94 protein-coding genes, 1 other RNA gene and 1 riboswitch (1 of these 96 running past the window's edge) are annotated in these 115,343 nt (G+C 63.1%); of the genes, 62 read left to right on the top strand and 33 right to left on the bottom strand.

All coding sequences use genetic code 11. From position 1 onward, the window contains the following. Both priA and glnA read left to right on the top strand, forming a co-directional pair. On the top strand, positions 1-438 hold the 3' portion of the coding sequence (gene priA, locus QRX41_RS06445) for a bifunctional 1-(5-phosphoribosyl)-5-((5-phosphoribosylamino)methylideneamino)imidazole-4-carboxamide isomerase/phosphoribosylanthranilate isomerase PriA (RefSeq protein WP_313839441.1). 294 nt of this gene lie to the left of the window's left edge; 438 of the gene's 732 nt are visible here — the last part of the coding sequence; its start codon lies beyond the left edge, outside the window; the stop codon is at positions 436-438. 46 nt (positions 439-484) lie between these two features. Continuing rightward, complete coding sequence (gene glnA, locus QRX41_RS06440) at positions 485-1,822, top strand: type I glutamate--ammonia ligase (RefSeq protein WP_045924085.1); 1,338 nt, start codon at positions 485-487, stop codon at positions 1,820-1,822. A 9-nt stretch (positions 1,823-1,831) separates the two neighbouring features. On the opposite strand, the gene QRX41_RS06435 is transcribed toward glnA, so the two are convergent. From QRX41_RS06435 to QRX41_RS06425, 3 genes are read right to left on the bottom strand one after another with little or no spacing between them, the layout of a single operon-like run. Further along, positions 1,832-2,719 carry a hemagglutinin gene (locus QRX41_RS06435; RefSeq protein ID WP_313839439.1) on the bottom strand — a complete coding sequence of 296 codons (888 nt, stop codon included), beginning with the start codon at positions 2,717-2,719 and terminating at the stop codon, positions 1,832-1,834. Continuing rightward, positions 2,716-6,786 carry an ATP-dependent RNA helicase HrpA gene (hrpA, locus tag QRX41_RS06430; RefSeq protein ID WP_313839438.1) on the bottom strand — a complete coding sequence of 1,357 codons (4,071 nt, stop codon included), beginning with the start codon at positions 6,784-6,786 and terminating at the stop codon, positions 2,716-2,718. Before hrpA ends, QRX41_RS06435 begins: the two co-directional genes overlap by 4 nt. Next, positions 6,783-7,445, bottom strand: a complete 663-nt coding sequence (locus QRX41_RS06425) for a class I SAM-dependent methyltransferase (RefSeq protein ID WP_313839436.1) — start codon at positions 7,443-7,445, stop codon at positions 6,783-6,785. Before QRX41_RS06425 ends, hrpA begins: the two co-directional genes overlap by 4 nt. A gap of 222 nt (positions 7,446-7,667) precedes the next feature. Here QRX41_RS06425 and hflX point away from each other — a divergent pair, with 222 nt between their 5' ends. From hflX to QRX41_RS06410, 3 genes are all read left to right on the top strand, one after another. Further along, on the top strand, positions 7,668-9,134 hold the full coding sequence (hflX, locus tag QRX41_RS06420; RefSeq protein ID WP_313839563.1) for a GTPase HflX: 1,467 nt from the start codon (positions 7,668-7,670) through the stop codon (positions 9,132-9,134). A 98-nt stretch (positions 9,135-9,232) separates the two neighbouring features. After that, positions 9,233-10,195: an L-lactate dehydrogenase gene (locus tag QRX41_RS06415; RefSeq protein WP_024627229.1), complete on the top strand. Its 963-nt coding sequence runs from the start codon at positions 9,233-9,235 to the stop codon at positions 10,193-10,195. A 71-nt stretch (positions 10,196-10,266) separates the two neighbouring features. Next, positions 10,267-11,196 carry a cation diffusion facilitator family transporter gene (locus tag QRX41_RS06410; RefSeq protein ID WP_313839434.1) on the top strand — a complete coding sequence of 310 codons (930 nt, stop codon included), beginning with the start codon at positions 10,267-10,269 and terminating at the stop codon, positions 11,194-11,196. Between the two features lie 3 nt (positions 11,197-11,199). On the opposite strand, the gene lexA is transcribed toward QRX41_RS06410, so the two are convergent. Beyond that, the gene (lexA, locus tag QRX41_RS06405; RefSeq protein ID WP_045924302.1) at positions 11,200-11,868 is read right to left on the bottom strand and encodes a transcriptional repressor LexA; all 669 of its coding nucleotides are present in this window, start codon (positions 11,866-11,868) and stop codon (positions 11,200-11,202) included. A 328-nt stretch (positions 11,869-12,196) separates the two neighbouring features. On the opposite strand from lexA, the gene QRX41_RS06400 reads away from it, so the two are divergent. Both QRX41_RS06400 and nrdR read left to right on the top strand, forming a co-directional pair. After that, complete coding sequence (locus tag QRX41_RS06400) at positions 12,197-12,595, top strand: LysM peptidoglycan-binding domain-containing protein (protein ID WP_313839433.1); 399 nt, start codon at positions 12,197-12,199, stop codon at positions 12,593-12,595. Between the two features lie 157 nt (positions 12,596-12,752). Continuing rightward, positions 12,753-13,235, top strand: a complete 483-nt coding sequence (nrdR, locus tag QRX41_RS06395; protein ID WP_045924089.1) for a transcriptional regulator NrdR — start codon at positions 12,753-12,755, stop codon at positions 13,233-13,235. Between the two features lie 148 nt (positions 13,236-13,383). On the opposite strand, the gene QRX41_RS06390 is transcribed toward nrdR, so the two are convergent. Beyond that, positions 13,384-15,618 (bottom strand): HelD family protein, encoded by a 2,235-nt coding sequence (locus tag QRX41_RS06390; RefSeq protein WP_313839431.1) that lies wholly within the window; start codon positions 15,616-15,618, stop codon positions 13,384-13,386. Positions 15,619-15,896: 278 nt separating this feature from the next. On the opposite strand from QRX41_RS06390, the gene mraZ reads away from it, so the two are divergent. The 12 genes from mraZ (at position 15,897) to QRX41_RS06330 (ending at position 30,389) form a co-directional block, all read left to right on the top strand. Then, positions 15,897-16,379 (top strand): division/cell wall cluster transcriptional repressor MraZ, encoded by a 483-nt coding sequence (gene mraZ, locus QRX41_RS06385; RefSeq protein WP_306221903.1) that lies wholly within the window; start codon positions 15,897-15,899, stop codon positions 16,377-16,379. 11 nt (positions 16,380-16,390) lie between these two features. Beyond that, positions 16,391-17,482: a 16S rRNA (cytosine(1402)-N(4))-methyltransferase RsmH gene (rsmH, locus tag QRX41_RS06380; RefSeq protein WP_313839430.1), complete on the top strand. Its 1,092-nt coding sequence runs from the start codon at positions 16,391-16,393 to the stop codon at positions 17,480-17,482. After that, positions 17,479-17,970 carry a hypothetical protein gene (locus tag QRX41_RS06375; protein WP_045924092.1) on the top strand — a complete coding sequence of 164 codons (492 nt, stop codon included), beginning with the start codon at positions 17,479-17,481 and terminating at the stop codon, positions 17,968-17,970. The genes rsmH and QRX41_RS06375 overlap by 4 nt, the downstream gene beginning before the upstream one ends. Beyond that, positions 17,967-19,748 (top strand): peptidoglycan D,D-transpeptidase FtsI family protein, encoded by a 1,782-nt coding sequence (locus QRX41_RS06370; RefSeq protein ID WP_306221907.1) that lies wholly within the window; start codon positions 17,967-17,969, stop codon positions 19,746-19,748. Before QRX41_RS06375 ends, QRX41_RS06370 begins: the two co-directional genes overlap by 4 nt. Before the next feature lie 46 nt (positions 19,749-19,794). Further along, positions 19,795-20,676: a UDP-N-acetylmuramyl peptide synthase gene (locus tag QRX41_RS06365; protein WP_313839425.1), complete on the top strand. Its 882-nt coding sequence runs from the start codon at positions 19,795-19,797 to the stop codon at positions 20,674-20,676. Positions 20,677-20,685: 9 nt separating this feature from the next. Beyond that, entirely contained in the window at positions 20,686-22,212 is a 1,527-nt protein-coding gene (locus QRX41_RS06360) for a UDP-N-acetylmuramoyl-tripeptide--D-alanyl-D-alanine ligase (RefSeq protein ID WP_313839424.1), read from the top strand. Positions 22,213-22,286: 74 nt separating this feature from the next. Continuing rightward, positions 22,287-23,390: a phospho-N-acetylmuramoyl-pentapeptide-transferase gene (gene mraY / locus QRX41_RS06355; RefSeq protein WP_045924096.1), complete on the top strand. Its 1,104-nt coding sequence runs from the start codon at positions 22,287-22,289 to the stop codon at positions 23,388-23,390. A gap of 79 nt (positions 23,391-23,469) precedes the next feature. Further along, positions 23,470-24,909: a UDP-N-acetylmuramoyl-L-alanine--D-glutamate ligase gene (gene murD / locus QRX41_RS06350; protein WP_313839423.1), complete on the top strand. Its 1,440-nt coding sequence runs from the start codon at positions 23,470-23,472 to the stop codon at positions 24,907-24,909. Then, complete coding sequence (locus tag QRX41_RS06345) at positions 24,893-26,116, top strand: peptidoglycan glycosyltransferase FtsW (RefSeq protein ID WP_313839422.1); 1,224 nt, start codon at positions 24,893-24,895, stop codon at positions 26,114-26,116. Before murD ends, QRX41_RS06345 begins: the two co-directional genes overlap by 17 nt. A gap of 70 nt (positions 26,117-26,186) precedes the next feature. Next, positions 26,187-27,419 (top strand): UDP-N-acetylglucosamine--N-acetylmuramyl-(pentapeptide) pyrophosphoryl-undecaprenol N-acetylglucosamine transferase, encoded by a 1,233-nt coding sequence (locus QRX41_RS06340; RefSeq protein WP_313839561.1) that lies wholly within the window; start codon positions 26,187-26,189, stop codon positions 27,417-27,419. A gap of 139 nt (positions 27,420-27,558) precedes the next feature. Next, a complete protein-coding gene (murC, locus tag QRX41_RS06335; RefSeq protein WP_313839560.1) occupies positions 27,559-29,127 on the top strand; it encodes a UDP-N-acetylmuramate--L-alanine ligase in 1,569 nt (522 codons plus the stop codon). Continuing rightward, on the top strand, positions 29,124-30,389 hold the full coding sequence (locus QRX41_RS06330; RefSeq protein ID WP_313839420.1) for a cell division protein FtsQ/DivIB: 1,266 nt from the start codon (positions 29,124-29,126) through the stop codon (positions 30,387-30,389). Before murC ends, QRX41_RS06330 begins: the two co-directional genes overlap by 4 nt. Here QRX41_RS06330 and dtd read toward each other — a convergent pair. The 3 genes from dtd to QRX41_RS06315 all read right to left on the bottom strand — a co-directional run bounded on the left by dtd (position 30,382) and on the right by QRX41_RS06315 (position 32,189). Then, positions 30,382-30,882: a D-aminoacyl-tRNA deacylase gene (gene dtd / locus QRX41_RS06325; RefSeq protein ID WP_313839418.1), complete on the bottom strand. Its 501-nt coding sequence runs from the start codon at positions 30,880-30,882 to the stop codon at positions 30,382-30,384. The two genes, QRX41_RS06330 and dtd, sit on opposite strands and share 8 nt — an antisense overlap. Positions 30,883-31,331: 449 nt before the next feature. After that, complete coding sequence (locus QRX41_RS06320) at positions 31,332-31,613, bottom strand: GNAT family N-acetyltransferase (RefSeq protein WP_313839416.1); 282 nt, start codon at positions 31,611-31,613, stop codon at positions 31,332-31,334. Positions 31,614-31,871: 258 nt separating this feature from the next. Beyond that, positions 31,872-32,189 (bottom strand): DMT family transporter, encoded by a 318-nt coding sequence (locus tag QRX41_RS06315; RefSeq protein ID WP_313839415.1) that lies wholly within the window; start codon positions 32,187-32,189, stop codon positions 31,872-31,874. An 8-nt stretch (positions 32,190-32,197) separates the two neighbouring features. After that, a riboswitch (guanidine-III (ykkC-III) riboswitch) is annotated at positions 32,198-32,261 on the bottom strand. Positions 32,262-32,461: 200 nt separating this feature from the next. Here QRX41_RS06315 and QRX41_RS06310 point away from each other — a divergent pair. Beyond that, positions 32,462-33,901 carry an FtsX-like permease family protein gene (locus tag QRX41_RS06310; RefSeq protein ID WP_313839414.1) on the top strand — a complete coding sequence of 480 codons (1,440 nt, stop codon included), beginning with the start codon at positions 32,462-32,464 and terminating at the stop codon, positions 33,899-33,901. 322 nt (positions 33,902-34,223) lie between these two features. Here the strand turns inward: QRX41_RS06310 and QRX41_RS06305 are convergent, their stop codons facing one another. From QRX41_RS06305 to QRX41_RS06285, 5 genes are all read right to left on the bottom strand, one after another. Next, complete coding sequence (locus QRX41_RS06305) at positions 34,224-34,502, bottom strand: type II toxin-antitoxin system RelE/ParE family toxin (RefSeq protein ID WP_045924101.1); 279 nt, start codon at positions 34,500-34,502, stop codon at positions 34,224-34,226. Beyond that, a complete protein-coding gene (locus tag QRX41_RS06300; RefSeq protein ID WP_313839413.1) occupies positions 34,495-34,749 on the bottom strand; it encodes a type II toxin-antitoxin system RelB/DinJ family antitoxin in 255 nt (84 codons plus the stop codon). Before QRX41_RS06300 ends, QRX41_RS06305 begins: the two co-directional genes overlap by 8 nt. A 242-nt stretch (positions 34,750-34,991) precedes the next feature. Next, positions 34,992-35,390, bottom strand: a transfer-messenger RNA (tmRNA) gene (gene ssrA / locus QRX41_RS06295). Between the two features lie 113 nt (positions 35,391-35,503). Then, on the bottom strand, positions 35,504-36,448 hold the full coding sequence (locus QRX41_RS06290) for a LysR family transcriptional regulator (protein WP_313839412.1): 945 nt from the start codon (positions 36,446-36,448) through the stop codon (positions 35,504-35,506). A gap of 233 nt (positions 36,449-36,681) precedes the next feature. Then, positions 36,682-38,304: an NAD-dependent malic enzyme gene (locus QRX41_RS06285; protein WP_313839410.1), complete on the bottom strand. Its 1,623-nt coding sequence runs from the start codon at positions 38,302-38,304 to the stop codon at positions 36,682-36,684. A 302-nt stretch (positions 38,305-38,606) separates the two neighbouring features. Between QRX41_RS06285 and QRX41_RS06280 the strand changes: the two genes are divergently transcribed. Then, positions 38,607-40,082, top strand: a complete 1,476-nt coding sequence (locus QRX41_RS06280) for a DASS family sodium-coupled anion symporter (RefSeq protein WP_313839408.1) — start codon at positions 38,607-38,609, stop codon at positions 40,080-40,082. Between the two features lie 91 nt (positions 40,083-40,173). Here the strand turns inward: QRX41_RS06280 and QRX41_RS06275 are convergent, their stop codons facing one another. Together QRX41_RS06275 and QRX41_RS06270 are read right to left on the bottom strand one after the other, a co-directional pair. Then, a complete protein-coding gene (locus tag QRX41_RS06275) occupies positions 40,174-41,073 on the bottom strand; it encodes a carbohydrate kinase family protein (protein WP_144085500.1) in 900 nt (299 codons plus the stop codon). Continuing rightward, positions 41,063-42,340, bottom strand: coding sequence for an ROK family transcriptional regulator (locus QRX41_RS06270; RefSeq protein WP_313839559.1), 1,278 nt, complete (start codon positions 42,338-42,340; stop codon positions 41,063-41,065). Before QRX41_RS06270 ends, QRX41_RS06275 begins: the two co-directional genes overlap by 11 nt. 1,740 nt (positions 42,341-44,080) lie before the next feature. Here QRX41_RS06270 and QRX41_RS06265 point away from each other — a divergent pair. From QRX41_RS06265 to QRX41_RS06230, 8 genes are all read left to right on the top strand, one after another. Then, the gene (locus QRX41_RS06265; protein WP_313839406.1) at positions 44,081-44,821 is read left to right on the top strand and encodes a LytR/AlgR family response regulator transcription factor; all 741 of its coding nucleotides are present in this window, start codon (positions 44,081-44,083) and stop codon (positions 44,819-44,821) included. Beyond that, entirely contained in the window at positions 44,818-46,116 is a 1,299-nt protein-coding gene (locus tag QRX41_RS06260; RefSeq protein WP_313839404.1) for an ATP-binding protein, read from the top strand. Before QRX41_RS06265 ends, QRX41_RS06260 begins: the two co-directional genes overlap by 4 nt. 234 nt (positions 46,117-46,350) lie before the next feature. Continuing rightward, positions 46,351-49,407, top strand: a complete 3,057-nt coding sequence (locus QRX41_RS06255) for a glycoside hydrolase family 3 C-terminal domain-containing protein (protein ID WP_313839402.1) — start codon at positions 46,351-46,353, stop codon at positions 49,405-49,407. Beyond that, positions 49,404-49,865 (top strand): hypothetical protein, encoded by a 462-nt coding sequence (locus QRX41_RS06250; protein ID WP_313839401.1) that lies wholly within the window; start codon positions 49,404-49,406, stop codon positions 49,863-49,865. Before QRX41_RS06255 ends, QRX41_RS06250 begins: the two co-directional genes overlap by 4 nt. 137 nt (positions 49,866-50,002) lie before the next feature. Next, a complete protein-coding gene (locus QRX41_RS06245) occupies positions 50,003-52,486 on the top strand; it encodes a glycoside hydrolase family 2 TIM barrel-domain containing protein (RefSeq protein WP_313839400.1) in 2,484 nt (827 codons plus the stop codon). Further along, the gene (locus QRX41_RS06240) at positions 52,479-53,063 is read left to right on the top strand and encodes a hypothetical protein (protein ID WP_313839398.1); all 585 of its coding nucleotides are present in this window, start codon (positions 52,479-52,481) and stop codon (positions 53,061-53,063) included. The genes QRX41_RS06245 and QRX41_RS06240 overlap by 8 nt, the downstream gene beginning before the upstream one ends. Positions 53,064-53,189: 126 nt before the next feature. After that, the gene (gene xylA / locus QRX41_RS06235) at positions 53,190-54,533 is read left to right on the top strand and encodes a xylose isomerase (protein ID WP_313839396.1); all 1,344 of its coding nucleotides are present in this window, start codon (positions 53,190-53,192) and stop codon (positions 54,531-54,533) included. A 259-nt stretch (positions 54,534-54,792) separates the two neighbouring features. Next, positions 54,793-58,023 carry a glycoside hydrolase family 2 TIM barrel-domain containing protein gene (locus tag QRX41_RS06230; protein ID WP_313839558.1) on the top strand — a complete coding sequence of 1,077 codons (3,231 nt, stop codon included), beginning with the start codon at positions 54,793-54,795 and terminating at the stop codon, positions 58,021-58,023. A gap of 19 nt (positions 58,024-58,042) precedes the next feature. Here QRX41_RS06230 and QRX41_RS06225 read toward each other — a convergent pair whose 3' ends face one another. Continuing rightward, positions 58,043-59,548, bottom strand: a complete 1,506-nt coding sequence (locus QRX41_RS06225; RefSeq protein WP_313839395.1) for a xylulokinase — start codon at positions 59,546-59,548, stop codon at positions 58,043-58,045. A 195-nt stretch (positions 59,549-59,743) separates the two neighbouring features. Between QRX41_RS06225 and QRX41_RS06220 the strand changes: the two genes are divergently transcribed. Next, on the top strand, positions 59,744-60,979 hold the full coding sequence (locus QRX41_RS06220) for an ROK family protein (RefSeq protein WP_313839393.1): 1,236 nt from the start codon (positions 59,744-59,746) through the stop codon (positions 60,977-60,979). A 45-nt stretch (positions 60,980-61,024) separates the two neighbouring features. Here QRX41_RS06220 and QRX41_RS06215 read toward each other — a convergent pair whose 3' ends face one another. Both QRX41_RS06215 and QRX41_RS06210 read right to left on the bottom strand, forming a co-directional pair. Then, on the bottom strand, positions 61,025-61,561 hold the full coding sequence (locus QRX41_RS06215) for an NUDIX hydrolase (protein ID WP_313839391.1): 537 nt from the start codon (positions 61,559-61,561) through the stop codon (positions 61,025-61,027). A gap of 3 nt (positions 61,562-61,564) precedes the next feature. After that, positions 61,565-63,115: an aminopeptidase P family protein gene (locus tag QRX41_RS06210; protein WP_313839557.1), complete on the bottom strand. Its 1,551-nt coding sequence runs from the start codon at positions 63,113-63,115 to the stop codon at positions 61,565-61,567. Positions 63,116-63,321: 206 nt separating this feature from the next. Here QRX41_RS06210 and QRX41_RS06205 point away from each other — a divergent pair, with 206 nt between their 5' ends. Beyond that, positions 63,322-64,743 carry a bifunctional folylpolyglutamate synthase/dihydrofolate synthase gene (locus QRX41_RS06205; protein WP_313839389.1) on the top strand — a complete coding sequence of 474 codons (1,422 nt, stop codon included), beginning with the start codon at positions 63,322-63,324 and terminating at the stop codon, positions 64,741-64,743. After that, complete coding sequence (gene smc, locus QRX41_RS06200) at positions 64,743-68,390, top strand: chromosome segregation protein SMC (protein ID WP_313839387.1); 3,648 nt, start codon at positions 64,743-64,745, stop codon at positions 68,388-68,390. Before QRX41_RS06205 ends, smc begins: the two co-directional genes overlap by 1 nt. Here smc and QRX41_RS06195 read toward each other — a convergent pair. From QRX41_RS06195 to QRX41_RS06180, 4 genes are all read right to left on the bottom strand, one after another. Continuing rightward, positions 68,314-69,066: an aspartate/glutamate racemase family protein gene (locus tag QRX41_RS06195; RefSeq protein ID WP_045924122.1), complete on the bottom strand. Its 753-nt coding sequence runs from the start codon at positions 69,064-69,066 to the stop codon at positions 68,314-68,316. The genes smc and QRX41_RS06195 overlap by 77 nt on opposite strands. Next, positions 69,063-70,307, bottom strand: coding sequence for a carboxylate--amine ligase (locus QRX41_RS06190; RefSeq protein WP_045924123.1), 1,245 nt, complete (start codon positions 70,305-70,307; stop codon positions 69,063-69,065). Before QRX41_RS06190 ends, QRX41_RS06195 begins: the two co-directional genes overlap by 4 nt. An 86-nt stretch (positions 70,308-70,393) precedes the next feature. Further along, positions 70,394-71,962, bottom strand: a complete 1,569-nt coding sequence (locus tag QRX41_RS06185) for a Mur ligase family protein (protein WP_045924124.1) — start codon at positions 71,960-71,962, stop codon at positions 70,394-70,396. A 175-nt stretch (positions 71,963-72,137) separates the two neighbouring features. Then, positions 72,138-72,896, bottom strand: a complete 759-nt coding sequence (locus QRX41_RS06180) for an exonuclease domain-containing protein (RefSeq protein ID WP_045924125.1) — start codon at positions 72,894-72,896, stop codon at positions 72,138-72,140. 154 nt (positions 72,897-73,050) lie between these two features. On the opposite strand from QRX41_RS06180, the gene QRX41_RS06175 reads away from it, so the two are divergent. Both QRX41_RS06175 and QRX41_RS06170 read left to right on the top strand, forming a co-directional pair. Then, a complete protein-coding gene (locus QRX41_RS06175) occupies positions 73,051-73,671 on the top strand; it encodes a sigma-70 family RNA polymerase sigma factor (protein ID WP_052692752.1) in 621 nt (206 codons plus the stop codon). A 39-nt stretch (positions 73,672-73,710) separates the two neighbouring features. Further along, positions 73,711-73,998 carry a hypothetical protein gene (locus tag QRX41_RS06170; protein ID WP_231575758.1) on the top strand — a complete coding sequence of 96 codons (288 nt, stop codon included), beginning with the start codon at positions 73,711-73,713 and terminating at the stop codon, positions 73,996-73,998. A gap of 155 nt (positions 73,999-74,153) precedes the next feature. On the opposite strand, the gene QRX41_RS08495 is transcribed toward QRX41_RS06170, so the two are convergent. Both QRX41_RS08495 and QRX41_RS06165 read right to left on the bottom strand, forming a co-directional pair. After that, a complete protein-coding gene (locus tag QRX41_RS08495; protein WP_099327425.1) occupies positions 74,154-74,228 on the bottom strand; it encodes a 50S ribosomal protein bL37 in 75 nt (24 codons plus the stop codon). 85 nt (positions 74,229-74,313) lie between these two features. Continuing rightward, positions 74,314-75,282, bottom strand: a complete 969-nt coding sequence (locus QRX41_RS06165) for an aldose 1-epimerase family protein (protein WP_156147905.1) — start codon at positions 75,280-75,282, stop codon at positions 74,314-74,316. Positions 75,283-75,454: 172 nt separating this feature from the next. Between QRX41_RS06165 and QRX41_RS06160 the strand changes: the two genes are divergently transcribed. Next, the gene (locus QRX41_RS06160; protein WP_313839383.1) at positions 75,455-76,522 is read left to right on the top strand and encodes a 4-hydroxy-3-methylbut-2-enyl diphosphate reductase; all 1,068 of its coding nucleotides are present in this window, start codon (positions 75,455-75,457) and stop codon (positions 76,520-76,522) included. A gap of 20 nt (positions 76,523-76,542) precedes the next feature. Here the strand turns inward: QRX41_RS06160 and ybaK are convergent, their stop codons facing one another. Beyond that, positions 76,543-77,049, bottom strand: a complete 507-nt coding sequence (gene ybaK / locus QRX41_RS06155) for a Cys-tRNA(Pro) deacylase (RefSeq protein WP_313839382.1) — start codon at positions 77,047-77,049, stop codon at positions 76,543-76,545. 76 nt (positions 77,050-77,125) lie between these two features. Here ybaK and QRX41_RS06150 point away from each other — a divergent pair, with 76 nt between their 5' ends. Further along, positions 77,126-77,722, top strand: a complete 597-nt coding sequence (locus QRX41_RS06150) for a DedA family protein (RefSeq protein ID WP_313839380.1) — start codon at positions 77,126-77,128, stop codon at positions 77,720-77,722. A gap of 73 nt (positions 77,723-77,795) precedes the next feature. Here QRX41_RS06150 and gap read toward each other — a convergent pair whose 3' ends face one another. The 5 genes from gap to QRX41_RS06125 all read right to left on the bottom strand — a co-directional run bounded on the left by gap (position 77,796) and on the right by QRX41_RS06125 (position 81,379). After that, positions 77,796-78,851 carry a type I glyceraldehyde-3-phosphate dehydrogenase gene (gene gap / locus QRX41_RS06145; protein ID WP_313839379.1) on the bottom strand — a complete coding sequence of 352 codons (1,056 nt, stop codon included), beginning with the start codon at positions 78,849-78,851 and terminating at the stop codon, positions 77,796-77,798. 189 nt (positions 78,852-79,040) lie between these two features. After that, a complete protein-coding gene (locus QRX41_RS06140) occupies positions 79,041-79,445 on the bottom strand; it encodes an arsenate reductase family protein (protein ID WP_313839377.1) in 405 nt (134 codons plus the stop codon). Between the two features lie 43 nt (positions 79,446-79,488). Beyond that, entirely contained in the window at positions 79,489-80,247 is a 759-nt protein-coding gene (locus QRX41_RS06135) for a thiamine diphosphokinase (protein ID WP_313839376.1), read from the bottom strand. Positions 80,248-80,288: 41 nt separating this feature from the next. Then, positions 80,289-80,645, bottom strand: coding sequence for a branched-chain amino acid transporter permease (locus QRX41_RS06130; protein WP_313839374.1), 357 nt, complete (start codon positions 80,643-80,645; stop codon positions 80,289-80,291). Beyond that, on the bottom strand, positions 80,642-81,379 hold the full coding sequence (locus QRX41_RS06125) for an AzlC family ABC transporter permease (protein ID WP_313839372.1): 738 nt from the start codon (positions 81,377-81,379) through the stop codon (positions 80,642-80,644). The genes QRX41_RS06130 and QRX41_RS06125 overlap by 4 nt, the downstream gene beginning before the upstream one ends. Before the next feature lie 174 nt (positions 81,380-81,553). On the opposite strand from QRX41_RS06125, the gene msrB reads away from it, so the two are divergent. The 14 genes from msrB (at position 81,554) to QRX41_RS06055 (ending at position 96,014) form a co-directional block, all read left to right on the top strand. Continuing rightward, complete coding sequence (gene msrB, locus QRX41_RS06120; protein ID WP_313839370.1) at positions 81,554-82,531, top strand: peptide-methionine (R)-S-oxide reductase MsrB; 978 nt, start codon at positions 81,554-81,556, stop codon at positions 82,529-82,531. A 136-nt stretch (positions 82,532-82,667) separates the two neighbouring features. After that, a complete protein-coding gene (asnB, locus tag QRX41_RS06115; RefSeq protein WP_313839368.1) occupies positions 82,668-84,557 on the top strand; it encodes an asparagine synthase (glutamine-hydrolyzing) in 1,890 nt (629 codons plus the stop codon). Between the two features lie 236 nt (positions 84,558-84,793). Further along, on the top strand, positions 84,794-85,465 hold the full coding sequence (infC, locus tag QRX41_RS06110; protein ID WP_029676114.1) for a translation initiation factor IF-3: 672 nt from the start codon (positions 84,794-84,796) through the stop codon (positions 85,463-85,465). Continuing rightward, a complete protein-coding gene (gene rpmI / locus QRX41_RS06105) occupies positions 85,446-85,640 on the top strand; it encodes a 50S ribosomal protein L35 (protein ID WP_015021617.1) in 195 nt (64 codons plus the stop codon). The genes infC and rpmI overlap by 20 nt, the downstream gene beginning before the upstream one ends. Positions 85,641-85,688: 48 nt before the next feature. Further along, complete coding sequence (gene rplT / locus QRX41_RS06100; RefSeq protein WP_015021618.1) at positions 85,689-86,072, top strand: 50S ribosomal protein L20; 384 nt, start codon at positions 85,689-85,691, stop codon at positions 86,070-86,072. Positions 86,073-86,333: 261 nt separating this feature from the next. After that, complete coding sequence (locus tag QRX41_RS06095; RefSeq protein WP_231575759.1) at positions 86,334-87,959, top strand: spermidine synthase; 1,626 nt, start codon at positions 86,334-86,336, stop codon at positions 87,957-87,959. Between the two features lie 124 nt (positions 87,960-88,083). After that, positions 88,084-89,013: a site-specific tyrosine recombinase XerD gene (gene xerD, locus QRX41_RS06090; protein ID WP_045924142.1), complete on the top strand. Its 930-nt coding sequence runs from the start codon at positions 88,084-88,086 to the stop codon at positions 89,011-89,013. A gap of 45 nt (positions 89,014-89,058) precedes the next feature. Then, complete coding sequence (locus QRX41_RS06085; protein ID WP_015021621.1) at positions 89,059-89,898, top strand: ParA family protein; 840 nt, start codon at positions 89,059-89,061, stop codon at positions 89,896-89,898. Further along, positions 89,895-90,698, top strand: coding sequence for a segregation and condensation protein A (locus tag QRX41_RS06080; RefSeq protein ID WP_045924143.1), 804 nt, complete (start codon positions 89,895-89,897; stop codon positions 90,696-90,698). Before QRX41_RS06085 ends, QRX41_RS06080 begins: the two co-directional genes overlap by 4 nt. Then, the gene (gene scpB / locus QRX41_RS06075; RefSeq protein WP_045924144.1) at positions 90,695-91,357 is read left to right on the top strand and encodes an SMC-Scp complex subunit ScpB; all 663 of its coding nucleotides are present in this window, start codon (positions 90,695-90,697) and stop codon (positions 91,355-91,357) included. Before QRX41_RS06080 ends, scpB begins: the two co-directional genes overlap by 4 nt. Before the next feature lie 114 nt (positions 91,358-91,471). Then, positions 91,472-93,391, top strand: a complete 1,920-nt coding sequence (gene typA, locus QRX41_RS06070; protein WP_045924317.1) for a translational GTPase TypA — start codon at positions 91,472-91,474, stop codon at positions 93,389-93,391. A gap of 72 nt (positions 93,392-93,463) precedes the next feature. Continuing rightward, positions 93,464-93,928, top strand: coding sequence for a hypothetical protein (locus QRX41_RS06065; protein ID WP_052692737.1), 465 nt, complete (start codon positions 93,464-93,466; stop codon positions 93,926-93,928). Then, positions 93,925-94,911, top strand: a complete 987-nt coding sequence (locus tag QRX41_RS06060) for a prephenate dehydratase domain-containing protein (protein WP_045924145.1) — start codon at positions 93,925-93,927, stop codon at positions 94,909-94,911. Before QRX41_RS06065 ends, QRX41_RS06060 begins: the two co-directional genes overlap by 4 nt. A 65-nt stretch (positions 94,912-94,976) precedes the next feature. Further along, the gene (locus QRX41_RS06055; protein ID WP_197071151.1) at positions 94,977-96,014 is read left to right on the top strand and encodes a prephenate dehydrogenase; all 1,038 of its coding nucleotides are present in this window, start codon (positions 94,977-94,979) and stop codon (positions 96,012-96,014) included. On the opposite strand, the gene QRX41_RS06050 is transcribed toward QRX41_RS06055, so the two are convergent. Then, positions 96,004-96,276, bottom strand: coding sequence for a DUF6725 family protein (locus tag QRX41_RS06050; protein ID WP_045924320.1), 273 nt, complete (start codon positions 96,274-96,276; stop codon positions 96,004-96,006). The genes QRX41_RS06055 and QRX41_RS06050 overlap by 11 nt on opposite strands. Before the next feature lie 104 nt (positions 96,277-96,380). Between QRX41_RS06050 and QRX41_RS06045 the strand changes: the two genes are divergently transcribed. From QRX41_RS06045 to acnA, 12 genes are all read left to right on the top strand, one after another. Further along, on the top strand, positions 96,381-97,313 hold the full coding sequence (locus QRX41_RS06045; protein WP_045924146.1) for a tyrosine recombinase XerC: 933 nt from the start codon (positions 96,381-96,383) through the stop codon (positions 97,311-97,313). Between the two features lie 137 nt (positions 97,314-97,450). Beyond that, on the top strand, positions 97,451-99,130 hold the full coding sequence (locus QRX41_RS06040; protein WP_045924147.1) for a peptide ABC transporter substrate-binding protein: 1,680 nt from the start codon (positions 97,451-97,453) through the stop codon (positions 99,128-99,130). Between the two features lie 78 nt (positions 99,131-99,208). Then, positions 99,209-100,870 carry a peptide ABC transporter substrate-binding protein gene (locus tag QRX41_RS06035; protein ID WP_045924148.1) on the top strand — a complete coding sequence of 554 codons (1,662 nt, stop codon included), beginning with the start codon at positions 99,209-99,211 and terminating at the stop codon, positions 100,868-100,870. A 191-nt stretch (positions 100,871-101,061) separates the two neighbouring features. Continuing rightward, positions 101,062-101,988 carry an ABC transporter permease gene (locus QRX41_RS06030; RefSeq protein ID WP_045924149.1) on the top strand — a complete coding sequence of 309 codons (927 nt, stop codon included), beginning with the start codon at positions 101,062-101,064 and terminating at the stop codon, positions 101,986-101,988. 31 nt (positions 101,989-102,019) lie between these two features. Further along, positions 102,020-103,009 (top strand): ABC transporter permease, encoded by a 990-nt coding sequence (locus QRX41_RS06025; RefSeq protein ID WP_045924150.1) that lies wholly within the window; start codon positions 102,020-102,022, stop codon positions 103,007-103,009. Between the two features lie 11 nt (positions 103,010-103,020). Continuing rightward, positions 103,021-105,018 carry a dipeptide ABC transporter ATP-binding protein gene (locus QRX41_RS06020; RefSeq protein ID WP_045924151.1) on the top strand — a complete coding sequence of 666 codons (1,998 nt, stop codon included), beginning with the start codon at positions 103,021-103,023 and terminating at the stop codon, positions 105,016-105,018. A gap of 37 nt (positions 105,019-105,055) precedes the next feature. Further along, positions 105,056-105,874 carry a DUF3710 domain-containing protein gene (locus tag QRX41_RS06015; protein ID WP_045924152.1) on the top strand — a complete coding sequence of 273 codons (819 nt, stop codon included), beginning with the start codon at positions 105,056-105,058 and terminating at the stop codon, positions 105,872-105,874. 4 nt (positions 105,875-105,878) lie between these two features. Further along, positions 105,879-106,580, top strand: coding sequence for a DUF3159 domain-containing protein (locus QRX41_RS06010; RefSeq protein ID WP_045924153.1), 702 nt, complete (start codon positions 105,879-105,881; stop codon positions 106,578-106,580). After that, positions 106,573-107,859: a class I SAM-dependent RNA methyltransferase gene (locus tag QRX41_RS06005; RefSeq protein ID WP_045924321.1), complete on the top strand. Its 1,287-nt coding sequence runs from the start codon at positions 106,573-106,575 to the stop codon at positions 107,857-107,859. The genes QRX41_RS06010 and QRX41_RS06005 overlap by 8 nt, the downstream gene beginning before the upstream one ends. Position 107,860: 1 nt before the next feature. Beyond that, complete coding sequence (locus tag QRX41_RS06000) at positions 107,861-108,505, top strand: substrate-binding domain-containing protein (protein WP_045924154.1); 645 nt, start codon at positions 107,861-107,863, stop codon at positions 108,503-108,505. Continuing rightward, on the top strand, positions 108,489-110,975 hold the full coding sequence (locus QRX41_RS05995; RefSeq protein WP_045924155.1) for an HAD-IC family P-type ATPase: 2,487 nt from the start codon (positions 108,489-108,491) through the stop codon (positions 110,973-110,975). The genes QRX41_RS06000 and QRX41_RS05995 overlap by 17 nt, the downstream gene beginning before the upstream one ends. A 110-nt stretch (positions 110,976-111,085) precedes the next feature. Beyond that, complete coding sequence (gene acnA, locus QRX41_RS05990) at positions 111,086-113,818, top strand: aconitate hydratase AcnA (protein WP_045924156.1); 2,733 nt, start codon at positions 111,086-111,088, stop codon at positions 113,816-113,818. 50 nt (positions 113,819-113,868) lie between these two features. On the opposite strand, the gene QRX41_RS05985 is transcribed toward acnA, so the two are convergent. Both QRX41_RS05985 and QRX41_RS05980 read right to left on the bottom strand, forming a co-directional pair. Continuing rightward, a complete protein-coding gene (locus tag QRX41_RS05985) occupies positions 113,869-114,672 on the bottom strand; it encodes a Bax inhibitor-1/YccA family protein (RefSeq protein ID WP_045924157.1) in 804 nt (267 codons plus the stop codon). Between the two features lie 326 nt (positions 114,673-114,998). Beyond that, positions 114,999-115,343: hypothetical protein (locus QRX41_RS05980; RefSeq protein ID WP_449495102.1), on the bottom strand; the 345-nt coding region annotated here is incomplete at its 5' end.

The raw sequence follows: 115,343 nt of genomic DNA, 5'->3' as shown, positions 1-115,343 counted from the left end.
ACCCGGGTCAACATCGGCACGGCGGCCTTGGAGAACCCGGAGTGGACCAGCCAGGTCCTGGAGCGTTACGGGCAGAGGGTCTGCGTGGGTCTGGACGTGCGCGGACACACCCTGGCCGCACGGGGCTGGACCAGACAGGGCGGGGATCTCTTCGAGGCCATGGAACGATTGGACCGGGACGGGTGCAGCCGGTACGTGGTCACCGACGTGACCCGCGACGGGATGATGACCGGCCCCAACCTGGATCTGCTGGGACAGGTGGCTGACCGGACCCCGGCAAAGGTGACGGCATCGGGCGGCATATCCAGCCTGGATGACCTGAGCCACATCCTGGGTCTGGTGGATCGGGGCGTGGACAGCGCCATTCTGGGCAAGTCCCTCTATGAGGGGGCCTTCACCCTGGGGCAGGCACTGGACCTGGTCTCAGGGCATTGTTAACGCTATAAGCAAGTCTGCGAAATATAGGAATGGGAGCATAAGCTCTATGGATAAGCAAGAGGAGTTCGCGCTGCGCACCGTCGAGGAGCGCGATGTCCGGTTCATTCGTCTCTGGTTCACCGATGTCTTGGGAACCCTGAAGTCGGTGGCCATAGCACCCACCGAGCTGGAGGTGGCCTTCGAGGAGGGGCTGGGCTTTGACGGCTCGGCCATCGAGGGCATGACCAGGGTCTCCGAGGATGACATGATCGTCAAGCCCGACCCGTCCACCTTCCAGATCCTTCCCTGGAGGGGCGGACCGCAGGGCACAGCCCGGATCTTCTGCGACGTGCTCACCCCGGACGGCGAGCCCAGCAGCGGGGATCCTCGGCACGTGCTCAAGCGGGCCCTGGCCAAGGCCAAGGAGAAGGGTTTCATCTTCTACACCCATCCGGAGATTGAATTCTACCTGTTCGAGAATCAGGAGGACTGGTCCCAGACCCCGACCCCCATCGACGAGGGCGGATACTTCGACCATGTGCCCCGCAGCCCGGGGATGGACTTCCGCCGGGCCTGCGTCAACATGCTGGAGCAGATGGGCATCTCGGTGGAGTACTCCCACCACGAGGCCGGGCCGGGGCAGAACGAAATCGACCTGCGCTATGCAGATGCCCTGACCACCTCCGACAACATCATGACCTTCCGGACCGTGGTCAAGGAGATCTCCCTGGAGCGGGGGATCTACGCCAGCTTCATGCCCAAGCCCTTCACCGACCAGCCTGGATCGGGCATGCACACCCATCTGAGCCTGTTCGAGGGGGACACCAACGCCTTCTACGAGGTAGGCCAGGAGTTCAACATGTCCCAGACGGCCCGGCAGTTCGCCGCCGGCATCCTGGCCCACGCGGCCGAGATCTGCGCGGTGACCGACCAGTACGTCAACTCCTACAAGCGTCTCTGGGGCGGGGCCGAGGCGCCCAGCTACGTCTGCTGGGGGCACAACAACCGGTCCGCCCTCCTGCGCATACCCCAGTACAAGCCCGGCAAGGGCAACTCGGCCAGGATGGAGTTCCGCGGGCTGGATCCGGGGGCCAACCCCTATCTGGCCTATTCGGTGCTGCTGGCTGCCGGCCTGGACGGGATCGAGCAGAAGATGACCCTGTGCGAGCCCACCAGCGATGATGTCTGGGAGCTGACCGACGCCGAGCGGCAGGCCATGGGCATCGAGCCCCTGCCTGACAGTCTGGACGCGGCGCTCAAGGTCATGGAGAAGTCGGACTTCGTGGCCCAGGTGCTTGGCGAGCAGACCTTTGAGTACTTCCTGCGCAACAAGCACCGGGAGTGGGCCGGATACAGCCGGCAGGTCACCCCCTACGAGCTGGCCTACTACCTGCCCAGGCTTTGAAACCGGGGCTCACTGGTCCGATCGGCCGAACCAGTTGTTGTAGATGATGACGAAGTTGCGGTTGCCGTAGCTCGAGCAGCGGTCGCCTTCGCCGTCGCCTGCCTGCAACGCTGCCTCGTTGGGCTGGTAGGGCGTATAGATGTAGAGCAGGGCGGTGGCGTCGTTCTCGATGTAGACCTTGCCGCTGCCGCAGGAGGCATCGGGGCTGAAGCGCACATCGTTCAGGGCCTTGGTCTGGTAGGCATACTGGTCCCGATGGGCCTGGTAGTAGCGGAATCGGTGGGCGGCCCCGTAGACCTGATTGAAGAATCCGGCATAGCGGGTGTCGCAGTCTGCATCGTCTGGGCAGGAAAGGCCCATGGCCGACTTGAGCTGGACCTGTGTGGGGGACTGGTTGGTGGCCACCAGATGCTGCTCCTTTTGCAGCATGGTCAGGAGGACCTTCTGGCTGATTCCACAGGAGCGGGCGGCACCGTCGATGATCTGAGCCGCGCTCTTCCTCTTGCCGCCCTTGTAGGCATCACATAGACCGTCACCGGGACGGTCGGGGACATCCATCTGCAGGCTGCGCAGGCAGGTGGATCCGCTGCATGAGGCCTCATGTTTGTTTAAAAAGTCCTGGACATCGTCGGCGTTCATATCGACGGTGTCATGGAAGCGGTGATCGGTGATGATTTTGCCTGGATTGAAAACGTACTCCTGGGAAAGCTCCTCCTGGTGGCGGATGACGCGGCCGACCATCAGCCGGTAGGAGACGAAGCGGACGGCCAGGATGCACAGGGCGACCACCAGGACTATGGCCATCAGGGCGGCCCCCAGGGTCTGCGCGCGGCGGAGGGTCATCCGTCCGCGTTTGGTGCTGCCCCTGCGTGATCGTCCCGATGGTTTCGTGCTCATGGCTTTCCTTCCAGCACCTTCCTGATCCGTTGCAGGCTGACAGGGATGGCCGTCCCCAGCTCCTGGGCCCAGATGGAGACAAAGTACTCCTCCATCATCCAACGTCCCCTTCGCGCACGGTCCATGGCCTGGTCTCGTCCGGGACCGGCGGGCAGGGCCTGGGCCGCCTTGGCCGCCTGGTCCACCAGATCCTGGGCGGTCTGCGCCTGCCATGCCCATCGTACGTCACGGTCCTTGTCCCTGCGGGCCTTGTTCAGGCGCATCAGGTCCGCCTTCAGATATGTGCGCAGGCGGGGAAGGGCGTAGGGCGGGTCGGCGCCGATGAAGCCCTTGGCCACCAATCCGCCGGCGTGCTGGCGGATCCACTGCAGGACCGAGAGCAGGGGAAGATCGGCGGGGCCAGACACGGCCTTGTCCACCTGGGCCGAGGTCTCCAGAATGGCAACCACATCCTTGGCCACCTGGTAGACGGTGTCCTCGTATACCTGGCTGACGCCGGCCACAGCCTCCTGCAGGGTCTGATCGTCGGTGATGGCCTCGGTGTGGGGGATCAGGCGCTTGACAGCGGCCATCTGCAGGTCCTCGGCAAGGGCAGAGGTGTCCGGGTAGGGGGCCGAAGCCAACATCAGGGCCTCCCGGCTCAGCCAGCGTGAGGAGATCCTTTGGGCAGGCAGGTGGAGCTTGCCCAGGGCGGCCTGCCAGATCAGCTCCTCTCGCGGTTTGGTGGTGGCGCCGGACTGGTGGAGGAGGTCGGCGCTCTTGACCACCTGGCCCTGTCGGGCGGCCTTGCTGGCCTGGGAGTCAACCCGGGACCGGGCCGACTGCCGGGCCTGTCCGGCCAGATCGCGCTGCAGGTCGGTCAGGGACTTGGACCGGCCCAGGACCTTGGGATGGCCATGACGCCGTTTCTCCTCCACCTGGAAGGTGGGCCGCAGGTAGTCGGGCAGTCGTTCCAGCCTGTCCTGGGTGAAGACCTCCGGGTGCAGCTGGGCTCCGACCGTGTCTATGGCCGCGGCGGTGAAGGCCTGCTCGAAGTCCGGCCAGCCCTCGGCGGGGATGGCTTCTGCACCGTTTTCGTTCCCGGACGCAGACTGCTGGTCAGCCGATCCGTAGGTGGCCTGCTCTGCCGAGTCAGGATCGGCGCCGGGCAGCAGGGGATAGTGGCCGTCTATCCAGGCGCGGATGGTCCGGGCGGCATCAGGGGCGGGTACGAACTGGACCCGCAGGGCCTTGGGCAGGGACTTGATGGTGGCTGTGATCAGATCGTCCAGGAGGCCGGGCACGGTCCAGCTGAACTGTCCGGGCGTCAGCTGGTTCAGGCAGTGCAGGGGGATGTGGACCGTGATGCCGTCGTCCGGCTCTCCCGGCTGATAGCGGTAGGTCAGGGGCAGATCCATGGGCCGGCCGTCGGTGCCCAGGGTGTGCCAGTGGTCGGGGTAGTCTCCGGGTCGGTAGGAGGCGGACTGGTCGTTCAGGCGCTCCACCTTGTCAGGGTCGAAGTCCAGCAGGTGGGGGTCCGCATCGTGGTGCCGCCGCCACCAAGAGCCCAGTGCGGCCAGGGAAGTGGCCTCCTGGGGGATGCGCTCCTGGTAGAAGTCGTAGAGGTCCTCTTCGGTGACGGCGCCGGTCGCCTGGCGGGTTCTGCTGGTCCGCTCACCGGCCTCGCTGAGCACCTGCCGGTTGGCCTGGATGAAGCCGTCATGCGGGAAGCGCTCGCGCACATCGCCCTGGACCAGACCCTGGCGTATCAGCATGTCCCGGGCCTGGCCGGGGTTGATCCGTGCCCACTGGACGGTCCTGTCGCGCACGATGGGCAGACCGTAGAGCAGGACCTTGGAAGTTGCGACCGCGGCACCACGGGAAGCCGACCAGTGGGGTTCGGCGTAGGTGGTCCTGGTCAGGGACTTGGCCAGGGGTTCGGCCCAGGCCGGATCGATGGCCGCACAGCAGCGAGCCCAGAGCCGGGAGGTCTCCACCAGCTCAGCGGCCATGATCCAGGGCGGATTGGCCTTGGAGAGCGCAGATCCGGGGAAGATGGCGAAATGCGTGCCGCGCGCACCCTGATAGTCGTTCTTGGCCTGCCGGCGCGCCCGCTTCATGGCCTTGGCCCGGGCCGCGCCATGCAGGCCGGCGAAATCGGAGGCCTTGGGCTCGTGGATCACCTGCATGCCCAGGCTGGAGAGCAGGCCGGCCAGCATGGAACGATGGATGCCCTGGTCGTCCCAGGAGCAGACCAGGGCGTGTGCCGCCTGCTGCTCCATAGGCAGGGCCAGCAGAGCCTGGTCCGGCCCCTTGACGGGGACGGGGGAGCCTACCTTCATGTGCAGGCCCCGGCACATCTGGGCCAGCTGCCGATAGAGGTCATGCCACTGCCGCATGCGCAGGAAGGCCATGTACTCCTGCTTGCAGGCCTTGCGCAGGGCCCCGTTGGATGGCTCCTTGTCCTGCGGGAAGAAGCGGTTCCAGATGTTCAGGGCGGTCAGGAAGTCGCTGGAGGGGTCCTCGTAGCGGGCATGGATCCTGTCGGCCTCCTCGCGCTTCTCCTCCGGGCGCTCGCGAGGGTCCTGCAGAGAGAGGAAGGCCACGACCACCAGAACGGCGGCCAGGGTGTCCGGGGTGGCGTCCTGGCCGGCCTGCAGGATCATTCTGCCCAGACGGATGTCGATGGGGATCCTGGCCAGCCGTCGTCCCAGATTGGTCAGCCGGATGAGGCCCTGCCGGCGGGAGATGGCCTGCAGCTCGGTCAGCTCCCGCAGACCGTCGCTGACCGCACGGGTGTCGGGCGGGTCGATGAAGCCGAAGTCAGTGACGTCTTCGGCCGTATGGGCCACGCCCACCGAGAGCATGTGCAGGATGACCGAGCCCAGGGAGGTGCGCAGGATCTCAGGATCGGTGAACTTGGGACGGGCGTCATAGTCATCCTTGGCATACAGACGGATGGCGATGCCGTCGGCCACACGTCCGCAGCGGCCTGCACGCTGATCGGCTGAAGCCTGGGAGATAGGTTCGATGGGCAGCCGCTGGACCTTGGCCGACTTGGAGTAGCGGCTGATCCTGGCCAGTCCCGGGTCCACCACATAGCGAATGCCCGGCACCGTCAGGGAGGTTTCGGCCACGTTGGTGGCGATGACGATGCGCTGATGGCCGTGGCTTTCGAAGACCCGGTGCTGCTCCTTGGCCGACAGGCGGGCGAAGAGGGGGATGATCTCCAGGGCATCCGGACGGCGCATGTCGGAGGTCCGAGGGCCGAAGTGCCGTCGCAGAACGGTCTCGTACTCGCGGATATCGCGTTCTCCGGCGGCGAAGACCAGGATGTCCCTGGGGCCGTCGACATGGGTGGAGTGGATGACCAGCTCGGCGCAGGCCCGGGCCACCGCCTGGGGCATGTCCGGCTCCTCCCTGTCCGGGCCCTCCTTCTCGGAGTCGAATCCGGGGACATGCCGCATCAGGGCAGGGGCCGACCCAGCAGGCTCGTAGAGGGTCTGGACCGGATAGGTGCGGCCGGAGACCTCCAGCACGGGCACCTGGGTGTGCAGGGCCTTGGCGAAGTGGTCGCGGAACTTGACCGAATCAATGGTGGCCGAGGTGATGATCAATTTCAGATCGGGCCGTTTGGGCAGCAGGGCGGTCAGATACCCCAGCAGAAAGTCGATGTTCAGGCTGCGCTCGTGGGCCTCGTCGATGATGATGGTGTCGTAGGCCCGCAGCTGCGGATCGCTCTGGATCTGCGCCAGGAGGATGCCGTCGGTGACCACTCGCAGACGGGTGCTTCGGCTGGACTTGTCGGTGAATCGCACCTGGTAGCCGATCTGATCGCCCAGCCTGGTGCCCGTCTCCGAGGCGATGCGCTCGGCCACGGTTCTGGCGGCGATCCTTCTGGGCTGGGTGTGCACAATCTGGCGGCCGTGGTCGCCGCGACCCATTTCCAGGAGGATCTTTGGGATCTGGGTGGTTTTGCCCGAGCCGGTCTGGCCCGAGACGATGACCACCTGGGAGGACTGCACGGCATGGACGATGTCCTCCTTGGCCGCGCTGATGGGCAGCTCGGCAGGATACTCGAACCTCATGCCCGGCCCACCTCGATGATCCGGTAGCCCTTGGACGAGGCATACTTCTCCGCCGTCCAGCCGGGGCCCAGGGCGTCAGCCAGCCAGGGAATCAAGGAGTCGGCGCCCAGGTTGCGCTGAACCACCAGGTAGGCCAGGCCCTGGGGCTTCAGCCTGGGCAGGTAGGTCATCAGCAAATCGTGCAGGGCCGCCTTGCCCACCCGGATGGGCGGATTGGACCAGATCAGGTCGAAGCGCAGATCGTCCGGCACCTGTTCAGGGGTCAGGGTGCGCACCCTGTCGAGGCTCTGGGATCGGGCGTTGCGGGCGGTCAGATCCAGGGCTCGCAGGTTGGTGTCTACAGCGTAGACGTTGGCCTTGGGCGACTGTATGGCCATGCTCAGGGCGATGGGGCCCCAGCCGCAGCCCAGATCCAGAAAATCGCCTTCGGACGGGGGTTGGGGGACGCGTTTGAGCAGGACCGAAGTGCCCAGGTCAAGCCTGCCTGACGAGAAGACACCGTGGGAGACCTCCACCTGGCAGGTGCGGCCGGCCAGCTCCACCTGGATGGTCCGCCGCTGGTCGGGGGAGGCCGGACGGGCTACGAAGTACTGTTCGCCTCCGTCCGTCCCGGTCCTGGAGGATTGCCCCCGGCTGCTGCCATGGTCCCTGTGCGTCATGTCCATCCTGTCCGTCTTTGAAATCTGCCCGTCCCTCGGGCATCCGCTGATGTCTGCTAAGAAGATGATAATAAAGACTGTGTCATGATTCCGCCTACACCGGATTCGTTCCCTAGTCCATAGATCAATGCAGAGGTGCCTTTGACCCAAGAAAAACCGACCCAAGAACATGGTTCAGCAGTTGTCGATGCCCACCAGGACCCGCTCGCCCACAAGTCCGAGGTGCTGACCGGCAGCGAGGGGCAGGTCGGGCAGGACCAGGATCAGGAGTGGCAGGAGCGCAGCCGGCGCAATGCCTTCCGCCATGTCGAGGGACTGGGCGAGCTCCAGGACGTGACCGAGGTGGAGTACCGCAAGGTCCGTCTGGAGCGGGTGGTCCTGGTCGGCGTCTGGTCGGGTTCGCGGACCACGGTCGGTCAGGCCGAGGAGTCCCTGCGCGAGCTGGCCGCCCTGGCGCGGACGGCCGGGGCCGAGGTGCTTGACGGGCTGCTCCAGCAGCGGGTCAAGCCGGATCCGGCCACCTACCTGGGTTCGGGCAAGGCACGGGAGCTGGCGGATATCGTGGCTGGGCTGGGCGCCGACACCATCATTACCGATGACGACCTTCATCCCTCCCAGCGACGTGCCCTTGAGGATGTCACCAAGGTCAAAGTGGTCGACAGGACAGCCTTGATTCTGGACATATTCGCCCAGCATGCCACCAGCCGCGAGGGCAAGGCCCAGGTGGAGCTGGCCCAATTGGAGTACATGCTGCCCAGGCTGCGCGGCTGGGGCGGATCCCTCTCCCGCCAGGCCGGCGGCCAGGCTGCAGGGCAGGCCGGCGGCATAGGCTCCCGCGGCCCGGGAGAGACCAAGATCGAGACCGACCGTCGGGTCATCAGGCGACGGATTTCCCGGCTGAAGCGTCAGATCGCCCAGATGGCCCCCTCGCGCCAGGTCAAGCGTGGGTCGCGTCGGCGTTACCAGCTGCCGGCAGTGGCCGTGGTGGGGTATACCAACGCCGGCAAATCCTCGCTGACCAACCGGCTGACCGGCTCCGAGGAGTTGGTGGAGAACGCCCTCTTCGCCACGCTGGACACGGCCGTCAGGCGCACCAAGACGGCAGACGGCCGGCTCTACGTCTACGTGGACACGGTCGGGTTCGTACGCCGTCTGCCCACCCAGCTGGTCGAGGCCTTCAAATCCACCCTGGAGGAGGTGGGGCAGTCCGATCTGATTCTGCACGTCGTAGACGGCTCCCATCTCGATCCCTTCGGGCAGATCAGGGCTGTGGATGCCGTGCTGGCAGACATCCCCGGCGCTGAGTCCATTCCCCGCCTGCTGGTCTTCAACAAGGTTGATCTGATCGATCAGGATGCCCGGCAGCGCCTTGCCAACCTTGAGCCCGAGGCCTTCCTGGTCTCGGCCAGGCAAGGTCGGGGTCTGGAGCCCCTGCGCAGACGGGTGGAGGAGCTGCTGCCCGCCCCCGCTGTGCATGTCCAGGCTATCCTCCCGTACACCAGCGGCTCCCTGCTGGAGCAGGTGCGGCAGCTGGGACGGGTGGATTCGTTGGAATACCGGGCCGATGGGGTTGCGCTGAGCGCTGATGTGGATGACCGGCTGGCAGCTGCCGTGCTTGACCAGGCCATCGATCAGAAGCCCTTGCAGGCTTCAGCGGGTGACACGCCATCAGCCGGGCTGAGCTCATAAGAGCAGGTGCACGCCAGGTCATCTATGCTGGGTAGACTACGTATGTTGTCAGCGGCAAACCCGTTTCCCGGGTTCCGATAAGAGAGGTCCATAAAACTATGGCGGAATCATCAATCAAGCCAACCAAGCTAGCAATCGTGGGAGCCGGAGCCGTGGGGTCGACTCTGGCCTTTTCGGCGGCCCAGCGCGGTGTGGCTCGGGAGATCGTCCTTGAGGATATCAACGCCCAGCGTGTTGAGGCCGAGGTCCGCGACATGCAGCACGGATCCAGCTTCTACCCCACGGTCACCATCGATGGCTCGGACGATCCGCAGATCTGCGCCGACGCCGACATGGTGGTCATCACTGCCGGAGCCAGGCAGAAGCCGGGCCAGACTCGGCTTGACCTGGCCGGCGCCACCATCAACATGATGAAGTCCATCATCCCTCAGATGGTCGAGGTGGCCCCCAACGCCATCTTCCTGCTGATTACCAACCCTGTCGACATCGTCACCCGGGTCTCCCTGGAGCTGTCCGGGCTGCCGGTCAACCAGATGTTCGGTTCGGGCACCAACCTGGACTCCGCCCGGCTGCGCTACCTGATCGGCCAGCAGACCGGTGTCAACGTCAAGAACGTGCATGCCTACATCGCCGGCGAGCACGGCGACTCCGAGGTCCCGCTCTGGAGCTCGGCCACCATCGGCGGGGTGCCCATGTGCGACTGGATGGAGCTGCCTGGCCACGAGCCTCTGGATGCGGCCAAGCGCGAGGAGATCCATCAGGAGGTGAAGAACGCCGCCTACCAGATCATCGAGGGCAAGGGGGCGACCAACTTCGCCATCGCCATGTCCGGCGTGGACATCATCGAGTCCATCCTCAACGGCACCGACCGCATCCTGCCGGTCAGCTCTTTGCTGGAGGACTTCCACGGCATATCGGACGTGTGCATGTCGGTGCCCAGCGTGCTTAACCGTGACGGGGTCAACACCCACATCAACACTCCGCTGAGCGACGGCGAGCTGGCCGCTCTGAAGCGCTCCGCCGAGACCCTCAAGGAGACTGCCAGCAAGTTCGGCTTCTGAGTATTTCACAGAAAACTCTTGCCTTGCAGCCCCTGGTGACTTACCTTGGTGACTGATGAATCGGGGTATGCATGAGTGCTCATGAAGGTGGTGTCCAAGGCGGCGGATCCGCCCATCGTCGACAGTTGCTGACGACCCTGGCGCTGACGGGATCGGTCTTTGTTGCCGAGGTCGTCGGCGCCTTGGTCACCCGCAGCCTGGCCCTGCTGGTCGATGCCGGGCACATGATGACCGACATGGCTGTGCTGATCGCCTCCACGGTTACTGCTGTCTTGATGGAGCGCCGCCCAACGAACCGACGGACCTGGGGCTGGTCTCGTCTGGAGGTCATCACGGCGGCTGGCGGTGCTCTGGTTCTGCTGGCTGTGGGCATCTATGCCATCGTTGAGGCCGTCTTGCGGCTCTGGTCGCCCGGTCGGGATCAGGTTCATCAGCAGGGACTGCTGCTCTTCTTCGGACTTTTGGGTCTGGCTGCCAATGTGGGATCCATTCTGGTCCTGGCCTCAGGGCACAAGGACAATTTGAACATGCGTGCCGCTTTTCTCGAGGTGGTTAACGATGCATTGGGCTCGGTGGCGGTTCTGGTATCAGCCGTGGTCATGATGATCACCGGCTGGGCCGGGTTCGATGCCGTGGCGGGAGGACTGATCGCCCTGCTGATGATTCCCCGCGCGATCAAACTGCTGGCCAGCAGTGTCTCTGTGCTGCTTGAGGAGACTCCGGCGGACCTCGACATAGCCAAGGTCAGGAAGCACCTGGAGGGCGTGCCTGGCGTACTTGAGGTACATGACCTGCATGCCAACAGCGTTTCCACCGGTCTGCCACAGCTGACGGCGCATGTGGTAGTGCGTCAGGGCACGACGGCTGTTGAGAGCGAACGCATTCTTACCAGCATGCAACGCTGCCTGCGCGATCATTTCCCTGTTTCGGTCGAACACACGACCTTTCAGATAGAAGCCCAGGGCCACCGGGATAGCAGCGGCGAGCATTTGGACATGTAGTCTTCAGACCTTGCGCAGGACGGTGACTACCTTGCCCATGATGACGGCGTGGGTGCCGTCGATGGGGGAGTAGGCCGGGTTGTGGGGAATCAGCCAAACGTGGCCCTCCTCGCGGCGGAAGGTTTTTACCGTGGCTCCATCGTCAAGCAGGGCTGCAACGATATCTCCGTTCTCAGCTTCCTGCTGGCGGCGGACGACGACAAAGTCCCCGTCGCAGATGGCGGCATCGACCATGGAATCCCCATGGACCTCAAGCATGAAGAGCTCCCCGGATCCGGTCAGACGTTCGGGCAGACGCATGACATCGTCCACATGCTGCTCGGCCAGAATGGGCTGGCCGGCGGCGATTCTGCCGACCAGGGGCACGTCGCGCGACTGCATGATGGCCTCGTCGGCCTGTGTATCGGGGAAGGGCATGATCTTGGCGATTCCAGCAGTTGGCTCAGGCTGATCCTGGACCAGCTCTATGGCACGTCCCTTGTTGGCAGTCAGACGGATGTAGCCCAGATCCTGCAAGACCTGAAGCTGGTGCTTGACGGAAGAAGTGCTGCGCAGTCCTGCGTCTCTGCCGATCTCCCTGTAGGAGGGCAGGAATCCGCGCTCTGACAGGTGCCGCTTGATGGCTTCCAAGACCTTGGCCTGGCGATCGGTCAGTTTGGGTCTAGACTCCAGATTCGGACTCTTGGAGGTGGCTGCCTTTTCTTTCGTTGTGTCCTTGGCTGAGGGTGAGCCGGTTTCCTGAGATCCGGCGCTGTTGGCAAGAGTGGACTGGTTGAGGGAGCTCGTGGCCGTGGACCCGGTGAAGGGGATGGTACTCACGATGGGCTCCTTTCCTTGGAAACTGAACTCAGTCTAACCTGCCTGAAGTGAAAAATCAAACAAATGTTCGAATCAGCCTTGCCAAATAACCATCACGGTGCCAGAATGAGAACATCTGTTCGATAGAACAAATGTTCGAAAGAGGTGTGCCATGGTTGTCCGTACCTGTGCTGGTTCCCGCATGTCTGCGACGACGAACCTGTTTTCGGTCTGCCTGGCCTATGTGCGTTCTGTGTTCTCGTCCGTCTTGGCTCGTCTTCGCAGAGTTGTCAATGCCTGTCTGCCTGATCAGGGGTTTGCGGGTGTTGTCCTGCGCAGAATCGCGGTTTTCCTGGCTGTCGGAGCTTTGGCCCTGGCTGGGTTCGGATGGATGGCTCGTCCGGCCAGCTCCGCTCCAGGACCACAGGAAGTCGTCACCAGAACAGTTCGTCCGGGCGACAATGTCTGGTCCTATGCGGCCGCAATCACCCCGCAAGGCGAGGATGTCACCAAGAACGTAGACCGCATCATGCAGATCAACAATATGTCCTCACCCAACCTGCGCGTCGGGGACCGAATTCTGATTCCCAGCGACGAGTGAGGCATCGGCTTTAGATCCAGAAGATGCACGACGGGGCCTCAATGACCTGTCGTTTGGATGAAGGCAGTAGCTGAATTCGAGGAGTTTGTCCAGTGTTATACGCTGATAGGCCCGGTATACGTGGGTCTTGAGATTCTTTGGCGCTATGATATTGCATATGCACTGTCCTTTCTGCCAGAATCCCGATACCAAGGTTGTGGATACGCGAATCAGCGACGACGGCCATGCCATCAGACGCCGCCGTGAGTGTCCGCAATGCTCGCGTCGGTTCACCACGGTGGAGACCTCGATCCTCTTGGTCATGAAACGCTCAGGCAATGCCGAGCCCTTCAACCGCGACAAGGTCATTGCTGGCGTGAGGAAGGCCTGCCAAGGCAGGCCCATCGACGAGAATGACCTGAAACTCCTGGGCCAGCAGGTTGAAGAGGATCTGCGCTCACGCGGCCTGGCTCAGGTGGATTCGGAAGAGGTCGGCAGGGCCATCCTGAAGCCTCTCAGGGAGTTGGACGAAGTGGCCTATCTGCGCTTCGCCTCGGTCTACCGCAACTTCAGCAACCTGGAGGACTTCCAGCAGGCCATCGACACCTTGCGCGCCGAAGACCAGTCTGCCGAAGAGCAGTCTGCAATTCAGCAGTCCTAGAATTGGCTATTCTGCCATCGGCCATTCTGACAGCAACAGGCCAGCAGCTTTCGTCGGTGTGCGACTGGGCTGGCTTGTGACGAGATCGGACTGTTTTTGGAAGCGAGCGGGGGCGCCAGGCACGATGTAGGCCTGGCACCTAGGCACTTCATCCCAGGTCCAGCAGCCTGTGATCCCCGGAAGTCTGGGCGATGACCAGCTCCTGTGTCGGTCGCGTCATGGCCACATAGAGGTCAGCCGCCGCGCTCAGCCTGGAAGGGGCTTCATCCTGAATGGCTCCAGGCTCAACCAGAACCACGGCATCGAACTCCAGGCCCTTGGTGTGACCGGTGGTCGTGACCGTGATCTGGTGCTCCTGAGCCTTGTCAATATGCAGCCGTGAGATTACTTCGGCTTCCAGGGCGCCAGGAACGATAATGGCCAGGCGTCCGGTGCCGTCCTTGCCCAGATGACGTTTTGCCAGCTCGCTTACCAGGTCAGGCAGCTGGTCCAACAGGCTTGCTTGATCCTCTGCCCGCAGGCGGCTGACCGAGCCTTCCACCTCTCGCACGGCCTTGAGCGTTGAAACTTCAAGACCTTCGGAGGCTGCGAAGGAGGAGGCCAGGTTGGATACCTGACGAGGGTTGCGATAGTCGATGGTCAGCTGTCGCAGGTCCCAACCATCCGGTCCGAAAAGCGCATCCATGGTGGAGGCCCAGGACCGGGTGCCGCCCAGGGCTGCGGTCTGGGCCACGTCCCCGACGATGGTGAAAGATCGGGAGGGGCAGCGCCGGATCAGCATCCTCCAGTCCATGGCCGTCAGTTCCTGGGCCTCGTCAACCACGATGTGCCCGTAGACCCATTCACGGTCGGCGGCCGCCTGGGTGGCTGCCTGGTTCTCGTCCTGACCGTTGATGGAATCCAACAGCATCTGGGAGGTCACGATCCCTGTGCCGATGCCATTCTGGGCCAAGGTGTCGCTGGCAAACCGCCGTTCCTCATCGCGACGGGCCTTTTCAGCCTGTTCGCGGTCCGCCTGGCGTGGGTCGGGGCCCAGCAGCTCCATGGCCTCGTCCAGGATGGGGATGTCGGATACGGTCAGTTCGGCGCCATCCTGGCGGGTCAGCAGATCAATCTGTTCAGAAGTCAGCCAGGGGGCGAACCGGCGTAGACGGTCCGGCCTGGACCAGAGGTCGTTGACCAGCCAGCGGGGGTTCATGGGCAGCCAGGCCAGGTTGAGAGTCCTCCGCACCTGGTCGTTCAGCCGCAGCAGGGAGGTGACCCGGGCGAGTTCCTCGGCTCCGGGCTGATAGTCCACCCCTTCGGCATAGCGGGCGGTCATGGCGTTCAGGGCCGAGCGCACAAAGGTGTTCCTGGCTTTGTTGTGGGGCTGGTGGCTGCGTCGGGCATCGATCAGGGCCTGTTCCAGGTCGACCGCCAGCATGGGGACGGCCACCCCATCCACCTTGACCGTGGGCAGGGAGGCAGGCACCCGCTCACGGGAGGCGACCGCGTTGGCTACAGCCTCGGCCATGCGGATGTCCCCCTTGAGCCGGGCCACGTGCGGGTCCTCCTGGCGGTCGGTGCTGATGCCGGGGATGAGGTCGCCCATGGTGCGGCTGAGCACTCCGGTCTCGCCCAGGGAGGGCAGAACCTGGTCGATGTAGTGCAGGAAGGCGTTGCTGGGCCCGACGATCAGCACGCCTGAACTCTCCAGTCGGCGCCGGTGAGTGTAGAGCAGATAAGCCGCCCGGTGCAGAGCCACGGCCGTCTTGCCGGTGCCCGGTCCGCCCTGGACCACCAGCGGACGGGTCATGGGGGAGCGGATGATCCGGTCCTGTTCAGCCTGGATGGTGGCCACGATGTCGGTCATCTGCCCGGTGCGGCGGCTGGACAGGGATGCCATGAGCGCGCCCTCGCCGGCCAGGGTGCCGCCCTGGGCCGCCTTGTCCACTTCCGGGGCCGACAGGTCCAGAACCTCATCCTCGATGCCGGTGACCTGGCGGAAGTTGAGGGTGATGTGCCTACGCATGACGATGTCGCCGTGATCCGCCGGGGTGGCCTCGTAGAAGGGGCGTGCGGCCTCGGCACGCCAGTCGGTCAGGATTGGCTCGTGATTGCTGTCCAGCAGACCCAGTCGCCCGATATATCGCCGGCCGCCCTGGGCTGTATCCAGTCGGCCGAAGACCAGACGGTCCTCTACGGCCCGCAGCTGGGTGAGCCGGTCCTCATACATGTTGGCGAAGGAATCCCGCTCGGTACGCTGCGTGGGGGAACCGTGAGAGCCGGCGGCCCGAACCGCGTCCAGTCTGGTCCTGGCCTGCGCCCGCAGCTCGTCCAGACGGCCGTAGGCCCTGTCCACCGCCGTCTGCTCTTCATGCAGCTGTGAGGAATAGCTCGACATGTGTGTCCGTTCTGTGGAATGTTCAAAATCGGATGATCCAATATACCGCTCGACCTCTACATTTTTTCGGTCCATCTGACCCCTGGCCGCGCCCTCCTTGCCGGGTGGCGAAACGCCGAGGCGAACCCGTCGGTGAGGCGAATGGTTGGATTTGGGCCTGAAGCGGTGTCAAGGTGGTGAGCAATGGGGATAAGTGGGGTAAAGTGGGGAGCACTGCGTAGGGGACGCTACCCGATGGGGCCGTCCCATGGTTACCAAACTGGCATTGGAGGTGGGGCATGGCCGATACATACGACGCAGATGCCGCCTCGCCTTCCCTGCCGCCCATGCTTCTGGGCACCTACACCCCCAAGATGGATTCCAAGGGCCGCCTGGCTCTGCCCGCCAAGTTCCGCGCCCAGCTGGGTCAGGGCCTGGTCATGGCCCGTGGCCAGGAACGTTGCGTCAGCCTGCTGCCCACCGAGGAATTTCGACGGATGGCCGTGCGCATCCAGCACACCTCCATGGGCGACAAGTCGGCCAGGGACTACCTGCGCGTATTCCTGTCCGGCGCCGTCGACCAGGTCCCTGACAAGCAGGGCCGCATCCTGGTTCCGCCCATGCTGCGCTCATATGCACGGCTGACGGGCCCCGTCGTGGTCATCGGCGTGGGCACCCGTGCTGAGATCTGGGATCAGGATTCCTGGACTGCCTACCTGGAGAGCAAGGAGCAGGGCTACGCCGACATTGCTGATGATGTTCTTCCGGCGGTGGATTGCTGATGGAGGCCCTGATGTCAGATCGCAATCCTCCCGACCAGGAGGCCGTGGACAGCGGCAGGGTCCACCGTCCCGTCCTGCTGGAACGCTGCCTTGCGCTGGCTCGACCCGCCTTGGAGCACCCGGGGGCCGTGGCTGTGGATTGCACGCTGGGCCTGGCTGGTCACGCCACCGCCTTCCTCAAGTCCTGCCCTGAGGCCCGTCTTATTGGCATAGACAGGGACAGCCAGGCCCTGGATCTGGCCACTGGCCGGATGCGCGACGAGGGTCTGGCCGACCGCTTCACGCCGGTTCATGCCCCCTTTGATCAGCTGGACCAGCAGCTTGATGCCCTGGGCCTGGGGCAAGTGGACCTGGTTTTCATGGATCTGGGATTGTCTTCTCTGCAGATCGACCAGCGCGACAGGGGATTCACCTACCGTCAGGATGCCCCGCTGGACATGCGCATGGATACCAGCCAGGAGCTGACGGCCGCGCAGGTCCTGGCCGAGTACGACCAGGCCCGGCTGTCTGACGTCTTCTCCCGGTATGGGGAGGAACGCTATGCAGGACGCATCGCTCGGGCCATCGTCGAGGCCAGGCAGGAGCAGCCGCTGACCACCTCGGCCCAGCTGGACCGTCTGGTCGACAGGGCAGTGCCGCGCGGCCATCGTCCCCCGGGCAATCCGGCCAAGAGGGTTTTCCAGGCCCTGCGCATCGAGGTCAACGGGGAGCTGGATCGTTTGAGGCGCACCCTGCCCCAGGCCATGCTGCGGCTGGCTCAGGGGGGCCGTCTGATTGTGGAGTCCTACCACTCCCTGGAAGATCGCATGGTCAAGCGCTTCATGGCGCCAGGGCTGCACGTGGACCTGCCGGCGGGCATGCCGGTGGTGCCCGATCAGGCTCGCCCCTATCTATCGGATCTGACTCATGGGGCCATTAAGGCCGACGCGGCCGAGCGGGAACGCAACCCAAGATCGGCTTCAGTGCGCCTGCGGGCCGTGGAGATGATCGGAGCCATCCCCGAGGAGCGTCGTCATCGGCTTCAGGCCGAGGCCCGTGGTGAGGGCTCGGATGGTCGTCATCGCCGCGTCGGCCATGGTTCGGAATCGAGGCGCCGGTCATGACCATGCCAGCTCGTTCAGTCCGTTCCAAGGCGTCTGCGGACAAGGGCCATCCCCGCATTCAGGAGATGCCCACCAGGCCTGAGCTCAGTCTGATCAAGGGCACAGGAAAACCGGGCAAGGACCGCCATCCCGAACGAGGCCCAGTGGCTGAGGGGGCCAGGCGTCTGATTGGCTGGACGCGCACCCGCGGCAACCCCCTGCTGCGGATCATGGCCTCCGTGGTTTTTCTGGCTGCCTGCATGTTCGGTTCTCTGATGCTGCGCACCCAGATGGTCCAGGACTCCTTCGAAGCTACCCAGATCCAGCATGAGATCAGCAATCTCAACCAGGACGTCCAGGATGACCAGAACAAGCTCGACCAGCTCCAGGCTTCTTTGCCGGACAAGGCCCAGCAGTTGGGCATGCAGCCTCAGCAGGGCCTGAACTCCATCGATCTGCAGGGCTACAAGCCCCCTCAGGATGCCCAGGGCAAGGCGGGGCATCCATGAGCGGCAAGGGAACCAAGCGCTCCTGGCACCTCTCCTTCTGCAAGCGTTCGCTGTCTGTGGGCCTGATCCTGGTCCTGGTGGCCGCCCTGGCCCTGGGCAAGCTGGCCTATATCCAGCTCTTCGACGGAAGGTCCATGGCCCAAGCCGCTGCGGCGGGCCGCACCGTGCCGCACACCATCAAGGCCCAGCGTGGCCGCATCCTGGACGTCAATGGCCGCGTGCTGGCCCAGAGCCTGGAGCGGTACAACATCATCGGTGACCCCGAAGCGGCCGCCTCCTTCATACCTGTCAACTGCACCAAGCGCACAGGCAGCGACTGCCACAGCATCAAAGGCCACCCGGTGGGCGCTGACGGTGCTGCCGGCGTGGCCCGCCTCCTGGCGCCGGCCCTGGGAATGAACGCCATGGAGCTGGGCGGCAAACTCAGCGTCCCCGGACGGTACGTGGTCTTGGCCAAGCGGGTGACTCCCGAGGTCAAGCGCTCCATCGACAAGCTGGGGCTGCAGGGGATCATCACGGCAGAGCTGAGCAGCGAACGCACCTATCCTCATGCGGATCTGATGGGAGCCCTGATCGGGGGCATCGACGACAGCGGCAAGGGCGTGGCCGGGATCGAGCAGATGGAGAATAGGCAGCTGACCGGCTCTGACGGCTACACGGTCTACCAGCAGGGGATGCTTGGCCAGGAGATCCCCGGAACCGTGACCCGTCAGCGCAATCCGGTCAACGGCAAGGATGTGACCCTGACCGTTGATCAGGACGTTCAGTGGTACGTCCGTCAGGCCCTCAAGTCGGGCTGCCAGCGCTTTCATGCCGACTGGGCCCTGGCCGTCGTCCAGGACACCCGCACCAACGAGATCCTGGCCCTGGCCGACACTGACGATTACCAGGCTGGCAGCGACCAGGCCAAGGTCAACTCCTCGCGGGCGGTGGCGGAGACCTTCGAGCCCGGCTCCATCGGCAAGACCATCTCGATCTCCGGCATGCTTCAGGAGCAGGTGCACTCCATGAGCGACCGCTTCACTGTGCCCGACCACATCACCGTGGACAACCAGCAGTACAAGGATGCCTTCGACCATCCAGCCGAGCACTGGACCCTTGCCGGCATTCTGCAGAACTCCTCCAACGTGGGCATGGTCATGGCCGGCGAACACTACCCGGATCAGAAGCGCTACGACTATCTGACCCGCTTTGGCATCGGCCAGGCCTCGTCCCTGGGCCTGCCGGGGGAGTCCAAGGGCCTGCTGACTTCGCCTCAGACCTGGGACCGACGCACGCGCAACACGGTATTGTTCGGCCAGGGCTATGCCACCAACGCCATCCAGCTGACCAACGTCATCGCCACCCTGGCCAACAAGGGGGTCCGGGCCGACCAGACCATCATCCGCGGCCAGGGTGCCGTCAACGCCAACCGGGTGAGGGTAGTGGACGAGAAGGTGGCGGCTACGGTCATGAACGGCATGGAGTCGGTGGCTGAAAAGTACCAGAATACAGCCAAGGTGGATGGCTATCGGGTGGCCTCCAAGACCGGCACCGCCGAGGTGGCCGACAGCTCGGGCGGCCTGGGCGGCATCATCAGCGACTGGGTGGGCATCCTGCCTGCTGACGACCCCCACTATGTTGTCACCGTAGTCCTGAAGAATCCCCACAGCAGCGATGGCGTTTTCGGCAGCATCACCGCCGGCCCCATCTTCGCTCAGATCGGTGAATTCCTTATGCAGAAATACCAGGTCCCCACGTCTGGGCCCAGAACCGATGCTATCCCGGTAACATGGTGATACCGGCAGGCATCATGGCGTTCCCGGACGAAGGAGAGATTGCAGCATGAGTGCGCTGAGTGAATCAATCTCCCGACGGTTGACCCTGGGTCAGCTCAAAGGACGCTACGGGCTGACCTTGGTCCCCGATTTCGCTGAACCAGTTACGGTGACCTCACTGGTGGACGACCTGCCCTCAGTGCGGCCCGGCAGTCTGTATGTGCCAGCAGACCGGCAGGTGGACCAGGGCATGATCGAGGAGGCCGAGCGTCGAGGGGCCTATGCAGCCCTGCTGCCGACCTCGGCCCGTCAACAGGTGGGACGGGCCCGCATACCCCTGCTCTTCGGCACCATGCACGCCTGGCAGATGGGCCAGCTGCTGTCCAACGCCGCAGGGGATCCTTCGGGAGCCCTGGCCGTCTTCGCCCTGGTCGGTTCCCAGGTGCAGGAGCAGGTGGATCTCTTGGCCGACTTCCTGCACGTGCTGGGCAATCCCGTCGGCATTCTCAGCTCCAAGGGTTCGTACTCGCTGGACCGGCGACTGGACCTGGAATATCCCCTGAGCATGTTCGATGTGCAACGCAGTCTGTCCATCGCCCTGGAGGACGGGGCGGCCGCCGTGGTCATCTCCGTGGACGAACAGACCCTGGCCAGGGATGCCCTGCAGGCGGTGGATCTGGATGTAGTGGCCCTGGGCGCCCAGGAGGGCTCCACGCGCGATATGCGGCACGTTCGGCTGATCTCCAGGGCCCGCCGATATGGGTTCAGCCTGGGCGGGCACACCATCGTAGCCCGGCGCAACGAGGAATCCGACGGGCTGGCCCGGCAGTCCCTGCCCGCCGATGCACAGAGCGACGACCTGTCCCTGTGCATCGCCATGACCATGGCCGCCGGCGTCAAACGCAACAACATCAGGAGCGCCCTGCGCGTCTCCCGCGAAATGTCCTGAGAGGTGAGGATGAGTCAGTCTGTAGGGGCCGGGTCCATGCCCATGACCCTGGAAGAGGTCGTCGAATATGTGCACGGTCGGCTGGTCGAGGTCAGTCCTGGTCACGAATCCGACCAGCGGTCCGTGCGCATGCGGGTGGTGACCGACTCCCGTCAGGCCAAGCCCGATGGACTCTTCGTAGCCATCAAGGGCGAGCACGTGGATGGCCATGACTATGTTCCCGGCCTGGGAGCCAAGGGCTGCCGGGCGGCCCTGGTCGACCATCTCGTTCCGGGCGCTGACCTGCCCCAGATTCTTGTGGACGATACGGTTGACGCCTTGGGGCTGCTGGCCCGGGCCAGCATAGACCGTCGGCGCGCAGCGTCAGAACCCTTTACGGTGATTGGCATCACCGGATCCGTCGGCAAGACCACCACCAAGGATCTGCTGTCCTCCCTGCTGGCACTCCTTGGTCCGGTGGTGGCCCCTGTCGGGTCTTTCAACAACGAGATCGGCCTTCCTCTGACTGCCTTGGAGGTGGGGCCTGACACCCGGTATCTGGTGGCCGAGATGGGTGCCAACCACCTGGGTGAGATCGCCCGGCTGACCACAATGGTTCCCCCGGACATGGCTCTGGTCCTCAAGGTGGGAGTGGCCCACCTGGGCGAATTCGGCTCCGTGGATCGCATCGCCCAGGCCAAGAGCGAGATCGTGCAAGGTCTGGTGCCGGGCGGGACCGCCGTGCTCAACGCAGACGATTCCCGGGTGGCTGCCATGGCTGATCTGGCCTCTGGCCCTGTTCTGCGGTTTGGCATGGCCGCTGAGGACGGCGGTCAGGACCGCAGCCTGGACGGCTCGGCTCGCTACCTTGACAGCGACAGCCTGGACAGGCCGGCCTTCGAGCTGCGTCTGCCTGGCCAGCAACCAGTGCGGTTGCGTCTGGGCATCCCGGGGCGGCACAATGTCATGAACGCCCTGGCTGCCGCCACGGTAGCCCACGCTCTGGGTCTGGACGCAGAACGCATCGCCGATGAGCTGGGTCGACAGCGGCAAATAAGCCCGCATCGGATGGCCCTGTCTTCGGTCCTGCTGCCGGATGCCTCCTTCACGCTGATCGATGATTCCTTCAACGCCAATCCCGACTCCGTGCGGGCTGGTCTGGACGCCCTGGCCGCCTGGAAGGGATCCGATGGCCCGGTCTATCGGATAGCTGTCCTGGGGGTCATGCTTGAGCTGGGCGGCCAAGGGGAGCAGCTGCACCAGGAGATCGGCGCCTACTGCCGTCGGTTGGGCATTGATGCGTTGGTCGCGGTGGGCTGCCGGGATCAGCAGATGGACGGGTTGGTTCATGCCCTTGTCCGTGGCGCTGGCGGCCTATCTGGTCGGAGCGAGGAACAGCCTGGGGCCATGCGAGTCCTCTTCGCCCAGGATGCTGACCAGGCCGATCACATGGTTCGCCGCCTATGCGCCAAGCATCCTGACCGGCAAAATCTTGTCCTGCTCAAGGGCTCGCACATGTCCGGCCTGTCCGGTCTGGCCGACCGGTGGCAGGGCTGAGCCATGAATCTGCTGGCATCCCCACAGCGGGGTAGAACGTTCAAGGACAGAATCCAAGAGTTGGAGTACACACTGTGATTGCCCTCATCATCGGAATCCTGGTCGCCCTGGTGGTGACGCTGGCAGGCACCCCCCTGCTGATACGGCTGGTCCACCGTCTGCACTACGGCCAGTACATCCGCCAGGATGGGCCCAAGTCCCACCTGGTCAAGCGCGGCACCCCGACCATGGGCGGGCTGATCATCAACCTGGCCATCCTGCTGGGTTGGGCAGCCTCGGCGCTCTACCGCTACCTGTCGCGGGGGGAATCCGTGTCCCTGTCGGCCATGCTGGTGCTGTTCGCCATGCTCTCCATGGGCTTCCTGGGCTTCATCGACGACTTCGCCAAGGTGCGCAAGAAGCAGAACCTGGGCCTGTCGGTCAGGGCCAAGTTCATCGGCCAGTTCATACTGGCCACCATCTACGCGGTGCTGGCTCTGAAGCTGCCCACCAAGAACGGGTACCCCAGCGCCCAGGCGGGCATCTCCTTCGTGGAGCAGCCCATCATCGACTTCAGAATGGCAGGCAGCGTCCTGTCCGTGGTGCTGTTCATCATCTGGGTCAATCTGCTGATGACGGCCTGGAGCAATGCGGTCAACCTGACTGACGGCCTTGACGGGCTGGCTTCAGGCTCCTCCATGATCGCCTTCGTGGGTTACACGGTCATCGCCTTCTGGGAAAGCTACCACTTGAAGGGCGGCAGCCATCCCGGCCATGCCTACGCGGTCTCCGACCCCCTGGACCTGGCCATCATCGCCTGCTGCGCGGCCGTGGCCTGCTTCGGCTTCCTCTGGTACAACACCAATCCGGCCTCCATCTTCATGGGAGACACCGGATCCTTGGCCCTGGGCGGGCTCTTCGCAGCCCTGTCCATCGCCACTCATACCGAGCTTCTGGCGGTCATCCTGGGCGGGCTCTTCGTGGGCGAGGCCGCCTCCGACGTCATCCAGGTGGGCTACTTCAAGCTCACCCACAAGCGGGTCTTCAAGATGGCGCCCATCCACCACCACTTCGAGCTGATGGGTTGGCAGGAGTCCAAGGTGGTTGTCCGGTTCTGGATGGTGGACCTGATCTTCGTCCTGCTGGCCCTGGTCTGCTTCTATGCAGACTGGGTGGTCCGCTCTGGGCTGCCCATCTGAGCGCGTCCATTCACGGTACCGGACTTCGGCAGCCGGTATCATGCCAAGCAGATGCCGGAGCTAGCGGAATGAGGTGTTCATGGATATGGACTTGAGCCAGAAGCGTGTACTGGTCGCCGGGCTGGGCATTTCCGGACGGAGCGTGGCCGCAGCCCTGCGAGGCCGGGCGGCCGGGGTGATCACTGTGGACCAGCGCGCCCCGCAGGCCGATCTTCATGACTTCGACCAGGTGGACTGGAGCCAGGTGGACCTGGTCATGGCCTCGCCCGTCTTCAATCCGCGCACCCCATTTATCCTTGAGGCGCAGCGTCGGGGCATCCCTGTGGTCAGCGAAGTGGAGATGGCTTGGATGCTGCGGGTGCCCGCAGCCCGGACCGGCCGGCCAGCCCCCTGGATCGGAATCACCGGCACCAATGGCAAGACCTCGACCACCAGGATGGTCGCCGCCATGATGCAGGCCAGCGGGTTCACGGCCCCTGCGGTGGGCAACATCGGCAAGGCCGTATCCACAGCCGTTCTGGACTCCGACAACGACATGCTCTGCGTAGAGCTGAGCTCCTTCCAGCTGCACTTCACTTTTTCGCCGACCCTGGAGTGCGCGGCCATCACCAATCTGGCCGACGACCACCTGGACTGGCACGGTGGCTTTGAGGCCTATGCGGCCGACAAGGCGCGCATCTACCGGGGCGTGCGCAAGGCCCTGGTCTACAACGCTGACGACTCCCGGGTCTCTGAACTGGCCAGGCAGGCGCAGCCAGCCCCAGGCTGCCGACGTGTGGGCTTCACCCTGGGTCGGCCCGAGCCTGGGCAGTTGGGCGTAGAGGATGGCTGGGTCATAGACCGCAGCGGATTGACCGGTCATGATTTTGAGGAGGGCGTCAGGCTGGTCCGGGTGGCCGACCTGACGGATCTGTGCGAGCCTGACGGCACGGTCTACCCCCATCTGCTGGCTGATGCCCTCTGCGCCCTGGCTTTGGCCCTGGGTGCTGGAGCCAAGGTCGACGCGGCCATCGAAGCCATGCGTGCTTTCACCCCTGGCGACCACAGGATCAGTACGGTGGCCACCCTGGGCCAGGGTTCGCAGGCCATCCGTTTTGTCGACGACTCCAAGGCCACCAACGCTCATGCCGCCGAGGCCTCCCTGGCCAGCTACCATGACGGCCAGGTGGTCTGGCTGGCCGGCGGGCTGGCCAAGGGCGCCCGCTTTGACGATCTGGTCCGGTCCCGCAGGTCCAAGCTGGCTGCAGCCGTGGTCATCGGTCAGGATCAGCAGCCCATAGTTCAAGCCATCAAGGACCAGGCGCCCGATCTGCCGGTTACCCTGATCGACCCTGGTGCCGGCGATCAGGTTATGGCCCGGGCCGTCCGTGCCGCCGGCTCCTATGCACAGCCTGGCCAAGTGGTTCTGCTGGCCCCCGCCTGCGCTTCCATGGACCAGTTCGCCTCCTATGCCGACCGGGGCGACCAGTTTGCCCAGCAGGCCGAACAGTGGGTCCACGAGCATGAAGCGCGACACTGATCCGCACAAGGCTCCCTCCCGGGGGTCTGGCGGCAAGGGGGACTACCGGGGCTGGCGGGCCATTCTCAACCCGCTCTGGTGCTACTACGGCTTTTTGGCTACGGTCGTCGCCACCACGGTTTTCGGCCTGATGATGGTCTTTTCCTCCTCGGCTGTGGATCTGGTGGCCCAGGGCAGCTCTCCCTGGAGCCAGGTTATTCGTCAGAGCATATACGCCGTGGTGGGGCTGTTGCTGGCCCTTTTGGCCGTAAGGATCAGCATCGACCGCTACCGGAGCTGGAGTACCGGGTTTCTGATTGTCAGCCAGGGTGTTCAGCTGCTGACGCGTACTCCCCTGGGGCGGTCTGCCAACGGCAATGAGGGATGGATCTCGGTGGGGGGCATCTCCATGCAGCCGGCCGAGCTGCTCAAACTGGCCCTGTGCCTGTGGCTGCCCCAGGCCCTGATCGAAGCCCAACGGCAGGCTGGCAAGGATTCCGACCTGAAGAGCCAGGCAAAGGCCTATGCCAGGCCGGCCGCCGGCTTTCTGATCAGTTTCCTGCTGATCATGCTGGGCAAGGATCTGGGAACGGCCATGATCATCGTCATCATCGGCTTCGTGGCCTTCCTGGTCTCGGGCTTCCCCCTGCGCTGGCTGCTCAGCCTGGCAGTTCTGGGGATGGCCGCGGTCATCGGCTTTTCGGTCTACGGCAACAGCAACCGGACCCAGCGGATCATGGCCGCCTACGGCAAGTGCTCGGCGGATGACATTCAGGGTGTCTGCTACCAGTCCATCCACGGACTGTATGCCATGGCCTCGGGGGGCCTGACCGGGGTCGGGCTGGGCAACTCCAGGGAGAAGTGGAACTACCTGCCCGAGGCGCACAATGACTTCATCTTCGCTGTCATCGGCGAGGAGCTGGGCTTTGTAGGGGCGGCCATGCTTATTCTGGTCTTCGTGGTCATGGGCTGGTGCATGCTGAGGATCGCCCTGACCACCAGGAACCGGTATGCGGGCATGGTGCTGATCTGCCTGGATGTATGGCTGGTGGGTCAAGCACTGGTCAACATCTGCGTGGTTCTGGGCCTGTTGCCGGTCATCGGCCTGCCCCTGCCCTTCGTGTCGGCTGGAGGGACCGCCCTGATCTCCTGCCTGGCTTCGGCCGGGGTGGCCCTGCAGATGATTCGGACTCAGCCGGACGTGAAGGCGGCCACAGACGGGTCATGAGATATGGAATGGATATGGCGGAGAGGAAGCGGATTCAGGGATGACGACAGCGACGAGGACCGAGAACGGGATGCCTGGGGACGACCAGGAGCATGCCGGTAAGGGCGCTGGTCCCCATCTGGTGCTGGCCGGAGGGGGAACGGCAGGGCATGTCAACCCCCTGCTCAGCGTGGCTGCGGCCATTCAGGAACGCTGCCCCCAGGCGGCTGTCAGCGTGATCGGTACTGCTGTCGGGCTGGAGCACGACCTGGTGCCGGCCGCCGGACTTCCCCTGGACCTGATTGAGAAGGTGCCCTTCCCCCGTCGCCCCGGCAAGGCCGCCCTGGGCTTTCCCCGGCGTTGGCGGCATGAGGTGCAGCGAGTCCGAGAATATCTGCAGGATCGGTCGGCCGACCTGGTGGTCGGCTTTGGTGGCTATGCCTCGGCGCCGGCCTACAGGGCTGCGCGGAACCTGGGTCTGCCCATCGTCGTCCACGAGCAGAACGCCCGGGCAGGCATGGCCAACAAACTGGGCGCTCGCTGGGCTGATTTCGTCGGTACAGCCTATGAGGATACCGGCATCCGAGCCCGGGCCGGAGTGCCTGTGCGCCGCGTGGGTCTTCCCCTGCGGCCAGCCATCGCCCGGCTGGCCAAGCGGATGGAGGCTGATCCCTCGGGCGCTCGCCGGGAGTCGGCACGGTCCCTGGGTCTGGATCCCGATAGGCCCATTCTGCTGGTCACCGGGGGATCCCTGGGCGCGCTCAGCCTGAATAAGGCGGTGGCTGGCGCGGCCCGGCAACTATTGGAGCGAACCCAGGTCATCCATCTGACGGGCCGCGGCAAGGCCGACCAGGTCAGAGAGCAGGTGGCGGCTGATCTGGGCGATGCGGCCATCAACGATTTGGACCCGGCCCACCAGGGCCGGGGGGACTACCACATGGCTGAATACTTGGAGCGGATCGATCTGGCCTTCGCCTGTGCCGACTTGGTGGTCTGCAGGGCTGGTGCCGGCTCTGTCAGCGAGCTGGCCGCCCTGGGGGTGCCCGCCGTCTACGTGCCCCTGCCCATCGGCAACGGCGAGCAGCGATTCAACGCCCAGCCAGTCGTTCAGGCCGGGGGAGGGCTCATGGTCGATGATGCGGCGCTGGACGCCAAATGGGTGGCCCAGCACGTCCCTGCTCTTATGGCTGATAAGGATAGGCTGGCTGACATGCGCAGCCGGGCCTGGGGGTACGGGATTCGCGACGCTGCCCAGGTGATGGCTGAGCAGATCCTGACCATGGCCGACCAACACCTTGCCCGCAAGGACTCTGGGAGGGCCTAATCGGGCATAATGGAGGCAGGCGACGGGCGACCGTCCTGAACGGTCCTGAACTGTTGGAGGAGATGCAACTACTGTGCCCAAGCATGAATTGAATACTGTGCCCGGTCGGCAGGGCGGCGGCGACCGGTCCCTGCCGGTTCTGGACCCCTGCCTGCCTGCCTTGGTCCAGGCCGGAGTGCGCGACCCCAAGGATCTGGGGCCCACCCACTTCATCGGCATCGGCGGGGCCGGGATGAGCGTGCTGGCCGAGATGCTTCACCAGGAGGGGGCGCAGGTCTCGGGCTCCGACCGTGCCGAGGGGGACAAGACCCGCCGCCTGCGTCAGCTGGGAATCCCGGTCGCCATCGGTCAGGACGCCAGCAACGTGGCCGGGGCTCGCACGGTGGTCTGGTCCAGTGCCATCAAGCCTGACAATCCCGAGATTCTGGCAGCTCGCGAGGCCGGCGCCCGGCTGGTCCACCGCAGTGACATTCTGGCCCTGCTCATGGCCTCCAGAATTTCAGTCACCGTGGCCGGTGCCCATGGCAAGACCACCACCAGCGCGCTCTTGGCCCACCTGCTGACCAAGGGCGGCCAAGGGGATCTGGCCGATCCCAGCTACGCCATCGGGGGCAGCCTTCAGAGCGGCCAGGGGCCCATGGACGGGGGGCATGTGGGAGCCGGACGGGTCCTGGTGGCCGAGGCGGACGAGTCCGACGGCAGCTTTGGCAAGTACACTCCCGACATCGCCATCATCACCAACGTGGAGCCCGACCATCTGGACCACTACGGCACGGCTGACGCTTTCCACCAGGCCTTCGTGGAACATGCCCGGCATGCCCGCCGCTTCCTGGTGGTCTGCGGGGACGACCAGGGCGCCCTGGAGGTGCTGCGGCGGCTGCACGGGGACTGCCAGGCCAAGATCATCGTCTATGCTTCGGATCCCCAGCTGAATATGGGCTCCCTGCCCGGGGTCCTCGGCCTGGTTCGCATCGAGTCCGAGTCCGAAAGCAGCGGCAGCGGTCGTGAGCATTGCCGTTTGGCTCTCCCGGCGCAGGTGCTTCAGGCAGCAGGGTTGGATGCCAGCAAGCCGCTCGAATTGCAGGTGGACTTGGCGATTCCCGGCATTCACAATGCCCGCAATGCAGCCGCGGCCATCATCGCCGCCATCCTGTTGGGAATGGCCCCGGATACGGCCGCCGCTTCTGCCGCAGACTTCCGTGGGGCCTCTCGACGCTTCGAGGTCCGTGGAATCCAGCACGGGGTCACCGTAGTGGACGATTACGCCCATCATCCTACGGAGATCGCTGCTCTGCTGACCGCCGCCAGACGGCGTTATCCGGGGCGGACCATCAGGGTGCTCTTCCAGCCTCACCTGTATTCGCGAACGGCCATCTTCGCTGACCGGTTCGCAGATGCTTTGTCCCTGGCGGACGATGTGAACGTAACCGACATCTTCCCCGCCCGTGAGCTGGCCAGCGATTTTCCGGGCGTGGATGCCGGGACCATCCCTGCCGCCGCTCGCAAGGCATCGAACCATGAGTCCCAGGATTCCGGGAAGAGGTCGACCGGAGCTGTCTTCCGGGCCTGCCCGGACATGCATCAGGCAGCTCTGGATCTGGCCGAGCGGGCAGAGCCGGGGGATGTGATCCTGACCGTAGGCGCCGGCGATGTCACCGCCATGGGACCGGTCATTCTTGACAGGCTGGCTGAACGGGACGAACAGTGAAGACCGGCAAGGGTCGCAGCGCCTCCGGCGGAGCCTCTTCCAGAAGCAGGGCCGTTCGGGCTGCCAAGGCCGCACGGACAGCCCGGTCTGGGCGCACCACCAAGCCTTTGGGAGAGGAACCGCAGACCGGCAGAACCGCCAGATCGGGCAGGTCGGCCGCTTCCGATGCTGCGGGATTGGCAGGTCGCCGGTCCAAGGCTGAAAAGACAGGCGGCAGGGGCAGGCGTCTCAAGCGGTCCAAGCGTCTCAAGGGTCGTCCCAATCGTGCCAAGAATGCAGGCGGCTCCAGGACACGTAGCCCAAGGTCGGCCTCTTCATCCTCCCGCTCGCTGGTCAAAGGCAGCAGCGCCTCAGCCTCCAAGTCTGTGACATCCAAGTCTGCGCTCTCACGCTCGACGACTTCGGCCGGCGGATTCGTCGATGCCCGGACCATACCGCCGGACCGACCCGTCTCAGGCAGGATTGGCACCGACCAGGAGGATCAGGGGCTGGGGATCTTCGTACGGCCCAAGGTTCTGGACTTTCAGGCCCGTGTGCGCGAGAAGAAGAAGGTCAGCCGCAGGCTGGTCCTGATCCGGACAGGTGTCGCCCTCCTGGTCATGGCTCTGATTGCAGGACTGTCATGGCTGCTTTTTCTCTCGCCGGTCTTCCGCCTGCAGACCGAAAAGATCGATGTCAGCGGCGGCAATGCCTGGGTGTCCAACGATCGGGTGGCCTCAATCGTGGCTCATCAGGGGGATCGCTCGCTGCTGCTGATTTCCACTAATGGAGTCGAGCAGGAGATCAGCGGCATGGCCGGGGTGACCGATGCCAAGGTCCGCAAGAGTTTTCCGCACGGTCTGGAGGTGACCTTCGATGCCCAGGAGCCCACTGCGGTCTTCAAGGATGCGCAGGACAAACTGACGGCCGTAGACAGACAGGGGAGGGTGCTCAATACTGTGTCCAAGCCGGTGAAGGGAGTGCCGGTCATCCAGGTGTCCACTGTCAATCGTGCCCAGCAGGATCAGGCGGTCAGGCAGACCCTGCGGATACTGTCGACCATGCCCGAGGCCATGCGTCATTCGGTGACCAAGGTGACTGCGGAAACCCAGGACTCCATCACCACCGAGCTGGACCAGGGCAACCATGTCATCATCTGGGGCGACGGCTCCGACCTGAAGCTCAAGCAGGCGGTGGTCGACAAGATCATCAACGATCCAACCAAGATCGGCGACAAGCATCAGCTTGATGTGTCGGCGCCCCTGCGGCCCATCGTCAAATAGTCGCTGCAGGAGCTGCCGTCTTCATCAGCCGGTCGGTATCCAGCAGGATGGTCACCGGTCCGTCGTTGACCAGATCCACTCGCATGTGGGCGCCGAATTGTCCGACGGCAACTGGCACACCGGTCGCGGCCAGCGCCCGGTTCAGGTCCTGCCAGACCTTTTGGGCATGTCGGGGTTCTCCCGCAGCCATGAAGCTTGGACGGTTGCCGCGACGCAGATCCGCGTAAAGGGTGAACTGGGAGATGGAGAGGATGGAGCCGCCGCAGTCCAGGACCGACCGGTTCATCCGGCCCTCCTCGTCGGCGAAGATGCGCATCCGGGTCAGCTTGCGGACGGCATAGTCCACTTGGGCATCGCCGTCGCTGTCCTGGACGGCCACTAGAAGCAAGAGTCCTGTGCCGATGCTTTGGGGTTTAAAATCAGGATCCGGCTGTCCTTGCTCGTCGACCACATCGACTCGGGCATGGCTGACCCGTTGTATGACGATTCTCATGGTTCCAGTCTAAATACTTCAGGCGTTGTTGTAGTACCGCAGGGTACAGCTGGACCGGTACCTGGTGAAGGTCGTACTGGAGAACCGCTTGAAGACTGGCATGAAGGGCGTCCACTTCAATGTAGTCATGGCAGGGCTGGTTCCTGTCAATGGTTCAGTCGATGGTTCAGTCGATGGCTGTCCCTTCAACTCTTACGATGCCTAGTTTCAGGTCGAAGTCCGCGGTGCCTGTGTTGCCAAGGCAATATGACGTGCTGCCTCTTCGGCGCAATCCTGATCGGTGTGCATGGAGGATGTCATGAGGAATTACCTACTTACTCCGCTGACGGGCGGATTCCGATCAGTCATGGTTTTTCCTTGGATCGTCTCAGATTCGTTGGCGCCGCTGGATTATGCAGACGTATCCGTCAACTGACTGCTGCGGTCATGATCCAGTCGGTCTGTAGATCCTAGCCCAAGGTGAAGGTGTGCTCCCCAGTCCGTTTGAAGCCCATGGCTTGGTAGAAACGTTGGGCGGGCTCATTGTGCTCCCATACACCCAGCCAGGTTTTGCTCAGGCTCTGGTTCCTGGCACGTTTGAAGGCTCGATTGATCAACAGGGTGCCCAATCCGCGGTGCTTGAAATCCGATAGGACGTATAACCGCTCGATCTCCATGGATGTGTCGCCGAACTGCTCTGTTTGGGCCTTCCCGGTGTTGAGCTGCATGTAGGCTGCGGGCGTGCCGTCCACGCTGGCCAGAAAAAAACGGATTCAGGTTCGGACAGTTGTGACTTGACCAGTTCGGGGGAGAAGGAGTGCCGGAGGTAGTCTTCCATGTTCTCTTGGCTGTTGTCGGCGGCGAAGGTGTCGCGGAAAGTGGTAATGCCCAAGGAACGTATCAGTCCGGCATCATCTGATGTGCATTGCCGTATTGTTGCGGTCATGATAGCGATTCCTTTCCTCATTGATTCTGCTGCTTGGATATATCTGCTTTGATAGGCACTGTTTTCAGTTGACGACCTTGAGTCCGACCACGCAAGCAACCAGGCCGATGATGAGCAGGATGCGGGCCAGCGAAACAGGTTCCGATCCCGTGGCCATGGCATATAGGACAGTCAAGGCAGCTCCGATGCCGACCCAGACCGCGTAGGCCGTGCTGGTTGGGATGTTGCGCATGGCAAAGGCCAGACCCATCATGCTGAGAATCAGTCCTACAATAAAAACGATGTCAGGGACGATTTTGGTAAAACCTTGGGATTTACCTAGCGCGGTGGCCCAGACCGATTCACAGACGCCAGCGAATATGAGTACGATCCACGAGGACATGGTTCCCTTTCGGCAAGTCTTGTCGCTGTCCGGGTACTTGACCATCGTCCGGGAACCTGAATCAGATTCTGGCCATCAGAATAGCACGAGGCAGCACCCTGATAGTTGAATAGCAAGGGAGCGGTCGACGGTCCATTGCGAGAGGGAATCAGGGTTGATTCAGGGTCGTTTCAGGGGTTTGCCGGATGTTGTCTTACGCGCCGATCGACTATTCATATAAATAGAGGCATGTAGCTGTATGTACGCACGAGGATGTGGCAGGTGAATGAATCATGACTTGGGCCTTGCGTGACCTGAAAGCCAATAATGGCATCTGGGCTGGCGTCTTTATCGTTCTTGTGGTCACCCAAACCCGGCTCTGCGCCATGAGCGTGAGTATGGGCGTCAACAGCTATTACCAGGGTTTGTCGGCTAAGACCAGGGATCCTGCCAAGAGTCTCGCATCGGCCCTGAGTTTGGTCTTCCTCACAGTCATTGTGCTCGGCTGCCTGGTGATTAAGCAGACCTTGCAGGCATCGATTCGCCAACGTCGGCAGGGGTTGTCCCTTCTTTCGCTGCTGGGAGCCACGCCTAAGCAGGTCCTGGTGCTTACGCTTTTGCAGGTGATGATTCTGGCTCTGCCGGCCTCCCTTGTTGCTGTGGTTCTTTCACCTGCGCTGGCTGGAAGGATCCTGGATTGGTATTCCACAGGGATGCGAATGCCGGTACATTTCGCTTTTACCTGGCACGTTTTTCCCAGGTCTGCCCTGACTGGTCTTGCAGTGGGATTGGCCACGGTCGTCTTGGCGACCAGCCGGACATTGCGGGATTTGGGGAAGATGACACCCGTCCGGATGGTGCGCCGTGCTGAGGAGAGCGAATCGGTTGAACGGCCGCGACATGGACGTGGTCTTGTATCGCTTTTCCTTGGGCTGGCCTTGCTGCTATTGCCGTTGCCTGTCTTTGCCTATCTTTCGCACATCGGCTCTGGGGCCTTAGAGCCTAAGCAGGTCCAGGCGGTCATAAGTGCCGTTGGAAGTGGACCGCTGTTTGCTATTCTCTTGCTGCTGATTGCCTTGGCACGTTCTGGGGGGCCAGTTATAAGCAGGATCACTCAACTTTGGACTGCTCTGGTCCCCTCGTCGTCTGCTGTCTGGCGGATAGCGCGTTCACAGGCTGTGGCCAGGAGTCGAGATACGACATTCGGCTCAACAGTTATAGCTCTGACTGCCTGTATGTTTCTGGTTGGTGGTCTGTTGGCTGCCGGAGGCACCAGTACCATCGCCATGAACAAGGTACCGGGAATAGAGAACGTCACATCGGGTGGAACCCTGGAGTTGCTCTATGGTTTCTGGGCAGCGCTGCTGGTCGCCCTGGTCGGCGTGATTGCGGGGTTCGCCATCGCCGCTCGGGATCGTGACCTAGATTTGGCGCTCCTGTCAATTGCCGGCGCAAACCCGCGGCAGCTGACTGCTATATCCATATTGGACGGCACCATCGTGATGACTACGGGCATTATCATCGCAGCGGGCGGCACCGGACTGGTCGGACTGAGTACAGCTATGGTCTACTGGCCGCTTGTCCATAGTCTGTCCATGGTTTTTCCTTGGCAGGTCTTCCTTATATGCGGATTGCCGATTATCGTCGTCGGCTCGCTGGCGACCATGCTGACGGCGCGGCCTGCTTTGAAGCGCTCGCCCATAGCCATTCTGCAAGGCGCCGTAGGCGAATGATTCACAATGCACTTTTACTCCTGGACCCGCGATGCGTAAATGAGCGGTCTTGCCGAGCATTGATCTCGGCCATGGCTGTGTGACATATTCATCAACCTGCAGTTCCTTGCTGTATTGACCAGTACTGGTCAATACAGAAAATACATGTTGGCTGCTCGAAGATGGGTATCGCCATTATGGCACGTTAATCTTGAGGAGATCCTACTGACGATTAACTCTTTAACTGAGAAGTAGATAAACAGTTGGCGGTCAAATTTGTGTATTGAGTACAGTGATTCGTGTCAGTCGGAACAAGGCTCGATTACTCAGACTTTCACTTATGTCACAGTGTTTGGTCATGGCTGCCAGTGGTCATCAAAGTGAGAATCATTCGATTTTTATCGCGCTTGTACACCAGGAGCCAGTCTGCGTCGACATGTAGCTCCTCGTATTTGGACCAGCGTCCTTTCAACTGGTGATTTCGGTATTTACGTTTAAGCAGTGCTGAATTGTAGTCAGCCAAGTCGTCGAGCACTTGATCGAGCCTGCTTAAGTCGAAATGCTTCTTCTTGATTTTCTTGACATCACGCAGGAATTTCTGCGTATATGCAAACTCATACATGATGGATGATGTCTTTCATATCCTCTACATCACCCACGTGAGTGACCGGTGAAGCTTGAGCTTCCTCCATTTCCCCGTCAAAATTGGAAAGTTGGGAGCGAAATGGAAGTCCCCCTTCGCGCAAAGACTGAGAAAGAAACATATTTATTGCTGTGCCGAGATCAAGGCCTAGATCTTCGAAAAGCTGTGAGGCTCGACGCTTCATATCCTCGCTGGTGCGAATTTGAATTCTCGCTGTCTCTTTCATAACTTTCACCCGCTTCAATTGCTCTATTTGTCTTCTTTAGCTCCCAAATTATATCATTTGTGCTCCGAATGGAGCTACTTTGGAGTTATTCTAACTCTGCGAGTAAAGAAACGAGCATGACTTGAGGTTCATGAATTAGGCTGTTGCCAATGTGGCGCACCAAATAATCCGTAAAGATGGATCTTTGAACCGTAAAAACGGTATAGAAAGGGCCAGCCAAGTTGCCTCGGCTGGCCCTTGCCTTGTGGAGCTGCGGGGAATTGAACCCCGGTCCGGTGACCGCACCCTCAGTCTTCTACGTGCGTAGTCTGCTGGCCTTTGTGGCTATCTGTCTGCCCCCACCTGTGTCGCAGACAACCGGTGGCGGGCATAGCCGCAGTAAAAGTCCCCGAACCGCCCTGTGGCGCGGCAGTTCAGGCAAGTCTTCTTAATGACGCTCAGCATCCCCCCGAAGGCGAAGGGGAGTGAACGGAGCAGCTGCTCACTGGTTAATCCTGGCGCGAAGCTCAGGCAGCGAGAGCGAACTCAGTGCGGTTAGATTTAGCACTTGTTGTTTGCGGGAGGACATTAACGAGCGGACCCCCGCGTTCTCGGCACGCTTCCCTGCGACGAACAGGTCACCGTCGAAACCGATCAGCCCCAATCTTGAATTATCAAGCTCTGCCGATGCCATTACGGACCGGCCTCGTCAGTATACAACAGATGGACGCTGCGGATATTCCCGCTTCTCCCTGGGCATTGACTTGCATTTTGGTCAAGCCACAGAGCCCAGTCGGCTGGTGGCGTAGTCGCTGAAGGCGTGCACCTCCTCCACGTCCTCGTGAAAGGCCTCCCGCTTGGTATCGTTGAAGAGGAAGATGTTGAAACGAGGCATGTCATCACCGGCAAAGGGGATGAAGCGCAGACCATCGCCAGGGTGTACGCCAGCCGAGGTGATCAGGCTGCAGACCAGGCCGGATGTAGTCACCATTTTCAGTGTTTCCACGTCGGAGACCTCGATCAGGTGGCTGACTGGTTCAGACAGGTGAATCAGCCGTTCCGCTGCCTGAGCATGGACGAAATCGCGGTTAAGGGTGGCGAAAGGGACGTCCCCGGGAAGCATGGCCAGATCCTCGGGGTGCAGATTGGTCATTCCTGCCGCACCCAATCGTTCAACCATGGACTGAGTACAAACCATGCCGAAGGGGAAGGAGGCCAGCTTGGTCGTTTCGACGCCATCCACGCTCAGCGATTCGTCCACGCTGGCAACGGCCCCATAGTCCACACGGTGGTCCTCTATCTGGCCCAGGAGCTTTTGGGATCCTATGGTTTCTACGGTCGTGTTCTTGTCTGGTTCGGACTGCTTCTGCTGCCCTTGTCCGGAGCTCAGCAGCGATGAGATGATGGGAGGCAGGCCTATAGTGCGCCGCCGAATCCCGGTTCTCGCAGCCAAGGCCTCAGGCAGGGAGTTGATCAGATCCAGGGCCTGGCCGACATGATCCACCACTGTTCTTCCTGCCTGGGTGAGCTGTGTGCCATCACCTGCTCCGAAGCGTTGCCTTTGGACCAGCCTGGTTCCCAGGCGCTTTTCCAGCCTTCTGATGGCCTGCGAGACCGCAGGCTGGGAGATGCCTGCCTCCAACGCGACGTCGGTGAAACTGCCGTACCGGGCCAGCATGGTAAGCAGCTCGAGGTCGCGGACATTATCCATATAGGTCATGAGCCGCTTCCCTTGATTGTTGCTCAGATTATTATTGCTTATCCGTCAACTTTGGCGAAAGACTACTTACCACCACCCTATCATTGTCGACTGGACTTAAGAATATTGACACCTGGGGAATATTGATACGGCTTGGCTCATGATTGTGGTCCGGCCAACACGATCGTCGTTCATAAATCGTGCTGGCCGGACCACAATCTCAATATTGCAGGAAGCGAAGGCGCTGGTTTCGCTCAGGCATCATAGTGCCACTGGGCCTTGGCCACGGCGGCGTCCACATCCTCGATCGGCTCACGGTTCAGACCCTCCTGAACCGCCTGTTCAGCCACAGCAGTGGCGACCCGGCACGAGATCTCCTTGAGGTCGGCCACCGGCGGCAGCACGGCGGTTCCGGGCTTGTCCACGTCGATCATGTCGGAGATGGCATAGGCTGCGGCCAACAACATTCCCTTGGTGACCAGCCGTGCCTTGGCAACGATGGCCCCGAAGCAGATGCCGGGATACATAAGGGCGTTGTTGCCCTGTCCGATGGAATAGGTGACGCCCTGGTAGTCAACAGGCTTTGAGGGGGTGCCGGTGATGACGAAACCGCGGCCATGGGTCCAGGCGATTACGTCGGCGGCCTTGGCCTCGGCCAGTTCCGTGGGGTTGGAAATGGGGCAGATCAGCGGCCGCTCCACATGCTTGGCCATGGCCTCCACAACGTTCTGGTCAAAGGCTCCAGGCTTGGTCGAGGTGCCGATGAGCACCGTGGGTTGGAAGGCGTCGACAACCTGCGCCAGCGAGGTCTTGTCGGTGACCGAAGCGAACTCATTTGGCTTGCGTGCATAACGGGTTTGGCCCTCGGTCAGATCATCCTGGCCCTGCTCGATCAGACCCTGACGGTCGAAGAGCAGGACCCTGCTGCGCGCGGTCTCGGTATCCATGCCTTGGCGGATGATCAGGTCGTCCACGATCTGGTCGGCGATGCCCACGCCGGCGGTCCCTGCGCCGAAGACCATGATCCTGGTGTCCTTGGGGTCGGCTCCGGCGATTTTTCTGGCGGCGATCAGTGCGGCCAGGACGGTGACGCCGGTGCCCTGGATGTCGTCGTTCAGGGTCAGGATCCGGTCCTGATAGCGCTTGAGGACGGGCGCAGCCTCGGGCCTGCCGAAGTCCTCCCAGTGAATCAGGGCCTGCGGGTAGCGCTGGAGGACCTGCTGCACGAAGTCATCGATGAAGTCGTCGTAGCGCTGGCCTCTGACCCTGGCGAAGTGGTTGCCCACGTAGTCGGGATTGTCCAGCAGAGCCTGGCGGTTGGTGCCGACATCCACCATCACCGGCAGAACGCGCGAAGGGTCAATGCCGGCAGCTGCTGTGTAGACCGCCAGCTTGCCCGTCAGGATCTCAGCGCCCTGGGCGCCCCAGTCGCCGATGCCAAGAATGCCTTCCGCGTCGGTGCAGACCACCAGGTCAATGGGCCGATCGCCGGCGTACTGGTCCAGGGCATCGCCGATCCCCTCGGGATGCTCGATGGAGATGTAGGCCACATCGCTGCCCGAATAGAACTCGTCGTAGCGTTGGATGGACTGGGCCACGGTGGGGGCGTAGACGATGGGCATGTACTCGGTCAGGTGCATGTCCATGCTCCTGTAGAAGAGCCGACGATCGGTGCGGCAGATGCTCATCAGATAGAGTCGCTTGTCCAGATCGGTGGGTTGGGCCAGGAAGCGGCGGTAAACGATGCGCTCGCGCTGTTCGTCATCCTGTACGGCAGCAGGCAGCAGTCCATCCAGCTTCAGTTCGCGCCGTTGCTCATAGTCGAATCCCAGTCCCCGGTTGGCATAGGAATCGTTGATGGTATCGAATCCTGTCATGGTCTCACTTGTCCTTCACGATCGGGGCCGGCCGCGTTGCCGGACCTCTGCAATCAGCCTAGAAAAGCCATTGGCGAACCGGCAAATAAACAGGATCTATATGCGCTTAAGCCCCTTTTGCCGCTCTTTGACGGGCCTTGGAGGTCATGGACGGCCGCCAGCTATGGCGCTCCTTCATATAGGGAATGCTTATTTGTCGCCCCTGCCGCCTGCCGCATAGCATAAGTCCACATGAGCAAGCCGACGAAGAGGTCGGTGGTTTCCAGGCGGTCATACGCCGGATCATGAGCGAAGGAGCAATGATGGGTGAAACAGTACGAACACGTGAGGGCAGGGGAGACCCCCAGGCAGAGGCCAGCCAGCCTTTCAATACGAACCAGCTGGTCAAGGCTCTGATCTGTGTAGCGGTAGGGTTGGTCATCTTCCTGATTCCGCCTCCCAAGGGGCTGACCGCCCAGGGCATGCACATGCTGGGAGTCTTCGTAGGCACCATCCTAGGGCTGATTCTGCAGCCTCTGCCCACCTCAGCAGTGGCCATCATCGGCATGACCGTGGGGATGCTGACCGGTGCCCTGGATCCCAAGAAGGCGGCTTTCAACGGACTGGGCAGCGCATCCATCTGGCTGATCGTGGCGGCCTTCTTCATCGCCCAGGGCTTTGTCTCTACCGGGCTGGGCCGCAGGATTGCCCTGGTCTTTCTGTCTCGATTAGGCAAGTCCAGCCTGGGCACAGCATACGGACTCTCGGCCGCCGACCTGGTCCTGGCTCCGGCCACCCCGTCAAACACGGCTCGTCTGGGCGGCATTCTATTCCCGATCATCACCTCCATCAGCGACGTGCAGGGTTCAAAGCCGGACACTGACGAGTCCCGGCGGCGCATCGGCGCCTATCTGGCGATCACGGCCAACAACGTCAACGCCATCACTTCGGCCATGTTCCTGACGGCCATGGCGGCCGGCCCGGTTGTCGGACAGCTGGCCCAGAAGTTCCATGTGGACATCGGATGGGGTACCTGGGCCCTGGCTGGTATTGTGCCCGGCCTGATCTGCCTGATCATCATCCCCGCCCTGATCTACCGCATCTTCCCGCCAACTCTGAAGAATGTTCCTCAGGCTCAGGAGGATGCCAAGGACGAGCTCAAGGGAATGGGCCCGCTGAGCATGCACGAGTGGATTATGACCGTGACCTTCCTGGTCATGCTGGTCCTCTGGGCGACCGGTTCGGTGATCCATATCAACTCCACCACCGTGGCCTTCCTGGGCGTGGCCGTGCTGTTGTGCACCAAGATCATCACCTGGCAGGATATGGTGGCCAACAAGTCCGCCTGGTCAACGTTGATCTTCTTCGGCGTCCTGGTAGGCATGGCGGAACCACTGAACACCTTGGGCGTCACCACCTGGGCGGGGGAGATCATCGCCGGACTGGTCAAGGGTCTGCCCTGGGTGCTGGTCCTGGTCATTCTGACGGTCTTCTACTTCCTCATCCACTACATGTTCGCTTCTGAGCTGGCTCAGGTGGCGGCCATCTACACGCTCTTCGTCAGCGTGGCCGTGGCTGCCGGGGTTCCCGCCATGCCTGCAGCGCTGATGCTGGGATGCGCCAGCGGTCTGATTGGCGCCATGACCCATTACGCCTCCGGACCGGCGGCCTTGATTTACGGTGCCGGATACGTCAAGACCTCTGAGTTCCTGCGCATTGGCTTGATTTGCGGCCTGGTGACCGTGGTCATCTTCCTGACCGTAGGTCTGGGCTGGTGGCGGCTCATCGGCATCTGGTAAATCCCGCTTCCGTAGATATATGTTTGGTTCCGTCTGGTCGGCTATTGACAGCTCGACAGGGCGGAACCAAATCACGTTTAAAAGCGAGGGATCACTGACCCTGCTGGCCCAGATAGTCGGGGATATGCTCGGGATATTCGGGCCAGGCGCCTTGTTGGGTGCAGACGAAGGCGGCGGTGTTGACGGCAGCCCGGTGGGCCTGGGTCAGGGAGGCCCCCAGCAGGCGGTTGATGGCGAAGGTGCCGGAGAAGGCATCGCCGGCCCCGACCGTGTCAGCCACGGTGATCTCAGGCGTAGGCAGGTGGGAGGACTGGCCGTCCGCCAGATAGATCGTGCTGTAGTCGCTGCCGGCGGTCAGCACGATGGTGTCCAAGTGCCACTGGTCCATGAACCAGCGGCAGAGCTCGTCGTCGGTGGCTCCGGGAACATGGAACATGTCGCGCAGGGTGGCCAGCTCCTCGTCGTTGAGCTTGAAGACCGTGGCCATGTCCAGCAGCTCCTGGATCAGGTCCTTGCTGTAGAAGGTGCCTCGCAGGTTGATGTCGAAGAAGCGCATGGCATGGCTCTTGGTGTGACGAAGGACCTGCAGGCAGGTTTCGCGGGACTTGCTGTTGCGCATGCTCAGCGTGCCATAGCAGACGGCATCGGCCTTGCTGGCCAGTCCAGCCAGGTCATCCGTGTACTCCAGATGATCCCAGGCCACATCCGGTTTGAAGACGTACTGGGGGATGCCCTCGGTCAGCTGGACTTCGACGGTGCTGGTGGGATGGTCGTTGTGCTGCAGCACGGCATCGACGCCGGCCTGGTGAACAGCCTCCTCGAGCTCCCGGCCCAGGTCGTCGCGTCCTACGGCGCTGATGGCATAGCCTTCCGCCCCGTTCTTGGCTGCATGGTAGCTGAAGTTGACCGGTGCGCCACCGGCCCGCTTGCCTGTAGGCAGAACGTCCCACAGGATCTCGCCGATGCTGAGGACCATGGGTTTACTGGTCATGGTGTTCCTTTCCTGACGACGGGTGATGCGCCCGCCTTGTGCTTGTTGATTTCACAGCTGTGCGGCCCATGCTGGCCGGGTGCTCCAAAAATTGGCTGGCCGCCACTGCCGCAGCGCCGGTCAGCGTGGCGTCGATGGGAAGGCGGGAAAGCAGGATCTGTGTGTGTTCGCGCAGGCCAGGCAGGGCGCGCTGGGAGACTATGGACCGAACCCGTTCCAGCAAGCGGTTTCCGGCGGCGGCCACCATATCTCCGATGACAATCTGGGCGGGGTTGTAGGCGTTGACGATGGTCACGCAGCCATAGCCCACGTAGTCGGCTATCTGATCCACCAGCGCTTGGGCGGCCTGTTGACCCGATCGGGCTTGGTCGAACAGGCTCGCACATGCCTTGGCGTGGGTCATGGCCTCGACTCCGGGGAAGTGATTCCGCACATCCGGCTGACACATGCGGCGGTGGATGGCTACAGCCGAGCAGTAGCATTCCAGGCAGCCACGGTTGCCGCACTCGCAGGGCAGGCCGTTCAGATCGATGCTGACGTGGCCGATCTCGGTGGCCGCTCCCTGGCTGCCGTCCACCAGGGCACCCCTGTCTATGACTCCCAGCCCTACGCCTTCGCCCACCAGGAAGTAGGCCATGCTGGATGCACTCACGCGGGGGTCGAACAGGCTCTGGGCCAGTGCCCCGGCCCGAGCGTCCTGCTCGATGAAGGTGGGTACGCGGAAGGCCTGACCGAATTCGTGGATAAAGTCCACGCTGCGCCAGCCGGGCATGCTGGTGACCAGGGCGATGCGTCCACTCTCGCGCAGATAAGGGCCCGGCACGGCCATGCCCACAGCCACGATGGCGGGGTTCGTCTCAAGTCGTCCTGCCACTCGGGTTCGGACATCGGCTACGGCACCTGGGATGTTGCCGGGGTCGACGGGGGGTAGCTCCTCCGAGTCCAGCAGGCGACCGCTGATGTCGAACAGTCCGATGCTGACCAGGCTGCGGGCGAACTTGACTCCGATGACCTGGTAGCGGTCGGCGTTCAGGGCCAGGCCGATGGATCGGCGGCCGCCCTCTGAGTCCATACTGCCAGTCTCGCTGATAAGGCCCAGACTCATCAGGCGGGCCACCAGCTTGCCTATGGCTGCCGGTGTCAGATCGAGGTCCCGGGCCATTTGGGCTCGCGAACTGGTGCCTTGCTGGTGCAGATACTGGACGATGCGTGACTGGTTGAGCTCGGAAATGGCCTTCGGCGTGCTGGCGTAGGTGCTGCTGCGCATATCGACCTCCTCCTTGAGTGGTACCGTCACGCGATCTTCGCGCACTTTATGAACAGCGTTTATATATTAACATCGTTTATTATCCTTACGCAAACTGTTCTAGCTGTTCAAGGTTTCTCCGCACAGGCAATTCAATTGTTGGCCGCGTCATCGTCAGCCAAGAAGTTCGCCCGCGTCTACTTCTTCGCCAATGCGTTGGATCGAAGGTTCCTGCAGGCTAGTCGTCCTGTGCGGATGCTGCTTGTGCGGCGGATATTCGGCTTTGCCGGAATCGCTCCTCGTTCCAGGCGTTTGGGTAGATGGTGGAACCATCGATGGCCATAACTGGAGCTCGCCGACGATACTTTGTCGTCGGTACCGATCTGTTGTAGGAAAGGTATGGAGCATGACTCTTGATAATGACATCCACACCGTCGCCGATCCGTCTGGGGGGGGGGACCGTCGGCCCTGATTCTCCGGCAGTTCCATTTGTGAAGGGAACCAGGTAGCTGCTGTTGCCGGTGGCGGGCAGAATTCTCAGCGGTCCAGCAGTTGACCAGAAGCTGGGCTCCGTTCTGAGTGGTCATGATAGATACCATTAAACAGGCTACGGGGATGGTCTGGGATCATTTGCGAGGGCAGGCTTGGAATGGGGCAATCAGTCCGGGCCTGGATCAACAACTCGGCTCTCAAGAGTGTCTTCTGAGCATCGTCAATTAAAGGGACGGCCGCTCAATTGTGGATATCTGCGGCGGCGACCGTCAGGGGCTGCATTGGGGGAGTGCAGACCCTTCGCCAGATCATCATGCAATGCGGTCTGGTGCTTCTGGCTCTGCACATCCAGGACCGATCCGCCTACCTAACACGTATCTACAGCCTCGATGTCACATGCGGTCGGGTGCCTACCATGGACTAGCTGCGGCGCTGGGCGGACATATTGGCCCTGTCCAAGTCGAATCACCTGCAACTCTACATCGAACGCACCATGGTGTTCCCGGGCATAAGCGAGGTTTGGAGTAGCACAACCTTCTGGAGCCGGGGCAGATCATCGACTTTGATGACTACTGTGCCCTTCGGGGCATCGAGTTGGTGCCCTCGATTTCGCCTTTGTCAACGATTATGCCAACCTGCACGCTCGCGGATTCAGGGATCTGGGCCTGCTGATCTATGGGGATGTGACGGGGGCGTCTGCCGGCACTGATCCAGTCAGGCTCAAATGCGGTCTTCGTCTGGGATGACATGATGCGCTACTGGGAGCTGGATGACGGCCGTGGCGGACTGCACCAGGATGTGGCCGACTTCCTCGTCTCCGCATTGTTAGGCATGTCTGAATTGGATTCGTATGCCGATGCAGACAACGCTCGCCGGGGTCTGCTAATTGCTTTGCGCAATCGTGCAGGGCCGCCGCTAGATGCCTGCTGATGCGTGCAGAACTCTCCAAGCTCAGTTGATGGTTGTTGATGGTCAACGCTTCTTCAACGCACTAGGTTGCAGCCTGGCCGTTCGCCTTGGCGTTCCGTCTGGAGCTCCGGATGCCAGGGCCAACAGGGATCTGGCGGATGCTTTGGAGATCTGGTTCGAGTCTTGGCCGCTCTCTGGCATTAGGTCAGCCGTGCATCGGAACTGGGATAGATCGCCTCTCTGGTCTGGTGCTTCACTAACCTTTTGCGACGAGGGACGAATTTCTGATCGGATCGGCCGCGATGGTCCCTTGTTCCGATACAATGGTGCTATTCCAGAGCGGGGTTGACAGGAGGTTCTATGCTCAGGGTGGCTCTGGTCGAAGATGACCCATCTGCTGCCAGCACCCTGTCGGAGTACTTGCGGCGGTACGGAAACGAGTGCGGTCTGGGCATCAAGGTTGTGGTTTTCTCCGAACCAACCGCGTTTCTCCAGGGATACCGTCCCAATTGGGATCTGGTCCTCATGGACATCCAGCTTCCCAACATGGATGGCATGGAAGCGGCCCGGCGCTTGCGGAATTTGGATCGATACGTGGTGCTGATATTCGTGACGAACATGGCCCAGTATGCGGTTCTTGGCTACGAGGTAGATGCCTTGGCTTACATGGTCAAGCCAGTTGGCTACACCGAGTTTTGCCGGAAATTGGATAGGGCCGTCGCTCTTATTCAGCAGGGCGCCTCAACTATCACGGTGAATAGGCGGGACGGCATACGGCGATTGCGTCTAGTGGACATAGTTTATATTGAAGTCCGTGGTCATAGGCTGGTCTATCACGGTGACGGTGAATCGGTGGAGGCCACCGGTACATTGAAAGCCGTTCAGGATCAGCTGGCTGATCATGGATTCCTACGATGCAATAAGGCTTATTTGGTCAATGTGCGCCACATCCTGGCTGTCAAAGGCACGCAGTTGATAGTCACAGGTGACTGCCATCTGACTATTGGCAGATCGCATCGCAGGCAGTTCATGCAGTCCCTGGCTCTAGAGTTAGCTAGGGAAAATGAGATGGTGCGCCCAAACTCCATGGGTCGGACATGACGGTTCAACGGATACTGGATCTCGCTCTGCTGTTTCTTCGGCAGAACGGATTCATCTTCGAGATTGTGATTGCCACACTCCTCTATACCTATCGTTTGGAACGGCGCAGGCGGGGTATCTTTTGGGGCGGTATGGTGCTGGTGGTTATGCTCGCACAATCCGTCGTATGGAACAGATACGCGCGTGATTCCCCTTGGTTGGCTATGGTCGATAACCTGGTGGTTTTCCTACTGCTGGCTCTCTGGATCGCGGTCATCTGGCGAGTGGATTTGCGGCAGGACCTCCTGTATTTCGTGCTTGGAGGCACAACCCAGCATCTATGTTATCGCGGTGCAACGATGGTGACTTTAATATCCACAGGCAGAGTGAGCGCGTCCTTTCTGCCATCAGTCTACGGTCTCGCCTTGATGCCTATGCTGCTGTGCTCGTACCTGCTCTGGGCGAGAAAGCTCAAAAATCATCGTGAAATCCGCATCGAAGGACAATCGCTGCTGGCCATGCTGGCCGGCATGTTTTTGTGCGTCAGCGTCTTCACCAATGTAATCAATGCCATAAGGCCGCCCATTGGGCCTCTGGTCACAGGTGTTTTTAGCGCCTTCGATATCCTGGCCTGCATTCTTCTGCTCTCGCTGTGCATTGGTCTGGAAGACAAGCAGGAGGCGCGGTACGAGGGGGAGCTGCTTCGTCAGCTGCTTCGTCAACAACGCAGGCAGATGTCGGCCTCTAAGGAAACCATTGAGCTGGTTAATGTAAAAGCGCATGATTTGAAAAAACAGATCACCCAGTATGGCCAAGTGCTATCCTCCGATCAGATGAACAGTCTTACCAATCTGGTAGATGTCTATGATTCTTCGGTGCACACTGGCAATGATGCTTTGGATGTGCTGCTGACTCAGAAGGCTCTGGTCTGTGAACGTCGTGGCATAAGGTTCGATAGGATGATAGACGGGGCTTTGCTCAGGTTCATGAATCCTACTGATGTTTATGCGCTCTTCGGCAACGCCATGGATAATGCATTGGAGGCGCTCGCTAATTTCGAACCGGAAGATGGCCGGTATATCAGCCTTGATGTGAAAAAACGCGTGGGCATGGTGCTTATCCGGGTCGAGAATCCCTTCCCTGGCGAAATCAGGTTCGTCAATGGGTTGCCTATGACCACCAAGGGTGATGTGCGTGATCACGGTTTTGGTCTGCGCTCTATGTCGATGATTGCCAAACGATACCATGGCAAGATGTTCATCAAGGCTGAGGACCACTTGTTCATTCTCACCATTGTTCTGCCAAGCGCTTCTTGACGTTCGAGGCCGTAATTCGACCATTCAGGCACTTGGCCTTGCTGGTGGAACCTGCCGGTTGAAGAATGAATTCCGCAGCGGTCGGGGTGACGCGTTGGCCAATGAGGGCGACGGCCATAACCTGCGGCCAATGTGAGAAAAGGAGAATACATGTCGAAGAAATCACGGCTATGGAGGGCGATGACGTCCGTCGGAGCCCTGTTGCTCGCTTTGGTCATTATGGCGAGCCTCGTCATGGAGACTTATAGAACATCGATCGATGCCTTTTTCGGCACTCGGAGCCAGAGAATCGTCACTGATCAATCCGCCCACGGCAAGGACGCTTGGACCTACGCCTCCGAATTCAAAACCGCAAAAAGCGCATATCAAGGTTTCAGAAGAGAAGCTCTTCAGGAGGCGCCTGAAACTTTCGCCCTGCTCAAGAATGACCACGAGGCTCTGCCGCTTGCCGAGCATGCGAAGGTGACCATGCTGGGCATCAGAGGATTCGCGCCAATCTATGGCAGCTCGGGAGGTTCCGTCACTGACGGGCATTCCACTGAGCAGATCACCCAGGCTTTTACCAAGAAGGGACTGCGTCTGAATCCGTCCACGCTCCAGGCATATCAGCAGTATTTCAAAGGCAAGAAGTGGACGGTTCCCAAGTTCGGTGGTGGCATATTGCCTGAATACGCGGAAATCACCAAATATAACGATCCGTGTGAATTATCGATTGATGAATTGACCGGCCTCAATCCGGACTTCAGATCGCAATATGCACAGTTTGGCGATGCGGCTATTGTCGTGGTCGGCCGGCCTGGTGGCGAAAACGGCGATGGATATTATCCAGGCAAGCGCGGCCTTGCGACCGGTGTCTCGACTTCGACCGGCAATATATTGGCCTTGTCTCAAAAAGAGAAGGAGATTATCGGCGAGGCGGAGTCTCACTTCAAGAAGGTCGTTGTCCTCATCAACTCCGTCAACCCCATGGAGATAGGCGATCTGAAGGATGACCCGCGGATCAGCGCCATCATGTGGATTGGCTTCCCTGGAGCTTATGGCTTCGAGTCCCTGGCTGATGTGCTTACCGGAGTGGTGTCGCCCTCGGCGCGATTGGGTGATGTCATGGCCCGCAACAGTGCTTTGGCGCCGGCCATGGGCAATTACGGCAATATTCCCTGGGCCAATGCAGCCGACTTCTCCAAGGAAGCCGCGGTCAATTCCTATCTTATAGAGGCCGAGGGCATTTACACCGGTTACCGGTACTACGAGACCAGGTATGCAGACATAGTTGGCGGCAAGGGCGGCAAACAGGCCAAGGCAGGGACCTGGTCCGACGGTGATGGCGCTCCGGCCGCCGCTGATGGGGAGTGGTCCTATGACCATGAGGTTGTGTATCCATTTGGATACGGCCTGAGCTATACGAACTTCCGTCAGCATTTGGATTCTGTAAAAATTGCTGGGGACAAGCGAACGGCAAAGGTGCGCGTAACCGTATCCAACACGGGTGAGCGCAAAGGCAAATCAGTGGTCCAAGTCTATGGCTCTGCGCCCTACACTGACTATGACCGTCGGCAGCATGTTGAGAAATCGGCCATAGCCCTGCTCGACTTTGCAAAGACCGACGTGCTCAAACCCGGAGAAAGCCAGACCGTGACCATGACAGTCGATTTGGCCAACTTGGCTAGCTATGATACCTCCGGTGCCGGCACTTACATTCTGGATCCAGGCGACTACTTCATCGCCATCGGCGATGACGCACACCAGGCCTTGAACTCAGTACTTGCTGCCCAAGGAGCATCGGTGCCTGGAGGGCATGCAGATGCTGCCAAGGCCTACCGCTGGTCCTGGCAGGGTGGAATAGATGACAAGACCTTCTCTACTGCGAAGACCGGTAAAAAGATCGTCAACCATCTTTCTCGCGGCGATTACGCTTTGGATTACAACGCCTTCAAGCCAGGGAGCGTCACGTATCTGACCAGATCCGACTGGTCCGGCACCTTCCCCTCAACCTACAAAGGGTTCAAGGCCGATGGACGACTGGCGACTTTGCTCAACAATGATTTTGTGCCCCTGAAGCACAATGCTGATGCCAAGAAGGCTCAGACGGGGAATGGCTCGAGCTCCCTGACCATCAATGATATGAAGAACGCCCGGTTCGATGATCCTCGGTGGAAAGAAGTCGTAGACAAGGTTCCGGTCAAGGAATTCATGTCGTTTGCTGAAAAGGCCTTCCACGCCATAGGCGCCATGCCCTCTGTCGGGCTTCAGGAGATGATGGCAGATGACGGTCCCGGCGGCTCGGACTCGCATTACCTCAAGGAGGGTACTTATCGCGGCAAACTCTATGCCGATGCCGACAAATATGCAGACAAGGGTTCTCGTGTAGCCCCATCGCCCGTCAACCTGGCATATTCCTGGAACAAGGCTCTGGGCTACCGGCACGGCCAGATCACTTTGGGCGAAAGCAGCCTGGTCTTCAATCTTCCAATCATGATCGGCCCGGCCATGAATCTGCATCGGCATGCCTATAATTCCCGCGCAGTCGAATATTATTCCGAAGACCCCATTCTTTCGGGATATATGGGAAGCGCAGTCACTCAAGGGGCGCAATCCAAGGGCACCCTGGTCAATATCAAGCATGCCGCCTTCAACGATCAGGAAATCAATCGTTCAGGCATTGCGGTCTTCATGAGCGAACAGAAGGCTCGCGAGATGGATCTGCGCAATATCCAACAGGCTTTTGAGGCCAAGGGCAAACCGGACGACTTCGACGGCCGTGCTCACCCGCACGGCGACTATCGTCAGGGAGCCTTGGGTGTAATGACTTCCTACAACCGTATAGGTGCCGTGGCATCCAGTGCCAATGCCGGTGTCATGAACGACATCATGCGGAATGAATGGGGATTCACCGGCTACTCGGTAACCGACTTCACCTCGGTTTCGCCTCATGCTTCCCCAAAGGAGTCGCTGTTAGCAGGAACCACAGCCTTTTGCGGATTCGGTAATCAGGGGGTCGAATATTGGAATCCTGAAACCCTGAGCTCCGACAAAGCCATGCTGTCGGCCATCCGGAAGGATATTCATTACGCTTTGTGGGCGCTGGCCAACTCCAATGCGATGAATGGTGTCAACGAGACTACGCATACACAGAACACGCTCACCTGGTGGCGTGGATTGTATCTTGCGGGCATCGCCCTTACAGCTCTGGCTACCCTGCTTGGATTGGTTGGTTGCGTACTGGATTGGCGACGTTCATCAGGGAAATCGCTTCGATCTGGTGTGGATGTTGACGAAGGAGGTGCTCGATGATCAGGTGGCGCATGGAACGTAAAGGCAGCCTTTGGACGGCATTGGTGTGTTCCCTGGTGGGCTTGGCTATTTACCTGGCCTCTTCAATGACGGGGTATCTTGCTGGGAAAGGGCTGAGCGCAGTCGTGATCGTCTGCACACTGCTGGCATGGGTGTGCCTGGCCCCGGTCGAGCTGGCCCGGCTTGATGGAGGGCAAAGTACTGTGGCTTCCATAAGGTCCCTTGCGGCTGAGGTGCTCCTGTTGATCGCCTTCGCAGTATTTGCCATGTCGCGGGTCAGATTGGCGGCGGATGTCTATTTCATCCCCGTCAATTACCCTCCGTCTGAGCAGACGGCGCTCAATTGGTCCATTGTTGGAGTTGTGGGATATGCGGTGGCCATCGTGGCAGTAATTGTCCGTTTCTGCGGTAAGCCCCGACCGGTCGCCATTCCGGCAGACTCTGGGGCTAAAGTCTGATTCTCAAGGATGTAGTAGGGGTCGGCGCCAGTTCTAGGAGCATCGGCTGGCCTTTTCTCGAACCGGTCTTGTCGGCTGCCATTCCGCTTTCAGTGGATGGCGGCTGGCGAGACCTTACGACGCGGTGAAGGAACTTCATGGAAGCAACTGAATGGAACCAGGGGTGGCGATACCGCCATTTCCAGGAGAAGGACGAGTCTTGGACATCTGTGGAGATTCCCCACGATGCCATGCTGGGGGAGCCCCGGAGACCTGATGCGCCGAGTGGCGCCAACAGCGGATGGTTTGTGGGGCGTGACTATGAATACGTCAAGGAAATCCGCACGGATAAGCTGGGCCCGCATGACACGATGATTCTGGAGTTCGAGGGTGTATATCAACACAGCGAAGTTTGGCTGGACGATTGCAAACTGAGCTTCCATCCCTATGGGTACACGGGTTTTTTCGTCGACCTGAGCGGGAAGATACAGCCAGGCGGCAAGGGGCTGATTCGTGTTGTCGCGCGCAATGCCGAACAGCCGAATTCCCGCTGGTACTCAGGAGCGGGCATCTACCGCCCCGTCACGCTGTGGACCGCTGGGGCGCAATACATCTGCCCCGACGGCATCAAAGTCTCCACCCTGGGCACCGATCCTTGTGCCATTCACGTGTCTCTGCAGGCCTCGTCCGCGGGGACTGCGCAGATCAGCATTCTGCCCACTGGTGTGCAACAGGGAGAATCCTTGGCTGATGTCGAGGTTCCTGTGGATGCGGTAGGAAGGGCCCAGGCGGATATCAATCTTCCTGAAGCGAACCCATGGAGTCCTGAGAGCCCTTCGCTGTATGAATGCCAGGTCCTCTTCGTCTCCTCCTCGGGCTGCCAGGACCGGGCGCGGGCTAGGTTCGGTATACGGACTGTCGCCTGGGGGGATCAGGGTTTGCTCATCAATGGTGTGCGTAGAATCCTCAAAGGGGCCTGCGTCCATCATGACAACGGGATTCTTGGCGCCTGCGCTTGGCCCGAGGCCGAGGAGCGGAAGGTGAGGCTGCTCAAGCATAACGGCTACAACGCCATCCGCAGCGCTCACAACCCCTGTTCCAAGAGCCTTCTGGAGGCCTGCGACCGTCTGGGCATGCTGGTGCTGGACGAGTACATAGACCACTGGTACATACACAAGACCGTGCATGACTATGTGCAGTACTTTCCACGATGGTGGCGTCGGGATCTGACCGACATGGTGGCCAAGGACTTCAACCATCCGTCGGTCATCATGTATTCCATCGGCAACGAGGTCAGCGAAACCGCACAGTCGAAGGGGATTGGACTGACCAGACGCATGGTTGAGGTTCTACACGGGCTGGATGCCGGTCGGCCTGTGACATGTGGCGTTAATATCTTCTTCAACTTCCTGAGCTCCATCGGACTAGGGGTGTATTCGGATAAAAAAGCCGCAAAGGAGGCTGCGCAGGGTGCCAAACGAAATGCAGGCTCCGAGCAGAACAGGCATCGTGGTGCTGTAGGCAGCCAGTTCTTCAACGACATGGCGGGAATCATGGGAGCGAATTTCATGAAGACTGGGGCCACCCTGCCAGCCTGCGACCGTCGGACGCGCGGAGCCTTCGCCTGCATGGATGTGGCTGGGTACAACTATGGGATCAAACGGTACGCAGGTGATCTGCGTCGGTACCCTCATCGGCTTATTTTGGGCACCGAGACCTTCTGCAGCGATGCCGACGAATTCATGCGTCTGGCTCACCGGAATCCACGTCTGATCGGCGACTTCGTCTGGGCGGGAATGGACTATCTGGGCGAAGTTGGTGTAGGAGCCTGGGAGTATCGGCAGGAGGCGCCACAGTTCAGCGGTTTCGGTTGGCTTACTGCAGGTTCCGGACGTCTGGACCTGACCGGCAGGCCCTTGGGGGAGGCCCTGTATACGCGTGTGGCATTAGGGGCTGAGACTGGTCCTTATCTTGCGGTCCGCCCCGTCAATCATGCGGGGGAGCGGCATTCCCCCAGCGCTTGGAAGATGACCGATGCTCTGGATTCATGGAGTTGGGATGGGTGCGAGGGCCGGACTGCACAAGTAGAGGTGTATGCCCGAGCGTATGAGGTCGCCTTGATGCTCAATGGACGTTGCGTGGGGCGTTCGCGTTCGCATGAAGGCACCAGATTCCGCTTTTCCTGCCCTTATGAGCACGGGGTGTTGGAAGCCCTGGCATACGACCGGTCTGGTCAGTTGATTGGCCGACGGGAGCTACGCTCTGCCGGGACAGAGACGATGATTACCTTAGTTGCCGATCGAGAGTATGTACGTCCAGGCGGGCTGTGTTTCCTACGGGTGAGATACACGGATGATCAAGGCATCGACAAGCCGATGGTCCAGGGGGAGCTGGTCGGCCATGTACAAGGCGGTCGGTTGCTGGCCCTTGGATGTGCGGCACCGTATAACCCCGAGGGATTTCTCAAGGGGCATACGCGCAGCTATTACGGCCAGGCATTGGCAGTGGTGCAGGCCGATCGGTCAGCTGGTCTCCAGGGTCCGGCAAAGTTTGACTTTGAGATCTCCGACGGCCGTCATCAAGCCGCCATCTGCATTCCGATACGTGATGAGGAGTCGACAACGGAGGAGAGCCATGCATGACATCCGTTCGGTTCTAGCCCAGCAGTGGAGACGATTTGCATCCCGTCATCGGCGGATCGCGCAGTTTCTAACTTTTTACGCTTTCTCCCTGCTGGTGACGCTTTTGCAATATTTGATGCTGACTTTTCTGCCGGAGGTCGTCTATCGGCTTACGGATTGGTGTTCGATACCTGCTCAGCTTGGACATATTCATCTTGGCATTGTGGACACCTATGTGTTCGATTACCCGGTGACTGGCGATGCCACTGGCGGCATGGGATATTTTGCTGCCTTTGCGTTTACCCTCTTTGTTGCCCAATGTGTCAATTTTCCTATGCAGCGCAATGTCACTTTCAAGTCGCATGGCAATGTCTGGTATCAGATTTTCTGGTACATCATCGCCTTTGTCGCCATCACCGTCGTCTGCTCTGTACTGATGGGGCTGTATGTGCCTGTCTGCAAACGCTTCTTTCCGCCGTCGGTTTATAACGTGCTGATCACCGTGATCAACGGCGGCGTGCAAATGGTCATTTACTTTCCCGTGTACGCCATCATCTTTCCTGAAGGTAAGCCGCAGACAGTAACGGAGAAAGACTAGACAAGTATATAATTCAACGAATTGACAAAATCGATCCAGCCCTCTACTCTTATTGTTCAGGAGGCAGGAACTGGTTTCCTCCCCTGTGAACGCTGTAAAGGCAAATGCATTAGGCAAAGGAGCATTATGGGTCTGTGGGACGTTGACAAGATCGAATACGTGGGTCGCCAGGGTGTCAAGGAGGGCCTGGGCTTCCGTTACTACGACAAGAACAAGGTGGTGGCCGGCAAGCCTATGAAGGACTGGCTGCGCTTCGCCGTGGCCTGGTGGCACACCTTCAACCAGGGCCTGGTGGATCCCTTTGGCGATCCCACTGCGCAGAGGCCCTACTACCGCTACACCGATCCCATGGATCAGGCGCTGGCCAAGGTGGACTACGCCTTCGAGCTCTTCACCAAGCTGGGGGTCGATTTCTTCTGCTTCCACGACCGTGACCTGGCTCCCGAGGGCGACACCCTGCGCGAGAGCGATGCCAATCTTGACAGGGTGGCTGACCGCATCGAGGCCGCCATGAAGGACACGGGCGTCAAGCTGCTCTGGAACACCTCGTCGCTCTTCACCAATCCTCGTTTCGAGGCCGGCGCCGGCACCTCGCCCTTCGCTGACATCTATGCGTATTCGGCTGGCCAGCTCAAGCACAGCCTGGAGATCGGCAAGCGGCTCGGTGCCGAGAACTACGTCTTCTGGGGCGGCCGTGAAGGCTACGAATCCCTCTGGAACACCCGGATGAAGGAGGAGCAGGACCATATGGCCGCCCTCTTCCACATGTGCGTGGACTACGCCAAGGAGATCGGCTTCGACGCGCAGTTCCTGATCGAGCCCAAGCCCAAGGAGCCCACGCTCCACCAGTACGATTACGACGCGGCTACCACCATCAACTTCCTGCGCACCTACGACCTGCAGGATAACTTCAAGCTCAACATCGAGGGCAACCACGCCAACCTGGCCATGCACACCTATCAGCATGAGGTTCGCGTGGCCCGCGAGGCTGGATTCCTGGGATCCTTGGATGCCAACCAGGGCGACAAGCTGATCGGCTGGGACATGGACGAGTTCCCCTCGGACCTCTACGATGCCACCGCCGTCATGTGGGAGGTGCTGGCCAATGGGAGCATCGGGCCCCGTGGAGGCCTGAACTTCGATGCCAAGCCTCGTCGCTCCTCCTTCCTGCCTGAGGACCTCTTCAGAACCCACATCGTGGGCATGGACACCTACGCCGCTGGCCTGCTGGTCGCGGCCAAGATGCACGAGGACGGCTACATCGAGCAGCTGCAGCAGGAGCGCTACTCCTCCTTCGAATCCGGCATCGGCTCGACGGTGAAGGACGGCACGGCCACGCTGGCTTCCTTGGAGGAGTACAGCCTTGACAAGCCGCAGGCCGAACTGATTGCCGCCGACAAGTCCGACCATCTCGAGGTCGTCAAGGCCACCATCAACAACTACATCGTCGAGGCTCTGGCCCAGGCCTGAGCTTTAGACGGCTGTCGTCTCCTAGCTCCGCGAGCGAAAGCCCGCGGGGCTTTTTTATGCCCTGACCAGCGCAGACATGTTTGGCAGGGCGGACTCGAATCTGCATAGGGGATACCTAGGGCGCGTCCGGTGCGTTGATGCCTGTGACAACCGGCGGGAATTCTGTGCTATGGCCCCGGTATCATGGACGCATGTGAGCGTAAACAGTCACGCCTGTGAAACGTCTGCTGCCATGGCCACCGAGGAGGATGGAATAGTCATGTTCATACCGCGTTACTACGAGGATCCAGCCACGCTGCATGTGGGGACCGAGCCTAACCGTGCCTATTGCGTGCCAGCCGGCGCCCCCATGGACACGCGTGGCGATCTGCGCAGGCGCTCCGACCGGTACCTGGATCTGGATGGGGACTGGGATTTTCGCTATTACGCCAGCATCGACCAGCTGGATGCCGAGGTCCAGTCCGCCGTCGAGGCCGAGGATCCGGTTTTCTTCGAAGCCGACTACAGCCCTTCCAGGGATGCGGGCCGAGGGGCGTACCAGCCCATCCATGTACCAGGAGTCTGGCAGACCCAGGGCTATGACAGCCCCCAATACACCAACGTGCGCTACCCCTTCCCCTTCGATCCGCCCAGGGTGCCTGCCGACAATCCCTGCGGCATCTACCTGCGCGCCTTCGACTACGAGCCCGAACCCTCAGCGCCCCGGGCCCTGCTCAATTTCGAGGGGGTGGATTCCTGCTTCTATCTCTGGGTCAATGGGGATCTGATCGGCTACAGCCAGGTCTCTCATGCCACCAGCGAATTCGACGTGACCGACCACCTGCAGCGAGGCCGCAACCAGCTGGCCGTCCTGGTGCTCAAGTGGTGCGATGGCAGCTATCTGGAGGACCAGGACAAGTTCCGCATGAGCGGCATCTTTCGCGATGTCTACATCCTGCGTCGCCCCAAGGCCCGTCTGCGCGACTGGTTCGTCCACACCAACCTCGATGAGGACATGAGCCATGCCAGTGTGACCCTGGATCTGGATCCGACTGGCGTATCGGGCCAGGACGATGCCGCTCTGGACATCCAGGCTCTGCTGACCGACCCCGATGGTGTGGAAGTGGCCCGGACCGAGCTGACGGGTTGCAAGGAGCCCGCGCAGTTTGTCATGGAGGTTGGCCATCCTCGCCTTTGGAATGCCGAAGATCCCCAACTCTACCGGCTGACCTTGTCGACCAGGGCCAGCTCAACCGGTTCCGGCGACTCGGATGAGGTCGTCACCGAGTACATCGGCCTGCGCACCATCAGCGTGGACGCCCAGGTGGTCAAGGTCAACGGCAGCCCCATCAAGATCCACGGGGTCAACCGTCATGACGGGGATCCGCGCACCGGCTTCGCCATCGACCAGAAGCAGATCATGCGCGACCTGACCCTGATGAAGGAGCACAACGTCAACGCCATCCGCACCTCCCATTACCCCAACAGCCCTCAGTATTACGCCCTCTACGATCAGCTGGGCTTCTACCTGATCGCCGAGGCCGACCTGGAGGCCCATGGCATCGAGGCCCTCTACCATGGTCCGGACTGGAAGGAGCCCGATTACTGGAACGGTCGCATCGCCGACGAGCCGCGCTTCACCAAGGCCATCGTCGACCGGGTCCAGCGCAGCCTGGAGCGGGACAAGAACCACCCCTCCATCCTGATCTGGTCCATGGGCAACGAAAGCGGCTACGGCTGCGGCATCGAGGCGGCTCTGGCCTGGACCAAGTCTCGGGATCCCTCCCGTCTGACCCACTACGAGTCGGCCATCCACGGCTCGCCCCGTAAGGACCTGGACTACAGCAATCTGGACATCACCTCGCGGATGTATCCCTCCATCAAGCAAATCGAGGACTACTTCAGGCCGGAGGGTCCTCACGGCATCAGCAGCCACGGGGATGACGGGGATGGGGGCCGGAAGCCTTACTTCCTCTGCGAATACTGCCATGCCATGGGGCTGGGCCCAGGGGATCTGGAGGACTACTTCCGGGTCATTCAGGCTCATCCGGGGCTCCTGGGCGGCTGCATATGGGAGTGGGCCGACCATGCCATCGACCAGGGCAGGGATCGCAAGGGCCGTCGGATCTATGCCTATGGGGGAGACCATGGCGAGTACCCCCATGATGCCAACTTCTGCATGGATGGCCTGGTCTATCCCGACCGGCGGCCCCACACTGGACTCAGGGAGTTCAAGAACGTCTTCCGTCCGGCCCGCCTGGTCAGCTACGATCCCCAGACCCGGCTGCTCACCCTGCATAACTATTTGGACTTCACCTTCCTGGATGAATATCTGAGCCTGAAGTGGACCCTCCTGTGTGATGGGGAGCCTGTGGCCTCCGGGAAGCCTGAACTGGATCGCGGGACCGGCCTGCACATCGCCCCCCATGCTGAGGGCACAGTGGGCCTGCCCGCCATGGATCCGCCCGAGCACGGTCGCCTGACCCTGCTTGTGGAGTACGCCCTGGCCAAGGCCGATCCCGTGCTTGCTCAGGGGCATCCTTTGGGCTTCGATCAGCTTGAAGCTGCGGATATGGGAATGCCCGAACGGTCCAATGGCGTGGCCAGGGTCATCAGCGCCGACCCCGGCAGTGGAGCCCGGGGCGCCCACCGGCCGGTGGTCGGGCAGACTGATGCCCGCTTCGATGTGGAGGGGGCCGACTGGCGCTACGTCTTCAACCGCCGCACCGGCATGGTGGAATCCATGAGCATCGACAACCGTTCCCTGCTGACCGCTCCTATGGAGGTCAACCTCTGGCGGGCACCCACCGACAACGATGCCGCCATCAAGGAGGAATGGCGCAAGGCCGAATACGACCGGGCTGGCACCAGAGCCCTCTCCTGCCAGCTGCAGACCAATCAGGACAGGGGATTGACCACAATCAAGACCGAACTGTCCTTGGTGGCCCCCTTCATTCAGCCCATGGGCAGCATCAACGCCACCTGGACCCTGAGCGACCAGGGTGGACTGGACCTGAAGATGGAGCTGCATCGAGATCCCGAGTTCCCCTATCTGCCCAGGTTTGGACTGCGGCTCTTCCTTCCCAAGAGCCTGCAGCGGGTCACCTACTGCGGCTATGGGCCCTATGAGAGCTACCGGGACATGCACCGCGCCAGCCACTATGGCGTTTTCCATAACACCGCATCAGGCATGGTCGAGCACTACCTGCGGCCCCAGGAGAACGGCTCCCATTATGGCTGCGACTACGTCCTGGTGGAGGATGACCGCTCCCTTCTGCAGGCGGCGGGGGATGGGCCCATCAGCTTCAACTGCTCACCGTATACGCAGGAGGAGCTGACCGCCAAGGGGCACGACCATGAGCTGGAGGAATGCGGATCGACCGTGCTCTGTCTGGACTATGCCACAAGCGGCATAGGCTCCAACAGCTGCGGACCGGAGCTGGACCCCGCCTACCGCCTGGATGAAACCGATCTGGTCTTCGGACTGCATCTGCGGGTCCGCTCCAAGTGACCCAGGCTGGCGGGGCCCCTCATCCCCGCCAGCGCAGGTACTGCTGGTAGACCTGCTCGCAGGAGGCTCCCGTCAGGGTGGTCTCGATGTCCACCGGCCAGGCGGGGGGCTCCTCTTCCCCAGTCAGAGTCCAGGCTGCCTGGCGGGCAGCACCGATGGCCACATACTCGTCCGGCCGGGGCAACTGCACATCCATGCCCAGAATCCCTGGTGCGTAGGCTCTGACCGCTGGGGACTTGGCGCCGCCGCCGACCAGAAGGATCTTGGAGACCGTGGTGCCCAGCCGTTTCAGCAGCTCCAGGCAGTCACGCTGGGAGCAGAGCAGGCCCTCCACGAATGCTCTGGCCAGGTTGGTGCGCGTGGTGTTGGCCAGGGTCAGTCCCTCCAGCCTGGCGTGGGCATCTGGACGGTTCGGAGTGCGCTCGCCGTCGAAGTAGGGGATCAGGGTGATGCCCTCGGCCCCTGGCGAGGACTTCTCTGCCAGTTTGGCCAGACCGTCGTAATCGGTTCCCAGGGCGGCCAGGCCTGCGTCCAGGATGCGTGATGCATTGATGGTGCAGGCCAAGGGCAGCCAGTGGCCGGTGGCATCCGCGAATCCGGTTACCGAAGCACTCATGTCATAGGCGGGGACCGGGCTGACCGCTGCAGCGACCCCCGAGGTTCCCAGGGAGATGGAGACGTCGCCCACCTGCATGGCCAGGCCCAGGGCCGTCATGGCGTTGTCGCCGCCGCCCGGTGCGATGATGCAGCCTCCGGGCACGTCCCTGCCGGCGATGCGGGGGTCGGCTTTGGCTCCGACCTGGTGGGGGCCAAGAACCTTAGGCAGGATCACCCGCTCGGCCATGCCAGCGGGGAGGGCCATGGCCAGCAGGTCACGCCGGTAGCTGTCGGCGGCGGGGTCGTAGTAGCCGGTGCCGGAGGCATCAGAACGATCTGTGAAGAGATCCTCCAGCCCGGGTTCAGCCCCAGGGTCGGCTGCGGGGCCATGGCCGGCGATGACCCAGCTCAGCCAGTCGTGGGGGAGGCATATGGCCGCGATGGCCTTGGCCTTATCCGGCTCCATCCGGCTGACCCAGGCCACCTTGGTGATGGTCAGCGAGGCTACGGGGGAGGAACCCACAGCCCGTACCCAAGCTTGCTTGCCCTGCATGGCAAGGTCCGGGTCCGGATCTTTGTTTGGCCCGCCGGTTTCGGACTTGGCGAGTCGGATGATGAGATCGTCGGCATCAGGAGCCGAACGCGTATCGTTCCAGAGCAAGGCATCCCTGATTACTCGCCCTTGGCGATCCAGCAATACCATGCCGTGCTGCTGGCCACCCACGCTGAGGGCCGAGACATCGTCCAATCCGCCCGCCTGGGCTGAAGCCTCCTGAAATGCCTTCCACCAGGCCATGGGATCGACGCTGGTGCCTGCCGGATGAGGAGCCTTGCCGAAGCGAACCAGCCGACCGGTCCGGGCTTCGGTCACCCTCACCTTGCAGGACTGGGTCGAAGTGTCCACTCCGGCCACCAGGATCTCATTCATGTCAGCCTCCTTGCTTTCTGCACTCCGGTCATTGGAATACTCCATAATAGTATCTCAATTATTAAATCGATAAACTAAATGACCTTGGTCTGAGTGACCTTTATTTGTTTACCTGCCGTTAGGCTGGAACGTAAGATGTTGAAGAAGGCCCAGGATTCTGCGGGCCTGTGATCCTTCATGAAAGGTTATTGAACCGTGACTGCCCTGCGCTCTATCAATCAGGATGATCTGAGGAACCACAACCTCTCGGTCATCATCGACACCATTCTGCGGTCGCCTACCGCGCTCAGCAGGGCGGATCTGGCCAAGGCTACGGGGCTGACCAAGGCTACCATGTCGCTCCTGGCAGGGCTTCTGATCCGGAATCGGGTGGTGCGCGAGGAGGAGCCTGAGACTTCGCAGAGCAGCCATGGCCGACCCAGCACCCCGTTGTCCATCGCGCACGGACGCTGGGCCGGTCTGGGCCTGCAGATCAACACCGATGGTTACGGGTGTCTGGCCATGGATCTGGATGGGACCTTGATCGATTCGGCCTGGGTCAAGGATGATATGCATGAGGCGGAACCCGATCGGGTCTTCGCTGAACTGGAGAAGCTGGCCAAGCCTATCGAACGCAGGCTGTCCCGTCGGCACTACCGCACAGTGGGTTCGGGCCTGGCCCTGCCCGGCCTGGTTGGCGGCGACACCACCCTGCTCATGGCCCGCAACCTGGGATGGGAACGTCTGGATCTGCAGGAATTTCCCCTGGTCCGTCGACTAGCCCCCAGAGTGGGCAACGAGGCGCGTCTGGCAGCCCTTGCACAGATTCCCGGCTACGCAGCCCAGCGTCCTGCGGGCGGAGATGAGGGGCCACTTTCGCCCACCGACTCCTTTATTTACATTTCCACTGACATCGGCATCGGCGGAGCTGTGGTGCGCCGCGGAGCCGTCGAAACCGGAGACCATGGGTTCGCTGGTGAATTGGGGCATGCCTCGGTGGATCTGAACGGCCCCACCTGCCGTTGCGGCCGCCGTGGGTGCCTGGAGACCTACGCCGGGCGCAGGGCTCTGGTTGAGGCAGCTGACATCGCCACCGGAGCCGAAGCGGTCACGCCCCAGGCCATGGAGGAACTCTACCAGCGCTGGCAGCAGGGCGATGCCAAGGCCGTCGATGCCATCGACCGTGGGCTCGATGCCATGATCTCGGTCATCGCCTCAGCCATCAATATCGTCGACGTGGATACAGTCATCCTGGGGGGATTCTGGTCGCACTTCGGGGGAAATCTGGCCCAGCGTCTGCAGGATCGGCTCAATCAGCTGACCCTGGGCCGGGATGCCGTGGACATTCGCGTGCTCATCCCCAGCCAGGCCGACTATCCGGCCCTCAAGGGAGCAGCGTTGGTAGGCCTGCGCCGCTTCATCGATGATCCGCTGGATTTCTTCGAGGACTGACCCTTCGAGGACTGACCCGTCCAAGGGCCCAATGGCAACCTGGGACTAGTCGGAATTAGCGGGAAGCTCCCTGCCGCCAACCCTGAACAGGGCGTGGGCATCTCCGCCATGCAGGCGTTCCAGATAGGTTCGGGCTCGGGCCATGCGCTCCACAGTGGTCTGGGCCAGCGGGGCTGGAAGCCGATCGGGTTCGAACCAGCCGACTGACAGGCTCTCCTCGTCGCCCACAAAGGGGTCGGTGTTGCCGCCGAGGTCAGGCCGACAGATGAACAGATGATCCATATACATGGTCCGGTCCCCGTTGGCATAGGTGATCACCTCTTGGGAGGATGTGACTGCCGCCAGATCGGTGACAATCACATCCACTCCGGTCTCCTCCTTGACCTCGCGGACCACGGTGTCAGCCGGGTCCTCGCCCGGTTCGTTGATCCCGTAGACCAAGGCCCACTGGCCGGTGTCAGAGCGCCGGCCAAGCAGGAGGCGGCCCTGGTCATCGCTGACGAAGGCCGTCACACCATTCAGCCAGAGCAGGTCATGTCCTATGGACCGGCGCAGTTCGAGCACGAAGTCAGGGGTGGGCATACGTCAGTCCCGGTCCGGGTCGGCAAGTGCAGCCCGCTGCGCCATCCAGGCTTCCACCTCTTCGACGGTCTTGGGGATGCCCGCAGACAACCACTGGGGTCCCTGCTCGGTCATGAGCACGTCGTCCTCTACGCGCACGCCGATGCCGCGGAACTCCGGAGGCACCAGCAGGTCGTTCTCCTTGAAGTAGAGTCCGGGCTCGATGGTGAAGATCATCCCAGGGGTGATGGGCGCGCCCTGATAGGACTCGTACCTGGCCTCCGCGCAGTCGTGCACGTCCAGGCCCAGATGGTGGGCGCAGCCGCAGGCGTGCCAGCGGCGATGCTGCTGGCCCTGGGGGGAGAGGGACTCTTCCACGCTGACCTTGAGGATGCCCCACTCGTGCAGTGTTTCGGCCAGCACCCGCATGACGGCATGGTGGATGTCCGAGTAGGTGGCGCCTGGCTTGGCGGCTTCGAAGCCGGCCTGCTGGGCCTTGAGCACGGTCTGGTAGATCCGCTTCTGCAGGGGGCTGAAGGTGCCGCCTACGGGGAAGGTGCGGGTGATGTCGGCCGTGTAGAGGCTGTTGACCTCCACGCCAGCGTCGATCAGAAGCAGATCGCCCTTCTGGACTGTCCCGTCGTTGCGCATCCAGTGAAGGATGGGGGCATGCTTGCCCGAGGCGATGATGGAGCCGTAGCCCACGTCGTTGCCCTTCTCGCGGGCGTTGGCGTTGAAGACGCCCTCCAGCATCCGCTCGGAGCGGGGCTTGCCTACCACCTGGGGCAGGTGGGTCAGGATCCGGTCGAACCCGTCCTTGGTGGCGGCGATGGCCTTGCGCATCTCGCCCACCTCGTAGTCGTCCTTGATCATGCGGGCCTCGGAGGTGAACTCCTCGAGCTTGTCGTCGGCCTCCTCATTGCGGTCAGGGCCGCCGATGCCGTTGGCCTTGCGGGCGGCCTCCACCTGGCTCAGGACCTCCTGGTCGGCAGTGCGGATCACTCGCAGCTTGACCGCTCCCTGGTCCGGTCCCAGGTCCTTGGCGATGGCATCAGGGAAGGTGGCGATGTCCTTGGTGGGGATGCCGGTCATGATGGCCAGCTCCCGCAGCCCGGCGCGGGGACCCACCCAGTACTCCCCATACTGGGAGGACCGGTAGTAATCGCGGGTGGACTGATCGGCCCGGGGATGGACGAAGAGCTCAGGGGTATGGGTCAGGCCCTTGGCGGCCTCCGGGCTGTCGGGGTCCACCGGGTCCAGGACCAGGATGGCTCCGGGTTCGTAGTCCTCGCCCAGGCCCGTGTAGTAGGCAAAGGTGGTGTCTGGGCGGAAGGCGTAGTCGTTGTCGTTGTTTCGGGTCTTGTAGGATCCGGCAGGGATGACCAGTCGTTCGCCGGGGAAACGCTGACCCAGTTCACGCAGGCGGCGCTCAGTATATTTGCTGGACTCCAGTGGCTCGATCTGCGGCTCCTGGGCCTGCCACCCGGTGGTCATGAACTTCTGGAAGGCGGGGGAATTGGGGCGCAGGGTGCGGTTGTTCACCCGGTCTTCCATGTTCTGCTCATCCAGGTCCACGTTCTTGGGATCGGTGTCTCCTTGTAGATGCTCCTGTGCGGATGCGGTCACGTCCAGCCTCCTTGAAATTCCGGTTATGACTATGTTGGTTCCATGGTAGTGCGTTCGGCCGATGTGACAGTCGGCTGATCCGGCCCTCAATCGGGGTCGGTCGCGCATAGAATGGGCGGGAAGCATCCACAGCCAGCAGGAGGCGCAGGCAGAATATGTCATTCGAACACCCCAACAGCAAGGGTCGGAATATTCGCGATGTCGAGCGGGCCATCATGGCGCGTCCCACCGAGCATGACAGCCCCAACCTGGACCTGGACAGGATGGGGATGATGCTGGACCTGCTGGGCCACCCTGAGCACAGCTTCCGGGTCATCCACGTCACCGGGACCAATGGGAAGGGGTCCACGGCGCGGATGGCCGAGGCTCTGGTGCGGGCTTACGGTCTGCGCACCGGGCTCTACACCTCGCCCCACCTGGAGCGGATCAATGAGCGGATTGCCATCGACGGCCAGGAGCTCTCAGACGAGGACTTTGTGGATCTTTACCAGCAGATCGAGGATTTCATCGCCATGGTGGATGACCGCTTCGCCCAGCAGGGCAGGGCCCCGATGAGCTTTTTCGAGGTCCTGACCGCCATGGCCGTCTGGGCCTTCGCCGACGCCCCCGTGGATGTGGCCATCGTTGAGGTGGGGATGGGCGGCCGATGGGATGCCACCAACGTCCTCGATGGCGATGCTGCCATCATCGGTCCGGTGGACATGGACCACATGCAGTGGCTGGGGGATACGGTCGAGCAGATAGCAGGGGAGAAGGCCGGGATCATCAAGCCCAAGTCCACGGTCATCGTCGGGGCCCAGCCTCATGAGGAGGCCGTCATGCCCATCATCGAGCAGGCCGTGCGTGAGCAGGGCGCCCCAACCCTTTTAAGGGATGGCAACGAGCTGGAGGTGGTCTCCCGCATGCCCGCAGTGGGCGGCCAGGTGGCTACGCTGCGCACGCCGCAGGGGCTCTACAAGGATGTGCCCATCGATAAGTTCGGGGAGCACCAGGCCCACAACGCCCTGGCGGCCCTGGCAGCGGCTGAGACGGTCATCCCCGTCAACGGGGCCCTGGACCAGGATCTGGTGGCCGAGGCCTTGAGCCAGGTGCGCATCCCCGGACGGATCGAGCAGGTGCGCACCTCGCCCACCATCATCATCGACGGCGGGCACAACCTGAACGCGGCCCAGTCCCTGCGCTCGGCCATCGAGGAGAACTACGACTTCAAGCAGCTGGTGGGTGTGATTTCCATGATGGCCGACAAGCAGGTGGAGGACTATCTGGGCCTGTTGGAACCCGTGCTGGACAGCGTCGTGGTCACCGAGAACTCCTGGAAGGGCCGAGTCATGCCGGCCGAGGATCTGGAACGGGTCGCCGTGAGGGTCTTCGGGCCCGACAGGGTGGTCCGGCGCGACCGGATGCCCGATGCCATCCAGACCGCCGTCGACATGGTCGACAGCGAGGATCAGACCGGGGTGGGCTATGGCCGCGGCGTGCTGATCTGCGGCAGCTTCGTCACCGCCGGCGACGCCCGCACCCTGCTGGCCGAGCGTCCCAATCCCGATCTGGCCAAACCTAAGGCGGAGCGCGCCTGATGTATCTCAAGGAGCTGACCCTCAAGGGCTTCAAATCCTTCGCCTCGGCCACCACCCTGCGCTTCGAGCCGGGCATCACCGCTGTGGTGGGCCCCAACGGATCAGGCAAATCCAACATCGTCGACGCCCTGGCCTGGGTCATGGGCGAGCAGGGGGCCAAGAGCCTGCGTGGCGGATCCATGGAGGACGTGATCTTCGCCGGCACCTCCTCCAGGCCGCCATTGGGCCGGGCTCAGGTCACCCTGACCATCGACAACACCGACCGGACCTTGGACATCGACTACACCGAGGTCACCATAAGCCGGACCATCTACCGCAACGGCGGGTCCGAGTATGCTATCAACGGATCCGACTGCCGCCTGCTGGACATCCAGGAGCTGCTCAGTGACACCGGGCTGGGCCAGCAGATGCATGTGATCGTCGGTCAGGGGCGGCTGGATGCCATCCTGCGGGCTGATCCGGCCGGCCATCGGGCCTTCATCGAGGAGGCGGCCGGCATCCTCAAGCACCGCAAGCGCAAGGAGCGGGCGCTTCACAAGCTGGCCAACACCGAGGCCAACCTGTCCCGTCTGGATGACCTGATCGGCGAGATTCATCGGCAGTTGGGGCCGCTGGGACGCCAGGCCAAGGTCTCCCGCCGGGCCGACATGATCCAGGTCAGCCTGCGGGACGCCCAGGCACGCATCCATGCCGACGACGCCCTGACCTCGCAGAGGAAGCTGGAGGATCTGCGTTCGCGGATGTCCCAGACCCGGGGGCTACTGGCCCGGGGGCAGGAGGATCTGACCAGGGTCAAGCTCCGCATCGAACAGCTGGAGGGGCTGGACCGACAGTCCAGTCCGGCCCTGGAGGCTGTCAACCAGCAGTGGAACGACCTGACCAAGCTGGGTGAGCGGGCCGGGTCCCTGGCATCCTTGGCCAGGGAGCGCAGCCGTTCGCTGGAGGCCGGCATGGTGGCCGACCAGGGGCAGGATCCCGGGGTGCTCAGGCGGAGGGCCGACGAGCTCAAGGGCCAGGCCGACCAGGAGGAGGGCCAGGTCGGAGCCGACCGAATCGCCCTCGATGGCTGTGTCCAAGCCCGTGCGGATCTGGAGCGGCGGTTGGCCGCCCACCGGCAGACCATGACCGAGCTGCGGCAGGCGGCCAGAAAGCGGCAGGCTCGGCTGGGCGACCTGGCGCAGTTGGTGGCCAAGGAGGAATCGGCCCTGGAACTTTCCAGGCAGCGCGAGCGTGACCTGTCCCGCCAGCAGGATCAGGTCAAGGAGAGCCTGGAGCGAGCCAGGAGCCGGGTGCGGGATCTGGACAGCCAGGAGGAAGGTCCCGACCAGGACGGCAGACAAGCCCTGGACCAGGCAGGTCAGGTCAGGGACCAGGCCCGCAGCAGGCTCAACGACCTCCAGGAGCGCGAACGCCGCATCCAGTCCGATGCCATATCGGCCCAGGCCAAGGCCGATGCCCTGGCGGACACGCTGGACCATCGCGGCGCCGGCGAGGCCTTGTCCCAGGCGGGGGATCCGGCCCTGCTGGGTGTGCTGACCGACTTCGTCCGAGTGGAGGAGGGTTGGGAGGAGCCCCTGGCCCAGGCCCTGCACGACTATGCCTCGGCCCTGGTGGCCAAGGATGGCCAGACGGTTGACCAGACCCTGGAGCGGGCCCGCCGGGATCGTCTGGGACGCGCTGCGCTGATCTCGGCATCAGGCCCGCTCAAGGGGACAGCCATAAGCTCCGGCGATGGCCCCTGGCGGTCGGCCGCCGACCTGGTGGCCCTGCGCGAGCATCCTTCCGACTCCGACCGGGCCCAGGGTGTGCTGGCGGCTGTTCGCAGTCTGCTGGCCTCTACAGCTGCCGTCGATGACGCCGATCAGGCCCGCCGTGCCTTGGAGGACGGATGGCAGCAGGCGCTGACCCGCCTGGGCGACCTCTACGACCGGGTAGGTGCTGTGGGCGGATCAGCCCCGGCCACCAGCGACCTGGCGCTGACTGCGCGCAGGGATAAGGCCCTGGCGCAGGTAGAGGCCCTCCAGGAGGAATCCCAGGCACTGCAGCCGCAGATGGAAGCGGCCCGTGCCGGCCTTGAGCAGGCTGAGCAGCGGCTGCAGGAGGCGCGCAACCAGTGCACCGAGGCCCGGGTCAAGGCCGAGCAGGCGGCTCGGGAGCTGGCAGCAGCCCGCAAGGAATCTGATCGAGCCCAGGCCGGGGTCAAGGATCTGGAGGACCGGCTGGCCCAGGTGCGCGACCAGGTGCGCACCCACGAACTCAAACTGGAAGACCTGAAAGCCGGCCTGGCCCGTGCCCAGGAGGACGGGGGGGCTGATCCTGATGACCCGGAGGGCATGGAAGACCGGCAGCATGAATTGGAGACAGCCCTGGACCAGGCCCGCACCGCCGAGATGGAGGCCAAGCTGACCTGGACCGAGAGCGACCGGCGGCACGCCTCTCTGCTGCGTCAGATCGATTTGCTGCGGGATCAGGCCGACCAGGCCGAACGCCGTCGTCAGCGGATCAGCCAGGAGAACCGTCGCCGCAAGGCTGGCATGGCCTCCCTGGGGCTGATCGCGCTCAGGGCCGACCTGCTGGCCAAGCTGATCAAGAAACGGATGGAGCATGCGGCCCGCCGCCGGGATCAACTCAGGGCCAAGGCCTCGGCCCACGACAAGGAGCTGACCGATCTGCGGGCCAGCAGGGATGCCCTGGAACCCAAGGTGGCCGGTCTGCGCCAGGATGAGCACGGCCTGGATCTGGAACGGGAGCGTCTGGCCGGCGAGGACGGCCGTCTGCGCCAGCGCATCCAGGATGACCTGGGCATGGAGCCGGAGGAGCTGATCCGCGAATACGGCCCCGACTGTCCGGTGCCCGTTCTGGATGACGAGGGCAATCCTGTGCCTTTGGACCAGGAAGCGACGGAGGAAGACGGGGATTCATCAGCCTTCAAAACAGTGCCCTACCAGCGCGGGGAGCAGGAGAAGCGGCTGGCCAAGGCCAAGCGGGACCTGGCTGCCCTGGGCAAGGTCAACCCACTGGCCACCGAGGAATACGAGGCCCTGGAGTCCCGCAACCGCTACCTGCACGAGCAGCGTCAGGATGTGATCGGGTCCCGGGACGATCTGATGGCCCTGGTCAAGGATCTTGATTCGACCATGGTCACGGTCTTCAAGGAGGCCTTCGACGACACTGCCCAAGCCTTCGAACGCATCTTCGCCACCCTCTTCCCGGGCGGGCGCGGGCGGCTGCGGCTGGAGGATCCGGATGACCTGCTGACCACAGGCGTTCTGGTCGAGGCCAGCCCGGCCGGCAAGAAGGTCCGCCGGCTCTCCCTGCTCTCGGGCGGGGAACGGTCGCTGACGGCCCTGGCCCTGCTCCTGGCCATCTTCACGGCCCGGCCCAGCCCCTTCTATGTCATGGACGAGGTCGAGGCCGCCCTGGACGATGTGAACCTGACCAGGCTGCTCAAGGCCTTCGAACAGCTGCGGGAACATGCCCAGCTGATCATCATCACCCACCAGCAGCGGACCATGGGCATCGCCGATGCCCTCTACGGGGTCACCATGCGGGGGGACGGGGTGACGGCCGTCATCTCCCAGCGGCTGACGGATCCGAAGGATCCGAATCGTTCCGGCCGCGAAGAGCCCGAGCCCGAGCAAGGGTGACCTCTGCCAGAACGGCCTGGGAGTCCACGATGGGCAGCTGCGGCATGGGGTAGGCCTCGTTGAGCACTGAGAGCTCGGTGCAGCCCAGCAGGACCGAGTCGCAGCGGTAGTCCTTCAGGAAGGCATTGAGAACGCCCAGGTAGCGGTCCCGGTCTAGTCGCCCTTCCTTGACGTCGTCGTAGATCAGCGCACTGACCCGGTCCTGCAGGGCCTGGTCCGGGTCCACCAGCTGGTAGCCGGCGCTGTCGGCCGGGCCCTGGTAGATGGCGGCATGGCGGGACCCCTCGGTGCCCATGTACCCCATGCGCGGATGGGATTTCGCCGGATAGTGCCGATCAGCCCAGTCGATGGTGGCCTGGGGCATATCCAGGATGGGCACCGGAGTCAGGGCCTGGAGCCTGGGCAGAATCTGATGGGCGGTGTTGCAGGCCATGACCATGAAGGAGGCGCCTATGGCTGTGGCCTGGCGAACATCCTCGGCCAGATAGGGGAAGGGGTCATCCTTGCTGCGGCCCAGGATGAATTCGGTGCGGTCGGGCACGGTGGCGTGGTTGAAGACCACATAGTCCAGAAAGTCCTGATCCCTGTGCGCCCCGGTCATCCGGTCCAGCACCCGCACGAAGCTTTCGGTGGCCAGTGTGCCCATGCCGCCCAGGACGACGAAGAAGTTCCTCATGCCAGTGTCCTCTTGTCACGGAAGTAGCGCCGGTAACGACGCCGATAGATGGAAAACATGTGTCGAATCAGCAGCCAGCGCTTGAAACTGCGGTCCTTGCCGTACTCCAGAGTGGTGCCCCAGTCCCCGCGACGAATCATGGACATGGCCTGTCGCTTGTCCTCGGATTCGGCGCAGTATTTGCGGAAGATGTCCTTGGGGATCTCCATCCAGAGGCGGTGCCCCCGGCCGAAGACGGTGCGTCCGTTGAAGGGGGTGTCCAGGACCAGGTCGTCCACGAAGCAGCGGGCCAGGTTGAAGCCGTTCAGGGTGACCACGTAGCTGCTGCGTCCCTGGCGCAGATTGATCTCGAAGAGCTTGTAGACGCCGTCGCGCGGATCGTACTTCATGTCGAAGTTGGCCACACCGCTGTAGCTGATGTCCTCAAGGAAGGCCTTGATCCGGTCGAAGATGTCCTGGTTGTAGTCGGGCATAATGGCCGCGTAGTTGCCCACGGCCTCTGGGGTGGGGTCCTCCAGCAGCGGGTGTCCCAGGAACATCATGCGCACCCGGTGGTGGCGGTCCACATAGGCATTGAGCACCCTCATGTTGTCATCGCCCCCGGGCACGAAGTCCTGGATGACCATCTGCGAGGTGTACCCGGCCTGGTAGGACCTGCGGATCATGGTGTCCAGCTCCTCAGGGTTGCTGAAGATGAAGGCCTTCTTCCTCCCGGGGAAGTCGATGCCCAGCCACTCGTCGCTGTCGGCGGGCTTCATGGCCACCGGGTAGTCGAAGGGCAGGTTGCGGTGGCGACCAGCTTTCACATCGTCGGCATCCACCGAGACGGTCTGCGGATGGGGCAGGTCATAGCGGTCGCAGAGTTCGTAGAAGGAGGACTTGAGCGAGAGGGCGCGGTTGAGCTTGGCATCGATGGCGTTGAAGACGAACCGTTCGCGCAGGGGATCGCCGAACTCGTCCAGCAGGTTGGCGTAGGTGTCCCCGCAGGGCAGCAGGAGCAGGGTGGCTCCTGGGTGGTCCCGGTGATAGGCGTCGGCCCAGTCGTTCAGGGCCGGCACAAAGACCTTGGGATTGGCGAAATCCGGTACCAGGTGCACGTCGATGATCCTGCTGTACTTGGTGGGGGAGAGCTGCTGGTGGGCGAAGGCGGTGGAGACCAGTCCATAGGCCTCATGAAAGGCGCGCGCCATGCCGTAGGCGTTGATGTCGCTGCCCAGTATGACCGGTTGGAATTCTTGCATCTGTATGAAACCACCTACTATATGCTCGTGCGCCCCGCCCTGCCGCGGGGCATTTGGCTTTCCATCTTAGGGTCCTGTCAGGATCGTCATCCCTGGGCTGCGCCGGTGGCTCCCAGGTCGTAGCTTTCGGTGCCCAGCAGGCGCGCCACTACGTGGTCATCGCCCTCATAGGGCACGTGGCCGCTGTCCCTCTTGAACCAACGTTCCTCGCCCTTGCCGATGACCAGAGTGACACGCAGACGGTCCCCTGGCCGGCCCGGATCTCCCAAGGCCTGCTGGATGGCCTGGACCCTGTCCGGCTCGATGCGGACATCCAGGTCTGGGTTGGTCACGAAGCCCAGCATCTGCCGGTCCACCTGGTCCGCGCTCTCCCCCTCCTCGTCGTCGGCGGTCAGGATCAGCCGGTCGACGCGGTCCTGGGCGGCGCTGACGATGCCCTCCCTGCGGTCGATGGCCTTGCCGCCAGCGGAACCGGAGACCAGGGTAATCAGGGGTTTGCGCTTTCCGTAGCGCTCGTCCACAAAATCCAGCAGGGCTGTGACCGAGGCCTTGTTGTGGGCGTAGTCGACGTAGACCACTCGGTTGTCGGCCTTGAAGCGTTCCATCCTGCCGGCGATCCTGACGCTCCCCATGGCCCGGAGTGCGTCGGCATCGGGCTCCAGACCCAGACGGGTCAGCATGGCCAGGGCAGCGGCGGCGTTCAGGGCGTTGAAATCCCCGTCCATGGACAGGCTGACCGGCCTCATGGTTCCGCCGGAGGGTCCTATCAGGTAGTCGTCGCCCTGGCCGGGAGCCTTGCGAACCAGGAAATCGGCCTGCCCGGTTCCATTGCCGAATGTAGTCACCGGAACGTTGGCGGCGCGGGCATCCTGACGGATCAGGTCGGCTCCGCGCGCATCGGCTCCCAGAACCAGCTGCCGGCTGTTGTAGGTTATGCGGCGCTTGCAGTAGAAGTAATCCTCGAAGCTGGGGTGTTCGATGGGGCTGATGTGGTCGGGGGAGATGTTCAGGAATGCCCCCAGGTCGAATGTCAGACCGTAGACACGGTCCACCTTGTAGGCCTGGGAGGAGACCTCCATGACCAGGTAGCGCATGCCGGCGTCTGCCGCCTGACGCATCATCCGAAAGAGGTCCAGCGATTCGGGTGTGGTGAGCTGGGACTCCTGGTAATGGCGACCGTCCAGGCAGTTGTCCACTGAGGAGAGCAAGGCCGCTCGACCTCCGGAGATCCTGGACAGCATGGCATGCAGGAAGTAAGCGGTGGTGGTCTTGCCCTTGGTCCCGGTGATTCCCACCAGTGTCAGCTGCTCCTGGGGATGCCCGTAAAAAGCAGCGGCCAGCAGGCTCATGGACTTGCGCACATCGTTGACGATGATCCCCGGGGCTTTGGTGTGGGCGGACAGATCCTGCTGGGCCACATAGGCCTGTGGTCCCTCAGGATCGCAGGCATCCAGATATTCAGGCAGGAAGCGGCCCTTGCAGAAGAGCAGGCTGCCGGGTCCAGCCTGGCGGGTGTCGTAGGTGATGTCGGTGAAGGGCTTGGACGACTGGGTTTCTTCTGGAGTATTCAAGGTCCACTGGTCGCCCTGGATCACCTCGCGCAGTTGATCATGTTTGCGCAGCAGCTCCAGAGTCGAAGCCATCGTCAGCGCCATGCCGGCTTCCCCCTTGTCTGTAGGTTCGTCACTTCAATCGTTCCCGTCCCGATTGGTGACCCCGATCGAGACCAGATACAAGTCTAAACCGCCTCTGGGCCAGGGCAGGGGGATCCGACGACCCCTTGACTGAATGGGCAAAAAGCAGGTAGCGGATCGGCCTGGGAGCTGGGCTTTAGAGCCAGGAGTCGGTGACTGGACGGCGCCCCTGGGAGATCAGGTGCTGGTTGAACTGTTCCCGCCACTTGGCCTGCGCCTGCCGCTGCCAGTCCATAAGGGAATCCATGGTGATTCGGGCCACCTGGGGGAAGAGAGTGGTCATGGGCTTGATCAGGTCCACGGCAGCCACCGTATCGGCCGTGGCATTGTGGAAGTTGCCATGGGGGATGACGCCGTAGTACTCGCTGGTCAGCCCCAGGGTGCGGCGGCCCGACCGGTGGGAGATCTCCCTGTCCAGGACCAGAGGGTCCACCACCAGCAGATCCCCCTCGCTCAGCGGCTTGACCGACTCCGCGCACCAGTGGGCGATGTCCCCATCCAGCATCTGCACGTCAAAGGGAGCGTTGTAGGCCAGCAGGGGGATGCGCTTGTCCTGGGCGCGGGCAATGAACCCGGCCATCTGCTCGGTGGCCAGCTCAGGCTCCATGCCCTCGGTGGCCAGCTGCTCATCGGTGAACCCGTTGACCCGGCTGGCCCCCTTGCTGATATGCCGGTGCGGATTGACTATCCAGGTGGCTACGACATCCCCTGCGTAGCCCTTGGTCGGGTCGCGCAGAACCAGGCTGGCCGAAACGATGCCGTCCTTGCCCGGTCTGGTACCCGTGGTCTCGGTGTCGAACCCCAGAAGCCAGGAGTCCCCAAGGCGTGTCGACCCCTCCTGGTGCGGAGCTGACGCAAGCGCCTGCTCCATGCTTGTGTACTCGGTGTTTTCCATAAGCGTGATTTCTCCTTCGTCATTATGGTAACCGAGGACCGACCGGCCCGCGACCGGGTCGAAACCGCCACGGGCGAGGGGGGATGGCACAATAGGGGTTGTGGCAGATACCAGCGAACTCGAAAGCAGAAAACGTCAATTCGAGGCCCTGGCCATGCCTGCGGTGGATGTGCTCTACCGCCAGGCCATGCGCCTGACCAACAACCCGGAGGACGCCCAGGATCTGGTCCAGGACACTTTCGAGCGCGGATTCAAGGCTTTCGACCGCTTCCAGCCCGGCAGCAACTTCGAGGCCTGGATGACCACCATCGAACGCAATGCCTACTTCAACCAGTACCACAAGGCCAAGCGGCGCCCGCAAAGGGCCAACGACTCGACGGGCGAGTACAACGACTGGGACATCTACTCGGCCTCGGAGCACGGGTCCGAGGGGCTCAAATCCGCCGAGCAGGAGTACATGGAGACCTTTGCCCCCGAGGAGATCATGGCCGCCCTGAACCGGCTCAGCCCGGAACGCCGACGGGTCTTCATCGATGCTGCCATCGACGGCAAGAGCTATCAGCAGGTGGCCGACGAGGAGGGCATCAAGATCGGCACGGTCATGAGCCGGCTGAACCGTGCGCGCTCGCAGTTGCGCCAGGAGCTGGAGCGCTATGCCCAGGAGCGCGGCTACCAGCAGGAGCGTGAGGCTGCAGGCAAGCCCTCAGCGGAACACCATGGCACTGGTGCTGCCAGGCCTAGTATAAAAAAAGAGATCAGCAACAAGGGGCATTGAGGGCCCCCGAAGATCGGGTATCAGGAAGCGGGCAGGAGCATGGACGGACGCGTGGAGATGAGTCACTACGCCTACGATGACGGCGGCTCTGTCAGGGTGTCCCACACCAGCCTGCGCATCTACCGGGATGCTTCCTGCGTTGATCCCAGCGACTGCTTCGATCCGGAATCCTGCTGCGACGAGCGTGAGCGCATGGTCATCGAGGAGCTGCGCCGGTATCTGCGCCCCGAATGCGCACCGGACTGTCTGCTGGATCGGCTCAGGCACATGTTCGACCAGATGGACGAACTGGAGCAGGGAACCCCGGATCGCGCTACGGACAAGTAGACAAAGTCAAGCAGATCCAGCCTGTTTCTTGGCAGAGGATCGCTTCTGTCCGGCTATTCAGGCTATTGCACAGATCATGGTCATGCGAATGCAGCCATGGTTTTTCTTTATGCATATATGCAAAACCCCGGCACCGTTGGTGCCGGGGCAGACGATCAGGTGTTCGGCCTCTTGCCGTGGTTGGCGGCCTTCTTGCGGCGATCCCTGCGCTTGCGTCCGCGCATGCCCATGATTGGACTCCTTTGCTACTGATGATCCGATAAGCCTTGCCGATTATCGCACACCGGGGTGACCTTTGTCGACCGGACGGTCCGCTCAGAGCTGTTGTGCCCGGTATCCCACCTGGGTGGTGTAGACGGCGGCAGGCTGCAGAATGACCAGGTTCCGGCCTGTTCGGAAGGCATTGGCATAGGCGGTCATGGGCTCCACGGCAACGCCTGCCGGGCGCATGCCTGCGTCGAAGCCGGTCCCGGTGCAGACCTGCCAGGAGGTGATGGTCTCATCGCCCCAGAGCTGAATGCGGATGCCGTCCGGCCTGGTGAACCAGGCCGAGCAGGTGCCGTCGTCGTCCCGCTCCACATCGGTCCATGCGTCGTCGAAGGCCACATCCTCGCCCAGCACAAGGCCCTGACGCAGATCGGTCCGTCCCTGGACAGGTTCGGTGCCGGTGGGCAGCAGCCTGTCCGGGTCGACCACTACGTGGGTGCGGCAGGGGATGGACAGGGTGCAGGGGGCGTTGTCCTTCTGAATCTGGTCACCGACGCCCTGCTTGCCGTTGGACAGCCAGGGGTGGATGCCGAAGGCCCAGGGCGCGGCCTCGTCTCCCAGGTTCAGGGCCCGGGTGGTCATGGTCAGCCCCTGGTCGTCCAGGGTGTAGGTGACGGTGACCACCACGTCGAAGGGGTATCCGGCCATGTCGGGCACCCGCCAGGAGAGGCTGACGGAGTCTTCGGCCAGAACCTGCAGGTGCCAGTAGGCGCGGTAGCCGTAGCCGTGGATGGCGGTGCGCCGGTCGTGCTCATCGATGGGCAGGGTGTAGGTGTGGCCTTGGAAGTCGTAGGTGCCGTCCTCAATCCGGTTGGGGAAGGGGACCAGCACGTTCCCGTTGCTGCAGGGTACGGTTCCATCCGGGTCGAATGAGGCCAGCAGGTCCTTTCCCTGGTATTTCAGGACGCGCAGGATGGCTCCCAGCTCGGTCACTACCGCCTCGTAGTCCCCATGACGGATGCTGTACTGCTGTCCGGTCCGGGGCACGGCCCCGCCCATCATCTCGTTCGTATGCATGCTCCCACTTCCATAGTGCCGTTGATGCTTGGTACGCCACCATCCTAGCGCCTTGGCGGTCTTGGCTTCTTGGTGAAAGAGTGGCGCATGGACTACCGGGAGCCGTTCTGGCTTTCTACCATGGTCTTGCAATCTCCGGGACCGTCCGGATTGACATCGATAAGGAGCGGCAGTGGCAGGATTTCGGACCACCGTGTGCGAACAGCCGACCCCGCAGGGGCATGGGCGGGTCATCCTGGCTGATCCGCGCGGGTTCTGCGCGGGGGTGGACCGTGCCATCCAGACCGTGCAGACCATCCTGGATGCGGACAACCCCCACCAGGGGCTGCCGCCGGTCTATGTGCGCCGGCAAATAGTCCACAACCGGCATGTGGTCGAGGATCTAGCCCAGCGGGGGGCTGTCTTCGTGGACGAGCTGGATCAGATTCCTGACCAGGCCGTTCGTGCCGGGGTTCCTGTGGTCTTCTCGGCCCATGGCATCGCCCCCTCGGTCGTCAAGGAGGCCCAGCGGCGGGGAATGCGCGTGGTCGATGCCTCATGCCCCCTGGTCAGCAAGGTCCACCGGGAGGTCCAGCGCTTCGTTCGAGACGGCTACCGGATCATTTACATAGGCCACCGTGGGCACGACGAGGCTGTGGGTGTCATGGGGGAGGCCCCGGACCGGGTTCATCTGGTGGAGCATGAGGCCGATATTGAGGCCTTGGATTTTGGACCCGACACGCCCTTGGTCATGCTGACCCAAACCACCCTGAGCCTGGACGAGACCGCCGACCTGGCTGCGGCCCTGCGTCGACGCTTCCCCTGGATAGAGGAGCCTCCAGGCTCCGATATCTGCTATGCCACCCAGAACAGGCAGCAGGCGGTCAAGCTGGTGGCCGGTCAGGCGGACTGCATGATTGTGGTGGGGTCGGCCAACTCCTCTAATTCGGTGCGTCTGGTCGAGGTGGCCCGTCAGGCCCTGGATGAGCGCTTTCCCGGTCAGGGCGAGCAGAGGGCCCACCGGGTCGACGATGCGGGCGAGCTGGATCCCGTCTGGCTGCAGGGCATCGATTCGGTAGGGCTCACCTCGGGTGCTTCGGTTCCCGAAGACCTGGTTCAGGGGGTGCTGGAGACCCTGGCCTCCCGAGGGTTCACCCAGGTGACCCGGGCTCGGGCGGTTGACGAGCACATGCACTTCGTACTGCCTGCGGCCCTGCGTTCCGCACGGCCATCCAGGAAGCTTCCACAGCCGCAGGGCTAAGCTTCCAGGGCTAAGATCCCTCAGTCGGTGGCCAGCGGGGCGGTCTTGGCCTTGAGAACACGGATCAGATCCCGCGGGTCCAGACCCAGGCTGATCCCGCGCTTGCCGCCGGAGACCATGATGGTGTCGAATTCCAGGGCGCCCTGGTCCAGTACGGTCAGGTGCTGGGTGCGCTGGCCGAAGGGTGAGATGCCGCCCAGGACATATCCGCTCTCCCGCTCGGCCTGGGCCTTGTCGGCCATGCGGGCCTTCTTGGCGCCCACGGCAGCCGCCAGATGTTTGAGGTTCAGGTGGCCGGTCACCGGAACAATGCCGATGACCCGTTCCTTGCCCGTGTCGGCCATCAGGGTCTTGTAGACCGTGCGCGGGTCCAGGCCCAGCTTTTTGGCGGCCTCGATGCCGTATCCCTGGTCCATATGGTCGGCGTTGTGCTGATACTCGTGGATGGTGAAGGGAACCCCCTGAAGCTCCAGCTGGGCCATGGCCGGGGTCGCGGCATCCGAGTCCGCCCGCTTCTTCTTGCTCATGACTCCATGCTAAGGTACTGACCGTTTAGGGAGGCTGAGGGGTGTCTTTGGCGCCATCGCGCGGAAAGGGTGGTCCATGACCGCTGTCAATGCCTGGCTGCTTGATGCGGTGACGGGCGGCTGGGGGCTGGCCGTGCTTTTCCTGGCCGCCTTTCTGGATGCGCTGATCATTCCCATACCCACGGAGCTCATGGTCCTGGCGACGGCTTCGGCCTTCCGGGCCTCGGGACAACCTCTGCCTGTGCTGGTCTTTCTGGTATGCGCCCTGGCCTTCGCAGGCGGCGATGCCTGCACCTATGGGCTGGGGAGGATGGTCCCGCTGAATCGTCTGGCCGTCTTCCGTGGTGCCGCAGGCAAGGCTGTGACCTCATGGGCCCACCGGGCCCTGCTGCATGGAGGCGGCTTCTTCACGCTGGCCTCGCGCTTCGTGCCCTCGGGCCGGACCGTGGTCAATCTGACGGCCGGCGCGGCGCGGTATCCGCTGAACCGTTACCTGCCCCTGGCTGCCCTGGCCGGCCTGCTCTGGTCCATCTACATGTGGACCCTGGGGTATCTGGCCGCCTCATGGCTGGAAAACAATCCTCTGGCGGTCATGGCCTTCGGCTTTCTGGCGGGCATGGTCGTCGGCCTGGTCTGCGACCTGGCCATGCGGGCGCTCACCCGGAGGCGCTGATTACAAACAAGGGGCCCGCCCCCGTAGGGAACGGACCCCGAAATCGTTATGGCCGGAAGAACCGGCCGGATGCTCAGTCGCCCAGCTTGGCGAAGTAGAGCAGGGTGCGGATCATGTTGCTGGTGAAGCCGTACTCGTTGTCGTAGAAGGCAACGGTGCGGACCAGCTGGTCGTCGCCGTGGGTGTTGACATCGGTCTGGGTGGGATCGAAGACGCCGCCGTGGGTGTCGCCGATCACGTCGGAGGAGACGATGCCCTCGTCGTTGTAGCCGTAGTAGTCCTTGCCCTCGAAGGCCTTCTTGGCGGCGTCGTTGATCTCCTCGACGGTGACCTTCTTGTCCAGGACGCAGGTCAGCTCGGTGACGGATCCGGAGGGAACGGCCACGCGCTGTGCATGGCCCTGCAGCTTGCCGTCAACGGAGGGAACGACCTTGCCGATGGCCTTGGCGGCGCCGGTGGAGTGCTCGATGGTGTTGATGGCGGCGGCGCGGGTGTTGCGCGGCTTGTTGCCCTTGGGGCCGTCCAGCAGCATCTGGGAGCCGGTGTAGGCGTGGATGGTGGTCATGTAGCCGATGCGGATGCCGAAGTTGTCATCCAGCATCTTGACCATGGCGGCCAGGGAGCCGGTGGTGCAGGATCCGGCGGAGATAATCTTGTCGGAGGACTTCAGGGTCTCCTCGTTGACGCCGTAGACCACGGTGGGCGTGGTGTCGTCCTTGGCGGGGGCGGAGATCAGAACCTTCTTGGCTCCGGCGTTCAGGTGGGCCTGGGACTTCTCGGCCGAGGTGTAGAAGCCGGTGCACTCCAGCACATAGTCCACGCCGTCGTTCTTGACCCAGGGGATGTTGTTGGCGTCCTTCTCGGCATAGACCGGGTACTCCTTGCCGTCCACCACGATGGCGGTGTCGGTGGAGGTGACGGAGACAGGGGTGCCGTCGTCGTGACGGAAGGTGCCCTGGGTGCTGTCGTACTTGAGCAGATAGGCCAGAATGGCCGGGGTGGTCAGATCGTTGATGGCGGCAACCTCGATGTTGGAGGCGTCGCCGCCACGGGCTTGGAGCTCAAAGATGCGCCGGAAGGCCAGACGACCGATACGTCCGAATCCGTTGATGCCAATCTTTACTGTCATTCAATTCTCCCTTGGAGATTGGCCGTATACAGCACAAAAATTACCGGACCGTATATGGCCGATTACTGATAACATCTCATAGTTTATAGAACCCTGTGTACTTATAGCAAGCGATAACGCGGGTTCTGCCAAGGAAAAAACGAACAAAAAAATTGGTAGGTTTTGTTGTCTGTTTGCGTAATGAAACGATCAAGAATTGTGAGGATTTTCGTTCGTATCGGCCAGCCAATCCTCCCACTGCTGCTGACGGAATCCGACCAGGACATGCCGGCCATCCAGCAGGATGGGACGCTTGACCAGCATGCCGTCGGTGGACAGCAGCTGCAGAGCCTGTTCCGTGTCCATCTGCGGCAGACGTTTGCTTAAGCCCTGGCTGCGATAGGCCTGGCCCGAGGTATTGAAGAATCGTCGGACGGGCAGGCCGCTCATGTCCAGCCAGGCGGTCAGTTCCTCCTGGGTGGGGCGGTCCTCCTTGATGTCGCGCTCGGTGAAGTCCACATTGTGGTCGCGCAGCCAGGTGCGGGCCTTGGCGCAGGTTGAGCAGCGGCTGTAGCAGATGAAGAGCGGGTGCTGGGCTGTAGGTGATGCTGCCATAGTTCTTTCCTTTCCAAGTGGGTTTTCAAAGTCAAAAAGGGGCTCAGGCCAGCCGCCGGGAGGGCCGCGTCTCCAGGGAGCCCAGGTCGGCTCTGGGCTCCAGGCTGGTGCTCCAGACCGGCTGAGGCGCCGAGGTGGGGTAGGTGACGAATACCGCTCCCTGTTTCAGACCTATGTGGGCCGGTCTGCCGGGCAGGAACTCGTTGCTGACGCCGGTCACCTCCCGGTTGGTCATGGTCATGCCATCCGTCTGGTATTTGAGGCCCTGCTCGACTACTCCCAGAGCCTGGTCGTCGGCTGCCAGGACGGAGACCATGGACCTGGGCGGGCAGTCCCAGGCGGGGAAGTCCAGGCTTCCAGGGCCAAGGGCCGTGACCAGCATCCCTTGACCCCAGAGTTCGGCCCGGCCCCCGCTGGCGGCGATCAGATGGATCAGGTTCAGATTGGCCAGCGTGTGGTCCATGCGTCCGCCCAGGCCACCATATATAAGGAACCGTCGGCAGCCCCGCCGCCAGCCCACCTTGACCGCGGCCAGCAGGTCTGTGTCGTCCTTTTCGGCAGGCAGGACGCGGCGGGGGATGTCCGTGCGCAGCTTCCGGCTGCCAGCGGGCAGGGAATCGAAGTCGCCGACGACCAGCTCGGGCTCGTCCCCGTGCTCCAGGGCCGGCTCCAGCCCTCCGTCTGCTGCGATGACCAGGGCCTGACCGCCGCGTGCCGTCTCTTCGCCAAAGTACTGTCCTGCGCCCCAGATCCGGCAGAGCGGTGCTTGGACAGTCTCGCCCGACTGGCCGTCATCCTGCATGCGATTCTTCTTTCTGCGCTCGTCCCTTGAAGGCGTCTCCATCATCCCAGACCAGCCAGACCGACCAGGAAGCTCACCCACCCCTGCACCAGGGCCATGTAGGTCAGGGTCCCGCAGGCGATGCTGACCATCATGTTTCGCCAGCGCAGGTGGACCAGGGTCGTGACCAGCAGAGCCAGGGCTTCATAGATCCCGTGGTCGCCTCCGACCAGGTTGGTGTGCCGGAGCGAATAGACCACCAGCAGTCCCATGACGGCGGCGGGCAGCAGTCGCCCCAGCCTGGTCACCAGGGCCGGCGGCCGACGCCCCTCCGGCCAGATGATGAAGGGCAGGAATCTGGTGGCCATGGTTCCCAGGACCACAATGCCTATGGTGATCAGTTGCTGCGTGGTGGTCATGAGGCCTCCCTCTGGCTGTGGAAGTCCAAGAGGATGAAGATGGCCAGGATGACCACCATGGACGGGATGATGAACCGGTCAGGTCCGAAGACCAGCAGGCAGGCCAAGGAGGCCAGCAGACCGATCATGGCAGGCAGGCGGGCCTCGGCCTGCCGCCACTGCTCAAGAAAGAGGACCAGGAACATGGCGGTCAGCACGAAATCCAGCCCCCTGGTGTCGAAGTTGGCCAGGTTGCCCAGCACGGCGCCCAGGGTGGCGCCGCCCACCCAGTAGATCTGGTCGAGCAGGGTGACGAAGAAGAGGTACCAGCCCTTGTCGGTCCCGGCCGGGTGAGGATCGGCGGACTCCAGGGCGAAGGTCTCATCGCACATGCCGAAGATCAGGTAGGGCTTCTTCCGGCCCGTCCCTCGAAAGACCGGCAGCATGGCCAGGCCGTAGAAGAGGTGGCGTGCATTGACCATCAGGGTCAGCATCAGCGCGCCCCAGGGGTTGAAGGTTGACATGAGCAGGTCCACGGTCACGAACTCCATGGATCCGGCGTAGATCAGGGCGCTCATGGCCACCGGGTAGACCACCGGGAAGCCACGGCTGGTCATCAGAAAACCGTAGGAAATCCCCAGCACCAGGAATCCGGCCATGATGGGCAGGGTCCGTGGGAAGGCCGCAGCCAGGGAGCCCAGGATGGTCCCGGAGGACTCCGCGTCTTCGTCAGCGTCTTCCTGCACTCGCTGCATGAACCGCCTCCTGACTTCGTTTGGGGAATGGTCAGCAATGATAATCCCCTCTCGCGCTGCGCGGATAGGCTGGTCGACAATGTGAGAAGGCTGTCAAGACGGGACGGGCGTGGAATAGGCGCTCTCCCGCTCCTGTTGAACCTAGCGATAGGCACCGGTATGCGAGGAGGAATCATGGACAAGAACAAGATTTCGACCAACAACCCGGCCACGGTCGTCCTGGCAGGGGGATGTTTCTGGGGCGTTGAGCGGTTCTTCCAGGAGGTGGACGGGATCACCGACACCCAGGTGGGATACGCCCAGTCCACAGTGCCCAACCCCAGCTATGAGCAGGTCTGCAGCGGTGTCACCGACGCCGTGGAGAGCGTGCGGCTGACCTATGATCCCCAGAGCGTCAGTCTGCGGACCCTGACCCTGCTTCTGCTGGATCTGATCGACCCCTTCTCGGTGGATCGGCAGGGCAACGACCGGGGCAGGCAGTATCGCAGCGGCCTCTACTGGGATCCTGAGGATCGCGAGCAGGAGGAGCCCGTCTTCCGCCGCGCCCTGGATGAGCTGGAGCGCAGGACCGGCCGTCACCCCGCTGTGCAGGTGGAAGCCCTGATCAACTTTTATCCGGCGGAGGAGTCCCACCAGGACTATCTGCTCAAGAACCCCGGCGGATACTGCCACATCCCTCTGGAGGCCATCGCCAACGCCGCCTCCCGCCAGCGCTATATCGAGCGCATCTGGTCCCTGGACCCTGAAAGCTACGAGGTCACCCAGCACTCGGCCACCGAGAGGCCTTTCACCAACGCCTACGACGGGGAGTTCCGCCCGGGCATCTATGTGGACGTGGTCAGTGGACAGCCGCTCTTCTCCTCGGCGGACAAGTACGACTCGGGCTGCGGCTGGCCGGCATTCACCAAGCCCATCGATCCCGACCTGCTGGTCAACCGCAAGGACTACAAGCTGCTGGGCCGGCCCCGGATCGAGGTGCGGACGGCACAGACCGGCATCCATCTGGGACACGTCTTCGACGACGGCCCTGCTGACCGTGGCGGGCAGCGCTACTGCATGAACTCCGCCGCCCTGCGGTTCGTGCCGCGGGACCGGATGGAGGAGGAAGGCTACGGGGACTACCTGCCCTTGGTAGACCAGGTTAGCCGTTGACCGTTCTGCCTCCAGTGACACGCCGGAGCTTCTGACCCATGGGGTTCCGGCGCAGTCCACGCATGAGGCCGGTCTGTTCCCTGTTGCCCTTTTAGGCTATTGTGGACTGCTGGTGGATTGATAAGGAGTCATGCCAATGTGCGGAATTGCTGGGTTCGTCAACGACACCTCTGCCGAGGAAAAAACGGCCGTGCTCAAGCGGATGACGGACATCATCGCCCACCGAGGCCCCGACAACGAGGGGCATTTCGTCGATGAGCGGGTGGCCCTGGGCTTTCGGCGCCTGAGCATCATCGACCTGCAGGGCGGCGACCAGCCCATCTTCAACGAGGACTCCTCCATGGCCATCACCATGAACGGGGAGATCTACAACTACCGTGAACTGCGCCGCCAGCTGATCGACCTGGGGCACACCTTCTCCACCGAGTCCGACACCGAGGTCATCCTGCACGGCTACGAGCAGTGGGGCCACCAGGTGGTCAACCGCCTGCGCGGCATGTTCGCCTTCGTCATCTGGGACCGCGGCCGCGGCGAACTCTTCGGGGCCCGGGACCACTTCGGCATCAAGCCCTTCTATTACGCCCGGATGGGCGGCACCTTCATGTACGCCTCGGAGATCAAGAGCCTCCTGCAGCATCCGGACTTCCACAAGGAGCTCAATACCCAGGCCCTGCGTCCCTACATGACCTTCCAGTACCCGGCGCTTCCGGAGACCTTCTTCAAGGGCGTATTCAAGCTTCCCGAGGGCCATTGGTTCACCTTCCGGGACGGGAAGATGGACATCCACCAGTATTATGACCCGGCCTTTGGGGAGAGCAAGCAGGATCTGAAGGACCTGGTCGACTCCATCGACCAGACCGTCCAGGATTCGGTCAAGGCTCACCAGGTGGCCGATGTGGAGGTGGGATCCTTCCTCTCCTCCGGGGTGGACTCCAGCTATGTCGCAGCCTTGGCACGCCCCCGGCACACCTATTCGATCGGCTTCGGCAAGGGAACCTACAACGAGTCCGACCAGGCTGGCGAGCTCGCCTCCATACTCAAGCTCAACAACACCACCGAGTCCCTGGACGGTGACCAGGCCTTCAGCTATTTCCCGCAGATTCAGTGGTATATGGACGAACCTGACTCCAATCCCTCCTGCGTGCCGCTCTTCTTCCTTTCCGAGCTGGCCAGCCGGGACCTGCGCGTGGTCCTGAGCGGGGAGGGCGCCGACGAGCTCTTCGCAGGCTATATAGACTACGGCGTGCACACGCGCTCGCGGATCATCAAGGATGTCACCCGCCTCCTGGGCCGGTTGCCGCGCAAGGCCCGGTATGCCATCGGACGCTGGGCCAAGGGCAAGCACTTCCACGGGGCCTGGCACCTCTACGCCAACCTGGCCCCCGCCGAGGAGAGCTTCATCGGCCAGGCCAAGGTCTTCGACGAGGACGAGGCCGGCAGGCTGCTCAAGCCGGCCTACCGCAAGGCTCCCCGTGTCTCTGAGATCACTGGGCGAATCTACGCCCGGCTCAAGGGTCGCAGCCTGTCCGAGCTCAAGAAGAAGCAGTACCTGGACATGCATCAGTGGATGCCCGGGGACATCCTGCTCAAGGCTGACAAGATGACCATGGCCCACTCCCTGGAGCTGCGGGTGCCCCTGCTGGACCGCAAGCTGATGGATGTGGCCGAGAAGGTGCCTACCAAATACCTGATCACTGATCAGAACACCAAGTTCGCCTTCCGCAAGGCTGCCGACCGCCATATTCCCCGGGAGTGGTCCGCCAGGGAGAAGCTGGGCTTCCCCGTGCCCATCCGGGACTGGCTGCATCAGGAGCGTTACTACCGGCTGGTCCGCAGCATGTTCGAGCAGGAATGGGTCTCCGAGTTCTTCGACCAGAAGGCCTTGCTGCGCATGCTGGACGACAACTACGCCAAGCGCAACGACGCCCGCCGCAAGATCTGGACCGTCTACTCCTTCCTGACCTGGTATGACGTCTACTTCATCCACGACGGAACCAAGCCGGAGCTGATGGACCTTCAAGCCTAGGGGTCTGTCCTGAGGCCTGTGTTATACTGCTATTCGGCTTGAGAAATCAAGAAAGCGGATGATCCCACCTGGGAGCCTTCCATGGCTTCGGGTTCGACCTGCGTCGATGACGGTTGCCCGTCATCACGTACGGTGCAGGCATTGGCGGTTTCGTTGCCATACAGCAGCGACGGTCATGTTCGAAACCTATGGGTTCTTCGCCAGGCAGTGGATGTTGTGGTATTTGAGAAGGAGTCATCATTAGCGACGAACCAAGGATTAACGACGATATACGAGTGTCTCAGGTACGCCTGATCGGGCCCAACGGCGAACAGGTGGGAATCATTGCGACCTCCGTCGCCCTCAACCTGGCCAAGGAGGCCAACCTTGACCTGGTCGAGGTTGCGCCCAAGGCCAAGCCTCCGGTCGCCAAGCTCATTGATTACGGCAAGTTCAAATACAACGAGAAGATCAAGGCTCGTGAGGCGCGCCGCAATCAGAGCATGTCGGAGATCAAGGAGATCCGCTTCAGATTGAAGATCGACGACCACGACTTCGAGGTCAAGGAGGGGCACGTGCGCCGCTTCCTGTCCGCCGGAGACAAGGTCAAGGTCACCATCATGCTGCGTGGGCGTGAGCAGTCCCGGCCCATCGGCGGAGTGGAGCTCCTGCGCAAGCTGGCTGACGACGTCGCGGATCTGGGCTCCATCGAGTTCGCCCCCAAGCAGGAGGGGCGCAACATCATCATGACCCTGTCGCCCAAGGGCAAGAAGGTCCACACCCAGTCCGAGCAGCGTCGGCGGGGCGGCCAGGCCCGTGCCGAGCGCAAGGCCCGTCAGGCGGCCCATCTGGCTGCCAAGGCCGACAACAATACTTCTCCCAAGCAGATGAAATCCAAGGAGGGCAGCAATGCCGAAGATGAAAAGTAACTCCGCCGCATCCAAGCGCGTCCGGACCACGGGTTCGGGCAAGCTCATGCACGCCGGGACCGGTATGCGCCACAATCTGGAGCACAAGTCGGCCAAGAAGCGTCGTCACCTGTCCACTGACGAGGTGCTCGCTCCGACCCAGTCCAAGAACATGAAGAGGATGCTGGCCCGCTGAGCGGGTGCAGTCGCGTCGAGTGAGATTTTAGAAAGCTGAGGAATATCTATGGCACGAGTCAAGCGGGCAGTCAACGCGCATAAGAAGCGTCGGGTCGTCCTGGAGCGGGCGTCAGGCTACCGTGGCCAGCGCTCCCGTCTCTACCGCAAGGCCAAGGAGCAGCTGCTTCATTCATATACATACAACTTCCGGGACCGCAAGGCCCGCAAGGGCGACTTCCGCAAGCTGTGGATCCAGCGCATCAACGCCGGATGCCGCGCCCAGGGAATCACCTACAACCGCTTCATCCAGGGTCTGCGCCTGGCCGGCATCGAGCTGGATCGCCGTGCCCTGGCCGACCTGGTCGTCAACGACATCGACACCTTCAACGCCATCGTGGCTGAGGCCAAGAAGGCCCTGCCTGCCGATGTGAACGCTCCGGTCGCTGCCTGATCAGCGGACCTGGACACCCTACTACAAGAACCCCGCCTTTCGCGGGGTTCTTTGCATATTTGACCATTCCTCATGGGGACGGTAAGTTGATTGACGACAATGATGCCGGGAGCCGCCATGAACAGTGATCACAGCGCAGACGCATCGGCTGTCTCGGCAGCATCGGCAGGTCAGGCCAGTCAGTCGCCGAGCAGCGGTACATCCAAAAGGGCCAGAATCAATCAGTCGCGCCCTATTTTGCGGTCTCGGATCTTTCTCTATGTGACGGAGTTCTTCTCGGGGATGGCCGTCATGGCCGCCGAGCTGGGGGCCTCCCGCCTGCTGGCTCCATACTTCTCGTCCTCCCAGATCGTATGGACCATCATCATCGGGACCATCATGATCGCCCTGGCCCTGGGGGCCGTCGTCGGCGGCCGCTGGGCCGACCGGAACCCTGACCCGGACAGGCTCTACCTGTGCATTATGGCCGCGGCGGTCTGGATCGCCCTGATCCCCCTGGTCGGCAAGTATCTGATCATCCTGATCTCGGGGCTGCTGATCGTGGCCGTCTCCACCAACTTCCTGGTCCTGGCGGCCTTCATCTCCTGCCTGATCATCTTTGTTCCGCCCCTCTTCCTTCTGGGGACCATCACCCCCGGCCTGGTCAAGAGCGCCACCGACTCCCTGGACGACAACGCTTCGGTGGTCGGCCGGCTCAGCGCCTGCAATACCGTAGGATCCATCCTGGGCACCTTCCTGCCCACCTTTGTGACCATCCCGGCCGTAGGGACCTTCGTCACCTTTCTGATCTTCTCCGGGATACTGCTCCTGGTGGCCTTGGTCTACTTTCTTTCCTCCCATGCCCACCGCCTGGCCTGCCTGATCGCCACGGTGGCCTTTGTGGTCTCGGCCGCCCTGTCGCCGATGACGGGGTTCGCCTTCTGGGAGAAGGGCCTGGCCTACGAGGGCGAGTCCATCTACAACTACCTGCAGGTCAAAACCCTGGCGGACAGGACCATCCTCTCCACCAACGTCCTCTTCGGCGTTCAGTCGGTGACCATGAAGCATCCCGGGATGACCGGCATGTACTACGACACGGCCCTGGCGGCGCCGCTCATGGCTGATCAGGCCCGCTCGGCCCTGATCCTGGGCATGGGGACCGGGACCTATGCCCGGCAACTGAGGCGATACTATCCTCGGATGGCCGTCCAGGGGGTGGAGATCGACCAGGCCATCAGCAGCCTGGCCATCAAGTATTTTGATCAGCCCGCCGATATCCCGGTTTCCACCTACGACGGCCGAGCCTGGCTGGCGGCCAGTCGCCAGCGCTTCGACCTGATCATGGTCGATGCCTATCAGGACATCACCATCCCCTTCCAGATGAGCTCCACCGAGTTCTTCGCCCTGGTCAGGAACCACCTGAATCCGGGCGGAGTCATGGTGGTCAACATGAACATGATCGACGACGGTCAGGGGTCCATCAATGCGGCCCTGACCAATACCATCACCAGGGTCTTCGGGTCTGATGCCATCCTGACGGCCGACGTGCCCCGGACCACCAACCGCGAGCTCTTTGCGCGTCGTCCCTCTTCCGAGGATTTCTCGGGACCAGGAGGGGATAGCCAGGGCAAGAAGGAGGCGATGGGGGACTACCCGGGTTCCGACCTGTTGGCGGAGGCGGCCGCCAGGGTCAGCCCTGATCCGGACCTGTCCCGGATGATGGAGCAGGTCAGCTCCCGACTGAGCACGGTTGGGGATGCCAAGGGGAGGATATTGACCGATGACAATGCGCCGGTCGAATTGCTGGGCATGCACGCCATCGACCGGATCATCGGCAGGGAGGCCGGCCCCTACCGGCGGATTCTTCAGGAAAAAGGGATCCAGGGGCTGATCCAGGAGGTCTCTTGATAGGCCATCTTGATATCGGCCATCTCGATCCCAGGCGCGTTGGAAGCACGGGAACAAGGGAGCTGAGCGCTAGAATATGGCCTAAAGACCAGCACTGATGAAGAGAACCGGAGGTTAAGCAGTAGTGGACGGTGATCATCAGGAGGGGCTGACTGCATTGCTGGATCAGTTCCTGGCCTACACCGGTCTGGAGCGGGGTCTTGCCCCCGCCACGGTCAAGGCTTATCGGTCCGATCTGACCATGTACATCAACTGGCTGTCCGGCCGCGGCATCACCAGCCTGGAGCAGATTCAAACCGCCGATGTGGAGGGCTTTCTGGCCCATCTGGCCGACGAGAGTCCAGCCAGCCGCTCGCGGAGGATGGCCGCCGTCCATGAGTGGCACCGGTTCGCCCTCAAGCAGGGGGTGACCGACCAGGATGTCTCTCGTGCCGTCAAGGCTCCCAAGGGCACCTCGGCCCTGCCGGATGTGCTGGACGTGGACCAGGTGACCCGGCTGCTGGATGTGGCCGCCATGGGCGGGTCCAAGGATCCGGTGGTCCTGCGGGACAAGGCCCTGCTGGAGTTCATGTACGCCACCGGCTGCCGGGTCTCGGAGGCCGTCGGCACTGATTTGGAAGACATGGACCTTGACGAGCGGGTGGTCCGCCTGACCGGCAAGGGCGACAAGCAGCGTCTGGTGCCTATGGGCTCCTACGCCTGCCAGGCCATGGAGGCCTACCTGAATCTGGGACGGTCCAGCCTGTGCGATCGAGCCTCCAAGGGCAGGGAGCTGCGTGCCGTCTTCCTCAACAAGCGGGGCAAGCGGCTGACCAGGCAGACCGTCTGGCAGGTGGTCAGGGATGCCGGCCGCCGGGCGGGCCTGAACAGACCCCTGCACCCCCACACCCTGCGGCACTCCTTTGCCACTCATCTGCTGGAGGGAGGCGCCGATGTGCGTTCGGTCCAGGAGCTGCTGGGCCACGCATCGGTGACCACGACGCAGATCTACACACACGTCAGCCCCCAGGCCCTGATGGAGACCTACCAGACGGCCCATCCCCGCGCCCGCTGACCCGCCAACCCGCGAAAGCGGACGGAAACTTGATAGGGTAGAGGCATGCCTACGGATTTGTTAGGGCGCGAGTATGAGACGTTCGCTGCCCCGGAGCCTTTGAAACAGCACGGTCCGGCCCGTGTCCTCGCCATGTGCAACCAGAAGGGCGGCGTGGGCAAGACCACCTCATCCATCAACATCGCCGGGGCCATGTGCCAGTATGGGCGACGGGTGCTGATCGTGGACTTCGACCCCCAAGGCGCGGCAACCGTGGGCCTGGGCATCAACGCCAACAGCGTGGACAACACCATTTACACCGCCATGTTCGACACCTCCTTGGATGTTCACGAGGTGGTCCGGCACACCCGTTTTGACGGCCTGGACATCATCCCGGCCAACATTGACCTGTCGGCAGCCGAGATTCAGCTGGTCACCGAGGTCGGCAGGGAACAGGCCCTGGCGGCCACCATCCGGCCCCTGCGGCAGGAGTATGACGCCATCATCATCGACTGCCAGCCCTCGCTCGGCCTGCTGACCGTCAACGCGCTGACTGCTGCGGACGGGGTCATCATTCCCGTGGCGGCCGAGTTCTTCGCCCTGCGCGGCGTGGCCCTGCTCATGCAATCCATAGAGAAGGTCCGCAGCCGCATCAACCCCGACCTGCAGATCTACGGGGTGCTGGTCACCATGTACACCAAGACCCTGCATTCGGACGAGGTGCTTCAGCGCATCTACGAGGCCTTCAAGGGCAAGGTGCTGCACTCCATCATCAGCCGGTCCATCAAGCTGCCCGACGCCACGGTGGCCGGCGAGCCCATCACCATGTTCGCCCCCGAGCACAAGACCGCCAAGGAGTATCGGGAGGTCGCCCGGGAGCTGATCGCCCGCGGCATCGTGGCGTGAGCGGATCAGCGGACGGTTTTGCCGTCGACCTGGATGTCTACCAGGGGCCATTCGACCTGCTGCTGGGCATGCTGGCCAACCGCAAGCTCTCACTGACGGAGGTCTCGCTGGCCGCCATAACCGGGGAGTTTCTGGACTATGTGCGCACCCTGGACTTCAGCCAGGGGCTGGACCAGGCCAGCGCCTTCCTGGACGTGGCCTCGGTTCTGGTTGAGGCCAAGAGCGCCGCCCTCCTGCCTGTGGAGGACGAGTCCATGCGCGACCAGGCCTCCATGGATGCCCTCCGGGAGCGTGATCTGCTCTTCGCCAGGCTCCTGCAGTACCGGGCCTTCAAGCAGGCAGGGCAGGACTTTCGAGCCAGGCTGGCCGCCAACTCGGGCCGCTACCCGCATCCCGGCCATCTGGAGCCCCAGCTGGCCCATCTGCTGCCTGATCTGGTCTGGACCCTGAAGCCAGAGGATCTGGCCCTGCTCTGCGCCAACGCCCTGGTCAACGCTCCGGCCTCCCAGGTGCGTCTGGACCAGCTGCACGTGCCCCTGGTCGACCTGAACAAGGAGGCCGACCAGGTTCGCCAGGCCCTGCTGGCACAGCCCGGGCAGCCGGTGGCCTTCGCCGATCTGGTCGCCTCCTCCAAGGGCCGGGCGCAGGTGGTGGCCCGATTCCTGGCCGTGCTGATTTTCTTCAGGCAGGAACTGATCCAGTACCGTCAGGATGGCCCCTACCAGCCGCTCTACCTGCGCTGGGTTGGGCCGACACAGGAGCCGGAAACGGCCTTGATCAGTGAGGGGGACTTTGCATGAGCCAAACCTCGGCTCCCGATACCCGTCCCGAATACGTGGACTTTGACGTGCAGGACTTTCCCGGGGGGCTGGCCGCCTGCCTGGAGGCTATTCTGGTGGCCACGGACCGGCCGCTGACCGCAGAGGATTTCTCCCGGGTGCTGGCCGTGGATCCGGGCCCGGTCAATGCCGCCCTGGAATCGCTGGCCGAGTCCTATGGCGACCGAGGATTCGAACTGCGTCGGACCGCCCGGGGCTGGCAGCTGACCAGCAGAGCCGCCTACCAGCCCGTGGTGGCGGCCTTCGTCAAGGACGGCCAGACAGCACGCCTCTCCCAGGCGGCCCTGGAGGCCCTGGCCATCGTGGCCTACCGCCAGCCCATGACCCGTGCCCAGGTGGGGCAGATCCGCGGGGTCAATTCGGACGGGGTCATCCGGGCCCTGCTGGTGCGCGGCCTGGTCCGCGAGGAGGGCCTGGACGAGCAGACCCACGCCGCGCTGCTGGTCACCACCGACCTCTTCCTTGAGCGGATGGGCCTGCAATCCTTGGAGGATCTGCCCTCCCTAGCCCCCTTCCTGCCCGACGAGGACTCGGCTCTGGCCCAGGCCCGCCAGGAGCTGTCCGACCAGCTTCAGTCTCCGGATCCAGTCCAAGGTTCGCCCCAGGGCGAGGAGGAGTGAACGCCTGTCACACAAGGCGGTTACACTTGTCTCTGTTTGTCCAATTCCTGGATCATGCCAGCCGGCAGACAGGCCGGCGGAGGCATGGATAGCATTCACGAGAATGAGGTTTTGATGGCGGTACGCGGCGATATACGAAATGTGGCGATTGTGGCACACGTTGACCACGGCAAGACCACCCTGGTCAACGCCATGCTGCAGCAGTCGCACGTCTTCTCCGAGCGGGAGGAGGTGCCCGACCGGGTCATGGACTCCAACGACCTGGAGAAGGAGAAGGGCATCACCATCCTGGCCAAGAACACCGCCGTCAAGTACACAGGCCCACTGGCCGCCAAGCTGGGCGAGCCCGACGGCATCACCATCAACGTGGTGGACACCCCAGGCCACGCCGACTTCGGCGGCGAGGTGGAGCGCGGCATCTCCATGGTCGACGGCGTGGTCCTGCTGGTGGACGCCTCCGAGGGGCCCCTGCCCCAGACCCGCTTCGTCCTGCGCAAGGCCCTGGAGGCCAAGCTGCCCGTCATTCTGGTCATCAACAAGACCGACCGTCCCGATGCCCGCATCTCCGAGGTGGTCTCCGAGTCCACCGATCTGCTCCTGGGACTGGCCCAGGACGTAAGCGAGGAGGGAGTGGACCTGGATCTGGATTCCCTCCTGGACCTGCCGGTCATCTACTGCGCAGCCAAGGCCGGCAAGGCCTCTGTCAATCAGCCCGCCGACGGCGCCGTGCCCGACAACGACGATCTGGAGCCCCTCTTCGAGGCCATACTGACCAACATTCCCGCCCCTGAGTACGAGGAGGGCGCCCCGCTGCAGGCCCATGTGACCAACATCGACGCCTCCGACTACCTGGGCCGCCTGGGCCTGGTGCGCATCTACAACGGCACCCTGAGCAAGGGCCGCCAGTACGGCCTGTCGCGCGTGGACGGATCCATCGAGAACTTCAAGCTGACCGAGATCCTGCGCACCAAGGGCCTGCAGCGCTCGCCAGTGGACGAGGCCGGCCCCGGCGACATTGTGGCTGTGGCCGGCGTGGAGGACATCATGATCGGCGAGACCATCGTCGACCAGGACGACCCCCGGCCCCTGCCTCTGATCCACGTGGACGACCCGGCCGTCTCCATGACCTTCGGCACCAACGATTCGCCCCTGGCCGGCACCGAGGGCAAGGATCACAAGCTGACCGCCCGCATGCTCAAGGACCGTCTGGACCGCGAGCTGATCGGCAACGTCTCCATCAAGGTGCTGCCCACCGACCGGCCCGACGCCTGGGAGGTCCAGGGCCGTGGCGAGCTGGCCTTGGCCATCCTGGCCGAGCAGATGCGCCGGGAGGGCTACGAGCTGACCGTGGGCCGCCCCCAGGTGGTCACCAAGACCGTGGACGGCAAGCTTCAGGAGCCCATGGAGTCCGACACCATCGACGTGCCCGAGGAGTACATGGGCGCGGTCACCCAGCTCATGGCCGACCGCAAGGGCCGCATGGAGACCATGACCAACCACGGCTCCGGCTGGGTCAGGATGCAGTTCACCGTGCCCTCCCGTGGCCTGCTGGGCTTCCGCACCGCCCTGCTGACCGCCACCCGCGGCACCGGCATCTCCGCTTCAATCTCCGCCGGCTACGCCCCCTGGGCGGGCGACATCAAGACCCGGCAGAACGGATCCATGGTCTCCGACCGCTCCGGCAAGGCCAGCCCCTACGCCATGCAGAAGCTCCAGGCCCGGGGCGAGTTCTTCGTCAAGCCCCAGTCGCCCGTCTACGAGGGGCAGATCGTGGGCATCAACAACAAGCCCGGCGACCTGGACATCAACATCACCCTGGAGAAGCACATGACCAACATGCGTTCCTCCACCGCCGACGTGCTGGAGACCCTGACCCCGCCCATCGACATGAGCCTGGAGGAGTCCCTGGACTTCGCCAACGATGACGAGTGCGTGGAGGTGACCCCCGAGTCCATCCGCGTGCGCAAGATCATCCTGGACAGGGATGCCTGGTACAAGTGGAACGCCCGCCAGCGCAGGGCCAACAAGAAGTAACCCTTCTCCCACAATCAGATTCAGTCCGACCCGGCCGCCCCACGGTGACCGGGTCGGACTAGTCTTGTACCCATGAAGTCTCAGGTTTCCAAATCCAAGGATCAGGCCCCCTCCCATTCGGCGGGTGAGTCCGGCAAGAGGAGTCCTTTCCGCTGCCTGCTGGGCCTGCCCATCGGTCTGGCGGTGGGCGTGCTGGGAACCCTGGTCCAGCGCTCCGGGGCCGCTCAGGGTCTGCCCTGGGGGATGGTCCTGGCCTATCTGCTGGTGGCCCTGGCTGCCTGGTGGGTCCGTTGCGACAGCGGCACCATGGGGCTGGCCCTGCATCTGGTGGCCTCGACGGTCACGGTCTGGCTGCTCTCCATGCGGGGGCCTGGCGGCGACGTGCTCATGCCCTACGCCGACTTCCCCACATTCTTTGCCAAGTATGCGGTCTTTCTCTGGATGGGCGGGCTGGTCCTGATCCAGACCCTGGCCATCTGCCTGCCGGCCTCCTGGTTTGCCGATGGCCCCCTGCGTCGTCAGGGGCGATCCGCATGAGCCAGGATCCGTCAGGAAAGCCGGCGACTGAACCCGGCCGAATTCCCCTGCACTTCCTGGGTCCCGAGGGGACCTTCACCCATCAGGCCGCCCTTGAGGCCGCCAGCCTCATGGCGACAAGGCTGGACTGCAAGGCTGACTTGCGCCCCTGCTCGGATGCGGCTGCCATCGTGGCCGCCGTGGAGGAGGGCCGAGGCTGGGGAGTGCTGGCCTGGGAGAACAATGTGGAGGGCCATGTGGTGCCCAACATGGATGCCCTGATCGATGCTCAGGCGGTAGCGGGCTTCGGCATGGTCCGCCTGCCCATTGTCTTTGACGCCTTCGTCCGGGCTGACCATGATCCCTTGCGCCAGGTCGCCGCCCATCCCCATGGACTGGCCCAGTGCAAGGGCTTCATCACAGAGACCGGTCTCAATCAGGTGACTGCCAACTCCAACGCTGCGGCCTGCCGTGATCTGGGCCCCGATCAGGTGGCTCTGGGTCCTCGCATCTGCGGGAGCCTCTACGGACTGGAGACCTACCGGCGCGAGGTGCAGGACTATCAGGGCGCGCGCACCGACTTTCTTCTGCTGGCTCCCCGGGATCAGGCCGCCCGGCTGGCACGCCGCCTGGCGCCGGGCGGGGATTTCGAGTCCATCGTCACCTTCATCCCCCTGAATACCGGGCCGGGCGTGCTGGCCAACCTGCTGGACCGCCTGCGCGATGCGGGCCTGAACATGACCTCATTCATGTCCCGGCCCATCAAGGGGCACGACGGGACCTACAGCTTCGTGGCCAGCATCGACGCCGCACCATGGCAGAAGGGGCTCCATCAGGTGCTGGCCGACCTGCTGGACAGGGGGGACTGGCTCAAGACCCTGGCGGTCCATCCGCGCACCCCGCATCCAGCGCCCCCCATCCGTGAATGGATGCTGCCCAGGGCGGGGGCCTTCCGGGGCGAGGACCCCGACACCGAGACGATCAGCAAGGAGTTGTTATGGTAGATGAATCCGCATCTTTCCCGCACATGGACCTGTCAGGGCCCGAGCACATGCACCCCATGGCGGGCATGGCCGCCTCGCCGGTGCTGACCTCGGCCCACAAGATCGCCGTGGCGGGGCTGGGTCTGATCGGCGGATCGCTGGCCCGCCGCCTGGCCGCCCGGGGCCGGTTCGTGATTGCATGGAACCATAATGACCGTCCCTACGAGCAGGCCCGCAGCCAGGGGATCCACTGTGTGGACACCCTGGAGGAGCTGGCCAAGGGCAAGGCAGACGTGCTGGTGCTGGCCACCCCCTTGCGGGCCATGCCCGACGTGCTCCAGGCCCTGGCCCCGGTGCTGACCCGAGGCACCACCCTGACCGACGTGGGCAGTGTCAAGGGGCCGGTCCGCCGTCAGGTCGAGCAGGCCGGTCTGGCCGATCGGTATGTAGGCGCCCATCCCATGGCCGGCAGCGAAGGCTCCGGCTATGAGGACTCGGACCCGGCCCTCTTGGAAGATGCCCTCTGGGCTCTCTGCGTCGATGAACATACGGACTACAGCCGCTTTTTGACCGTGGCCGACATGGTCACCCAGGGGCTGGGCAACCGGCTGATCGCCCTGGACGATGCCACCCATGACCGGGCTGCGGCACTGATCTCGCACATGCCCCATGTGGTGGCCACCGCCCTGGCCAACATGCTGACGAAGTCGCCTGACCGCCGAGTGGCCTCGGCCCTGGCGGCCGGATCCTGGCGGGACATGACCCGTGTGGCCCTGACCGATCCTGAGCGGACCCGGGCCATGGTGGAGGAGAACGCCGGCCAGGTGGCCGACCTGCTGGATGATTTGGCCGAGAATCTGCAGGACATGGCCTCTCTCTTGCGGGACCAGGAGCCGGAGGCCGATGAAAAGCGCCGGGACTTCTTCCTCCAGGCGGACCCCTTCCGGCGCTATAAGGCCGCCCTAGGCGACCAGGAGCAGACGCCCACAACTGATTTGGAATTGGATCCTCAGGAGGGCAACTGGCGGCAGGAGCTGCTGGATTCAGCCCTGCGCGGCGAGCAGGTCTCGGCCTTCCTGACCACCAGCCGGGCCCGGGTTCTGCACCCGCCGGTCATCGACTGAGGTCAGGTGGGGCTGGGCGGGGCGATCGGCGTTCCGGGACCGGCTTCAGGGCCACCATGTCTTCTGCTGGCAGGGTCACACGTTCCCCGGGACGCGACCCATTGGCCGCCGGGTCCCTGTCCAGGATCAGCCGATGTCCGTCCCAGTCGACCACATGGCCCACGTAGTCTCGGAACTTGGGCCTTCCATCCTCCGGGTCCGACCCCTGGGCGATCCTGACCACCAGCCGCGCTCCGGCCGGTATGGCTGCTGGCAAACGCATGGCCATCCACCTCCTGGGCCAGTATCGCCTGCGGCTGCGACGAGGGTGAAAGCGCCTAAACTGTATTGCACATACTGCACAGCCAAGCGAAAGGAGTGCCATCGGTGGATCAGGATCTGCAGGACTTCACCGACTATCTTTCCCGGGTGGCAGGCAAGAGCCCCAACACCGTGCGATCCTACCGGGCCGACCTGTCGGGCTTTCTGCATCTGATGCATCTGCACGGCATCGATGACCCCGCGCAGATCGACCTGGCCACCATCAGGTCCTGGCTGGCCCACGAGGCATCGACCCACGCCCGTTCGACCATGGCCCGGAAAACGGCCGCACTGAGGTCTTTCTTCGGCTGGCTGAGCCGGCACGGCCGGATCAAGACCGACCCTACCCTGGCCCTGAGCAGCCCCAAGCAGTCCGAGCACCTTCCACGGATCCTGACGCACGACCAGGCCCGCACCCTGATGGATACGGTCGACCATGATCCGGTCGAGCCCCGGGAGGACGAGGATGTCCAGGCGGCCTTGCAGGTGCGGGATGCGGCCATGCTGGAGCTGCTGTACGCCACGGGCATGCGTGTGGCCGAGCTCTGTGGACTGGATCTGGATGACGTGAACCGGCGTAGCCGAACCGTAAAGGTCCTGGGCAAGGGTTCCAAGGAGCGGGTCCTGCCCTATGGCCTGCCCGCCGATCGCGCCCTGGATCGCTGGCTGGGGGAGGGGCGGCCGGTCCTGGCGGGCTCAACGGCCAAATCGGCCCGCAAGGCAGGTCAGGCCCTCTTCCTGGGTCAGCTGGGCGGCAGGGTTGGTCAGCGGCAGGTCCGCAAGGTGGTCCACCAGGCGGCCGGTCAGGCCGGGGTGCCCGACATAGCCCCCCACGCCCTGCGGCACTCGGCCGCCACGCATATGCTGGATGGGGGAGCCGACCTGCGCGAGGTTCAGGAGATGCTGGGCCACTCCTCCCTGCGGACCACCCAGCGCTACACCCACGTCTCCATCGAGCAGCTGCGGGCCCGGTACAGGCAGGCTTTTCCAAGGGCCTGAAATCCGGCAAATGAGACAGGACTTGTCTTGGGAAACATCCCGGTATCAGAATATGGCGTATTGTAACTTGGACATCGGTCAAAGATTTTCGGGATACAGGCGAGACGTTGACAACCAGCTAAAGGGGAGCGGCAGGAATGAAGAGAAGTTCACAGCTCACAGTGGTGTCAGCGTTCATCTGTGCCTTGGCGCTTCTGGCCAGCGGCTGCGGTAGTGGCGGCAGCAGTACCGATACCGAGGGTGCCGAGCAGTCGTCCAGCGACCAGACCAGCAACAACGCCGTGGTGTCGGTCCATGGGTGCGAGCCGGCCAACCCGCTCATTCCCAGCAGCGCCGCGGAAAGCTGCGGCGGACAGGTCGTGGACGCCATCAACTCCAAGCTGATCCGCTTCGACGACCAGGGCAAGGCCCACAACGATCTGGCCTCGGAGATCAAGGGCAACGACGACATGTCCCAGTACAAGGTCACCCTGGTCGACGGGCGCAAGTTCTCGGATGGCACCCCTATTACAGCCAGGTCCTTCACCAGGGCCTGGTCCTGGAGCGCCAATGTGTCCAACGGCCAACTGAACGCCAGCTTTTTCTCTGACATCAAGGGCTTTGACGACCTGCAGAAGCAGGGTGTGCCTGCGGATGCCCAGTTCTCCGGATTGAAGGTCATCAATGACAAGACCTTCACCGTGGACCTCATTTCGCCCTCGTCCACCTTCCCCATTCAGGTGGGCTATACCTCTTTTGCGCCCCTGCCTGAATCCTTCTACAAGAATCCCAAGGCCTACGGGGAGAACCCGGTCAGCTCGGGTCCCTACAAGTTCGAGTCCTGGCAGCACAACGCCATGATCAAGCTTCGCAGGAACGACGACTACGACGGGGAGGTCAAGGTCCGCAACGGCGGCATCGACTATAAGGTCTACACGGATCTGGGTTCTGCCTATTCCGATGTGCAGGCGGGCAACCTGGATGTGATCGACAGGATTCCCACCTCCGCTGTCAAGACGTTCATGACCGACAGCATGGTGCAGAGTTATAACAAGCCTGGCTCCACCCTGCAGATGTTCACCATTCCTACCACCATGGAGCATTTCGGCCAGGACCAGGAGGGCCGCCTGCGCCGCCTGGCCATCTCCATGGCCATTGACCGGAAGATGCTGATCGACAAGGTCCTGGGCGGTCTGGGCGTGCAGCCCACCGACTTCACCGCACCGACCATCCCGGGCTATGCCAAGGATCTCAAGGGTTCGGACAACCTCAAGTACAACGCCAGGAAGGCCAAGGAGTACTGGGCCAAGGCCGATGCCATCAGCAAGTGGCCGGCCGACAAGAGCTTCCAAATGCTGTACAGTTCGGATGGCGGTGCCAAGGACTTCTACGACGGCATGGCCAACTCCATCAAGAACACGCTGGGCATCAAGGCCGAGGCCACTCCTGTGCCCACCTTCAGCGAGTTCCGCGGCAACATCAAAAAGCGCCTCTATAACAACGCGGCTTTCAGGTCTTCATGGTCGCCCGACTATCCATCGCCTGAGAGCTATCTGATGAGCAACTTCGCCAGCTCGGCGGCCGATGGCAACGGATCCAACGATGGCGACTACAAGAACCCCAAGTTCGACGCTCTGCTCAAGCAGGCTGCCAAGGCCAAGGACACCGATGAAGCCAACAGGCTCTTCCAGGATGCTGAGGAGATCCTTCTACAGGACATGCCGGCGGTTCCGCTCTATTATGGAAACAACATTGGCGCGTCTGCTAAAAAGGTTCATGGGATGCGTCTGGGCTGGGATGGCTATCCGATCTTCCCGGAGCTGTCCAAGGACCAGTAATGATCGTGCCGGAAACGGCATGAACCGCCGTCGATGACTGGCGGTTCGGGAAACCAACCAAAGGAAAGAGCAAGATATATGAAGAAGCAATCGGCCCTGACCATTGCGGGCGCCGGACTGTGCGTCATGGCGCTCACGCTGGGCGCCTGCGGCGGATCCGGCGGATCCGGCTCCTCTGCCCAGGGGACCAACGGCGGCAGCTCGGATGCCGTCATCTCGGTCTTCAATCCTGAGCCGGCCAATCCGCTCATCCCCAGCATGACCAACGAGGTGGGCGGTGGCAACCCCATCGACGTCATGTTCTCCAAGCTGGTCCGTTTTGACGACAAGGGCAAGCCGGTCAACGAGATCGCCAAGCAGATCAAGGCCAACGAGGACAACACCCAGTACACCGTGACCATCAACGACGGCTGGAAGTTCTCGGATGGCACCCCGGTCACCGCACAGTCCTTCACCAAGGCCTGGTCCTGGGCGGCCGACATTGCCAACAAGCAGCTGGGCGCCAGCTTCTTCGCCAACATCAAGGGCTATGACGATCTGCAGAAGGAGGGCACCCCTGGCGATGCCCAGCTGTCCGGCCTCAAGGTCATCGACAACAAGACCTTCACCGTTGACCTGACCTCGCCCTCCTCCACCTTCCCCATCCAGGTGGGCTACACCGCCTTTGCGCCCCTGCCCGAGTCCTTCTACAAGGACACCAAGGCCTTCGGCGAGAAGCCGGTGACCGTGGGACCCTACAAGTTCCAGTCCTGGGAGCACAACAAGGCCATAAAGCTGGTCAAGGATCCTTCCTACAAGGGCGGCATCAAGGTCAAGAACGGCGGCGTGGAGTTCCGCTCCTACACCGATGCCACCGCAGCCTACCGCGATGTGCAGGCCGGCAACCTGGACGTGCTGGACACCCTGCCCGCCTCGGCTCGCAAGACCTTCCAGACCGATAACACGGTCCAGGCCATCAACGATCCGGGTTCGGTCATCCAGATGTTCACCATCCCCACCTACATGAAGCACTTCGGCCAGGATCAGGAGGGCAAGCTCCGTCGCCAGGCCATTTCCATGGCCATCGACCGGCCGACCATCATCAAGAAGGTGCTGTCCGGAACCGCCAAGGAGGTCCACGACTTCACCGCCCCCGTCATCCCCGGCTACTCAACCAGCATCAAGGGATCCGACGTGCTCAAGTACAACCCGTCCAAGGCCAAGGAGCTCTGGGCCGAGGCCAACAAGATCTCCCCCTGGGGCGAGGGCGACAGCTTCAAGATCGCCTACAACGCCGATGGCGCCCACAAGGAGATCTATGACGCCGTCACCAACTCCATCAAGAACGCCCTGGGCATCCAGGCTTCGGGCAACCCTCTGCCCACCTTCAGCGAGTTCCGCTCCAACGTGCAGAACCGCAAGTTCACCGACTCGGCCTTCCGCTCCGGTTGGCAGCCCGACTACCCCTCGCCGGAGAGCTACCTGTCCAGCAACTTCGCCAGCTCGGCCGCCAACGGCAACGGGTCCAACGACGGCGACTACAAGAACCCCGAGTTCGACGGCCTGATGGACAAGGCAGCCTCCGCCAAGAGCATCGACGAGGCCAACAAGATCTACCAGCAGTCCGAGGAGCTGCTCTTCCGCGATCTGCCTGCAGTTCCGCTCTACTACCAGAACTCCAACGGCGTGGCCGCCAAGAACATCCAAGGATTCTCCTTCACCTGGAAGGGCGTCCCTGCTTACTACAACATCAGCAAGTGAGGTGACGGGAGCCTGAATCCCGCACCTCAGAACTGATATCGCCCCGGGCCGGCACGGAAGGATCCACTCCGCGCCGGCCTTGGCGTCTTTGCACCCCTGTTGAGGTGTGCTGGTAGACTCAAACAAGAATTTTTGCGGCGGCCCCGATCCCCATGCCGATCCCGGTCGCGGATGACAAAGGAGAATAGCCGATGGGAAAATATCTTCTGCGACGTATTCTGCAGATGATCCCCGTCGTTCTCGGCACGACACTGCTGATATACGCGCTGGTCTTCGCGCTTCCCGGCGACCCTGTGGCCGCCATGTTCGGGGACAAGCCGGTCAATCAGGCCGTTGCCGCACAGATACGTTCGGAATACAATCTCGACAAGCCCTTCATCGTGCAGTACGTGCTCTTCCTGAAGAACGCGCTGACCCTGAACTTCGGCAACACCTTCGCCGGCCAGCCCGTGATCAGCGTGATCGGCAGGGCCTTCCCGGTGACCATCAAGCTGGCCCTGATGGCCTTCGTCTTCGAGGGCGTCTTCGGCGTGATCTTCGGCATCATCGGCGGCCTGACCAAGGGCAAGTGGTCGGACAGCATCATCCTGGTCCTCTCCCTGCTGCTGATTTCGGTGCCTACCTTCGTCACCGGCTTCATCCTGCAGTACCTGTTCGGCGTCAAATGGCATCTGCTGCCGGCCACAGCAGGAGCCAATCCGGGCTTTATCGATCTGCTCATGCCGGCCATTGTGCTGGGGTCGGTGTCCATGGCCTCCATCATCCGTCTGACCAGGACGGAGATCACCTCCAACATTTCCGAGGACTACGTGCGCACGGCCCGGGCCAAGGGCATGAGCAACCGGTCCGTCATCGTGCGGCATGTGCTGCGCAACTCCCTGATCCCCGTGGTCACCTACCTGGGCGCCGACATCGGCGGACTCATGGGCGGGGCCATGATCACCGAGCGCATCTTCAACATCCAGGGCGTGGGCAACACCCTTTACCAGGCCATCCTGAGGGGCGAAGGCACCCTGGTGGTCTCCATCGTGACCATTCTGGTCCTGATCTTCGTCATCACCAGCCTCCTGGTCGACCTGCTCTACGCAGTGCTCGATCCGCGGATCCGGTATGCGTGAGGGAGAGGGACCGACTATGAGTGAAACGGCAATGAACGAGTCAAGCGAACAGAACGAAAGCCAGGCCCGCGTCTACTTCCCCGACCCCCTGCCGGGGCAGGAGCGGTTCGTGGCCCCCGTCGACGAGACGCCCCTGCGCGAGGTGGACTCGGTGGATGAGGACGTGCCGCCCACCAGCATGTGGGCCGACGCCTGGAAGACCCTGAGGCGCAACCCGCTCTTCATCATCTCCGCAATCCTGGCGATCGTGGTCATCCTGGTGGCCCTCTTCCCCAACCTCTTCGCCAGGCAGGACCCTATGGCCTGCAGCCTGTCCGACTCCTTGGAGCCCGGCCGGCCCGGGCACCCCTTCGGCTTCGACCTGCAGGGCTGCGACGTCTACAGCCGCGTCATCCACGGGGCCCGGACCTCGGTGGCCATCGGCATCATGACCACCATCCTGGTCACCGTCTTCGGCGGCCTCATCGGCGCCATCGCCGGTTTCTTCGGAGGCTGGGTTGACGCAGTGCTCAGCCGCATCACCGACATCTTCTTCGCCATCCCCATGATCCTGGGCGCCATCGTGCTCCTGCAGATGTTCCGCACCTCCACCTCCCTGTGGAAGATCATCCTGACCCTGACCCTCTTCGGCTGGGTCAACATGGCCCGCATCACCCGCAGCGCCGTCCTGGAGGCCAAGAACCTGGAGTTCAACACCGCATCCACGGCCCTGGGCTCCACGCCCCTGCGCAACCTCTTCCGGCACATCATGCCCAACTCCCTGGCCCCGGTCATCGTCATGGCCACCATGTCGCTGGGCACCTACATCGTCTCTGAAGCCACGCTGAGCTTCCTGGGCATCGGCCTGCCCTCCACCGTGGTCTCCTGGGGCGGGGACATCTCGACGGCCCAGAACCTCCTGACCACCAACCCCTCGGTCCTCTTCTATCCCTCCGCAGCCCTGGCCATCACCGTGCTGGCCTTCATCATGATGGGCGACGCGGTCAAGGATGCATTGGATCCCAAGAGCAGAACGGCCTGAGCGGAGGAAGCATGACTGAAGCAGACAAGAACATGACCACCAATCAGGAGCAGCAGCCTCTGCTCGACGTGCAGGACCTGCAGGTGGACTTCACCGCGGATGGGCGCACCGTCCATGCGGTTCGCGACGCCTCCTTCAACGTCTACCCCGGCCAGTGGGTGGCCATCGTGGGGGAGTCCGGCTCGGGCAAGTCCACCTCGGCCATGGCTGTGCTGGGCCTTCTGCCCGGCACCGGCAAGGTGACCGGCGGCAGCATCCGGCTCAAGGGCCGCGAGCTGGTGGGCCTGGACCGCAAGGACTACGAAGCCCTGCGAGGCTCCCAGGTGGGCCTGGTCCCGCAGGACCCCATGAGCAACCTGAACCCGGTCTGGCGCATCGGCTCCCAGGTCAAAGAGGCGCTGACCGCCAACCACATGGACGTCTCCAGGGAGAAGCGCTCCCGGCTGGCCAAGGCCCTGGCCAGCGACGAAGAGGTGACGCTCAAGAAGTCCGACGACGAGCTCTTCATCTCCTCCAAGGACCTGCCCGGCCTGCTCCAGGCCGCCCGCCAGGCCCTGAGCGATGCCGGGGTCGCCGACGTGGACAAGACCATGGAGGCCCTGAAGGCCGAGTGGGATGTGGGCTCCGAGACCCGCTGGGGCGTGGCCAAGTCCCTGATCGACGCCGGTGTGGATGACGATGCGGCCTGGACGCTGGCCAAGGAGCATGTGACCGGTTCGGACATGGACGACCGCATCGCCGGGCTGCTGTCGGAGGCCGGGCTGCCCGAGGCCGCCACCAGGGCCCGGCAGTATCCGCATGAGTTCTCGGGCGGCATGCGCCAGCGCGCCCTGATCGCCATCGGCCTGGCCTCCCGGCCCGATCTGCTGATTGCGGACGAGCCCACCAGCGCCCTGGATGTGACCGTCCAGAAACGGATTCTGGACCACCTGCGCAGCCTGACCGAATCCCTGGGCACCGCCGTGCTCTTCATCACCCACGATCTGGGGCTGGCAGCCGAGCGCGCCCAACACATCGTGGTCATGTACCGGGGCCAGGTGGTGGAATCCGGGCCCAGCCTGGAGGTCCTGCAGCACCCCCAGCACCCCTACACCAAGCGGCTGGTTCAGGCCGCGCCCTCGCTGGCCTCCCAGCGCATCATCTCCGCCAAGCAGCGCGGCCAGGATGCCGAAGACCTGCTGGAGCATCACGTCAAGGGCGAGAGCACCCTGGAGCGCAGCGAGCACGTCATCACCGTGGAGCACCTGACCCGCGAGTTCAGGCTGCCCCGGCGCAAGGAGATGTTCAAGGCCGTGGACGACGTCTCCTTCTCGGTCAAGCGGGGGACCACCCTGGCCATCGTGGGGGAGTCCGGCTCCGGCAAGTCCACAGTGGCCAACATGGTCCTGCACCTGCTCAAGCCCACCTCGGGCCGGGTGACCTACGAGGGCCAGGACATCGCCGGATTCGGCAGCCGTCAGCTCATGGAGTTCCGCCGGCACGTGCAGCCGGTCTTCCAGAACCCCTATGGCTCCCTGGACCCCATGTACTCCATCTACCGCTCCATCGAGGAGCCCCTGCGCATCCACAAGATCGGCAACGCCAAGTCCCGGCAGAAGAGGGTCAAGGAGCTGCTGGACATGGTGGAGATGCCCGAGTCGGTCATGGGGCGCTACCCCAACGAGCTCTCCGGCGGACAGCGTCAGCGCATCGCCATCGCCCGGGCCATGGCCCTGAATCCGGATGTGATCATCTGCGACGAGGCCGTCTCCGCCCTGGACGTGCTGGTCCAGGACCAGGTGCTGCGGCTGCTCAACGACCTGCAGGCCGAGCAGGGGCTCAGCTACCTGTTCATCACCCACGATCTGGCCGTGGTCAGGCAGATCGCAGACGAGGTGGTGGTCATGCAGCACGGCCGGCTGGTGGAGCACGCCACCACCGACGAGGTCTTCGACCACCCCCAGCGCCAGTACACCAAGGATCTGCTGGACGCCATCCCCGGCGGCAAGCTGCGCCTGGGTCTTGACTAGTCATCCTTTGCACAGACTCACAAGGAAATGAGGCATCATGGGATTGTTCGGTTTCGGCAAGAAACGCGCCAAGAAGCAGGCTGAGGAGGCCGTCGAGGAGTCCAAGGACGTTGAAAAGTCCACGGAGAAATCCGACCAGACCTCTCAGGCGGACCGCGATGAGACGGCTGCAGAGCAGGACGAAGCCGAGCAGAGCGGGAAGGGCCCCTGGGACAGCTTGGATTCCGATGCCCCTGACACCGACGAGTACCTGGACATCGGCGCCCTGATGCTGCCCTTCCTTAAGGGCAGCGAGCTGAGGCTCAAGGCCAACTCGCAGACCGGCGACGTGCTGGGGGCCACCATCACCTACGGGTCCTCCAGTCTGGAGCTGGAGCCCTTTGCGGCCCCCAAGTCCCTGGGCCTCTGGGACGAGGTCCGGGCCGACCTGCTCAAGGCCAACCCCTCCTGCAAGGAGGTGGACGGTGTCTTCGGCAAGGAGCTGACTCTGCCTGTCAAGGTCAAGGGCAAGAACCTGCTGACCCGGGTGGTGGGCGTCGACGGACCCCGCTGGATGCTGCGAGGCATCTTCTCCGGCCCTGCAGCCAAGGGCGGCAAGGAGAAGGATGTGCTCGACGGCTACCTGGCCGACCTGGTGGTGGTCCGTGGCGATGAGCCCCTGGCCCCCCGTGACCTGGTGCCCATGCATGCGCCCGTCACCCCCAACCAGCGCCGCGGAGAAGCCGAAGACCCGGAGTCCAAGGACGATGAGAGCGCGCAGATCCCCGGCAGGCCGGAGGGCCCCTTCGACTCGGACCAGCAGACCGAGGTGAAGACCACCCTGTCGCGCGGACCCATGTTCTCGGAGATCCGCTAAGGCTGTGAAGCAGAAGCATTCCGGGCTGGCGGCGCTGGCCGACGACGACTTCTCCGTCATGGAGGCCATCGGCGGATGGCGGGGGATCGTCGAGTCCCTGCTGCCGGGGCTGGTATTTCTGGTTTTCTTCCTGGTCACCGGCCGTCTGGGTCTGACCGTGGCGGTTTCGGCGGCCCTGGCCCTGGTGCAGCTCCTGATTCGCCTGGTCCAGCGGCAGTCCTTTCTGGGTGCGCTGACCGGTCTGCTCTCGGTGGGCATCTGCCTGGTGGCCGCATGGCTGACCCGGGATGCCCGCAATTATTATCTGCCAGGATTTTTGACCAACGGATTCTGGATCATCGTTCTCGGGGCCTCGCTGCTGGCCCGGGTGCCCGGCATCGGCCTGCTGGTGGAGTACCTGCGCCGGCCTGTGGTCTCCGGGTGGAGGCAGTGGCTGGACTCTTGGCGCAGTGAACCGGACCTGGTCCGGGCCTACACCCAGGCCACCCTGGTCTGGATCGCCGTCTTCGCGCTGCGCCTGCTGGTTCAGGTGCCGCTCTACCTGGCCGGTTCCGTTGGGTTTCTGGGCGCTGCACGCCTGATTCTGGGCCTGCCCCTGTTTGCCCTGGGCATCTGGATCAGCTGGCTGCTGATCGGCGGGCCTTACCATCGTCGCCAGGCTGACCAGGTTCAGGCCGACCAGGAGGTTCATGCCGATCATGACTGAGACCAGGGTTCGTCTGCGCATCGAACGCTATGCCGACCAGGGCCGTTGTGTCAGCCACCTGGAGGACGGCCGGGTGGTCTTCGTCCGCTTCGCCCTGCCCGGGGAGCTGGTGGAGGTCCTCCTGGACGAGCCTCACGGCCGGGCCGGCAGATTCGCCACGGGCGAGGTCACCCAGGTGTTGGAGGCCAGCCCCGACCGCCGCCAACCCGTCTGGCCTCTGGCCGGACCCTTGGCCTGGGGCGGCGGCCTTGGCGGGGCCGATCTGATACACGTCAGCCTGCCCGGTCAGCTGGCTTGGAAGGCCGATCTGATCGGTCAGCAGATGGCCCGTCTGGGTGGGGTGGACGTCCAGGTGCCGGTGGCCCGGGTACCGGGCGATGAGGAGCTGGGCGGCCTGCACTGGAGGACCCGAATCGAGCTGGTGGCCGACGATCAGGGCCGCCCCTCCATGCGCAGGCGGGGATCGCATGACCGCCTGCCGATCCAGACCATGCCCCTGGCCACCCAGGAGCTGCTGGATCAGGCTGACGAACTGGGCATCTGGGAGGGCGGCCTGCCCGCCGGAGCCCGCATACGCCTGGCTGTGCCCCAGCCGCGTGATGGGGGACCGGTCGGCGACAACTACGCCCTGCTGGTGGACGGTCGCCTGAGACAGGGGAGCCGCCTGCTGACAGAGCGGCTGGAGGCCGGAGGAGGGCCTGAATACCAGGTCCGGGCCGACGGATTCTGGCAGATCCACCGGCAGGCACCGATCGTGCTGACCAAGGCGGTCCTGGACCAGGCCAGGCAGGCCCTGGACGGGGTGGCCGAGCCGGTCGTCTGGGATCTCTACTGCGGATCAGGGCTCTTCACCCTGCCCCTGGCCGCTTTGGCCGACGGACGGGCCCGGCTCCTGGCCGTGGAGGGGTCCGCCGGAGCCATTGCCAGCGCGAAACACAACGTGAAGCAGGCCGGACTGGACCGGGTGGCCCTGCGTCGGGGGGACGTGGCCAAGATCCTGGCTGGGGGTGCGCCCAAGGGGCTGGGACATCCCGACCTGATCCTGCTGGATCCGCCCAGGGCCGGCGCCAAGGCTCAGGTCTGCCGACTGCTGGCCGCCAGTGGGGCTGGGACCATCATCTATGTGGCCTGCGATCCGACCAGCCTGGCCAGGGATACGGCCACCCTGATCTCCCTGGGCTACAGCCCCAAGCACCTCGAGGCCTTTGACATCTACCCGATGACCCACCACGTGGAGACTGTGGCGGTCTTCACCCGCACGGCGGGAAGGCGGCGCTGACATGAGCCGCGCCGGGCAAGTCTTGGCAGCGGTCAGGCGGCTGGCTGGCCTGCTGCTGGCGGCCGCTCTGCTGGCAGGCCTGCCCATGCTGACCGGCTGCGCCCCCAAGGACAGGGCCGTGGGCGACTCCTGGCATGAGGGCACCGTGCCCCACGACGGCGTGGATCGCTCCGATACGCTCGTGGCTTTGATCGGCTGCCCGCAGGAGGGCGTCAAGGACCCGGATGCCGGTCTGGACAGCCGCATCCTGGCATCCTTGAAGGCGGAGCGGATGAAGGGCTATTTCTCCTCCGCGCAGTCCACCAGCGATCAGCAGGATGGCGTGCAGGATGCCGTCAACCGCGGGGTCAGCCTGATTCTGATCCGCCGGCCCGGAGCCGGCGACTGGACCCCAGCCCTCAAGGCAGCACGGAAGGCGGGCATCCCTGTGGTAGAGTTCGCTCAAAGCGCCAAGGCTTGGACCCCTGACCCGGGTAGGCTCTACTATGCGGCTACGGTCCACCCGGTCGATCCTGCCGGGCATCCGCATGCGCCCCTGCTGGCCGACGCCCTGCAGACCATTGTGGACGACGGACCGCATGCCAGGATCATGGCCGTGCGCCTGAGCGCCGACCGGGAGGGGGCCGAGGATGAGCACAGGCAGTGAGCAAGTGCAGACAGCGGGCACAGGCTTTCCGGACACCGACCGGCCGGGGCTGAGCTCGCAGGAGGTGGAGCGGCTGAAGGCCCAGGGGCTGGTCAACGTCTCCCAGGACCAAACCTCGCGCAGCCTGGGCCAGATCATCCGCGACAACGTCTTCACCCTCTTCAACGGGATCATCCTGACCGCCATGGTGGTGGTCCTGCTGACCGGGCAGTGGAAGGACGCGGTCTTCGGCCTGATCATCATCATCAACACCGGCATCGGCGTGGCCACCGAGCTCAAGGCCAAGCACACCCTGGACGGGCTGTCCATCCTGGTGGCCTCCGACTATACGGTGCGCAGGGATGGGCGCAACCTGACCGTGCCCCACGATGCCATCGTCAAGGGGGATCTGCTCTGGATCCGCTCCGGGGACCAGGTGCCCGCCGACGCGCAGATCATCGACACCTACGGCCTGGAGCTGGACGAGTCCATGCTGACCGGCGAATCGCGCACGGTCAAGCACAAGCCGGGGGACCAGGTCTACTCGGGCTCCACGGCCGTCTCGGGCATGGCCCTGGCCCAGGTGACCGCCGTGGGCGCCGACTCCTACGCCGCCACGCTGACGGCCAAGGCCAAGGTCTACAAGAAGGTCCACTCCGACCTGAACGAGGGCATCAACACCATCCTCAAGGTCATGACCATAGTGGTCATTCCCCTCTGCCTGCTGCTCATCTTCACCCAGATGCGGACCGTGGGCGGCTTCCAGACGGCCCTGGCCACCGGAGCCTGGCGGCAGGCCGTGGTGTCCGCCGTGGCCGGGGTCGTGGGCATGATCCCCGAGGGGCTGGTCCTGCTGACCTCCTTGAACTTCGCCCTGGCCGCCATTCGCCTGGCCCGCCACCAGACCCTGGTCCAACAGATGGAGTCCGTGGAGACCCTGTCCCGGGTGGATGCCCTGAACCTGGACAAGACCGGCACCATCACCGACGGGGGCATCGTCTATGACGACCTGCACCCGCTGGCCGAGGACCTGCCGGCCCAGCAGCTGCGGCAGGCCCTGGTGGACGTCTGCGCGGAGGAGAGCCCCAACGCCACCGGACGGGCCATCCTCAAGGGGATGGACCACCTGCGCCCGGGCAGGGCCGTCAGCCGCCTGCCTTTTTCTTCGGCCCGCAAGTGGAGCGCCGTGGCCGACCAGTCCGGAAGAATCTGGTACTTCGGCGCCCCGGAGGTGCTCCTGGCATCCCAGGCGGGCAGATGGCCCCAGGTGGACCGGCAGGTGGCCGACCTGGCCGACCGCGGCTACCGGGTGCTGATGCTGGCCGCCCCCGGCGGGTACCCGGGCACCGACCAGGCTGACTACTTCACCAGCAGCCCCGACCTGCCCGGGAACCTGAAGCCCCTGGCGCTGATCACCTGCTCGGAGCACATCCGCGACGACGCCGCCGAGACCCTGGCCTGGTTCCGCCAGCAGGGCGTGCGCTGCCGGGTCATCTCGGGCGACAACCCGGCCACCGTGGCGGCCATCGCCAACAAGGTGGGCCTGACCGGCGACCGGGCACCCCGGGCCATGGATGCCCGCCAGCTGCCCGAGGACACCGCAGCCCTGGCCGAGGTCCTGGAGGACGTGGACGTGCTGGGCCGGGTCCTGCCCGACCAGAAGAAGGCCATCGTCCAGGCCCTGCACCTGAAGGGCCACACGGTGGCCATGACCGGCGACGGGGTCAACGACTCCCTGGCCCTGAAGGAGGCGGACCTGGGCATCGCCATGGGCAATGCGGCGGCCGCCACCAAGGCCGTGGCCCAGCTGGTCCTGGTGGATTCGCGCTTCTCCCACCTGCCCGACGTGGTGGCCCGTGGTCGGCAGGTCATGGCCAACATGGAGCGTGTGGCCGGCCTCTTCCTGGTCAAGACCGTCTACTCGGCCCTGATCTCCCTGGGCGTGGTCCTGACCGGCATCCCCTTCCCCTACCTGCCCCGGCATATCACCTACATCGGCGCCCTGACCATCGGCACGCCGGCCTTCTTCCTGGCCCTGGCCCCCAACACCAGGCGCTACCGGCCCGGCTTCCTGAAGCGTGTGGTCGCCTTCGCCCTGCCCTCGGGCATCGCCACGGCTTTGATTGTGCTGGCGGCGGCCTGGAGCCTGCCCGGCCTGCTGGGACTGGACCTGGCCTGGCCCGGCGACCTGGGGCGTTGGCGTTCGGTCTGCGCCATCGTCCTCTTCTGCATGGGCGTGCTGGTCCTGACCCAGGTGGCCCGGCCCCTGCGCTCCTGGAGGGGCCTGCTGGTCCTCTTCTTCGCCGCAGCCGGGGTGATCGGGGCCCTGATCCCCATGGTGGCGCGGTTCTTCGCCATCAGCCTGCCCACCGGTCCGGCCCTGGCCGCCACCGTGGCCTTCGCCCTGGCGGGTGCCCTGCTCATGGTCCTGGCCGTCCTGGGCTATCCGGCATGCGCACGTTACATAGGCCAGGTAACACATAGGCGCTAAGAATGAACCTCACAAGCACAGATAAGCGTCACTGACGGCCTGGGGTCCTCCCGCCGCCGGTCCACATGGGCGCAAGGGCAGTGCCTGAGCGTCCAAGGAAGGGGTGGTGCATGTCAGAATCCGCACAAGATGCCGGTCGTTCCAAGCTCAAGGTGGGCTCCGAGGAGTTCGAATACTACCGGATCAGCGACCTGCCGGGCATCGACCACCTGCCCTACAGCCTGCGCATCCTGGCCGAGAATCTGCTGCGGCACCAGAACGGGACCACGGTGACCAGGGACCAGCTGGATCAGCTGCTGGACTGGGACCCCAAGGCCCAGCCCGACAGGGAGATCCAGTACAGTCCCGCCCGGGTGCTCATGCAGGACTTCACCGGCGTGCCCTGCATGGTCGACCTGGCCACCATGCGCGATGCCGTCAAGGCCCTGGGCGACGACCCCTCCCTGGTCAACCCGCTCATCCCCGCGCAGATGGTCATCGACCACTCCGTCCAGGTGGACAGCTCGGGCGTGCCCGGCGCCCTGGAACACAACATGGACATGGAATACCAGCGCAACAGTGAGCGCTACCGCTTCCTGCGCTGGAGCCAGCAGGCCTTCCAAAACTTCCGCGTGGTGCCCCCGGGCACTGGGATCATCCACCAGGTCAACCTGGAGTACCTGGCCCAGGTGGTCATGCGCAGGGACAGGACCCAAGGGGAGGGGCCGGCCCTGGTCTACCCGGACTCCTGCGTGGGCACCGACTCCCACACCACCATGGTCAACGGCCTGGGCGTGCTGGGCTGGGGCGTGGGCGGCATCGAGGCCGAGGCGGCCATGCTGGGCCAGCCCATCTCCATGCTGGTGCCCCAGGTCCTGGGCTTCAAGCTGACCGGATCCATTCCCGAGGGGGTCACCGCCACCGACGTGGTGCTGACCGTGACCCAGATGCTGCGCGAGGTGGGCGTGGTGGGCCGGTTCGTGGAGTTCCACGGCAAGGGCCTGGCCCAGGTCCCCCTGGCCAACCGGGCCACCCTGGGCAACATGAGCCCCGAGTTCGGCTCCACCTGCGCCATCTTCCCCATCGACCGAATCACCCTGGACTACCTGCGTCTGACCGGCCGCAGCGACGAGCATGTGCGCCTGGTGGAGGCCTATGCCAAGGCCAACGGGCTGTGGATGGACCCGGAGGATGCCGACTGCCCTGAGCCCGAGTATTCCCAGGTGCTGGAGCTGGACCTGTCTACGGTGCGTCCCTCCATTGCCGGCCCCCGGAGGCCCCAGGATCGCATCCTGCTGGACCAGGCCCAGCAGACCTTCCATCGGGACCTGAAGGATTACAGCGACCAAGGCAGGGACAGCGACGGCGAGGCTGTGCCCGTCAAGAAGGCCGACGGCAGCGAGTTCAGTCTGCGGGACGGGGATGTAGTCATCGCGGCCATCACCTCATGCACCAACACCTCCAACCCCTCGGTCATGGTGGCCGCCGGTCTGCTGGCCCGCCAGGCCCGGGCCCGGGGCCTCAAGCCCAAGCCCTGGGTCAAGACCTCGCTGGCTCCCGGTTCGCAGGTGGTGACGGACTATCTGAACCGGACCGGCCTGAGCAAGGACCTGGACGCCCTGGGCTTCGAGCTGGTCGGCTACGGCTGCACCACCTGCATCGGCAACTCCGGCCCCCTGGACCCGGCCATCCACCAGGCCATCGCCGATCATGACCTGACTGTGACGGCCGTGCTCTCGGGCAACAGGAACTTCGAGGGCCGCATCAGCCCGGATGTGAAGATGAACTACCTGGCCTCGCCGCCCCTGGTGGTGGCTTACGCCCTGGCCGGCACCATGGACTTCGACCCCAGGCGCGACCCCCTGGGCCAGGACAGCCAGGGCAAGCCGGTCATGCTGGCGGACATCTGGCCCTCCCAGGAGGCCATCGAGTCCGTGGTGGGCACCGCCCTGGACCGGGACATGTACCTGCGCGACTATGCGGACGTCTTCGGCGGGGACGAGCGCTGGCGGAAGCTGGAGGTGCCGGAGGGCGAGCTCTTCCACTGGGATCAGGATTCCACCTACATCCGCCGCCAGACCTTCTTCGACGGCATGAAGGCCCAGCCCGACCCCCTGGAGGACATCCATGGGGCCCGGGTGCTGGCCCTGCTGGGGGATTCGGTCACCACCGACCACATTTCGCCCGCAGGGGCCATCAAGGCCGACGCGCCGGCCGGCCGCTACCTGCAGGAGCACGGCATAGCCCCCAGGGACTTCAACTCCTACGGCTCCCGGCGCGGCAACCATGAGGTCATGGTCCGGGGCACCTTCGGCAACATCCGCCTGCGCAACCAGCTGCTGGCCTCGGTGGGGCTGGATGTGCGCCCGGGAGGGTTCACCTACGACTTCCTGAACGGCCAGGAGACGACCATCTTCGAGGCGGCGCAGGACTATGCCAGGCAGGGCACGCCCCTGGTGGTGCTGGCCGGCAGCGAGTACGGGACGGGCTCCTCCAGGGACTGGGCGGCCAAGGGCACCCGGATGCTGGGCGTGCGGGCCGTCATCGCCAGGTCCTTCGAGCGCATCCACCGCAGCAACCTGATCGGCATGGGCGTGCTGCCGCTGGAGTTCCCTGCGGGTCAGTCGGCCCAGAGCCTGGGGCTGGACGGCCAGGAGACCTATGACCTGATCGGCGTTGATGCCCTGAACGACTCCTTGCCCGAGCAGGTCCAGGTGCGGGCCCAGCGGCCCGACGGCAGCACGGTTGAGTTCGCGGCCAAGGTGCGCATCGACACCCCTGGCGAGGCTGAGTACTACCGCAACGGCGGCATCCTGCAGTATGTGCTGCGTGATCTGCTGGCCAGGGCCGATCAGGAGGCCTGAAGATACAAAAATCCCCGCCACCAATGCCAGGGGCGGGGATTTTCTTTTTGTCAGTTGCGGTCGCCGACCAGATTCAGGATGTAGAGGAAGAGGTTGACGAAGTCCAGGTAGAGGTTGAGGGCGCAGAGGATGGAGACCCGCTTGATGGCCTCCGGCCCCTGGCTGCGGTAGGTGGCGAAGATGGCCCTGGTCTGCTGGGCGTCATACATGGTCAGCCCGGCGAAGAGGATGATGCCGATGGCCGAGACCACGCGCAGGGCCGTGTCGGAGGGGGCCAGGAAGAGCATGACCACCTGGACCAGGATCAGCATGAGCAGGCCGGCCATGAAGATGGACCCCATGCCCAGCATGTTGCGCCGCGTGGTCAGCCCCAGCATGCTGAGGACGAAGAAGAAGCCCGCGCTGATCACCAGGGTCAGCATGATGGACGGCAGTGAGTAGGTGATGAAGATGGTGCTCAGGGTGAAGCCCATCAGGGCCGCATAGAGGTAGAACATGACCCGGGCGGTGGAGGTGCGCATGCGCATGACCCGGAAGCTCAGAATCATGGCGAAGGCCACCTGGACCACGGCCATGCCGATCCAGCCCAGGGCGCCCGTGGCCTGCATGAAGGCCAGGAGCAGTCCGGTCCGGGCGGTCAGATAGGCCGTCAGGGCGGTGACCAGCAGGCCGACGGCCATCTCCGCATAGGCGCGTGACATGGAGACCCGCTCCGCCTTTTCAAAGCTGTATGCTGCGTTGGTGTCGATGGGCGCGCCCATGCCGTAGGGCTCACCGCCCTGCATGGTCGGCATCGGCTGCTGTGTGTACTGACCGTATGGGGCCTGCGGCCGCGGATTCCCGTTGAAAGCCATCTGCTCCTCCTTGTCTTCCCACCTGTGGCGGGATGGTCGTCTTGTTCAATTCTACATGGCCGGTTTGGCCATATAACAGGTGTTTGCTCTGGTTGGAATCAGGCGGGGATGGCCGCCATGGCGGGGTGGTTGCATGCACACACCCCGCCGTGGCGGTTGCCCCTCTCCTGATGTGCCGTCCAGACTTTGCAGGCTGGGCGGAGTGTGGTGGGGGCGCGGGAGGGAAGTGTCGGCTCTCTTGGGGTTTGAGCCTTGATTGACGCGTTCCTCCCTGCTCCCCCTTGATGGGCCGGGGGCGGGGGGATTGATACGCCGCCCGGCCGCTCTTACTCGAGCGAAGCATGTGACAGACTATGTTGTTCCCTCCGGTGGCGGCGTGAGGCGAGGACCCCGCCCATGCCGGTCATGCCGGTGGCCAGGGCGAGCAGGATGCCTTCCCCGCCTGCCTTGGGGAGCACGCCTGCGGGCAGGTACGTGTACCTGAGGGTGGTGTCGGGCGTTTGGGGTGCGCCGCCCAGCGTGTAGGCGACGCTGACGGTGACCGTGCCCGGCAAATGTGCGGGCGTTGTCACGGTCACGCTGCTGCCATCACCGCGCGTCAGGCCTGATACAGCGTTCTGGTCGAACCTGACGCCGGTGATCACCAGAGCCAGGTTGAACGACACCGGCAC

This window comes from Bifidobacterium kimbladii, from assembly GCF_032193675.1.
Lineage (GTDB): Bacteria > Actinomycetota > Actinomycetes > Actinomycetales > Bifidobacteriaceae > Bombiscardovia > Bombiscardovia kimbladii.
This window is presented reverse-complemented; position numbering and strand designations above follow the sequence as displayed.

Coding starts and splice junctions, on each gene's coding strand:
- glnA (WP_045924085.1), top strand. CDS start 485: ATGGATAAGCAAGAGGAGTTCGCGCTGCGCACCGTCGAGGAGCGCGAT.
- QRX41_RS06435 (WP_313839439.1), bottom strand. CDS start 2,719: ATGAGCACGAAACCATCGGGACGATCACGCAGGGGCAGCACCAAACGC.
- hrpA (WP_313839438.1), bottom strand. CDS start 6,786: ATGAGGTTCGAGTATCCTGCCGAGCTGCCCATCAGCGCGGCCAAGGAG.
- QRX41_RS06425 (WP_313839436.1), bottom strand. CDS start 7,445: ATGACGCACAGGGACCATGGCAGCAGCCGGGGGCAATCCTCCAGGACC.
- QRX41_RS06415 (WP_024627229.1), top strand. CDS start 9,233: ATGGCGGAATCATCAATCAAGCCAACCAAGCTAGCAATCGTGGGAGCC.
- QRX41_RS06410 (WP_313839434.1), top strand. CDS start 10,267: ATGAGTGCTCATGAAGGTGGTGTCCAAGGCGGCGGATCCGCCCATCGT.
- QRX41_RS06400 (WP_313839433.1), top strand. CDS start 12,197: ATGTCTGCGACGACGAACCTGTTTTCGGTCTGCCTGGCCTATGTGCGT.
- nrdR (WP_045924089.1), top strand. CDS start 12,753: ATGCACTGTCCTTTCTGCCAGAATCCCGATACCAAGGTTGTGGATACG.
- QRX41_RS06390 (WP_313839431.1), bottom strand. CDS start 15,618: ATGTCGAGCTATTCCTCACAGCTGCATGAAGAGCAGACGGCGGTGGAC.
- mraZ (WP_306221903.1), top strand. CDS start 15,897: ATGGCCGATACATACGACGCAGATGCCGCCTCGCCTTCCCTGCCGCCC.
- rsmH (WP_313839430.1), top strand. CDS start 16,391: ATGTCAGATCGCAATCCTCCCGACCAGGAGGCCGTGGACAGCGGCAGG.
- QRX41_RS06375 (WP_045924092.1), top strand. CDS start 17,479: ATGACCATGCCAGCTCGTTCAGTCCGTTCCAAGGCGTCTGCGGACAAG.
- QRX41_RS06370 (WP_306221907.1), top strand. CDS start 17,967: ATGAGCGGCAAGGGAACCAAGCGCTCCTGGCACCTCTCCTTCTGCAAG.
- QRX41_RS06365 (WP_313839425.1), top strand. CDS start 19,795: ATGAGTGCGCTGAGTGAATCAATCTCCCGACGGTTGACCCTGGGTCAG.
- QRX41_RS06360 (WP_313839424.1), top strand. CDS start 20,686: ATGAGTCAGTCTGTAGGGGCCGGGTCCATGCCCATGACCCTGGAAGAG.
- murD (WP_313839423.1), top strand. CDS start 23,470: ATGGATATGGACTTGAGCCAGAAGCGTGTACTGGTCGCCGGGCTGGGC.
- QRX41_RS06345 (WP_313839422.1), top strand. CDS start 24,893: ATGAAGCGCGACACTGATCCGCACAAGGCTCCCTCCCGGGGGTCTGGC.
- QRX41_RS06340 (WP_313839561.1), top strand. CDS start 26,187: ATGCCTGGGGACGACCAGGAGCATGCCGGTAAGGGCGCTGGTCCCCAT.
- dtd (WP_313839418.1), bottom strand. CDS start 30,882: ATGAGAATCGTCATACAACGGGTCAGCCATGCCCGAGTCGATGTGGTC.
- QRX41_RS06315 (WP_313839415.1), bottom strand. CDS start 32,189: ATGTCCTCGTGGATCGTACTCATATTCGCTGGCGTCTGTGAATCGGTC.
- QRX41_RS06310 (WP_313839414.1), top strand. CDS start 32,462: ATGACTTGGGCCTTGCGTGACCTGAAAGCCAATAATGGCATCTGGGCT.
- QRX41_RS06305 (WP_045924101.1), bottom strand. CDS start 34,502: ATGTATGAGTTTGCATATACGCAGAAATTCCTGCGTGATGTCAAGAAA.
- QRX41_RS06300 (WP_313839413.1), bottom strand. CDS start 34,749: ATGAAAGAGACAGCGAGAATTCAAATTCGCACCAGCGAGGATATGAAG.
- QRX41_RS06290 (WP_313839412.1), bottom strand. CDS start 36,448: ATGACCTATATGGATAATGTCCGCGACCTCGAGCTGCTTACCATGCTG.
- QRX41_RS06285 (WP_313839410.1), bottom strand. CDS start 38,304: ATGACAGGATTCGATACCATCAACGATTCCTATGCCAACCGGGGACTG.
- QRX41_RS06280 (WP_313839408.1), top strand. CDS start 38,607: ATGGGTGAAACAGTACGAACACGTGAGGGCAGGGGAGACCCCCAGGCA.
- QRX41_RS06275 (WP_144085500.1), bottom strand. CDS start 41,073: ATGACCAGTAAACCCATGGTCCTCAGCATCGGCGAGATCCTGTGGGAC.
- QRX41_RS06270 (WP_313839559.1), bottom strand. CDS start 42,340: ATGCGCAGCAGCACCTACGCCAGCACGCCGAAGGCCATTTCCGAGCTC.
- QRX41_RS06265 (WP_313839406.1), top strand. CDS start 44,081: ATGCTCAGGGTGGCTCTGGTCGAAGATGACCCATCTGCTGCCAGCACC.
- QRX41_RS06260 (WP_313839404.1), top strand. CDS start 44,818: ATGACGGTTCAACGGATACTGGATCTCGCTCTGCTGTTTCTTCGGCAG.
- QRX41_RS06255 (WP_313839402.1), top strand. CDS start 46,351: ATGGAGACTTATAGAACATCGATCGATGCCTTTTTCGGCACTCGGAGC.
- QRX41_RS06250 (WP_313839401.1), top strand. CDS start 49,404: ATGATCAGGTGGCGCATGGAACGTAAAGGCAGCCTTTGGACGGCATTG.
- QRX41_RS06245 (WP_313839400.1), top strand. CDS start 50,003: ATGGAAGCAACTGAATGGAACCAGGGGTGGCGATACCGCCATTTCCAG.
- QRX41_RS06240 (WP_313839398.1), top strand. CDS start 52,479: ATGCATGACATCCGTTCGGTTCTAGCCCAGCAGTGGAGACGATTTGCA.
- xylA (WP_313839396.1), top strand. CDS start 53,190: ATGGGTCTGTGGGACGTTGACAAGATCGAATACGTGGGTCGCCAGGGT.
- QRX41_RS06230 (WP_313839558.1), top strand. CDS start 54,793: ATGTTCATACCGCGTTACTACGAGGATCCAGCCACGCTGCATGTGGGG.
- QRX41_RS06225 (WP_313839395.1), bottom strand. CDS start 59,548: ATGAATGAGATCCTGGTGGCCGGAGTGGACACTTCGACCCAGTCCTGC.
- QRX41_RS06215 (WP_313839391.1), bottom strand. CDS start 61,561: ATGCCCACCCCTGACTTCGTGCTCGAACTGCGCCGGTCCATAGGACAT.
- QRX41_RS06205 (WP_313839389.1), top strand. CDS start 63,322: ATGTCATTCGAACACCCCAACAGCAAGGGTCGGAATATTCGCGATGTC.
- smc (WP_313839387.1), top strand. CDS start 64,743: ATGTATCTCAAGGAGCTGACCCTCAAGGGCTTCAAATCCTTCGCCTCG.
- QRX41_RS06195 (WP_045924122.1), bottom strand. CDS start 69,066: ATGAGGAACTTCTTCGTCGTCCTGGGCGGCATGGGCACACTGGCCACC.
- QRX41_RS06190 (WP_045924123.1), bottom strand. CDS start 70,307: ATGCAAGAATTCCAACCGGTCATACTGGGCAGCGACATCAACGCCTAC.
- QRX41_RS06185 (WP_045924124.1), bottom strand. CDS start 71,962: ATGGCGCTGACGATGGCTTCGACTCTGGAGCTGCTGCGCAAACATGAT.
- QRX41_RS06180 (WP_045924125.1), bottom strand. CDS start 72,896: ATGGAAAACACCGAGTACACAAGCATGGAGCAGGCGCTTGCGTCAGCT.
- QRX41_RS06175 (WP_052692752.1), top strand. CDS start 73,051: ATGCCTGCGGTGGATGTGCTCTACCGCCAGGCCATGCGCCTGACCAAC.
- QRX41_RS06170 (WP_231575758.1), top strand. CDS start 73,711: ATGGACGGACGCGTGGAGATGAGTCACTACGCCTACGATGACGGCGGC.
- QRX41_RS06165 (WP_156147905.1), bottom strand. CDS start 75,282: ATGCATACGAACGAGATGATGGGCGGGGCCGTGCCCCGGACCGGACAG.
- ybaK (WP_313839382.1), bottom strand. CDS start 77,049: ATGAGCAAGAAGAAGCGGGCGGACTCGGATGCCGCGACCCCGGCCATG.
- QRX41_RS06150 (WP_313839380.1), top strand. CDS start 77,126: ATGACCGCTGTCAATGCCTGGCTGCTTGATGCGGTGACGGGCGGCTGG.
- gap (WP_313839379.1), bottom strand. CDS start 78,851: ATGACAGTAAAGATTGGCATCAACGGATTCGGACGTATCGGTCGTCTG.
- QRX41_RS06140 (WP_313839377.1), bottom strand. CDS start 79,445: ATGGCAGCATCACCTACAGCCCAGCACCCGCTCTTCATCTGCTACAGC.
- QRX41_RS06135 (WP_313839376.1), bottom strand. CDS start 80,247: ATGCAGGATGACGGCCAGTCGGGCGAGACTGTCCAAGCACCGCTCTGC.
- QRX41_RS06130 (WP_313839374.1), bottom strand. CDS start 80,645: ATGACCACCACGCAGCAACTGATCACCATAGGCATTGTGGTCCTGGGA.
- QRX41_RS06125 (WP_313839372.1), bottom strand. CDS start 81,379: ATGCAGCGAGTGCAGGAAGACGCTGACGAAGACGCGGAGTCCTCCGGG.
- msrB (WP_313839370.1), top strand. CDS start 81,554: ATGGACAAGAACAAGATTTCGACCAACAACCCGGCCACGGTCGTCCTG.
- asnB (WP_313839368.1), top strand. CDS start 82,668: ATGTGCGGAATTGCTGGGTTCGTCAACGACACCTCTGCCGAGGAAAAA.
- rpmI (WP_015021617.1), top strand. CDS start 85,446: ATGCCGAAGATGAAAAGTAACTCCGCCGCATCCAAGCGCGTCCGGACC.
- rplT (WP_015021618.1), top strand. CDS start 85,689: ATGGCACGAGTCAAGCGGGCAGTCAACGCGCATAAGAAGCGTCGGGTC.
- QRX41_RS06085 (WP_015021621.1), top strand. CDS start 89,059: ATGCCTACGGATTTGTTAGGGCGCGAGTATGAGACGTTCGCTGCCCCG.
- scpB (WP_045924144.1), top strand. CDS start 90,695: ATGAGCCAAACCTCGGCTCCCGATACCCGTCCCGAATACGTGGACTTT.
- typA (WP_045924317.1), top strand. CDS start 91,472: ATGGCGGTACGCGGCGATATACGAAATGTGGCGATTGTGGCACACGTT.
- QRX41_RS06065 (WP_052692737.1), top strand. CDS start 93,464: ATGAAGTCTCAGGTTTCCAAATCCAAGGATCAGGCCCCCTCCCATTCG.
- QRX41_RS06060 (WP_045924145.1), top strand. CDS start 93,925: ATGAGCCAGGATCCGTCAGGAAAGCCGGCGACTGAACCCGGCCGAATT.
- QRX41_RS06055 (WP_197071151.1), top strand. CDS start 94,977: ATGGCCGCCTCGCCGGTGCTGACCTCGGCCCACAAGATCGCCGTGGCG.
- QRX41_RS06050 (WP_045924320.1), bottom strand. CDS start 96,276: ATGCGTTTGCCAGCAGCCATACCGGCCGGAGCGCGGCTGGTGGTCAGG.
- QRX41_RS06040 (WP_045924147.1), top strand. CDS start 97,451: ATGAAGAGAAGTTCACAGCTCACAGTGGTGTCAGCGTTCATCTGTGCC.
- QRX41_RS06035 (WP_045924148.1), top strand. CDS start 99,209: ATGAAGAAGCAATCGGCCCTGACCATTGCGGGCGCCGGACTGTGCGTC.
- QRX41_RS06030 (WP_045924149.1), top strand. CDS start 101,062: ATGGGAAAATATCTTCTGCGACGTATTCTGCAGATGATCCCCGTCGTT.
- QRX41_RS06025 (WP_045924150.1), top strand. CDS start 102,020: ATGAACGAGTCAAGCGAACAGAACGAAAGCCAGGCCCGCGTCTACTTC.
- QRX41_RS06020 (WP_045924151.1), top strand. CDS start 103,021: ATGACTGAAGCAGACAAGAACATGACCACCAATCAGGAGCAGCAGCCT.
- QRX41_RS06015 (WP_045924152.1), top strand. CDS start 105,056: ATGGGATTGTTCGGTTTCGGCAAGAAACGCGCCAAGAAGCAGGCTGAG.
- QRX41_RS06005 (WP_045924321.1), top strand. CDS start 106,573: ATGACTGAGACCAGGGTTCGTCTGCGCATCGAACGCTATGCCGACCAG.
- QRX41_RS06000 (WP_045924154.1), top strand. CDS start 107,861: ATGAGCCGCGCCGGGCAAGTCTTGGCAGCGGTCAGGCGGCTGGCTGGC.
- QRX41_RS05995 (WP_045924155.1), top strand. CDS start 108,489: ATGAGCACAGGCAGTGAGCAAGTGCAGACAGCGGGCACAGGCTTTCCG.
- acnA (WP_045924156.1), top strand. CDS start 111,086: ATGTCAGAATCCGCACAAGATGCCGGTCGTTCCAAGCTCAAGGTGGGC.
- QRX41_RS05985 (WP_045924157.1), bottom strand. CDS start 114,672: ATGGCTTTCAACGGGAATCCGCGGCCGCAGGCCCCATACGGTCAGTAC.